General features: G+C 52.5%; 86 protein-coding genes, 1 tRNA gene, 1 other RNA gene and 1 pseudogene (1 of these 89 cut by a window edge). 40 read left to right on the plus strand and 49 right to left on the minus strand.

What is annotated here, in order from left to right; translation table 11 throughout:
• Positions 1 to 403: the 5' end (the start) of an asparagine--tRNA ligase gene (gene asnS / locus ACQ3G7_RS17930; protein WP_430890863.1), read on the minus strand. Its footprint begins 998 nt before the window's first position; only the first 403 of its 1,401 coding nucleotides appear in the window; it begins with the start codon at positions 401 to 403; its stop codon lies off the left edge, out of view.
• A 159-nt stretch (positions 404 to 562) separates the two neighbouring features.
• Positions 563 to 1,765 (minus strand): nicotinate phosphoribosyltransferase, encoded by a 1,203-nt coding sequence (gene pncB, locus ACQ3G7_RS17935; protein ID WP_430890865.1) that lies wholly within the window; start codon positions 1,763 to 1,765, stop codon positions 563 to 565.
• Positions 1,766 to 2,030: 265 nt separating this feature from the next.
• Here pncB and pepN point away from each other — a divergent pair, with 265 nt between their 5' ends.
• Positions 2,031 to 4,646, plus strand: a complete 2,616-nt coding sequence (gene pepN / locus ACQ3G7_RS17940) for an aminopeptidase N (RefSeq protein ID WP_430890867.1) — start codon at positions 2,031 to 2,033, stop codon at positions 4,644 to 4,646.
• A gap of 78 nt (positions 4,647 to 4,724) precedes the next feature.
• Here the strand turns inward: pepN and ssuB are convergent, their stop codons facing one another.
• The 5 genes from ssuB to ssuE are packed head-to-tail and all read right to left on the minus strand — an operon-like array spanning position 4,725 to position 8,977.
• A complete protein-coding gene (gene ssuB, locus ACQ3G7_RS17945; protein ID WP_430890869.1) occupies positions 4,725 to 5,501 on the minus strand; it encodes an aliphatic sulfonates ABC transporter ATP-binding protein in 777 nt (258 codons plus the stop codon).
• Positions 5,498 to 6,286, minus strand: coding sequence for an aliphatic sulfonate ABC transporter permease SsuC (ssuC, locus tag ACQ3G7_RS17950; RefSeq protein ID WP_430890871.1), 789 nt, complete (start codon positions 6,284 to 6,286; stop codon positions 5,498 to 5,500). The genes ssuB and ssuC overlap by 4 nt, the downstream gene beginning before the upstream one ends.
• 9 nt (positions 6,287 to 6,295) lie before the next feature.
• A complete protein-coding gene (ssuD, locus tag ACQ3G7_RS17955; RefSeq protein ID WP_430890873.1) occupies positions 6,296 to 7,441 on the minus strand; it encodes an FMNH2-dependent alkanesulfonate monooxygenase in 1,146 nt (381 codons plus the stop codon).
• Positions 7,438 to 8,409, minus strand: a complete 972-nt coding sequence (locus ACQ3G7_RS17960; RefSeq protein ID WP_430890875.1) for a sulfonate ABC transporter substrate-binding protein — start codon at positions 8,407 to 8,409, stop codon at positions 7,438 to 7,440. The genes ssuD and ACQ3G7_RS17960 overlap by 4 nt, the downstream gene beginning before the upstream one ends.
• Entirely contained in the window at positions 8,402 to 8,977 is a 576-nt protein-coding gene (gene ssuE / locus ACQ3G7_RS17965) for an NADPH-dependent FMN reductase (RefSeq protein ID WP_430890877.1), read from the minus strand. The genes ACQ3G7_RS17960 and ssuE overlap by 8 nt, the downstream gene beginning before the upstream one ends.
• 249 nt (positions 8,978 to 9,226) lie before the next feature.
• On the opposite strand from ssuE, the gene pyrD reads away from it, so the two are divergent.
• Together pyrD and zapC are read left to right on the plus strand one after the other, a co-directional pair.
• Positions 9,227 to 10,237: a quinone-dependent dihydroorotate dehydrogenase gene (pyrD, locus tag ACQ3G7_RS17970; protein ID WP_263097263.1), complete on the plus strand. Its 1,011-nt coding sequence runs from the start codon at positions 9,227 to 9,229 to the stop codon at positions 10,235 to 10,237.
• A gap of 169 nt (positions 10,238 to 10,406) precedes the next feature.
• The gene (gene zapC / locus ACQ3G7_RS17975; protein ID WP_263097262.1) at positions 10,407 to 10,949 is read left to right on the plus strand and encodes a cell division protein ZapC; all 543 of its coding nucleotides are present in this window, start codon (positions 10,407 to 10,409) and stop codon (positions 10,947 to 10,949) included.
• Here zapC and ACQ3G7_RS17980 read toward each other — a convergent pair.
• Entirely contained in the window at positions 10,946 to 12,055 is a 1,110-nt protein-coding gene (locus tag ACQ3G7_RS17980) for a YcbX family protein (RefSeq protein WP_430890879.1), read from the minus strand. The two genes, zapC and ACQ3G7_RS17980, sit on opposite strands and share 4 nt — an antisense overlap.
• 100 nt (positions 12,056 to 12,155) lie before the next feature.
• Here ACQ3G7_RS17980 and rlmKL point away from each other — a divergent pair, with 100 nt between their 5' ends.
• The 6 genes from rlmKL to rmf all read left to right on the plus strand — a co-directional run bounded on the left by rlmKL (position 12,156) and on the right by rmf (position 20,086).
• A complete protein-coding gene (gene rlmKL, locus ACQ3G7_RS17985) occupies positions 12,156 to 14,264 on the plus strand; it encodes a bifunctional 23S rRNA (guanine(2069)-N(7))-methyltransferase RlmK/23S rRNA (guanine(2445)-N(2))-methyltransferase RlmL (RefSeq protein ID WP_263097259.1) in 2,109 nt (702 codons plus the stop codon).
• 12 nt (positions 14,265 to 14,276) lie between these two features.
• Entirely contained in the window at positions 14,277 to 16,184 is a 1,908-nt protein-coding gene (locus ACQ3G7_RS17990; RefSeq protein ID WP_430890881.1) for an ABC transporter ATP-binding protein, read from the plus strand.
• Positions 16,185 to 16,196: 12 nt separating this feature from the next.
• Positions 16,197 to 17,465: a membrane integrity-associated transporter subunit PqiA gene (gene pqiA / locus ACQ3G7_RS17995; RefSeq protein WP_430890883.1), complete on the plus strand. Its 1,269-nt coding sequence runs from the start codon at positions 16,197 to 16,199 to the stop codon at positions 17,463 to 17,465.
• On the plus strand, positions 17,455 to 19,095 hold the full coding sequence (gene pqiB / locus ACQ3G7_RS18000) for an intermembrane transport protein PqiB (RefSeq protein ID WP_263097256.1): 1,641 nt from the start codon (positions 17,455 to 17,457) through the stop codon (positions 19,093 to 19,095). The genes pqiA and pqiB overlap by 11 nt, the downstream gene beginning before the upstream one ends.
• A complete protein-coding gene (gene pqiC / locus ACQ3G7_RS18005; protein WP_430890885.1) occupies positions 19,092 to 19,664 on the plus strand; it encodes a membrane integrity-associated transporter subunit PqiC in 573 nt (190 codons plus the stop codon). The genes pqiB and pqiC overlap by 4 nt, the downstream gene beginning before the upstream one ends.
• Positions 19,665 to 19,918: 254 nt before the next feature.
• The gene (rmf, locus tag ACQ3G7_RS18010) at positions 19,919 to 20,086 is read left to right on the plus strand and encodes a ribosome modulation factor (RefSeq protein WP_071889965.1); all 168 of its coding nucleotides are present in this window, start codon (positions 19,919 to 19,921) and stop codon (positions 20,084 to 20,086) included.
• 80 nt (positions 20,087 to 20,166) lie between these two features.
• On the opposite strand, the gene fabA is transcribed toward rmf, so the two are convergent.
• Together fabA and ACQ3G7_RS18020 are read right to left on the minus strand one after the other, a co-directional pair.
• Complete coding sequence (fabA, locus tag ACQ3G7_RS18015) at positions 20,167 to 20,685, minus strand: bifunctional 3-hydroxydecanoyl-ACP dehydratase/trans-2-decenoyl-ACP isomerase (protein ID WP_263097253.1); 519 nt, start codon at positions 20,683 to 20,685, stop codon at positions 20,167 to 20,169.
• Between the two features lie 69 nt (positions 20,686 to 20,754).
• A complete protein-coding gene (locus tag ACQ3G7_RS18020) occupies positions 20,755 to 22,515 on the minus strand; it encodes an AAA family ATPase (protein WP_430890888.1) in 1,761 nt (586 codons plus the stop codon).
• A 181-nt stretch (positions 22,516 to 22,696) separates the two neighbouring features.
• Here ACQ3G7_RS18020 and matP point away from each other — a divergent pair, with 181 nt between their 5' ends.
• Positions 22,697 to 23,149: a macrodomain Ter protein MatP gene (gene matP, locus ACQ3G7_RS18025; protein WP_430890890.1), complete on the plus strand. Its 453-nt coding sequence runs from the start codon at positions 22,697 to 22,699 to the stop codon at positions 23,147 to 23,149.
• A 77-nt stretch (positions 23,150 to 23,226) separates the two neighbouring features.
• On the opposite strand, the gene ompA is transcribed toward matP, so the two are convergent.
• Positions 23,227 to 24,279, minus strand: a complete 1,053-nt coding sequence (ompA, locus tag ACQ3G7_RS18030; RefSeq protein WP_263097249.1) for a porin OmpA — start codon at positions 24,277 to 24,279, stop codon at positions 23,227 to 23,229.
• 366 nt (positions 24,280 to 24,645) lie between these two features.
• The gene (gene sulA / locus ACQ3G7_RS18035; protein ID WP_430890892.1) at positions 24,646 to 25,155 is read right to left on the minus strand and encodes an SOS-induced cell division inhibitor SulA; all 510 of its coding nucleotides are present in this window, start codon (positions 25,153 to 25,155) and stop codon (positions 24,646 to 24,648) included.
• A 217-nt stretch (positions 25,156 to 25,372) separates the two neighbouring features.
• Here sulA and ACQ3G7_RS18040 point away from each other — a divergent pair, with 217 nt between their 5' ends.
• The gene (locus ACQ3G7_RS18040) at positions 25,373 to 25,993 is read left to right on the plus strand and encodes a TfoX/Sxy family DNA transformation protein (RefSeq protein ID WP_430890894.1); all 621 of its coding nucleotides are present in this window, start codon (positions 25,373 to 25,375) and stop codon (positions 25,991 to 25,993) included.
• Here ACQ3G7_RS18040 and yccS read toward each other — a convergent pair.
• Together yccS and ACQ3G7_RS18050 are read right to left on the minus strand one after the other, a co-directional pair.
• Positions 25,990 to 28,116 (minus strand): YccS family putative transporter, encoded by a 2,127-nt coding sequence (yccS, locus tag ACQ3G7_RS18045; protein WP_430890896.1) that lies wholly within the window; start codon positions 28,114 to 28,116, stop codon positions 25,990 to 25,992. The two genes, ACQ3G7_RS18040 and yccS, sit on opposite strands and share 4 nt — an antisense overlap.
• A gap of 17 nt (positions 28,117 to 28,133) precedes the next feature.
• Positions 28,134 to 28,580: a YccF domain-containing protein gene (locus tag ACQ3G7_RS18050; RefSeq protein WP_263097245.1), complete on the minus strand. Its 447-nt coding sequence runs from the start codon at positions 28,578 to 28,580 to the stop codon at positions 28,134 to 28,136.
• 122 nt (positions 28,581 to 28,702) lie between these two features.
• Here ACQ3G7_RS18050 and helD point away from each other — a divergent pair, with 122 nt between their 5' ends.
• A complete protein-coding gene (gene helD / locus ACQ3G7_RS18055) occupies positions 28,703 to 30,757 on the plus strand; it encodes a DNA helicase IV (protein WP_430890898.1) in 2,055 nt (684 codons plus the stop codon).
• Positions 30,758 to 30,784: 27 nt separating this feature from the next.
• Here helD and mgsA read toward each other — a convergent pair whose 3' ends face one another.
• Positions 30,785 to 31,243, minus strand: a complete 459-nt coding sequence (gene mgsA, locus ACQ3G7_RS18060; protein WP_263097243.1) for a methylglyoxal synthase — start codon at positions 31,241 to 31,243, stop codon at positions 30,785 to 30,787.
• Between the two features lie 136 nt (positions 31,244 to 31,379).
• Between mgsA and ACQ3G7_RS18065 the strand changes: the two genes are divergently transcribed.
• On the plus strand, positions 31,380 to 31,793 hold the full coding sequence (locus ACQ3G7_RS18065; RefSeq protein WP_430890901.1) for a CoA-binding protein: 414 nt from the start codon (positions 31,380 to 31,382) through the stop codon (positions 31,791 to 31,793).
• A 26-nt stretch (positions 31,794 to 31,819) separates the two neighbouring features.
• Here ACQ3G7_RS18065 and hspQ read toward each other — a convergent pair whose 3' ends face one another.
• Both hspQ and rlmI read right to left on the minus strand, forming a co-directional pair.
• The gene (hspQ, locus tag ACQ3G7_RS18070) at positions 31,820 to 32,137 is read right to left on the minus strand and encodes a heat shock protein HspQ (RefSeq protein ID WP_061494721.1); all 318 of its coding nucleotides are present in this window, start codon (positions 32,135 to 32,137) and stop codon (positions 31,820 to 31,822) included.
• 60 nt (positions 32,138 to 32,197) lie between these two features.
• Entirely contained in the window at positions 32,198 to 33,388 is a 1,191-nt protein-coding gene (gene rlmI, locus ACQ3G7_RS18075; protein ID WP_430890903.1) for a 23S rRNA (cytosine(1962)-C(5))-methyltransferase RlmI, read from the minus strand.
• Positions 33,389 to 33,480: 92 nt separating this feature from the next.
• On the opposite strand from rlmI, the gene yccX reads away from it, so the two are divergent.
• A complete protein-coding gene (gene yccX, locus ACQ3G7_RS18080) occupies positions 33,481 to 33,762 on the plus strand; it encodes an acylphosphatase (protein WP_430890905.1) in 282 nt (93 codons plus the stop codon).
• On the opposite strand, the gene tusE is transcribed toward yccX, so the two are convergent.
• Both tusE and yccA read right to left on the minus strand, forming a co-directional pair.
• The gene (gene tusE, locus ACQ3G7_RS18085; protein ID WP_430890907.1) at positions 33,759 to 34,088 is read right to left on the minus strand and encodes a sulfurtransferase TusE; all 330 of its coding nucleotides are present in this window, start codon (positions 34,086 to 34,088) and stop codon (positions 33,759 to 33,761) included. The two genes, yccX and tusE, sit on opposite strands and share 4 nt — an antisense overlap.
• A 90-nt stretch (positions 34,089 to 34,178) precedes the next feature.
• Complete coding sequence (gene yccA / locus ACQ3G7_RS18090; RefSeq protein WP_263097238.1) at positions 34,179 to 34,838, minus strand: FtsH protease modulator YccA; 660 nt, start codon at positions 34,836 to 34,838, stop codon at positions 34,179 to 34,181.
• A gap of 269 nt (positions 34,839 to 35,107) precedes the next feature.
• Here yccA and ACQ3G7_RS18095 point away from each other — a divergent pair, with 269 nt between their 5' ends.
• On the plus strand, positions 35,108 to 36,736 hold the full coding sequence (locus ACQ3G7_RS18095) for an ABC transporter substrate-binding protein (RefSeq protein ID WP_430890910.1): 1,629 nt from the start codon (positions 35,108 to 35,110) through the stop codon (positions 36,734 to 36,736).
• Positions 36,737 to 36,878: 142 nt separating this feature from the next.
• Positions 36,879 to 36,966, plus strand: a tRNA-Ser gene (locus ACQ3G7_RS18100).
• 319 nt (positions 36,967 to 37,285) lie between these two features.
• Here ACQ3G7_RS18100 and ACQ3G7_RS18105 read toward each other — a convergent pair.
• From ACQ3G7_RS18105 to ACQ3G7_RS18125, 5 genes are all read right to left on the minus strand, one after another.
• Complete coding sequence (locus tag ACQ3G7_RS18105) at positions 37,286 to 38,257, minus strand: LacI family DNA-binding transcriptional regulator (protein WP_430890912.1); 972 nt, start codon at positions 38,255 to 38,257, stop codon at positions 37,286 to 37,288.
• A gap of 62 nt (positions 38,258 to 38,319) precedes the next feature.
• A complete protein-coding gene (locus tag ACQ3G7_RS18110; protein WP_430890914.1) occupies positions 38,320 to 39,258 on the minus strand; it encodes an ROK family protein in 939 nt (312 codons plus the stop codon).
• 54 nt (positions 39,259 to 39,312) lie between these two features.
• Positions 39,313 to 39,618, minus strand: coding sequence for a PTS N,N'-diacetylchitobiose transporter subunit IIA (gene chbA, locus ACQ3G7_RS18115; protein ID WP_263097233.1), 306 nt, complete (start codon positions 39,616 to 39,618; stop codon positions 39,313 to 39,315).
• A gap of 28 nt (positions 39,619 to 39,646) precedes the next feature.
• Positions 39,647 to 40,972: a PTS sugar transporter subunit IIC gene (locus ACQ3G7_RS18120; protein WP_430890936.1), complete on the minus strand. Its 1,326-nt coding sequence runs from the start codon at positions 40,970 to 40,972 to the stop codon at positions 39,647 to 39,649.
• Positions 40,973 to 40,982: 10 nt separating this feature from the next.
• A complete protein-coding gene (locus ACQ3G7_RS18125) occupies positions 40,983 to 41,297 on the minus strand; it encodes a PTS sugar transporter subunit IIB (protein ID WP_263097231.1) in 315 nt (104 codons plus the stop codon).
• A gap of 177 nt (positions 41,298 to 41,474) precedes the next feature.
• Between ACQ3G7_RS18125 and ACQ3G7_RS18130 the strand changes: the two genes are divergently transcribed.
• A complete protein-coding gene (locus ACQ3G7_RS18130; protein WP_430890938.1) occupies positions 41,475 to 42,749 on the plus strand; it encodes a PTS sugar transporter subunit IIC in 1,275 nt (424 codons plus the stop codon).
• 18 nt (positions 42,750 to 42,767) lie between these two features.
• On the opposite strand, the gene ACQ3G7_RS18135 is transcribed toward ACQ3G7_RS18130, so the two are convergent.
• Complete coding sequence (locus tag ACQ3G7_RS18135) at positions 42,768 to 42,899, minus strand: hypothetical protein (RefSeq protein WP_430890940.1); 132 nt, start codon at positions 42,897 to 42,899, stop codon at positions 42,768 to 42,770.
• A gap of 89 nt (positions 42,900 to 42,988) precedes the next feature.
• On the opposite strand from ACQ3G7_RS18135, the gene ACQ3G7_RS18140 reads away from it, so the two are divergent.
• Genes ACQ3G7_RS18140 through manA form a run of 4 tightly spaced genes read left to right on the plus strand, consistent with a single transcriptional unit; the run spans position 42,989 to position 49,177 of the window.
• Positions 42,989 to 44,332, plus strand: coding sequence for a maltoporin (locus tag ACQ3G7_RS18140; protein ID WP_430891014.1), 1,344 nt, complete (start codon positions 42,989 to 42,991; stop codon positions 44,330 to 44,332).
• A gap of 12 nt (positions 44,333 to 44,344) precedes the next feature.
• Entirely contained in the window at positions 44,345 to 46,540 is a 2,196-nt protein-coding gene (locus ACQ3G7_RS18145; protein ID WP_430890942.1) for a CBM35 domain-containing protein, read from the plus strand.
• 52 nt (positions 46,541 to 46,592) lie between these two features.
• The gene (locus ACQ3G7_RS18150; RefSeq protein ID WP_430890944.1) at positions 46,593 to 47,993 is read left to right on the plus strand and encodes a glycoside hydrolase family 1 protein; all 1,401 of its coding nucleotides are present in this window, start codon (positions 46,593 to 46,595) and stop codon (positions 47,991 to 47,993) included.
• A 5-nt stretch (positions 47,994 to 47,998) separates the two neighbouring features.
• The gene (manA, locus tag ACQ3G7_RS18155; protein ID WP_430890946.1) at positions 47,999 to 49,177 is read left to right on the plus strand and encodes a mannose-6-phosphate isomerase, class I; all 1,179 of its coding nucleotides are present in this window, start codon (positions 47,999 to 48,001) and stop codon (positions 49,175 to 49,177) included.
• 160 nt (positions 49,178 to 49,337) lie between these two features.
• Here manA and ACQ3G7_RS18160 read toward each other — a convergent pair whose 3' ends face one another.
• The 9 genes from ACQ3G7_RS18160 to ACQ3G7_RS18200 form a co-directional block, all read right to left on the minus strand.
• On the minus strand, positions 49,338 to 49,958 hold the full coding sequence (locus ACQ3G7_RS18160; protein WP_430890948.1) for a substrate binding domain-containing protein: 621 nt from the start codon (positions 49,956 to 49,958) through the stop codon (positions 49,338 to 49,340).
• A 191-nt stretch (positions 49,959 to 50,149) separates the two neighbouring features.
• On the minus strand, positions 50,150 to 50,590 hold the full coding sequence (locus tag ACQ3G7_RS18165) for a YqeJ family protein (RefSeq protein WP_430891016.1): 441 nt from the start codon (positions 50,588 to 50,590) through the stop codon (positions 50,150 to 50,152).
• Between the two features lie 34 nt (positions 50,591 to 50,624).
• Positions 50,625 to 51,494 (minus strand): winged helix-turn-helix domain-containing protein, encoded by an 870-nt coding sequence (locus ACQ3G7_RS18170; protein ID WP_430890950.1) that lies wholly within the window; start codon positions 51,492 to 51,494, stop codon positions 50,625 to 50,627.
• 310 nt (positions 51,495 to 51,804) lie between these two features.
• Positions 51,805 to 52,482, minus strand: a complete 678-nt coding sequence (locus tag ACQ3G7_RS18175) for a fimbrial biogenesis chaperone (RefSeq protein WP_430890952.1) — start codon at positions 52,480 to 52,482, stop codon at positions 51,805 to 51,807.
• On the minus strand, positions 52,472 to 54,115 hold the full coding sequence (ecpD, locus tag ACQ3G7_RS18180; RefSeq protein ID WP_430890954.1) for a fimbrial adhesin EcpD: 1,644 nt from the start codon (positions 54,113 to 54,115) through the stop codon (positions 52,472 to 52,474). Before ecpD ends, ACQ3G7_RS18175 begins: the two co-directional genes overlap by 11 nt.
• Positions 54,105 to 56,633, minus strand: a complete 2,529-nt coding sequence (locus ACQ3G7_RS18185) for a CS1-pili formation C-terminal domain-containing protein (protein WP_430891018.1) — start codon at positions 56,631 to 56,633, stop codon at positions 54,105 to 54,107. The genes ecpD and ACQ3G7_RS18185 overlap by 11 nt, the downstream gene beginning before the upstream one ends.
• 26 nt (positions 56,634 to 56,659) lie before the next feature.
• Complete coding sequence (locus ACQ3G7_RS18190) at positions 56,660 to 57,328, minus strand: EcpB family pilus assembly chaperone (protein WP_430891020.1); 669 nt, start codon at positions 57,326 to 57,328, stop codon at positions 56,660 to 56,662.
• Between the two features lie 55 nt (positions 57,329 to 57,383).
• Positions 57,384 to 57,965 carry a common pilus major fimbrillin subunit EcpA gene (ecpA, locus tag ACQ3G7_RS18195; RefSeq protein WP_430890956.1) on the minus strand — a complete coding sequence of 194 codons (582 nt, stop codon included), beginning with the start codon at positions 57,963 to 57,965 and terminating at the stop codon, positions 57,384 to 57,386.
• A gap of 1,067 nt (positions 57,966 to 59,032) precedes the next feature.
• Positions 59,033 to 59,611, minus strand: coding sequence for a LuxR C-terminal-related transcriptional regulator (locus ACQ3G7_RS18200; protein WP_430890958.1), 579 nt, complete (start codon positions 59,609 to 59,611; stop codon positions 59,033 to 59,035).
• Between the two features lie 607 nt (positions 59,612 to 60,218).
• On the opposite strand from ACQ3G7_RS18200, the gene ACQ3G7_RS18205 reads away from it, so the two are divergent.
• Positions 60,219 to 61,601, plus strand: a complete 1,383-nt coding sequence (locus ACQ3G7_RS18205; RefSeq protein WP_430891022.1) for a diguanylate cyclase — start codon at positions 60,219 to 60,221, stop codon at positions 61,599 to 61,601.
• Between the two features lie 53 nt (positions 61,602 to 61,654).
• Here the strand turns inward: ACQ3G7_RS18205 and ACQ3G7_RS18210 are convergent, their stop codons facing one another.
• Positions 61,655 to 62,404, minus strand: a complete 750-nt coding sequence (locus tag ACQ3G7_RS18210) for an SDR family oxidoreductase (RefSeq protein WP_430890960.1) — start codon at positions 62,402 to 62,404, stop codon at positions 61,655 to 61,657.
• A gap of 100 nt (positions 62,405 to 62,504) precedes the next feature.
• Here ACQ3G7_RS18210 and ACQ3G7_RS18215 point away from each other — a divergent pair, with 100 nt between their 5' ends.
• Entirely contained in the window at positions 62,505 to 62,864 is a 360-nt protein-coding gene (locus ACQ3G7_RS18215; protein ID WP_430890962.1) for a winged helix-turn-helix transcriptional regulator, read from the plus strand.
• Here ACQ3G7_RS18215 and ACQ3G7_RS18220 read toward each other — a convergent pair.
• Together ACQ3G7_RS18220 and ACQ3G7_RS18225 are read right to left on the minus strand one after the other, a co-directional pair.
• Entirely contained in the window at positions 62,861 to 63,646 is a 786-nt protein-coding gene (locus ACQ3G7_RS18220; RefSeq protein WP_430890964.1) for an SDR family NAD(P)-dependent oxidoreductase, read from the minus strand. The two genes, ACQ3G7_RS18215 and ACQ3G7_RS18220, sit on opposite strands and share 4 nt — an antisense overlap.
• Positions 63,647 to 63,774: 128 nt before the next feature.
• Positions 63,775 to 64,224: a winged helix-turn-helix transcriptional regulator gene (locus ACQ3G7_RS18225; RefSeq protein ID WP_430890966.1), complete on the minus strand. Its 450-nt coding sequence runs from the start codon at positions 64,222 to 64,224 to the stop codon at positions 63,775 to 63,777.
• Between the two features lie 152 nt (positions 64,225 to 64,376).
• Here ACQ3G7_RS18225 and agp point away from each other — a divergent pair, with 152 nt between their 5' ends.
• Positions 64,377 to 65,615 carry a bifunctional glucose-1-phosphatase/inositol phosphatase gene (gene agp / locus ACQ3G7_RS18230; RefSeq protein WP_430890968.1) on the plus strand — a complete coding sequence of 413 codons (1,239 nt, stop codon included), beginning with the start codon at positions 64,377 to 64,379 and terminating at the stop codon, positions 65,613 to 65,615.
• A 37-nt stretch (positions 65,616 to 65,652) separates the two neighbouring features.
• Here agp and ACQ3G7_RS18235 read toward each other — a convergent pair whose 3' ends face one another.
• On the minus strand, positions 65,653 to 65,880 hold the full coding sequence (locus ACQ3G7_RS18235) for a YccJ family protein (protein ID WP_263097212.1): 228 nt from the start codon (positions 65,878 to 65,880) through the stop codon (positions 65,653 to 65,655).
• A gap of 20 nt (positions 65,881 to 65,900) precedes the next feature.
• Complete coding sequence (gene wrbA, locus ACQ3G7_RS18240; RefSeq protein ID WP_263097211.1) at positions 65,901 to 66,497, minus strand: NAD(P)H:quinone oxidoreductase; 597 nt, start codon at positions 66,495 to 66,497, stop codon at positions 65,901 to 65,903.
• 394 nt (positions 66,498 to 66,891) lie between these two features.
• Here wrbA and ACQ3G7_RS18245 point away from each other — a divergent pair, with 394 nt between their 5' ends.
• The gene (locus tag ACQ3G7_RS18245; RefSeq protein ID WP_071889987.1) at positions 66,892 to 67,068 is read left to right on the plus strand and encodes a con-10 family general stress protein; all 177 of its coding nucleotides are present in this window, start codon (positions 66,892 to 66,894) and stop codon (positions 67,066 to 67,068) included.
• 132 nt (positions 67,069 to 67,200) lie between these two features.
• On the plus strand, positions 67,201 to 68,121 hold the full coding sequence (locus ACQ3G7_RS18250) for a DMT family transporter (RefSeq protein WP_430890971.1): 921 nt from the start codon (positions 67,201 to 67,203) through the stop codon (positions 68,119 to 68,121).
• Here ACQ3G7_RS18250 and rutF read toward each other — a convergent pair.
• The 6 genes and pseudogenes from rutF to rutA form a co-directional block, all read right to left on the minus strand.
• Positions 68,109 to 68,615, minus strand: coding sequence for an NADH-dependent FMN reductase RutF (gene rutF / locus ACQ3G7_RS18255; protein WP_430890973.1), 507 nt, complete (start codon positions 68,613 to 68,615; stop codon positions 68,109 to 68,111). The two genes, ACQ3G7_RS18250 and rutF, sit on opposite strands and share 13 nt — an antisense overlap.
• 9 nt (positions 68,616 to 68,624) lie before the next feature.
• A complete protein-coding gene (locus ACQ3G7_RS18260; RefSeq protein ID WP_430890975.1) occupies positions 68,625 to 69,215 on the minus strand; it encodes a malonic semialdehyde reductase in 591 nt (196 codons plus the stop codon).
• Positions 69,212 to 70,024: a pyrimidine utilization protein D gene (gene rutD, locus ACQ3G7_RS18265; protein WP_430890977.1), complete on the minus strand. Its 813-nt coding sequence runs from the start codon at positions 70,022 to 70,024 to the stop codon at positions 69,212 to 69,214. Before rutD ends, ACQ3G7_RS18260 begins: the two co-directional genes overlap by 4 nt.
• 7 nt (positions 70,025 to 70,031) lie before the next feature.
• Complete coding sequence (gene rutC / locus ACQ3G7_RS18270) at positions 70,032 to 70,418, minus strand: pyrimidine utilization protein C (protein ID WP_430890979.1); 387 nt, start codon at positions 70,416 to 70,418, stop codon at positions 70,032 to 70,034.
• Positions 70,414 to 71,122 (minus strand): annotated as a pseudogene (gene rutB, locus ACQ3G7_RS18275) (pyrimidine utilization protein B); the annotation flags it as partial. The gene rutC and the pseudogene rutB, both read right to left, overlap by 5 nt.
• Positions 71,122 to 72,213: a pyrimidine utilization protein A gene (gene rutA, locus ACQ3G7_RS18280; protein ID WP_430890981.1), complete on the minus strand. Its 1,092-nt coding sequence runs from the start codon at positions 72,211 to 72,213 to the stop codon at positions 71,122 to 71,124. The gene rutA and the pseudogene rutB, both read right to left, overlap by 1 nt.
• A 279-nt stretch (positions 72,214 to 72,492) precedes the next feature.
• Here rutA and rutR point away from each other — a divergent pair, with 279 nt between their 5' ends.
• Complete coding sequence (gene rutR / locus ACQ3G7_RS18285) at positions 72,493 to 73,131, plus strand: HTH-type transcriptional regulator RutR (protein WP_263097201.1); 639 nt, start codon at positions 72,493 to 72,495, stop codon at positions 73,129 to 73,131.
• A gap of 1 nt (position 73,132) precedes the next feature.
• On the opposite strand, the gene ACQ3G7_RS18290 is transcribed toward rutR, so the two are convergent.
• On the minus strand, positions 73,133 to 73,528 hold the full coding sequence (locus tag ACQ3G7_RS18290) for a lysozyme inhibitor LprI family protein (RefSeq protein WP_263097200.1): 396 nt from the start codon (positions 73,526 to 73,528) through the stop codon (positions 73,133 to 73,135).
• A 456-nt stretch (positions 73,529 to 73,984) separates the two neighbouring features.
• Between ACQ3G7_RS18290 and ACQ3G7_RS18295 the strand changes: the two genes are divergently transcribed.
• The 6 genes from ACQ3G7_RS18295 (at position 73,985) to ACQ3G7_RS18320 (ending at position 80,763) form a co-directional block, all read left to right on the plus strand.
• Positions 73,985 to 74,968: an autoinducer 2 ABC transporter substrate-binding protein gene (locus tag ACQ3G7_RS18295; RefSeq protein ID WP_263097198.1), complete on the plus strand. Its 984-nt coding sequence runs from the start codon at positions 73,985 to 73,987 to the stop codon at positions 74,966 to 74,968.
• 106 nt (positions 74,969 to 75,074) lie between these two features.
• Positions 75,075 to 76,574, plus strand: coding sequence for a sugar ABC transporter ATP-binding protein (locus ACQ3G7_RS18300; RefSeq protein WP_430890984.1), 1,500 nt, complete (start codon positions 75,075 to 75,077; stop codon positions 76,572 to 76,574).
• A complete protein-coding gene (locus ACQ3G7_RS18305) occupies positions 76,567 to 77,556 on the plus strand; it encodes an ABC transporter permease (protein ID WP_263097196.1) in 990 nt (329 codons plus the stop codon). The genes ACQ3G7_RS18300 and ACQ3G7_RS18305 overlap by 8 nt, the downstream gene beginning before the upstream one ends.
• Position 77,557: 1 nt before the next feature.
• On the plus strand, positions 77,558 to 78,511 hold the full coding sequence (locus ACQ3G7_RS18310; RefSeq protein ID WP_263097195.1) for an ABC transporter permease: 954 nt from the start codon (positions 77,558 to 77,560) through the stop codon (positions 78,509 to 78,511).
• Positions 78,512 to 78,526: 15 nt separating this feature from the next.
• On the plus strand, positions 78,527 to 80,164 hold the full coding sequence (locus tag ACQ3G7_RS18315; RefSeq protein WP_263097194.1) for an FGGY-family carbohydrate kinase: 1,638 nt from the start codon (positions 78,527 to 78,529) through the stop codon (positions 80,162 to 80,164).
• Positions 80,161 to 80,763 (plus strand): SIS domain-containing protein, encoded by a 603-nt coding sequence (locus ACQ3G7_RS18320; protein ID WP_430890988.1) that lies wholly within the window; start codon positions 80,161 to 80,163, stop codon positions 80,761 to 80,763. Before ACQ3G7_RS18315 ends, ACQ3G7_RS18320 begins: the two co-directional genes overlap by 4 nt.
• Before the next feature lie 73 nt (positions 80,764 to 80,836).
• On the opposite strand, the gene putA is transcribed toward ACQ3G7_RS18320, so the two are convergent.
• Positions 80,837 to 84,796, minus strand: a complete 3,960-nt coding sequence (gene putA, locus ACQ3G7_RS18325) for a trifunctional transcriptional regulator/proline dehydrogenase/L-glutamate gamma-semialdehyde dehydrogenase (protein ID WP_430890990.1) — start codon at positions 84,794 to 84,796, stop codon at positions 80,837 to 80,839.
• 418 nt (positions 84,797 to 85,214) lie between these two features.
• Here putA and putP point away from each other — a divergent pair, with 418 nt between their 5' ends.
• Both putP and ACQ3G7_RS18335 read left to right on the plus strand, forming a co-directional pair.
• A complete protein-coding gene (gene putP / locus ACQ3G7_RS18330) occupies positions 85,215 to 86,723 on the plus strand; it encodes a sodium/proline symporter PutP (RefSeq protein ID WP_430890992.1) in 1,509 nt (502 codons plus the stop codon).
• Positions 86,724 to 86,822: 99 nt separating this feature from the next.
• Positions 86,823 to 87,257 (plus strand): DUF3574 domain-containing protein, encoded by a 435-nt coding sequence (locus tag ACQ3G7_RS18335; protein ID WP_430890994.1) that lies wholly within the window; start codon positions 86,823 to 86,825, stop codon positions 87,255 to 87,257.
• Between the two features lie 34 nt (positions 87,258 to 87,291).
• On the opposite strand, the gene ACQ3G7_RS18340 is transcribed toward ACQ3G7_RS18335, so the two are convergent.
• Positions 87,292 to 88,476 carry a NupC/NupG family nucleoside CNT transporter gene (locus tag ACQ3G7_RS18340; RefSeq protein ID WP_263097188.1) on the minus strand — a complete coding sequence of 395 codons (1,185 nt, stop codon included), beginning with the start codon at positions 88,474 to 88,476 and terminating at the stop codon, positions 87,292 to 87,294.
• A 277-nt stretch (positions 88,477 to 88,753) separates the two neighbouring features.
• Between ACQ3G7_RS18340 and efeU the strand changes: the two genes are divergently transcribed.
• The 5 genes from efeU (at position 88,754) to ACQ3G7_RS18365 (ending at position 94,256) form a co-directional block, all read left to right on the plus strand.
• On the plus strand, positions 88,754 to 89,587 hold the full coding sequence (gene efeU / locus ACQ3G7_RS18345; RefSeq protein WP_430890996.1) for an iron uptake transporter permease EfeU: 834 nt from the start codon (positions 88,754 to 88,756) through the stop codon (positions 89,585 to 89,587).
• A gap of 51 nt (positions 89,588 to 89,638) precedes the next feature.
• Positions 89,639 to 90,766, plus strand: a complete 1,128-nt coding sequence (gene efeO, locus ACQ3G7_RS18350; RefSeq protein ID WP_430890998.1) for an iron uptake system protein EfeO — start codon at positions 89,639 to 89,641, stop codon at positions 90,764 to 90,766.
• 3 nt (positions 90,767 to 90,769) lie between these two features.
• Complete coding sequence (gene efeB / locus ACQ3G7_RS18355; RefSeq protein WP_430891000.1) at positions 90,770 to 92,053, plus strand: iron uptake transporter deferrochelatase/peroxidase subunit; 1,284 nt, start codon at positions 90,770 to 90,772, stop codon at positions 92,051 to 92,053.
• Between the two features lie 538 nt (positions 92,054 to 92,591).
• Positions 92,592 to 93,380, plus strand: coding sequence for a phosphate starvation-inducible protein PhoH (phoH, locus tag ACQ3G7_RS18360; RefSeq protein ID WP_263097184.1), 789 nt, complete (start codon positions 92,592 to 92,594; stop codon positions 93,378 to 93,380).
• Between the two features lie 174 nt (positions 93,381 to 93,554).
• A complete protein-coding gene (locus ACQ3G7_RS18365; protein WP_430891002.1) occupies positions 93,555 to 94,256 on the plus strand; it encodes a hypothetical protein in 702 nt (233 codons plus the stop codon).
• A 176-nt stretch (positions 94,257 to 94,432) separates the two neighbouring features.
• On the opposite strand, the gene ACQ3G7_RS18370 is transcribed toward ACQ3G7_RS18365, so the two are convergent.
• Positions 94,433 to 94,567, minus strand: a non-coding RNA gene (locus ACQ3G7_RS18370) — RtT sRNA.
• Between the last annotated feature and the right edge of the window lie 45 nt (positions 94,568 to 94,612).

A 94,612-nucleotide genomic window follows, 5' to 3' on the forward strand; every position in this document is an offset into this window, starting at 1 on the left:
CGATCAGGTTCGTACGCGGGCGCAGATGCGCGACTTCACGCAGATACTCGATGCTGTGGCGTTTCGCTGCCATCGGATAGGTATCCGGATCTTCAACCCAGCCGGTCACTTCAACGTGGGTTGCCTGAATTTCCAGACTCTGGCCTTCGCCCGGCGAAGCCACAACTTTACCGGTGACGATAACGGAGCAACCGGTGGTCAGACGCAGTACTTCGTCATTGTAATTGGGCAGAGAATTATTAATAACGGCCTGTACAGGATTAAAGCAGGAGCCGTCATAAACGGCGAGGAAGGAGATACCAGCTTTAGAATCTCGGCGGGTGCGTACCCATCCGCGTACGGTGACTTCGCTGTCAACGGCAACGCGGCTATGGAATACGTCGGCTACAGGCACAACGCTCATAATATTCTCTCTGTTAATAGTCGGAAAAAATAAACACTTGTCCGCCCGATAAGGGGGGATATCTATGTTACCTGGCATACGCCATCAGACAAGCAGAATTCGCAGGAACAATTAATAAATTGTCGGCAAAAAGAAGGGAGCCGTCTGGCTCCCGGGAGATTAGCTGGCTTTTTTGACCTGGGGCAGATCAAATGCTTTACGCAGTGCGCGGACAAACGCCTTGTCATGGCAGATGGTTTTCCCCGGACTGTCGGACAATTTCGCCACCGGTTTACCGTTGCACTCCACCAGTTTAATCACGATGTTCAGCGGCTTCACCTGGGGGATATCGCAGGTTAAGCGGGTGCCGATACCAAAACTAAGGTTAACGCGTGAGGCAAAGTGGCCATACAGATCGAGCGCTTTGTTCAGATCGAGGTTATCGGAGAACACCAGCGTTTTTGTCAGAGGGTTAATTCCCAGTTTCTCGTAGTGGGCGATGGCTTTCTCCCCCCATTCCACCGGGTCCCCGGAGTCATGGCGCAACCCCTGATAACGGGTAGCAAACTCCGGGCCAAAATCACGTAAAAAGGCATCCATGGTGATGCAATCGGTCAGCGCAATGCCTAATTGCGTTGGATACTCTTCCAGCCAGGCCGCCAGCGCAGCGCGTTGACTGGTGGCGAGATTTGGACTGATTTGCTGATGCGCCTGGAACCACTCATGTGCCTGGGTTCCCATTGGCGTTAATGACAACCGGCGCGCCAGATCGTAATTACTGGTGCCAACAAACCACGGTTCTTGCTGCAGTCGTTTAACAATCGCCTGCTGAACATCGCGGGAGAAACGGCGACGGGTGCCGAAATCCATCAGGCGAAAACGGGACATATCCTTTCCGGCCGTGCGCACAGCAAAATCCGCCAGTTTTGCTTCCAGATGCAGCAGAGCCTGCTCTACGCCCGCCTGAGGCGAACGGCAGCGATGCACCACTTCACTGATGACCGCCAGCAGCGGCACTTCCCACATGATCACTTCGCGCCATGGGCCGGAGAGACGAATGTTGAGCTTGCCGTTGTCGTTGCTAATAGCGACTTGCTGCGGATCGTAACGGAAGTCGCGCAACCAGTTGAGATAGTCGGATTTAAAGAAAGGCAGGCCGGACAGCCAGTGGTACTCGTCATCCTGCAAACGCAGGTGTTGCATGGCATCCACATGTTCACGGATCGCGTCAGCGTAGATGCCGAGCAGATCGTCGCCACGACAGCGGAACTCCGCTGAAACGTGCACATCGTAATAATGATGGAACACCGCTTGCTGCATGTGCAGCTTGTAAGCGTCGGTATCCAGCAGCGTTTGCAGACCAGGGAAAGCGAGTTGAGTCATGGTGCGCAGTAGCATCCTCTTACAGGAGCGTTTAGTACAATAAACAAAGCAGGTCGTCGCTGGAGTATACCTTGTTTACCAGGTTATTGAACCCCGATCACACCATATCGCACGGAATGGGTCGATGGCATTTCGTGCCTCCTGTTGCCAGAATGTAGCAAACCAGAGCTTTTCCCTCTGAAAAGATGAACATTCTGCGTGGCGCGTTTTCTGCAACCGGAATAGACTGGAGTCGTAACCAAACAGAAGATGCTAAAGGTTTTTTATGACACAACAGCCACAAGCCAAATACCGCCACGATTACCGTGCGCCGGATTACCTGATTAGCGATATTGACTTGACCTTTGAGCTCGACGCCGCCAAAACGGTCGTTACCGCGCTGAGTAAAGTGTCTCGCCATAGCGCCTCTGTCGTACCGCTGCGCCTCGATGGCGGCGAGCTGACATTGCTCTCTCTCCAGGTGAACGATGCCCCATGGTCAAACTATAAAATAGAAGAAGGCAACCAACTGGTCATTGATGGCCTGCCGGATCGTTTTACCCTGCGTATCGTCAATGAAATCAGCCCGGCGGCGAATACTGCGCTGGAAGGGTTGTACCAGTCTGGCGAAGCGCTGTGCACCCAGTGTGAGGCGGAAGGTTTCCGTCACATTACCTGGTATCTCGATCGTCCGGATGTGCTGGCGCGATTTACCACCAAACTGATTGCCGATAAAACCCGCTATCCGTTCCTGCTGTCGAACGGCAACCGTGTTGATCAGGGTGAGTTGGGCGATGGCCGTCACTGGGTTCAGTGGCAGGATCCGTTCCCGAAACCCTGCTATTTGTTTGCTCTTGTTGCCGGTGACTTTGACGTACTGCGCGACACCTTTACCACCCGTTCCGGGCGTGAAGTGGCGCTGGAGCTCTATGTTGACCGCGGTAATCTTGATCGTGCGCCGTGGGCGATGACGTCGCTGAAGAACTCCATGAAGTGGGACGAAGATCGCTTCGGGCTGGAGTATGATCTCGACATCTACATGATCGTTGCCGTCGACTTCTTTAATATGGGGGCGATGGAGAACAAAGGGCTGAACATCTTCAACTCGAAATATGTTCTGGCCCGGACGGATACCGCGACCGATAAAGATTACCTCGATATTGAGCGTGTTATCGGTCATGAATATTTCCATAACTGGACCGGTAACCGCGTCACCTGCCGCGACTGGTTCCAGCTCAGCCTGAAAGAGGGGCTCACGGTGTTCCGCGATCAGGAGTTCAGTTCCGATCTCGGCTCCCGTGCGGTTAACCGCATCAGCAATGTGCGCACCATGCGCGGCATGCAGTTTGCGGAAGACGCCAGCCCGATGGCGCACCCGATTCGCCCGGATAAAGTCATTGAAATGAACAACTTCTATACCCTGACAGTCTACGAAAAGGGTGCTGAAGTGATCCGCATGTTGCACACGCTGCTGGGCGAAGAGAACTTCCAGAAAGGGATGCAGCTCTATTTTGAGCGCCATGATGGCAGCGCTGCAACCTGTGACGATTTCGTGCAGGCGATGGAAGATGCTTCCAATATCGATCTCTCGCATTTCCGTCGCTGGTACAGTCAGGCAGGTACGCCGATTGTGACGGTGCAGGACGACTACAACCCGAATACCGAGCAGTACACGCTGACCATCAGCCAGCGCACGCCGCCAACGGCAGAGCAGCAAGATAAGCAGCCGCTGCATATCCCGTTCGATATTGAGTTGTACGATAACGAAGGCAAGGTGATCCCGCTGCAAAAAGGCGGTCATCCGGTACACCACGTACTGAACGTGACGCAGGCGGAACAAACGTTTGTCTTTGATAATGTTTATTTCCAGCCGGTACCGTCACTGCTGCGTGAGTTCTCTGCGCCGGTGAAACTGGAATATAAATGGAGCGATCAGCAGCTCACGTTTTTAATGCGCCATGCCAGCAACGATTTCTCCCGCTGGGATGCAGCGCAAAGCCTGCTGGCCACGCATATCAAGCTGAATGTTGCACGTCATCAGCAGGGGCAGGCGTTGTCGTTGCCGCTGCATGTGGCCGATGCCTTCCGCGCGATCCTGCTCGACGAGGTCATCGATCCGGCGCTTGCTGCCGAGATCCTGACGCTGCCATCAGCGAATGAGATTGCCGAACTGTTTGAGGTTATCGATCCCACCGCGATCACCGCCGTGCGTGAAGCCCTGACGCGTACGCTTGCCACTGAGCTGGCGGATGAGTTCCTTGCTGTGTATAACGCCAACAAATTGAGCCACTACCAGGTGGAACATGCGGATATCGGCAAGCGCGCGTTACGTAACACCTGCCTGCGCTTCCTGGCCTTTGGCGATGCACAACTGGGTGACAAACTGGTGAGTCAGCAGTATCACGACGCCGATAACATGACCGATGCGCTGGCGGCGCTTTCAGCCGCTGTGGCCGCACAGTTACCGTGCCGCGATGCGCTGATGCAGGAATATGATGACAAATGGCATCATGACGGTCTGGTGATGGACAAGTGGTTTATCCTGCAGGCCACCAGCCCGGCGAGCAATGTGCTGGAAACAGTGCGTGGTTTACTGAAACACCGCTCATTCAGCCTGAGCAACCCGAACCGCATTCGTTCGCTGATCGGTGCTTTTGCCGGCAGCAACCCGGCGGCATTCCATGCGCAGGATGGCAGCGGTTATAAGTTCCTGGTCGAAATGCTGACTGAGCTTAATAGCCGCAACCCGCAGGTGGCGTCGCGTCTGATCGAGCCGCTGATCCGCCTGAAACGTTATGACGCCAAACGTCAGGCGTTGATGCGCGCAGCGCTGGAGCAGTTAAAAGCATTGCCGAACCTGTCCGGCGATCTGTACGAGAAAGTCAGCAAAGCGCTGGCATAGTCCGGCAATCAGGCCCGGTAGCGCAACGCTTTCCGGGCCTGTCAATGTCGCCTCCCGACTGGCTAAGTCGACATGCTTTCAGGCGTGGCGGGTTTGTGGCGCAACCGTGCTTTCTGACTCGCCGCGCTGCATGACCCGGTTCAGTACGGTTTCTTCTAACTCCGCCAGCCTGAGTGAACCTGTCCGGCGCGGGCGGGGGATATCGATGGCCAAATCCAGGCCAATTTTCCCTTCTTCAATCAGCAGGACGCGATCGGCCATGGCCACGGCTTCGCTGACATCGTGCGTGACCAGCACGACTGTAAACCCATGCAATTGCCACAGTTCCGTGATCAGCGCTTGCATCTCAAGACGTGTTAACGCATCCAGTGCGCCAAGCGGTTCATCGAGCAGCAGCAGTCCGGGCTGATGCACCAGCGCACGCGCCAGTGCTACGCGCTGTTTTTGCCCGCCAGAGAGCGCCGCAGGCCACTCCGTTGCGCGCTGCGCCAGCCCCACTGACCGGAGTGCCTGTTGTGCGGCCTCGCGCCAGGGGCCTTTCAGACCCAGACCGACATTATCGATAACCGATTTCCACGGCAGCAGGCGGGCATCCTGAAACATCATTCGCGTGTCATTCTGGATCTGTGCCAGTGGCGTGTTTCCTGCCAGCAGTTCACCGCTGTTTGGGGATTCGAGGCCAGCCAGCAGGCGCAGTAAGGTACTCTTGCCACCGCCGCTACGCCCCACCACGGCAATAAACTGCCCGGCGGCAATGTGTAAATCCAGCCCCTTCAATACGGCGTTATCACCGTAGTGCTTGTTTACGCCATTTAATAACAAGGGGATCCCTTGAGTGAGTCGGGCGGTCGTCATGCATTTGCCTCCTTCTCATGATAAGCCGGATGCCAGCGTAACCACAGGCGCTCCAGCAGTTGCGCGCTGACATCAGCCAGTTTGCCGAGCAGGGCGTAGAGGATAATTGCTACCACCACCACATCGGTTTGCAGAAACTCCCGTGCGTTCATGGCCAGGTAACCAATGCCCGCATTGGCTGAAATCGTCTCCGCCACAATTAAGGTCAGCCACATCAGGCCAAGGGCAAAGCGCACGCCGACCATAATAGAGGGCAGGGCGCCCGGCAGGATCACATGGATAAAGAGCGCAAAACCGGTTAATCCATAGCTGCGCGCCATTTCCACCAGTCCACGATCGATATTGCGGATCCCATGCCAGGTATTGATATACACCGGAAACAGCGTACCCAACGCGACGAGGAATATTTTCGCGCTCTCGTCGATGCCAAACCACAGGATCACCAGGGGGATCAATGCCAGATGCGGGATGTTACGCAACATCTGGATAGAGGTGTCCAGCAGCCGTTCTCCCCAACGCGACAGACCGCTTATCAACCCCAGCGTCAACCCGATGCTGCCGCCAATAGAGAAGCCAATCGCGGCACGCCAGGAGCTGATGGCCAGATGCTGCCACAGTTCTCCGCTTGCACTCAGCGTCCAGAAGGCTTCCAGCACGCCTTCCGGTGACGGAAGAATGCGGGTGGAGAGCCAGCCAGTCGATGAGGCGATTTGCCAGACGATCACAATCCCGATGGGCAGCAACCACGGTGCGATACGCAGCAACCCTCTGTTCTGTGCAGCCATGATGATTCCTCAGCTTTGTGCCACTTTTCGCGGGATAAACTCATTCGCCACCGTCTCGCCCTGAAGCTGCAACGATCGCGGTTGCGGGATCTGCGGGATAGCGACATCAAGATGCGGGAACAGCAGCTCACCCACCCGATACGCCTCTTCCAGGTGCGGATAACCGGAAAGAATAAAACTGTCTATTCCCAGTGCCGCATACTCGTTAATGCGCGCCGCCACTGTTGGACCGTCGCCCACCAGCGCCGTTCCTGCGCCGCCGCGTACCAGACCTGGGCCCGCCCACAAATTGGGGCTGATTTCCAGATTACCGCGTTGACCGTTATGCAACGCCGCCATACGTTGCTGGCCGACGGAGTCCTGGCGTGCAAAAGCCGCCTGCGCTTTGGCAATGGTTTCGTCGTCCAGATGCGAGATCAGGTTGTCTGCCGCCTGCCAGGCTTCGGCGGTGGTTTCACGCACGATCACATGCAAGCGAATGCCGAAGCGGACGCTACGCCCGTGCGCCGCTGCTTTGGCGCGCACCTGGGCAATTTTCTCTTTGACCTGTTCGGGGGGCTCGCCCCAGGTCAGATAGAGATCGACCTGTTCCGCGGCCAGATCTTGCGCCACATCCGATGAACCGCCGAAATAGAGCGGCGGGCGCGGTTGCTGAACGGGTGGGAAAAATAATTTCGCGCCGCGAACATGAACATGTTTGCCCTGGAAATCGACCGTCTCGCCTTCCAGCAGGCGACGCCAGACATGGGTGAATTCTGAGGATGCTGCGTAACGCTCAGTATGATCAAGAAACACGCCGTCCCCTGCCAGCTCCTGCGGGTCGCTACCGGTCACGAGGTTAAACAACGCCCGGCCGTTAGACAGGCGGTCCAGTGTGGCGGCCTGGCGGGCGGCGACGGTGACGGAGGTGACGCTTGGGCGCAGGGCGACGAGGAATTTCAGGCGCTGGGTTACCGGGATCAGGGAAGCGGCCACCAGCCAGGCATCTTCGCAGGATCGCCCGGTTGGGATCAGTACGCCGCTAAATCCAATACGATCCGCCGCCTGGGCAATTTGTTGTAGATAGGCATGATCTACCGGTCGGGAACCGTAATCGGTCCCCAGGTAGTGACCGTCTCCGTGGGTAGGCAAAAACCAGAAGAGATTCAGGCTCATAACTTGGCTCCTTGTTGGGTTGGCTGCCAGATGCGGGTACGGATATCCACTTTCTTCGGTAGCAGGTGGTTGGCATAAAACAGGTCGGCCGTTTGCTGTTGCAGTGCGGCGGTTGCCTCGTTTACCGGCCCGATTTTGGTCGGGGGGCGGTGATCAAAATAGGTGGCGATAACGGGCGGCGGTAATCCCATGGTTTTTGCCAGCAGCGCGACACTTTCGTCACGGTGGCTGAGGGTGAGTGCATCCGCTTCACTAAAGGTGTCCAGTACGCCCTGGATAAAGGCACCATTCTTCTCTGCATAGGGGCGGGCAGCTAAATAGAAGGAGCCGGTCTGCTTCAGCGTGGTGCCATCTTTCAACACCCGCACGCCGCCTTGTAACAGGGCTGCGGAATAGTACGGATCCCAGATGGCCCAGGCGTCGACGTTCCCTTGTTGGAAGGCTGCGCGGGCATCGGCCGGTGTCAGGAAGACAGGTTGAATATCCGTAAATTTCAGTCCGGCTTCTTGCAGAGCGCGCAGCAGCAAGTTATGGGAGCTGGAACCCTTTTGCAGCGCCACTTTATGCCCTTTCAGATCGGCAACCGTTTTAATGGCGCTGTTTTCCGCCACCAGGATCACTTCCGCTTTCGGCTTAGGAGGCTCCACGCCGACATAGACCAGATCCGCGCCAGCAGCTTGGGCAAAAATCGGCGGAATATCGCCAGTGCTGCCAATATCAATGCTACCGACGTTGAGTGCTTCCAGCATCTGCGGGCCAGCCGGGAATTCCACCCAGGATATTTTGGTGTTCGGGTAACGTTTTTCCAGCAATTCATGACTTTTTGCCAGCACCATACTGACGCTGCCTTTCTGATAGCCAATGCGTAACCCATCCGGTGCAGGTTCGGCGGCATGTACCCAACCGGATACGGTCAACAGCCCGCCGATCGCCAGCCATTGTGCGCGATGTCTGAAAGCGCTAAACATGAGCGACTCCTTGTGTCGTATGGAAATCCGGTGCCTGGATATCGCGGCGGTGCAGCGCCTGCCAGAAGGTTTCCAGTGCGCTATCAAGACGGGTTTGCAGGTTGGGACTCAGGCTGGGTTTATGCTGATAATCAAGCACCTGGCTGTCGTCAGCAAACACGCCATGCAGGATCTCCTGCGCCTTGAGCGCGCTGAGAACAGGTTTCAGCGCGTAATCCACTGCCAGCATATGCGCCACGGTTCCGCCGGTCGCCAGCGGTAAAACCACCTTGCCTTCCAGTGCGCGTTCGGGGAGTAAATCCAGCAGCGTTTTCAGGGCACCGGAAAATGAGGCTTTATAAATGGGGGTAGCGACGATCAAGCCGTCCGCGTTTTTCAACTGTTCAATAAGCGTTTGTAACGCCGGGCTATCAAAGTTGGCGTACAGCAGATCTTCTGGCGCGAAGTTATGTAAGTGCCAGTGGCAGACCTCGATATCCTGGGCGCTCAGACGCTCACGAGCATACTCCAGCAGCGCACTGGAGCGGGACGGGAAGCGCGGACTTCCGGCGAGAGTGACAACGCGCATAGTAGCTCCTTATAACTAATTGTTTGCTTTTAAGTAACATTCATAACAATTTAAAGCAGTGTGACAGAGGCGATTTATTCCACTAAATGATTTATTTGAAGAAAAATTGCCAAAAATTGCATAAAGCGGAGGGTGGAGGGGAAAACGATTGCGCCAAATCAGCTTTTTTTGCCGCAGGTCAATTCCATTTGCCGGGGGTTTCGCAGATAATACGCCCCCGGTTTGCACACCGGGAATCCAGGAGAGTTCATGTACTATCCCTTCGTTCGTAAAGCCCTTTTCCAGCTCGATCCAGAGCGCGCTCATGAATTAACATTTCAACAATTACGCCGTGTCACGGGCACACCGTTGGAAGCGCTTGTACGCCAGCGTGTACCGGAGAAACCGGTACAATGTATGGGCCTGACCTTTAAGAATCCGCTTGGACTGGCGGCGGGTCTGGATAAAAACGGCGAATGCATTGATGCACTTGGGGCGATGGGGTTTGGCTCCATTGAAATTGGCACCGTGACGCCACGGCCACAGCCGGGCAATGACAAACCGAGGATCTTCCGTCTGGTGGATGCCGAAGGTCTGATCAACCGGATGGGCTTTAATAATCTCGGCGTTGATAACCTGGTCGAGAACGTTAAGAAAGCGCATTTTGATGGCGTACTCGGTATCAATATCGGCAAAAATAAAGATACGCCAGTCGAGCAGGGTAAAGATGACTACCTGATTTGTATGGAGAAAATCTATGCTTATGCAGGCTATATCGCGATTAATATCTCGTCACCAAATACGCCGGGGTTACGTACTCTGCAATATGGCGAAGCGCTGGATGATCTCCTCACGGCAATTAAAAATAAGCAAAACGATCTGCAAAATCGTCACCATAAATATGTGCCGGTGGCAGTGAAGATCGCACCGGATCTTTCGCAAGAAGAATTGATCCAGGTGGCGGACAGTTTAGTTCGCCACAATATTGATGGCGTTATCGCCACCAATACGACGCTGGATAGATCCCTCGTGCAGGGAATGAAACATTGTGATGAAACCGGTGGTTTAAGCGGCCGTCCATTACAATTAAAAAGTACTGAAATAATTCGCCGCTTGTCTCAGGAATTAAAGGGGCAGTTACCCATTATCGGCGTCGGCGGCATTGACTCGGTGATCGCTGCGCGTGAGAAAGTGGCCGCAGGCGCAACGCTGGTGCAAATTTATTCTGGTTTTATTTTTAAAGGCCCGCCGCTGATTAAAGAAATTGTCACCCATATCTAATCTTTTTTCCTTTTACTGAACCGCCAGGGCTTTATTTCCCGCCCTGGTTGTTTTATATTCCGTCACTGTTGCTAATTTAAACATTTTAGTCTTTCATTATTAGGGTAATAACCGGGGCGACAAAAAGGATGAAAAAGTAACAGGATGTTTATGGGGACGGGAGAGGACAATGCGAATTAAACCTGACGACAATTGGCGCTGGTATTTTGATGACGAGCATGACCGTATGATGCTCGACTTAGCCAATGGCATGTTATTTCGTTCGCGGTTTGCCGGTAAGATGCTGACGCCGGATGCCTTTTCGCCCTCAGGTTTTTGTGTCGACGATGCAGCGCTCTATTTCTCTTTCGATGAAAAATGCCGCGATCTCGATTTATCCAATGAGCAGCGTGCAGAGCTGGTGCTCAATGCGCTGGTCGCCATTCGCTTCCTGAAACCACAAATGCCGAAAAGCTGGCACTTTTTATCTCACGGCGAACTTTGGTCGCCTGCGACGGGGGAAGGGGCCTGCGTCTGGCTGAGCGACACGCAGGAGTGCGTCAATCTGCTGGTGGTGGAACCGGGCGAAAATGCAGCGCTCTGTCTGCTGGCGCAGCCGGGCGTGGTCATTGCCGGGCGCACAATGCAGCTTGGCGATGCGATCAAAATCATGAACGATCGCCTGAAGCCGCAAATGAACGCTGCTGGCATTCGTTACGAACAGGCGGTTTAAGCCTCCAGCCGCAGCGACGTCTTCGGTATACAGCTACAGCAGAGAATCGAACCATCCTGCGCGACGGCCGATTTTTTCATAGCGCTGACTTCACCTTCTACTAGCCGTATCCGGCAACATCCGCAAACGCCAGCCCGGCAGGAATAGGGCACGCGAATCCCCTGATTTTCAAGCTGTTCCAGCAGCACCTGCTGGTTGTTGCCGCGAAACGTCTGCCCCTGCCAACTGATGTCCACCGTACCTTCCGGCTGGACTTCCGGCGACAGCGTTTCCGCCACGGCGCCGGCGCCGTATATTTTGGCCGGAGCGGTAGCCAGAATAGCGACCTCATCACCCACCCGGATCACACCGCTATTGCGGGCGATCAGGTTCTGCCCAAAATCCACGTCGCCATTGTCCTGCGCCGTTCGGAACCCTTGCAGTGTCGTTAATGGCTCGCCGGTCGGGTGTTTTTGGCCTTTCTCCGGGCTGACAGTTGTAAACACGCAGCGGCTGCACGGTTTCACCACATCAAAAATCACATCGCCAATGCGCACCACTTTCCAGCTGTCCTCTTCCCACGGCTGCGCGCCAGTCACCACCAGGTTAGGGCGGAATTGCTCCATCCTGACGCTGGCCGGGCAGCGTTGCTGCAAATCGCGCAGCGAAGCTTCGTTGGTGAGCAAATAGGGAAAACCATCCGCAAAGGATAACGGGACGTCATCGTGACGCTTTACCCGGCGGGTCAGCGTCGACCCAACCCAGCGAAGCTGGACATCACGTGAGAAAAAGTGACTCAGCCAGCGGTTAATCTCAGCGGGCGCAACCTGTGCGGTAAAATGGTTGCCCCAGACTTCCGTTGGCGCGGCATCGGGCGCAAAATCAGCAAAGCGGACCACTGCGCTGCTGCCGTCTGGCGCGGTCAGATGCAGACCATCCGTCAGCGGCGATGGCGTAAAGCGCACCATCTGCGGAAACTGGCGGGCAGTAATAAAGGTGCCATCGGGTTGGGTGATCATAAAAATGCGATCAAACGAGAGACCGCTAATGTCGGCTACAGCATGCGTCAGACCAATACCGCGCATGGATTTCACCGGATGGATAAAAAGACGTGAAAGAGTCGGCACGTCTTGCCCCCTGTCAGACGAAAATTAGCCCTCAACTTTATGACATGAACGCCAGATTAGCTATAATGCGCAACAATTTTCGTTGAGTATAAGTGACATTATGATTTCTCTGTTTGCCAGTACGGCCCGTGGGCTGGAAGAGCTGTTAAAAACTGAACTGGAAAAACTCGGTGCTGTAGAGTGCCGTGTTGTTCAGGGTGGTGTCCATTTTGAAGGTGACACACGGCTCCTGTACCAGAGCCTGATGTGGAGTCGTCTGGCTTCGCGCATTATGCTGCCGCTTGGAGAGTGCAAGGTTTATAGCGACCTTGATCTCTACCTCGGCGTGCAGGCGATTAACTGGACAGAGATTTTTAACCCGGGCGCGACCTTCGCGGTGCATTTCAGCGGCCTGAATGATGAGATCCGTAACAGCCAGTACGGTGCGTTGAAAGTGAAAGACGCCATCGTCGACAGCTTCACCCGTAAAAATCTTCCGCGCCCGAATGTGGAACGTGACATGCCGGATTTGCGCATTAATGTCTGGCTGAATCAGGACACCGCGAATATCTCTCTCGATTTGAGCGGCGAAGGCCTGCACTTACGCGGCTACCGCGATCGCACCGGTATGGCGCCGATCAAAGAAAACCTCGCGGCGGCGATTGTGATGCGTTCTGGTTGGCAGCCGGGTACGCCGCTGCTGGACCCGATGTGCGGCTCCGGTACATTGCTGATTGAAGCCGCGATGGCGGCAACCGATCGCGCGCCGGGTCTGCATCGTGGCCACTGGGGTTTTAGCGGCTGGGCGCAGCACGATGACGTGTTGTGGCAAGAGGTGAAAGCCGAGGCGCAAACCCGTGCCCGTCAGGGGATTGCCGGTTATGAATCCCGTTTCTATGGCTCCGACAACGACGCGCGCGTGGTCGAAATCGCCCGTAAAAACGCCCGTCGTGCCGGGGTGGGCGAACTGATCACTTTTGAGGCGAAAGATGTCGCCCAACTGAGTAATCCGCTGCCGAAAGGTCCGTACGGTACGGTCATCAGCAACCCGCCTTACGGCGAGCGTCTGGAAAGCGAGCCGGCGCTGATTGCGCTGCACAGTCTGCTGGGGCGCTTGCTGAAAGCGCAGTTCGGCGGCTGGAACCTGTCGCTGTTCAGTGCCTCTGTCGATTTGCTCAATTGCCTGCAGTTGCGCGCGGAGCGTCAATTCAAAGCCAAGAATGGCCCGCTGGATTGCGTGCAGAAAAACTACCATCTGGCGGAAAATACCGGCGAAGCGAAAGCCCCGGCGATGGCGGAAGATTACGCTAACCGTTTGCGTAAAAATCTGAAAAAACTGGAGAAGTGGGCGCGCCAGGAGGGTATCGAATGTTACCGTCTGTACGATGCCGATTTACCGGACTACAACGTGGCGGTCGATCGCTACGCGGATTGGGTGGTAGTGCAAGAATATGCGCCGCCGAAAACCGTGGATGCGCAGAAAGCGCGCCAACGTCTGTTCGATATTATCGCTGCCACCATTCAGGTACTTGGCATTGCGCCGAATAAACTGGTGCTGAAAACCCGTGAGCGGCAGAAAGGCAACAACCAGTATCAGAAGATGAACGAGAAGGGCGACTTTATGGAAGTGAGCGAATATAACGCTCGTCTGTGGGTCAACCTGACGGATTATCTGGATACCGGCCTGTTCCTCGACCACCGCATTGCACGCCGTATGCTGGGTCAGATGAGTAAAGGTAAGGATTTCCTGAACCTGTTCTCTTATACCGGCAGCGCCAGCGTGCACGCAGGTTTAGGTGGCGCGCGTTCCACCACCACTGTGGATATGTCCCGCACTTACCTTGAGTGGGCGGAACGCAACCTGCGCCTCAACGGCCTGAGCGGTCGTGCGCATCGTCTGATTCAGGCGGACTGCCTTGGCTGGCTGCGCGATACTGACGAGCAGTTTGACCTGATCTTTATCGATCCGCCGACCTTCTCGAACTCGAAACGCATGGAAGACTCGTTTGATGTGCAGCGCGATCATATGCGCCTGATGCAGGATCTGAAACGCCTGCTGCGCAAGGACGGCACGATTATGTTTTCCAACAACAAACGCGGTTTCCGTATGGATCTCGACGGGCTGGCTAAGCTGGGGCTGAAGGCACAAGAAATCACCCAAAAAACGCAGTCGCAGGACTTTGCCCGCAACCGTCAAATCCATAACTGCTGGCTGATTACCGCAGCCTGAAAGGATAAGTAAATGTCATTGATCAGTATGCATGGCGCGTGGCTGTCGTTCAGCGATGCGCCGCTTCTCGATAATGCAGAGTTGCATATCGAAGAAAACGAACGCGTGTGCCTGGTAGGGCGCAACGGGGCGGGTAAATCAACGCTGATGAAGATCCTCAACCGGGAAGTCAACCTGGATGATGGACGCATCGTTTATGAACAGGATTTAGTGGTGGCGCGTCTGCAACAGGATCCGCCGCGCAACGTCACGGGCAGCGTATACGACTTTGTCGCTGAGGGCATTGAAGAGCAGGCTGAATACCTCAAGCGTTATCACGATATTTCACATCTGGTGATGAGCGATCCAAGCGACAAAAACCTTGCCGAGCTGGCGCGGGTGCAGGAGCTGCTGGATCATCACGGTCTGTGGCAGCTGGAAAACCGCATTAACGAGGTGCTGGCACAACTGGGTCTGACCGCGGATATGGCGCTTTCCTCGTTGTCCGGCGGCTGGTTGCGTAAAGCCGCGTTAGGTCGCGCACTGGTCAGCGCCCCGCGTGTGCTGCTGCTTGACGAACCGACTAACCACCTGGATATCGAAACTATCGACTGGCTGGAAGGGTTTCTGAAATCGTTTGGCGGCACCATCATCTTTATTTCCCATGACCGCTCCTTTATTCGCAATATGGCGACGCGCATTGTCGACCTCGATCGCGGCAAGCTGGTCTCTTACCCTGGCGATTACGACCAATATTTGCTCGATAAAGAAGAGGCTCTGCGCGTTGAGGATCTGCAAAATGCCGAGTTTGACCGCAAGCTGGCGCAGGAGGAAGTCTGGATCCGTCAGGGCATCAAAGCGCGCCGTACCCGTAACGAAGGCCGTGTCCGTGCGCTGAAAGCGATGCGTCGTGAGCGTAGCGAGCGCCGGGAAGTGATGGGTAGCGCGAAAATGCAGGTGGAAGAAGCTTCCCGCTCCGGCAAGATCGTCTTTGAGATGGAAAACGTCAACTACGGGGTTGAGGGAAAGGTGCTGGTGCGCGATTTCTCTACGCAGGTCCAGCGGAGCGACAAAATCGCCCTTATCGGCCCGAACGGCTGTGGTAAGACGACATTGCTGAAACTGATGCTGGGCCAGTTGCAGGCGGATAGCGGGCGCGTGCATGTGGGCACCAAGCTGGAAGTCGCGTACTTTGATCAGCACCGGGCGGAATTGGATCCGGAAAAAACCGTGATGGACAACCTGGCCGAGGGCAAACAGGAAGTCATGGTCAACGGTAAACCGCGCCACATTCTGGGGTATTTGCAGGACTTCCTGTTCCATCCAAAACGGGCGATGACGCCGGTGCGTGCGCTTTCCGGTGGGGAGCGTAACCGCCTGTTGCTGGCGCGTTTGTTCCTGAAACCCAGTAACTTGTTGATCCTCGATGAACCGACCAACGATCTGGATGTTGAAACGCTGGAACTGCTGGAAGAGTTGATCGACAGCTATCAGGGTACTGTGCTGCTGGTCAGCCACGATCGCCAGTTTGTGGATAATACCGTGACCGAATGCTGGATCTTCGAAGGCGAAGGACGTATTGGTCAATATGTTGGCGGTTATCACGACGCGCGCGGTCAGCAGTCTGCTTCTCAGGCGCAAAAACAGGCTACCGTGAAAAAAAATACGGAAGCGCCGGTCGCCAAAGCAGAAACTGTCAAACGAAGCACCAGCAAACTAAGCTATAACCTGCAGCGTGAGCTGGAACAACTGCCGCAGAAGCTGGAACAGCTGGAATCTGAGCTGGAATCTCTGCAGGCGCAGGTGGCGGATGCCGCCTTCTTTAGTCAGCCGCATGATCATACGCAAAAAGTCTTAGCTGATATGGCTTCGGCGGAGCAGGCGCTGGAAGAGGCGTTTGAACGCTGGGAGTACCTGGAGGCTCTAAAAAACGGCGCATAAAAGGGAGCCTGTATGTGTGAACACCACCACGCCACTCGTCACATTCTCTGTTCGCAATGTGACATGCTGGTGGCGTTGCCACCGTTGCAGCACGGGCATAGAGCCACTTGCCCGCGCTGTGGCGCAACACTGACGACCGAATGGGACGCGCCGCGGCAGCGTCCCACTGCCTATGCCATCGTGGCATTATTCATGTTGTTGCTCTCAAACCTCTTTCCCTTCGTCAATATGAAAGTGGCCGGTGTGACCAGCGAAGTGACGTTGCTGGAAATTCCCGGGGTGATGTTTTCTGAGGATTACGCCAGTCTTGGCACTTTCTTCTTGCTGTTTGTTCAGTTAGTTCCGGCATTTTGTCTGGTGACTATCCTGTTGCTGGTAAACCGCGTGCCGATGAATTTTCGCCTGAAAATTGGTCTGGCGAGGATCCTGTTTCAACTGAAAAGCTGGGGGATGGCGGAGATCTTCCTGGCGGGCGTGTTGGTCAGTTTCGTGAAACTGATGGCCTATGGCGATGTGGGCATCGGCAGCAGCTTTATTCCATGGTGTCTGTTTTGCCTGCTGCAGTTGCGGGCTTTTCAGTGTGTTGATCGCCACTGGTTATGGGATGACATCGCACCGGCGCCAAAACCCGCGCAGATTTTGCATGTCGGGGTACCGGGTATCCGTCAGGGGTTACGCGCATGTCCTTGCTGTACGGCAATTGTTGCGATTGATCAACCGGTTTGTCCGCGCTGCCATACGCATGGGCAGGCCAGGCGGCGCAACAGTATCCAGTGGACGCTGGCGCTGCTGGTCACCTCCATTCTGCTCTACCTGCCTGCGAATATTCTCCCCATTATGGTGACGGATTTGCTGGGGGATCGCATGCCGTCCACGATCCTTGCTGGGGTGATTTTGCTCTGGAGTGAGGGGTCATACCCGGTAGCGCTGGTGATCTTTATCGCCAGTATTATGGTGCCGACGTTGAAAATGATCGGTATCGCCTGGCTATGCATCGATGCGAAAGGGCATGGCAAGCGCGATTGCGAGCGAATGCACATTATTTATGAGGTGGTCGAGTTTGTCGGCCGCTGGTCAATGATCGACGTGTTTGTGATTGCCGTACTCTCCGCGCTGGTGCGTATGGGCGGGTTGATGAATATTTACCCGGCAATGGGTGCGCTAATGTTTGCGCTGGTCGTAATTATCACGATGTTTGCGGCAATGACTTTCGATCCCCGGTTGACCTGGGATCGTGAACCGCTAACGCACCATGAGGAGTCGTTAAAGCATGGAGAATAAGAGTGGGGAGGCCAACGTGCAAAAGGTAAGAAACTGGTCGCCGGTGTGGATTTTCCCGATTGTGACCGCGCTGATTGGTGCGTGGATCCTCTTCTATCACTACAGCCATCAGGGCCCGGAAGTGACGCTGATCACCACCAATGCGGAGGGCATTATCGGTGGCAAGACCACCATTAAGAGCCGCAGTGTGGACGTTGGCGTGGTGGAAAGCACGACGCTGACCGATGATTTAACCCATGTAGAAATCAAAGCGCGGCTTAATTCCGGGATGGAAAAGCTGCTGCACGATGATTCCGTTTTTTGGGTGGTGAAGCCGCAGGTAGGCCGTGAAGGGATCAGCGGGCTGGGAACCCTGCTTTCGGGAGCCTATATTGAGTTGCAACCGGGTAATAAAGGTAATCAACCAGAGCGCTACAACCTGCTGGACTCGCCGCCGCTGGCGCCGCCTGATGCGAAAGGTATCCGGGTGATCCTCGACAGCAGTAAAGCCGGGCAATTAACCGCCGGGGATCCGGTGTTATTCCGTGGTTACCGCGTCGGCTCGGTTGAAACCAGTACCTTCGATACGCAAAAACGTACGATGAGTTATCAGCTCTTTATCAATGCCCCTAACGACAGGCTGGTGACCAGCAATGTGCGTTTCTGGAAGGACAGTGGTATTGCGGTGGATCTCACGTCGGCGGGCATGCGGGTGGAAATGGGATCGCTGGCGACATTATTCGGTGGTGGCGTGAGCTTTGATGTGCCGGAAGGTGTTGATTTAGGTCAGCCCGTTGGCGAAAAAACGGCGTTTACCCTGTATGACGATCAGCGCAGCATTCAGGAGTCACTCTATACCGATCACATCGATTACCTGATGTTCTTTAAAGACTCCATTCGTGGCTTGCAACCCGGCGCACCTGTTGAGTTCCGCGGTATTCGTCTGGGGACCGTCAGTAAGGTGCCGTTCTTTACCGCAGGCATGCGTCAGGCGTTAAACGACGATTACCGGATACCGATTCTGATCCGTATTGAACCGGGGCGGTTAATTAACCAGCTTGGTGAAGATCCGGATATGAGTGCGCACCTTAACGAGTTACTCAAACGTGGCCTGCGCGGCTCGCTGAAAACCGGCAACATTGTGACCGGCGCATTGTATGTGGATCTCGATTTTTACAACAATGTTCCGGCGGTTAGCGGGATGCGTGAGTTCGCCGGTTATCAGATTATCCCGACGGTGAGCGGTGGTCTGGCGCAAATCCAGCAGCGTTTGATGGACACGCTGGATAAGATCAACAATCTGCCGCTGAACCCGATGATCGAACAGGCGACCAGTACGTTGTCGGAGAGCCAGCAAACACTTAAACGCTTGCAGACGACGCTGGATAACCTGAATAAGCTGACGGCCAGCCAGTCAATGCAACAATTACCGGCGGATATGCAAACGACGTTGCGGGAACTGAACCGCAGTATGCAGGGCTTCCAGCCCGGGTCAGCCGCGTATAACAAGATGGTGGCGGATATGCAGCGCCTTGACCAGGTGCTGCGTGAACTACAGCCGGTACTGAAAACGCTCAACGATAAGAGCAATGCGCTGGTGTTCGAAGCGAAAGGGAAAGACGATCCGCAGCCGAAGAGGGCAAAACAATGAGAAAAAGCATACTGACTGGCATTGCCATGCTGTTGGCTGCCTGTAGCAGCACGGGGGATAACAAAAGCTACTATCAGTTACCTTCACCGTCGCAGACGGCGGTCAAAGCCAGCACCGGGCAGAACCAGGGAAACCGCCAACTATGGGTTGAGCAGGTGTCCGTCCCGGATTATCTGGCGGGTAACGGCGTGGTTTATCAGACTACGGATGTGCAGTATGTCATTGCCAATAATAATCTCTGGGCCAGTCCACTCGATCAGCAACTGCGTAATACGCTGGTGGCAAATTTGAGCAATCAGTTACCGGGATGGGTTGTTGCATCGCAACCGTTGGGCAGTGAGCAGGATACGCTGAATGTCACTGTAACGGGTTTTCATGGACGTTATGACGGTCGGGTGATTATCGGCGGTGAGTGGTTGCTTAAGCACCAGGGGAGACTGATTAAGCGGCCGTTTCATATTGAGCTGAAGCAGCAGCAGGACGGGTATGATGATATGGTCAAAATGCTGGCGCAGGGATGGCAGCAGGAAGCGAGCAGTATTGCAGATGAGTTAAATCGTCTGCCATAACAAAATATAATGGCTAAAAAATCCGTCAGCTGCGAAAGCACTGGCGGTTTTTTTTTGGTTCTCACTCAGACCATTACTTGTGCTGGTTCACATTTTTTGTACAAATGAACTTTTGTGTAGCTCACAATTATGACACTGGCGTGAATTTTGCGCATTGACGCCCCGGTCTATTCAAGGTATTCGTAACCTGTGGTTGCACACTTAGTGACCACTGTTTTCTTTTCCACCAGATCAAATAATGAGGGAAACGAGGCATGAAGAGACAAAAACGAGATCGCCTGGAACGGGCACATCAACGTGGTTATCAGGCTGGTATTACCGGACGCCCGAAAGAAATGTGTCCGTACCAAACCCTGAATCAAAGGTCCGAGTGGCTGGGAGGCTGGCGGCAAGCCATGGAGGACAGGGCCGTAATTGCCTGATTCTGTCTCTTTAAAAAAGAAACCTCCGCATTGCGGAGGTTTCGCCTGTACAGGGTTGTAAAACCCGCTCTCATCCGAAATCAGAAAGCAGAGGTGTCCTGGAACAGACCGACTTTCAAATCGTTTGCAGTATAGATAACGCGCCCGTCGACCAGCACTTCGCCATCTGCCAGACCCATAATCAAACGGCGATTAACAATACGCTTGAAGTGGATGCGGTAGGTAACGGTTTTGGCTGTTGGCAGGACCTGGCCGGTAAATTTCACTTCGCCCACGCCCAGTGCGCGGCCTTTACCTTCGCCACCCAGCCAGCCCAGATAGAAGCCAACCAGCTGCCACATTGCGTCCAGACCTAAACAGCCCGGCATCACCGGATCGCCAATAAAATGGCAGCCAAAGAACCACAGGTCGGGATTGATATCCAGTTCAGCTTCAACATAGCCTTTATCAAAGTTACCGCCGGTCTCCGTCATTTTGACCACACGGTCCATCATCAGCATGCTAGGGGCTGGCAATTGCGGGCCTTTTGCACCAAACAGTTCGCCGCGACCAGAGGCAAGAAGATCTTCTTTTGTATAGGATTCGCGTTTATCTACCATGTTCTCAGTAAGCCTTATATGTAGTTTCGGACGCAGGATAGCTAACACGTGTACGCTGAACAAGTCCGATCAGTTTTGAGTAAACCAATTTAACCAGCGAAGCGGCCACGGAAAGCGATGACGTGCATCTTGCTGCGTTGCCTGGGCAATGCGTTCCTGAATGACTTGCTTGAGGTTATTTTGCCCCTCAGCGTCCCATGTCAGGCCCGTTAATAAGGGTAGTGCATCCATCATATCGTCCACTGCCCAGATGAAAAATTGCTTTGCCTGAAGGGCATCTAACAGATTTTGATGCAGGCACAAGTGGCGCACATTTGCCGCCGGGATAATCACACCTTGTTCGCCCGTCAGTTCACGCTGCTGGCAGATGGCAAAGAAACCTTCAATTTTTTCATTCAGGCCGCCAACAGGTTGCGCGCGGCCAAATTGGTCCACTGAACCCGTAATGGCTATGCTCTGATTGAGGGGGACTTCCGCCAGTGCACTGATTAATGCGCACAACTCCGCCATGGAGGCGCTGTCACCGTCAACTTCACTGTAGGATTGCTCAAAGGTCAACGACGCGGAGAAGGGGATTTGCTGTTCCAGTTCCAGTTCGGCCATCAGAAACGCTTGCATGATCATCATGCCTTTCGCATGGATATTGCCGCCGAGTTCTGCTTTGCGTTCAATATCATTGAACTCGCCATCGCCGATATGTACAACACAACTGATGCGTGAAGGTTCACCAAAGGCGCGCGGGTGGCCAGGGAATTCAATGACCGACAGGGCATTAATCTGACCGACTTGCGCACCTTCCGTTTCGATGAGGATCTGCTCCAGCAAAATCTCATCTTGCATACGTTCAGCAAGGAAACCTTCCCGCCACTCGCGCTGGGCGAGCATCGCTTGTAACTCTTCGCCGCGGATGGTGTCACCAGTAGACATTGCTGCGACTTCGCGTAACTGACGGGTGAGCCACAGTGGGCACAGCGGCAATGTTTCCTGATCGCCGGTGTAACGTACCGCTTCACGGATCAATGTTTGCCACGCGTCCGCGGCCGGGCAGGGGAGCTGTGCGCTGCGAGCGGTTTGCTCAACCCAATGACGCCACACCGCCATTGTTTCGGCATCGGCGATCTGCAGCGTTTCTTCATATTCGCTGTAAATTGCCTGGCTTGCGAGATCCGGCTCCATTTCCTGAAATTCTGCCAGCGATTCGCGTTCACCCACGAGGATGACTTTCAGATCGAGTGGCATGGATGGCACGATAACCGGTAACGGGCGGGATTCATCAAAGGAAACCCAGTTAAAACGACGCTGCGTGACCATGGCTTTCAGGCGCATCCAGAGCAGTGGCTGGGCTAATAGCGTGCGCAGGGAGATAATCAGTATGCCGCCGTTTGCCTGGTGAACCAGACCTGGCTGCAGGATGATTTCGTTATTGAATTGTCGCAGGCAGCCGAACAACTGTTCTGCTTCTACCCAGTCAGCAAATACCGCGGGTTTACTGCCAACAAAATCAGACTGGGCATCAACGGAGGCGTCAAAGCGTACGGTTGAACCATTTATATGGTATTGACCGCCAACAAGCGGACGCTCTTCGGGAATGAGTTCTTCTGTTGCGCTGGTAATAAGCTCCAGATACTCAATCTCTTCCGGCGCTTTAGCCAGTAAAAAGCGTGACGTTGCCAGCGGATAGAGCAGTTGCTCGAGCGCATATTGTAATCGGGGTTGCGTATCGGCCAGTGAGAAATCACTCTCACGCGCTAATTCGGACGATTCAAATACTTCCTGATAGCTTTCGGTATCAGGAACCACGTCGTTCCATTCAAGTTTTGTAATGGTCAAAGTCGTTTTTTTTTGTCTGGTGTAAAAGGCGGGATTATACCGTAAACGCCGGCGCAGCACACGGATTACGCGCTTTTGGCGCAGGAACATTGACTGCAGCTCGCAGAGGGTGATTTCTTTTCAGCAGAGCCGACAAAAACTGATATTCTGAACTGAGTTACACGGTAACATTGGGATCGCAATGAAATATCAACAACTGGAAAATCTCGAAAGCGGCTGGAAATGGAAGTATCTGGTTAAGAAGCATCGTGAGGGGGAACTCATCACGCGCTATATAGAAGCCAGTGCTGCAAAAGATGCCGTCGATGTATTGTTGACCCTCGAAAATGAACCGGTACTGGTTAACAGTTGGATTGCGCAGCATATGAATCCGGCGCTGGTCAACAGGATGAAACAGACTATCCGCGCCCGGCGTAAGCGGCATTTCAACGCTGAACATCAGCATACGCGCAAGAAATCGATCGACCTGGAATTTGTTGTCTGGCAACGGCTGGCAGGGCTGGCGCAACGGAGAGGGAAAACCCTTTCGGAAACCATTGTGCAGTTGATTGAGGATGCGGAGCATAAAGAGAAGTATGCCTCGCAGATGTCAACACTGAAACACGACCTGCAGGCGCTGCTCGGCAAAGAATAATGAAACCTCAGTTTACCCCGTTACTGTACGGGCAATAAAAAACCCCGCGCTGGCGGGGTTTTTTCATAGACGTAAACTTAAGCCTGCGGCTGAGTTACAACGTCTTTGATGCCTTTAACTTCGATCTCAACGCGACGGTCCGGACCCAAGCAATCGATCAGCGCAGGGCGCGCTTTCACGTTGTCACAGGTGCTGCCGGTAACCGGCTGGGATTTGCCCATGCCACGTGCGGAGATTTTGTTCGCCGGGATACCTTTAGATACCAGGTAATCAACAACGGACTGAGCACGTTTTTCAGACAGACCCTGGTTGTAAGCGTCAGAACCGATACGGTCAGTGAAGCCCAGAACCACTACGGAACCGTCTTTCGGATCCAGATTGCTCAGCTGGCTGTACAGCTGATTCAGCGCCTGCTGACCTTCCGGTTTCAGGGTCGCTTTGTTGAAGTTGAACAGAACGTCAGACTTCAGGGTGAAGTGTTTGGTCTGTACTTCCGGAGCCGGAGCCGGGGCCGGAGCAGCAACTACCGGTGCAGCTTCTTCCTGCTGGCCAAAGCGGTAGGAAACACCTACGCTCAGCAGACCGTTGTCCGGACGACCACCAACGGTGTTAGCATCACCGATGTTGTTGGTCCATTGGTATTCCAGACGGGTAGCGATATCGCGGGTAACTGCCCACTCAACACCACCAGCGAATACTGGGGAAACACCGGTGTCATGATCTTTGAAGCCCAGGTTGTTCTGAGCGTCTGCACGCCAAACCATACCACCCAGACGGGTGTAAACATCCAGATCATCAGTGATCGGGTAACCCAGTTTAGCGGTCAGTTGAACGCCCTGAGCTTTGAAAGCACCGTTCACAGTGTCGCCTTTGTACGGCATACGGCCTAACCAGTCGTAGCCCAGTTCAAAGCCAACATACGGGTTAACCTGATAACCACCGAACGCACCAGCACCTAATTGGCTTTCGTGAGTCGGGCCAGTATTAGAGATCTGGTTGTTACCAACATCGTGGAACTGAGACCAGCCCAGTTTAGCACCTGTATACCAGGTGTTATCTTTCGGAGCGGCCTGCGCTACGGTAGCGAAGCCAGCCAGTGCCACTGCAATTGCGATAGCTGTCTTTTTCATTTTTTGCGCCTCGTTATCATCCAAAAATCGCCATGGGAATCTCTAAGAGAGCCACGGTTAAATCCTTCACCGGGGGCATTGCTCACTAATAACTCAGGAGATATCTTTATCGATATCTTTGGCTTATGCCGAGCACCCCTGGCGATGTAAAGTCTACAACGTAGTTGGAAACTTACAAGTGTGAACTCCGTCAGGCATATGAAAAAAAAGACTTTGTGTACACATTATTTAACATTTTTGACTAAGTATTAGTCGATGTCGTTAGCCTGCGAAGCGCGCCACACAGGCTTTGTCGCTGTATTTGACTGATAAATTGGTCATGCCAGTCATTCTTAAAAAATATCCCAGGATAAATCTTAAATTTACTCAATGATACAAATTAGAGTGAATTTTTATCCCTGAAAGCTGTCTCGCACCCAGAGAATCATGACGTAACGGGCGCATAACGAAGCCTATTGCGTTGCCTTCCTCTGCAGCCATCGCCAGGCGGTGGTGTTCTTCTTCTGTCAGTTCTTCCGCATGCCAGCCAATTACCACGCTATAATTGCCGGTGCGCAATGCACGGATCATGGATTCCAGCGTCACGCCAGGCGACAGTTGATTGATTTGCATAACCTTGGTGAGGGGTAAGCCGACAGATTGTACCCATTCACGGCTCAGTTTCTGCTGAGGCGTTAGCCATAGCTGCCAACGCGATTGCTGCCCGAGTTGCTGCAGCAGGGGAAGTAAAAGAAGTTGCGCCATCATAGGCTGGTCTTCACGATAGACAACCTCGCTAATCAGCCCCGCAGCGACGTCGGTGGATTCAGCGCGATTTGCTGTGCTGAGTGTGGAAGCCAATTTTGTTGAACGATTAGCATAACCTGAAGTGTACATAATCAATCCAGCCCTGTGGTTACTGTATAAACATACAGTAACCTCTGAACGTTCAAAGATCAACCTCATTTTCTGAAAGTAACTCGCATTTTTGCTCTGTCCCCGCCGCCATACGTAAAATTTTCTTGCTGTCCCGTCCTCAGTTGCCTATGTTCCTGATTAACGGATCCGATAATAATGTTATTGTTGTTACTACGTGATTTTTAAAGGAATAATCATGGAAGACATATCACATCAACGGATCTATCAGTCATGCGAATGCCTCGCATCTCTCGGGGATATTTGCTATCGCGCCCATTTCGGTGGTTACAGTTTGTCGGTAGACAAAACGGTTTTTGCAATGGTTGCTGGCGGAGAACTTTATCTGCGCGCGTGCGATGAAAGTGCACATTATACCGTTACCCGGCAAGCCCCCATGCTGATGTTCAATAAGCGTGGCCGTCAGGTTTCGTTAAATTACTACTTCGTGAATGAACGTTTGTGGAGCGATCGTGCATTATTGCTGGAACTTTCTGCGCTTTCGCTCAGTGCAGCGAAACGGGAGAAAATACAGCGGACTGCCCGATTGCGCCTGCGCGATCTGCCCAATCTCACTTTCCAGCTTGAGGCTCTGTTACATGACGCCGGGGTGTTGGATGCGCATACGCTGCGTTTACTTGGTGCGAAAGCATGTTGGCTCAGATTAAGAAAAATGAATCAGCAGCTCAGTGTTAAAGTTCTCTTCGCTCTTGAAGGCGCCATTATTGGTCTTCATGAAGCTGCACTCCCGGCGATCAAGCGCCAGGAGTTGTTGGAGTGGTTTAATGAACTGATAACAAAGGGGAGCAAGCCTTACTAAGCGATTTGCCGTTTCAGACGACACACTTCCGGCAGTAAAGCGATGAGCAATCCAATTTGCTGAAGCACCAGTGGCTCTTTGCTGTCCGGACGTGGTTCCAGATGTTTAATTCTTTGCGATAAGTCGGCGAGCGCTTCCTGCACACGTCCCTCACTGGCAGGGAGGTGATGCAGGGCATCGTCGACATAACAAACAGCATCATCAAGAAGACGCAAAATATCGGGTTGCGTGAGCTGTTCACGGTGAGCGCCCAATGCTGAGATGTAGCTGGTAAAACTATGGTTCAGGCACAACAACCGGAAGGCCGCGTCGCGAAGTTCCGGGGATGCCCCAGGTTCGGTGGACATATTCGATACAACGGAAGCCAGTTCCGCATCACGGTTGTAGGCATTCCTGCGGGCAATGCGATAAGCCAGGCGGTTATCACGTCCCTGATGATACTGCTCAAGAATAGCATCGAGATAACGGCAATTGGCGTCAAATGCCTGCTCCGTAACGCGTGATAAATGGCGAAAACGCCAGTCGGGCCAGATAAAACTCACTGCCGCCCAGGCGATGGCGCACCCGATAAGGGTATCGATAATACGGGGAATGGCGACTTCGAAACCTTCTCCCAGCAGGTTAAAACACAGCAATACCAACAGGGTAATAAACATTGTCGCGTGTGCATACTGGACTGTGCGGAAGGCAAAAAACAGCACGCCGGTAATAACAATCAATATTAATTGCCCTTCATGGGAAGGAACAAAATAGAGCACAGGTAAACCAATAGCGACACCCACCAACGTACCGATTACGCGCAAAGTCAGGCGATGGCGTGTGGCATTATAGTTCGGTTGGCACACAAAAAGGCTGGTGAGCAGGATCCAGTAACCATGCTGTAGTCCGGTGATTTGGATAAACGCATAACCAATACATAACACCACAGACATGCGTACAGCATGACGAAATAACGCTGATTCCGGCGACAAATTGTTGCGTATCCGTAGCCAGATGTCGCTGAAACCGCTCAGGCTGTCATCGGCGAGCTGGTTTTCGGTGTCACTTGCTGACAACGGTTGTGGTTGGCCGGATTCAATACTTGCCAGTTGTGCATCAATGGCGCGCAAATTGTCCAACAGAAAGCCGAGTGCTTTCATGTGCTCAGGCGATGTCGCGCCATTAACGCGAATACGATCCAGCGCAGCATCCAGGTGCACAAATGCCCGTTCGAAGCGGGAGTCATGTTGATAAGGCACGCGCAGTAAAATTGCCCGGGAAAGCTGAGCACAGGCCTGAGATTGCATCGACAACAGCCGCTGAAAGCGAAACATAACATCGCTATAGCGAAAGTGTTCACGTAACGTTTGATACTGAATATGCGACGAACTGGCGCGTTCGTGGATATCCTGCGCGGCGAAATAATAATGGAGCGTCTGGCGGGTGCTGCGCTGCCCGCGGTCTCCGCGCAGCCGGGTGAGAAGCGTCGCTTTAGTCTGGTTCAGTGTTGTCACCAGTTGGCCGTTGGCCAGCGCGAGATCGTATAAAGGTGCCTGGCTTTCATCCTCAATGTCCGGGTCAAACAACCGTGACTTTAACTCCAGATAGTGCGCCAGCCCTTCATAACAACGTGACAGATTGTCCTGCAACGCACGAATCGGGAAGACCAGGTGGCCGACCAGGGTCAACACGTTAAACCAGATGGCGCCAGCCAGTAGCAACAGTGGCTGCTGATACCATTGCTCGAACAGCGAGATCCCTAGCATGGTATAGACCGCAATGAGCAACGCGCCGAAGGCGATAGTGGCATAACGTTGGCCAAGCCCACCCAGCAAAATAAAGCCAATTGTTGAGCTGACCAGACCAATGGCAAACAGCCATGGCCACGGAAAGAGCAATTCGACGGATGCTGAGGCGATAAAAAAACAAATCAAGGTAATGATGAGGTTACGCAGGCGTCCGGTGAGGCGATCGTCCAGATCCGCCAGCGCTGCTGCGACGACACCGAGCGTTAAGGGAATAGTCAGTTTTACCTCACCGAGTACCCATGGCAACGCCGCGGTTCCGCAAAGAGCGATAAAAATCCTGACGTTATAAAGCCAGGCACTGTTCCATGTGTAGCGACGAATAAGAGGGCTCAACATAGCGAATGGCTATCCAGTTACTGAAAACGGCGGCGAGCATTGGCTTCGCGCGCGGCACGTGCCGTTTCGACAGAAACCACGCGGCGGCCAACTGGCCACAGGGCAATGGCGGCAATCTTAAAATTCGCCACGCCAACGGGAATGCCGATAATGGTCAGGCACTGTGTTATCCCGGCGACAATGTGCATGATGCACAGCCACCAGCCAAAGAGCACAAACCAAATGATGTTCAGCGCGGTGCCGCCTGCGTTTAGCAGAACGTTTTTACCTTGGGGGGCCAGTTCGTCGACATGGATCGCTTCATTTCCCCATGGTACCAGCGAAAGTTTTGTGATTTCCCAACAGGAGCGCGTCAGCGGCAGGGTGATAATCAACACCATACTCACCACTGTAGCTAGCAGCCAGCCTAACGTGGTGGCAAAACCGCCAAGCACAAAGTTCAGAATATTCAGAACGGTACGCATAAAACCTCGGTGTAATACGGTGAGAAACATATCCTGGCAATTGTAACGATTTTTTGGACTGGAGCACCAATTCTCTGGCAGGTAAACTGGCAATTATTGTCACAAGCTGAGAACAATAAGACATGGAACTGAAAGCGACCTCCCTGGGAAAACGTCTGGCGCAGCACCCTTATGATCGTGCGGTGATCCTTAACGCGGGCGTCAAAGTCGCAGGCGATCGACATGAATACCTTATTCCCTTCAATCAGCTATTGGCAATCGAATGCAAACGCGGATTGGTATGGGGAGAGATGGAGTTTCTGCTTGCTGACAAAAAAGTTGTGCGCCTCCATGGTACTGAGTGGAGCGAAACCCAGCGTTTTTATCACCACTTGAATGAGCGCTGGAATAACTGGAGCAAGGAGATGAGCGAGGTTGCTGCAGGTGTTTTATCTGCGCAATTGGAGCTGATTGCCGGACGCATAGAGCAAAAAAAGTGGCTGACGCGCAAGCAAATTAGCGGCCTCCAGCAACAGTTGCAGCAGGCATTTACGGCGTTGCCCGTGCCAACCAGCCGTCTGCATGAATTTGATAATTGCCGTGAACTTTGGCGGCAATGTCAGGCGTGGCTTAATGACATTGAGGGACGCCGCACACAGCATAATCAAGCCTATACCGACGCTATGCTGGTGGAATATGCAGCATTTTTCGACCAGGTTGAAACCTCACCGCTGAATCCTGCGCAGGCACGAGCCGTTGTTAACGGGGAACACGCATTGCTGGTGCTTGCAGGCGCGGGGAGCGGTAAAACCTCGGTGCTGGTGGCGAGGGCAGGTTGGTTGTTAGCGCGGGGTGAAGCCGCGCCTGAGCAGATCCTGTTGTTGGCTTTTGGTCGTCAGGCGGCCCGGGAAATGGATGACCGTATCCGTGAGCGGCTGCATACCGAGGAGATCACTGCCCGGACTTTCCATGCGCTGGCGCTGCACATTATTCAGCAGGGAAGCAAAAAAGTTCCGCAAGTCAGTGAGCTCGAAAGCGATACTCCGGCGCGACTGGCGCTCCTGACCGATGCCTGGTGTTCCCAATGCAGTGAAAAGAAAGCACAAGCTAAAGGGTGGCGACAATGGCTGGAAGAGGAGATGGCGTGGAATGTTCCGGAAGGTAATTTCTGGGAAAATGATGCATTGCAGCGGCGTATTGCTCCCCGTCTGGATCGCTGGATTGGCTTAATGCGAATGCACGGTGGCGCTCAGGCGGAGATGATTGCCAGCGCGCCGGAAGAGGTTCGGGAGCTGTTTAGCAAGCGTATCAAACTGATGGCTCCGTTGTTAAAAGCCTGGAAAACAGCCTTAAAAGAGGAGAATGCTGTCGATTTTTCCGGGCTGATCCACCAGGCAATAAATGTGCTGGATAAAGGGCGATTTATCAGTCCCTGGAAACATATTCTGGTGGATGAGTTCCAGGATATTTCGCCACAACGTGCAGCGTTGCTGGCAGCACTGCGTAAGCAGAATTCACAGACTACACTCTTTGCCGTCGGGGATGACTGGCAGGCTATTTACCGTTTTAGTGGCGCGCAACTCTCACTGACGACGGCTTTCCATGATTATTTTGGCGAGGGCGATCTTTGCGCACTCGACACCACATACCGTTTCAATACGCGAATTGGCGACGTTGCTAATCGCTTCATTCAGCAAAACCCGTGGCAACTCGCAAAACCGCTGAACAGCCTGACGGCTGGTGATAAGCATGCTGTTACGCTACTGGCGCAGGACCAGTTGGATGCCTTGCTGGACAAACTCAGCGGTTATGCCACGTCGGAAGATCGTATTCTGCTCCTGGCCCGTTATCATCACGGTAAACCCGCGAGTCTGGACAAGGCGGCGACGCGTTGGCCGAAATTGCAGCTCGATTTTATGACCATTCATGCCAGTAAGGGGCAGCAGGCGGATTATGTGATCGTGTTGGGATTGCAGGAAGGACAGGACGGTTTTCCGGCGCCGGCCCGCGAGTCGATTATGGAGCAGGCGCTGCTGCCGCAACCAGAGGATTTCCCCGATGCAGAGGAGCGCAGGTTGTTATATGTGGCGTTGACCCGCGCGCGTAAACGTGTCTGGTTATTATTTGATAAAGAGAACCCGTCGAGGTTTGTCGACATTCTTAAGTCTCTGGACGTGCCACAGGCGAGAAAACCCTGACAGCAGGCGGCTATAAGCCGCCTGCTTTTACTTCAGTCGTTCGGAAAGATAGCGTTGATAATCCGGGATCAGGATGTCGACACTGGTATTGAATTGTGGGGACTCAATAATAAAGTCAGCGGTAGATAAGTTGGTTGCCACCGGAATATTCCATACCGTGGCGAGGCGCAGCAGCGCTTTGACATCGGGATCGTGCGGTACGGCGTTGAGCGGATCCCAGAAGAAAATCAGTACGTCGATTTTCCCTTCGGAAATCAGTGCGCCAACCTGCTGATCGCCGCCCATCGGGCCGCTCAGCATGGCGTTGACTTCCAGTCCTGTTGCGCGCTGGATCAAATTACCGGTGGTACCTGTTGCATACAGTTGATGGTTGGCTAACACGGGGTGATGCCGTTCTACCCATTTCATCAACATCTGCTTGCAGTGATCGTGTGCAACGAGCGCGATATGCTTACGCACGGGTAGGGTGCGAGTCGTTAATTCCATAATCCGTTTCCGTCAGTGATTTTTGCTACAGATTACTGGAAGCGCCTGATGCTGCAAGAGAAGCCGCTAAAAAAATATGAAAATGGTTGAGTTCACCAGTTTGATTTACACTTTGTGAAATCGCCCGGAGGAAACCATGAAAGAAACCGATATTGCCGATATTTTACAATCAACTCAGACCATTGCGCTGGTAGGGGCGAGTGATAAACCCGATCGTCCGAGCTACCGCGTGATGAAGTACCTGTTGGAGCAGGGGTATCACGTAATCCCCGTGTCACCAAAAGTGGCGGGCAGTACGCTATTAGGTCAGAAAGGGTATGCAACGTTGGCAGATATACCGGAAAGGATTGATATGGTGGATGTTTTCCGTAATTCAGAAGCCGCATGGGAGGTCGCACAGGATGCTATCGCGGTAGGGGCCAAAACGTTGTGGATGCAACTGGGCGTTATAAATGAACAAGCCGCTGTACTGGCTCGTGAAGCGGGCTTAAGCGTGGTAATGGATCGCTGCCCGGCCATCGAAATCCCCAGACTCGGCCTTGCAAAATAAAAACACCCCGCGCTGGCGGGGTGTTATCAGTTACGCAGGCGAGGCGCCTGAAGTTGCTTACGGATAGTACGTGCCAGCTCATCCATTGAAGGCTGTTCCGGATGTTCATCGGTCACTTCGCTAGTGAGTTGAGCCTCGGCCAGATAAGTATGCACAGGCTGACCATCATCATCTTCCATCACCACGTGATACCAGGGCAGTACGCGCAACTCATCATTTACCGCAAGCTCATCGGCGGATGGCTCATCAAGAGAGTATTCGGGGTCGATATCGACCACTACGCCAAGGTAGCCCAGCAGAGAGTGGCGAACCTGCTGGCCAATACCGAATTTGCTGGCAATCATTGTCACCTCCCGGGAACCCTACATACCCTTGTATATGCGGGCGAGGTTCCAAAATTCAAGTTACATGACGCGACAGGCAAACCCTTTCAGATACAGCCCTTCCGGGTAGGTAGCGATCACCGGATGATCGGCGGCCTGACGGAACTGCTCTATAAATTGTACATCACGGCCAGCATCTATTGCGGCATCAGCGATGATTTTCTGAAATAAATCTGTGGTCATCAAACCTGAACAGGAGAACGTCAGCAGTATCCCGCCGGGATTCAGGAGCTGGATCGCCAGCATATTGATGTCTTTATATCCCCGGCATGCGCCCATAAGCTGGCTTTTATTTTCAACAAATTTGGGCGGATCCATCACGATAACATCAAAGGTTTCCCCTTGATCGCGGTACTTACGCAGCAGTTTAAAGACGTCATCGCGCACAAATTCCGCTTTGCTGAGATCAAGTTTGTTCAGCGTCACGTTTTGTTTCGCAACATCAAGGGCTTCCTGTGAGGTGTCAACGCTGACTACCTGACGGCACCCTCCCATTAACGCTGAAACTGCGAACCCTCCGGTGTAGGAGAAGCAGTTAAGGACGCGTTTATCTGCCACATAACGGCGGGTAGCCAGACGGCTATCACGTTGATCGAGGTAATAGCCGGTTTTATGTCCGCCCTGAATATCGACGTATAACTTCATGCCGTTTTCTTCAATAGGCAGCAGAGCGGGCGGCAGTTCGCCCAGAACCGGCCCCTGGGTGAGTTCCATACCCTCTTTTTTACGTACTGCAACATCGCTGCGATCATAAATAGCGCAATGCGGATAGAGCGTTTGCAGCGCGGAGAGCAGAGCGGGGCGTTGATATTCCGCCCCTGCGCTCAGCAGTTGCAGAACCAAAAAATGGCCAAAGCGATCGATGGTCACACCGGGCAGGCCATCGGATTCGCCCGCAATCAGACGATAGCTGTCGAGACCGTCGCGCTGCGCCACCCAGTCACGCCACTGCTGCGCGCGTTGCAGGCGGCGGGTAAAGAAAGCAATATCAATGCTTTCGTCTTTATCAAACGTCCAGACGCGGGCACGTATTTGTGATGCGGGCGATAATGCGCCCCGCGCCAGCCATTTACCCTGATGATCGACGATATCAACGGTTTCTCCGAGACTGGCTTTGCCTTCCATGCGCGCGACTGCGCCGGAGAAAACCCACGGGTGGCGGCGCAACAGTGATTTCTCGCGCCCTTTGGCTAACACTAAACGTACACTCATATTCGGCTATTCTGTAAACTGAAGAAAATGGGCGCTATTGTCACGGGTTCGCCGGTTAAATGCAACGCGCCAGCAGCGAAAGGAGGACGAAGATGGCACAGGTATGCACAATCGCCTGGATACACGGAATGGTGCAGGGCGTTGGGTTCCGTTACAGCACGCAGCATGAAGCCCAGCGACTGGGCCTGACGGGTTATGCGCGTAATCTTGATGATGGCAGCGTAGAAGTACTGGCCTGCGGCGATGCGGAAGCGGTCAACAAACTTATTGCATGGCTAAAAGCAGGCGGGCCGCGCAGCGCCCGGGTCGACAGGGTTCTTACTGAACCGCATCAACCCGGTAAAGAATGGACCCGTTTCGACATCCGTTACTAAATGCACTTCACTGGTTTTGGCAGGCCGGCGATTTTGGTCGCCTGCTTTGCTGGTCCTTTCGGGAACAGGCGGTACAGATAGCGGCTGTTACCTTTTTCTTCGCCATATTTATTCGCCATCGCTTTAACCAGCATGCGAATAGCGGGAGACGTATTGAACTCCAGGTAAAACTCTCGCACAAAACGTACCACTTCCCAGTGCTCAGGGGAGAGGGTGATATTTTCTTTTTCCGCGATCGCCAGCGCCAGCGCTTCGCTCCAGCATGCGCTCTCTTTCAGATAGCCTTCGCTATCGGTCTCTATTTCATTACCTTCAAAGATCAACATAGTTTTTCACAACGTCAGTCAACAACGGCGGGAGTGTAGCAAAAAACAAAGCCCCGCATAAGCGGGGCTATAGGAAGAGCAGTATAGAGGTCAGTCTCTGCTGGCGAAACCGAGGATACTCAACAGGCTGACAAAGATGTTGTACAGCGACACATACAGACTCACGGTGGCGCGAATGTAGTTCGTTTCTCCCCCGTGAATAATGTTGCTGGTTTCAAACAGGATAGCGCCGGTAGAAATCAGAATGAACACTGCGCTAATCGCCAGGTGTAGCGCCGGAAGCTGCAGGAAGATATTGGCTACCATACCGATCAGCACCACCACCACGCCTGCCATCAGCATGCCGCCAAGGAATGACATATCTTTGCGGGTGGTCAGTACATAGGCAGAGCAGCAGAAGAAGACCAGCGCAGTACCGCCCAGCGCCAGAGCGATCACATCGCCCATACCGGCAGAGAGGTAAGCGTTCAGCATTGGACCAAGGATATAACCGAGGAAGCCGGTAAACGCGAAAGCGGCCAGGATACCGGTCGGTTTGTTCGCCAGTTTATAGGTCAGAAACATCAGACCGTACATACCGACCAGCGTCAGGATAAGCCCCGGAGAGGGTAGCATTAATACAGTGCTTGCGGTCGCTGTGATCGCGGAAAACGCCAGCGTAAGGCTTAACAGAAAATAGGTATTGCGCAAGACCTTGTGGGTGCTTAGCAGGGATGTGCGGTCACGCGATGAAGTAATAATACGATCCATGAGTCACTCTCTTATGACAGATGTAATTAAGTGTGGAGTCTAGAAAAGACTTGCTTCCTGACAAAGTTGTTTTACCCATCTTTACTCATAAAGCAAGTCTGTTTTAGCGAGACTTATGGCAAAACGCACACTTCGTTGTTGGAGCGGGTAAATGTGATGCAAATCCATATTGGTGTCTTATATGTCACTGAAAAATATTGCCCTGTAATCATTTGAGCGCTAAGAGTGTACTCGCATCGTCATAATATTAATGATCAAGGGCAAAGGACATGAAACCTCAAACACGTAATCACATTGCACTTTCTTTATTGACTGTCGGCATTCTGAGCGTATGTTCAGGCGCGTTTGCTGCGACGGTGCCGGCAGGAACCGTGCTCGCGGAAAAACAGGAACTGGTACGCAACAATGGCAGTGAGCCCGCGTCGCTGGATCCGCATAAAGTCGAAAGCGATGTCGAATTTAATATCATCAGCGATATCTTTGATGGGCTGGTGGCGGTCAGAAAGGATGGAACCATTGAACCGCGTCTGGCGGAAAAATGGGAGAACAAGGACAACACGGTCTGGGTTTTCCATTTACGCCCGGGCATTACCTGGTCAGACGGTACGGCAATCACGGCAAAAGATGTGGTCTGGAGCTGGCAGCGCCTGGTAGATCCGAAGACCGCATCACCCTATGCCAGTTATCCTGGCAATATGCACATCGTCAACGCAACGGACATTGCGAAGGGCACGAAATCCCCGGATACGCTGGGTGTGAAGGCGCTGGACGATTCAACGCTTGAGGTGACGTTGACGCAACCGACGGCCTCTTTCCTGCCGATGCTGGCACATCCTTCACTGGTACCAGTCGATAAAGTGTTAATTAGCCGCTTTGGCGAGAAGTGGACAAAGCCGGAACATATTGTCACCAGCGGTGCCTATAAGGTGACGGATTGGGTGGTGAATGAGCGTATTAGTGCTGAGCGCAATAAGCGTTACTGGAATGACAAAGAGACGGTAATCAATAAGGTGACGTATCTGCCGATCAATTCGGAAACCGCCGATGTTAACCGGTTTAAAGCCGGTGAAATTGATATCACCTATACCATCCCTGTGAACCAGTTCGCACAATTACAGAAAACGCTGGGCGATCAGGTCAATGTGGACCCGCAGCTGGCTACCTATTACTACGAATTCAATACCACCAAACCGCCATTTAACGATCCGCGCCTGCGGCGGGCGCTTAATATGGCGCTGGATAAAGATATCATCGCCGATAAGGTCATGGCTCAGGGGCAACGTCCTGCATGGGTGATTAGCCAACCGGAAATTGGTGGGGTAAAGATCGCTTCACCTGAATATGCATCATGGTCGCGCGAAAAACGTCTTGCCGAAGCAAAAAAACTGCTCAATGAGGCGGGGTTCAATGATGCCCATCCGCTGACTTTTAATTTGCTCTATAACACGATGGAGACGCATCAACGCATCGCTATCGCAGCCAGCTCGATGTGGAAGAAAAATCTGGGGGTTGAGGTAAAACTGCAAAACCAGGAGTGGAAAACCATGCTGGACACCATGCACAACGGCAATTTCGATGCTGTTCGTTATGCATGGATTGCTGATTATGATGATGCCTCAACGTTCCTCAACAATTTCCGTACCGGCGATAGCGAGAATACCAGCCAGTACAGCAACCCGGCCTACGACGAGGCGTTGCGTAACGCGGCGAAGGCTAAAGATATCACCGAGCGCGGTAAGTATTATCAGCAGGCGGAAAATATCCTGGGTCAGGATGTGCCGGCGATACCTGTCTACCATTATGTTCGTACCCATCTGGTGAAACCGTGGGTGGGGGGATTTGCGCCTGACAGTCTGGGGTACTACCTGACAAAGGACATGTATATTAAGAAACACTGATTGTTTTGTATTTTGCACGCTGAATAAATAGTCATTATGTTGATTTTTCAGGCGAACAACACGTTTTTGATGATTTTTCAGGCAAATGAACATTCTCAGGCTTTACAGAAGACGCGAGGGTGTTTATAGTGCGCCTCATTCCGGAAGTGTGGCCGAGCGGTTGAAGGCACCGGTCTTGAAAACCGGCGACCCGAAAGGGTTCCAGAGTTCGAATCTCTGCGCTTCCGCCAGATTAAACAAGGGGTTACCGAAAGGTAACCCCTTTGTTTTTTGGCTGTTGGTATAGTGGTTGGAATATCCCCCTCCTTTTTGTGCGATTCACGTACGTTCCCTGCCTGACTTTTTCTCGTTTTTTATTATTACAGTGGTTCGCACCAGGCGTTCTGTTTTGCTATTGCTGAATTCGCCACAGACAACCAGAACCTTTCCTGGCATGCGTTTGGGGGGGATCTCTGAAGCGAGCATATGTAAGGTGACGGGAGATATGACGCTGGCAGCTTGAGGGTTTTCCGTGCTGCCAGCCATTTTCTCCCGCTAACAGATTACGCGTTACTGCGCATGCGTGATATCGATAACCGAGGCTCGCGCAACGAGGCGCCCGGTCACTGACTTTCCTTCTTCCATAAAAAGCGCATGCCCGTCAATCAGCGAGCGGATGCGCTGAATACAGCTTTCCAGCAGTTCTTCCACCGGGTAGGAAATACAGGTCAGTGGAGGATAAAGTAAAGAGGCCAGCGGCGAGTCTTCGAGGCTGATAATGGACACTTCCTGCGGAACGGCAATATTAAACTCACGCAATAAGCGCATGGCCTCTGCGGCATAACTGTCACGCTTGGCAATGATCGCAGTGTATTTCGTGAAGCTGTTTATCAGCTTTAACAAGGCTTGTTCAATATTATTATTGGCCATCACCAGCAACTGGCGGTTAAAGGGAAGGGAGTAATTTTGCAGTACGCTGCGATACCCCTCCAGCATCTGTTTACTGGCAGTGTCGGCTTCATTGTCGACGAGTAAGGCAATATTACGGTGGCCTTTTCCCAACACATAGCGGCAGGCGCTTTCGGCGGCAAAGGCATAATTGTAGCCCTGGTGCGCGCTGCCTTTTGCTGAGAATGCATCAAAGGCGATGACATTGCCGGGCATATCGCTGCTGACATTACTTAACGTGACAACCGCAGCGCACTGATGTTGCAGATTCTGGATGGCCGTTCTTTGCTCGTACTCATCATTCACATACTGAATGAGTAATGATTTATTGAGCGCTTTTACCGCAAGTGAAAGGCGAGGCAGAAGGGTTGCGCTAAAACTGGCTTCATTAGCAGGCAGCACCATACCGATATAGCTTGATGTGTTACTGGCAAGAGTTTGCGCGGCAAAACTCGGGCGATAGTCGAGCACTTCCACGGCTTTTAAAACAGCTTCCCGGCTGTCGTCGCGCACGCCGCGCGTACCGGTCAATACACGTGAGACTGTGGCCCGGGAAACATTGGCTAACTTTGCAACATCATCAATAGTAGGCATGGTGTTTTCTGTATTACGATTTTCTCCTGATGATACCATAAATGCGAACAGGTATTAGTCACTTACGCCGTTATGGGGCGATTACGCACGCCGTATGAGCGGAGTGTCGGTAACCAGGCTGCACCGCGCACGCCGCTGGCATCGCCGAATTTTGCTTTAACAATCACGGTGCGGCAGGAGGGCGAAAAAATATACTTTTTGATCGCTATCGGGAGATCCCTGTACAGCGAAACCACATTTGAGAGCCCGCCCCCTATCACAATGGCATGGGGATCAAGCGTATTGATAACCCCGGCCAGGCTGCGGGCAAAGGCGTCGATAAAGTGCTGATAGTGTGCGGCGGCTAACGATTCTCCTGCGTGCGCTGCAGCGATGATCGATTCGGTACTTAATTGCGTTCCTTGTTTGGCATTAAAACGGCGGCTAAAGCCGGTGCCCGAAATAAAGCTTTCGATACAGTTTTGATGCAGGCAGTAACAGTGCTGAACCGGGCCATCTCTTTCAGCTATCCAACCCGGCAGAGGGTTATGCCCCCATTCGCCGGCGATGGCATTCGGGCCGCTTAGCAACTGACCATTAACCACCACGCCACCACCGCAGCCGGTGCCGACGATAACGCCAAAAACAGTACCGTACCCTTTCCCGGCACCGTCTATGGCTTCCGACAGCGTAAAACAGTCTGCGTCATTTGCCAGGAACACTGGCTGATCAAGGCTAAGCGCTAAATCCTTCTCTAAATTCTCGCCATTCAATACCTGGCAATTACAATTCTTGATAAGCCCCGTTTCGGGATCAATGGCGCCGGGTAACCCGATCCCTAACGTAAAGTCGGTTGTTTGTTCGGCCCTGATGTGCTCAATCATTGCAACGAGATGATGAATAAATCCCCGATAATCTGCTTTATAGGTTGGGCGTCGTTCACGAAAACGGATATCGCCGTTTTTATCCAGCAATACCGCTTCCATTTTTGTACCACCAATATCCAGGCCAAGGTGAAACATCGTTATTCTCCGGTAAAAGAAGAGAGGGCATGCCTCTCTTCTGCGCAGCATGACTTAATGACGGGTACGGTAAATGTCGATAAGTTCAGTCACTAATTCTTTGGCGAGGATGGATGTCATCAGGTGATCCTGGGCATGCACCATCACCAGTGTCATTTTGGTTTTGCCTTCCCCTTCATCGGCTTCGATGAGCTGGGTTTGTACTAAATGCGCTTCGCGGGCGAAGTGCTGCGCCTGCTGCATTTTTTCATCCGCATCAGCAAAGTTTCCCTGCTTGGCACTCTGCAGCGCTTCGTAACAGAGACTGCGTGATTGTCCGGCATTGATGATAATGCCCATGACTTGCTCTTCTAATTCCATAACATCCTCATCGTTTTAATCGTGACTGTTACGCGGTTTCAGACTGTCCAACGCGGCCAGGTTGCGTCTTTTCGGCAGAATCCTGCGCAATTAATTGTTTTTCATAAGCCTTAAAGAAGGGGTAATACATGAGAGCGGCCGTTGCCATGCAAATCAGGCACATGATCACCGGGCTAAATGCCCAGTTCGCGGCCCAGGATGCGCCAATTGGCGCGGGTGTGGTCCACGGGGTCATGGAGACCACTCTGGCCACCAGGTTAAAGTCGAGGGCAAAGTACGCCAGCGTGGCATTGACCATCGGCACCAGTACAAACGGGATGAAGAATAAGGGGTTCATAATGATCGGCGCGCCAAACAGGATCGGTTCATTGATGTTGAACATGCCGGGTACGATGCCCATGCGCCCGATGGTCCGCAGATGTACGGCTTTACTGCGGATCAACAGCAACGCCAGCGGCAAGGTTGAACCCACCCCACCGATCAGCAGGTAGTGATCCCAAAAGCCCTGAACGTAGATGTGTGGAATGGCGGTACCGGCGGCAATGGCTGCCTGGTTGACTGACAAGTTGGCCATCCAGAAAGGGTTCATAATACCGGTTACGATCAGTGCGCCATGGATACCGGCAAACCACAGTATCTGGCACACCAGCACCGAGAGCAGAATGGCCGGTAACGTGTCCGATGCTGCCACCAGTGGTTTCACCAGCGACATAATCGCTTCCGGAATAATCATGCCGAACTGAGCTTCTATCAGCAGATTGAGTGGGTGCAGCGTCAATACGACGGCGAGCACGGGAATGAGGATCTCAAATGAACGCGCCACGCCGGTGGGAACTTCTGGCGGCAGGCGAATAGTAATATTGTGACGACGCAGAAAAGCGTACATCTCTGTTGTATAAATGGCGACCAGCAACGCGGTGAAAATACCCTGGCCGGAAAAATAGGCTGTTGAAACGAGCCCCTCGTTTAACGGCGCGGCAATAAGTAAAAAACCCATCAGCGACAACATACCTGAAGTCAATGGATCCAGCGCGTGGTGGCGAGCCAGGCTGGCAGCGACGCCAACGGAAATAAATATCGTCATGATGCCCATACTGAAATAATACGGCAGCATCAGATTGGCCCTGTGTTCTAACGAAAACTGTAACCAGGCGCGGGCGAACCCCCAATGGGTATCCGGTGCGAAAGGGGGAAAAATAAAGACCAGCATAAAAGAGCCGACGATCATAAACGGCAGCGCCAGAATAAAACCGTCACGAATGGAGGTGACGTATTTCTGTTGACCGACTGCGCCAGCCAGCGGAGTGATTTTTTGCTCAATCATTGCGATTAACTGAGAGTACAGAGAACTCATCGTGTATCCCTTATTTATTATTTTCGATTAATGAGAGGGCAAAATCTAAAACCGCCGCCCCTTTTTGCATGCCGTAATCCATCATGTTGATAGGCTCGACTCTGATGCCGTATGTATTGGCTTTCCCTTGCAGATCGTTCTGCATGTACTTCACCTGTGGGCCGAGTAATACCACCTCGTAATTGCCCACCTGTTGTTCGAATTCCGCGACGCCAAAGGCTTTAATATCAACATCCAGGCCGCGCTTTTCCGCCTCTTCGACCATTTTTTTTACCAGCAGGCTGGTAGACATTCCGGCTGAACAGCAAAGCATGATTTTTTTCATGGAAGACTCCTGACTGAGTGACAACAATGGGCGCACTATAGAATTGTGGATTCAAAACGGAAAGCGCTTTCCGTTTATGGATGCGCTAAATGTGAGCAGGATCACCAGATTGAGACTTCCGCTTTGTATTGATGTGGGCGATGATCCCGCTACTTCACGTCCTATAAAGGTTCCACCATGAACATTCAGCTTATGAATGTTGCGGTTACGTTGATCGAGCAGCGTATAACGCCCTTTGCCAACATGCTTACCCGGAGTCAGCACATCACAGCGATGCGTGACAGCTTTGCGCTGGCCATGCCTTTCGTCATCGTTGGCAGTCTGATGGTGCCGCTGATTTTTCCGCCCGTTTCCATTAATCCTTTCTCCGGGTTTGGCCGTTACTACCAGCTTATTCGACCGATACTGCTCCCTACTTTTGAGCTGACGATAGGACTGGTTGCGTTGATTATTGCTTTTGGCGCCAGTGCGAGTCTGGCAAAGCAATATCAGTTGCCGGAACGGCTATGCGGGCTGACGGGGTGCCTCTCATTTCTGGTATTTATTGGTTTTAAAACCACCGACGGCGCCAATATTTTCCTCGGTGGGTTAGGGATTTTTAGTGCGTTGATCTCCAGCTTTTACTGTGTGGAAGTGATCCGTTTTTTTTATCAGAAAGGGTGGTGTATACGACTACCGGACGAAGTACCGGTGATGACGAGAAACGGTTTCCAACTGCTGGTGCCGTTGCTGGTGGTGATGTTATCTATCACGGTGGTCAATACCACGCTAAAGCTAACCACCGGGATGATTTTACCCCATCTGATCAGTGAAGCATTTCGGCCGTTGATTATTGCTTCAGATACGCTGACGGCGATACTCATCTCATTGATTATATGTAATTTATTATGGTTTGTTGGTATTCACGGCGCGTTGATTATCACCGGTATTATGAACCCATTCTGGATGACCTATTTATTTGAAAACCAACAGGCGCTGGCGAGCGGAGAGGCGCAACTCCCTCATATTTATCTGCAAGGTTTCTGGGACTTTTATCTGCTTATTGGAGGGATTGGCTCAACGCTGCCGTTGATTTTTATGGCGCTGCGCAGTCGTTCCCGCCAGTTGAAAAGCGTCGGGAAAATCGGTTTCATCCCCTCGCTGTTTAATATCAATGAGCCCATTCTCTTTGGATTTCCGATAATACTTAACCCTGTCTTTTTGATCCCCTTTATCGTTGTGCCCGTGATCAACGCCTGCATCGCATGGTATCTGACCCATCTTGGTGTGCTCGATCGCGCGGTGGCGATGCTGCCCTGGTCAATGCCTTCACCATTAGGTGCCGCCTGGTCGGCCAATGGCAGCTGGAAAAATATGTTTATGTGCCTGTTTGCCTTCCTGAATTCGTGGATGATTTACCGCCCGTTCTTTAACGTTTATGAGCGTCAGTTGATGGATTCTGAGAGCAAATAACCCTGCCAGACCTGTTTTTTACGCCAGCCATTGTTGTTGCGCTGGCGTGTTTTCGCCTTCCTCTCTGTTGATGTGATTTTCATCACGCTTTTCTTTCTCTGTTTTTAGAATTTGTGATTTGATCCAGCAATAATGGAAAGCGCTTTCCATTTGTGGATGTACATTTCCATTTTTGATCCGTAAATTTCCATTCGCGCCATACAGACGCTCTTTCACTCAAAAAAAGAAAAAGGAAAATGATGAACAGGTTGAACCGATTAATACCTCTGGCCCTACTCATTAACGCGGCGCTTAGCGGTGCTGCGCAGGCCGACGACATCAAAGCGTATGACTTTACCCTTCATGGCTATATTCGCTCCGGCATTTTGGCGAACTCCGATGGCAACCGCGTCGATTCGGTGGGACTGATGCCTGACGGCAAATGGCGTCTGGGTAACGAAGACGACACGAAAATTGAATTAATTCCACAAGTCACGCTGAAAGCGGCATCCGGGGCGGTGGCCAAAATCCAGGCCAATATCACTCACCAGAGCAAATGTACCTCTGACTGGAACTGCCAGGACGATGATGGGCACGACGTGCAGTTTCGTGAAGGATTTGTCGAGTTAAGTCATCTCGACTTTGCCCCGGATATCACGTTCTGGGGGGGAAAACGCTACAGCAGTTCTAACACCTCCAGCCACCAGTTTGACTGGGAATATATTCAGTACAACGGTACCGGCGGCGGTTTTGACAATATGGATCTTGGCTTTGCCCGTTTTGATGCGGGTGTCTATGCCTTCTCACCAACCAATGAGACGAAAGCGTATCCGGTAGATAAGGGCGATCAGGGCTATCCGGACGACTATTCCCTCAACCTGTGGTTCAAAAAAATCGGCGGGACAGGGCTGGATCTGGAGCTGATTGGCCATCGCATGAACCGCAATGAAAACCACCCCACCTCTTCTGAAAAAGGTTATGGCATTACCGGGGTGTACAACTTTGACGGTTTCTGGGGGCTGACTGGCGGTTATTCAAAACTGGTTATGCAGTATGGCCGCGGGTTGGCGGCGGGTGACTCGCTGGGTAAAAACGGCTGGGGCTGGGCCAACCTGGAGGATACACAATCGTGGCGTGTGGTGCTGGATAGTATGGCGTCGCTGGGCGCGGTTGATATCTCTACGTTTGCCTACTATCAGAAAGATAAAAATTACCGCTGGTGGAGCAGCGATGCCGACGGCTGGGGACGCTCCAGTTGGGTTGCCGGTATTCGCCCGTACCACCAAATCACGAAAAATTTCGCCATGCAGTATGAAGTGGGCTACGAGTATCTCGATGATGAAAATTACAAAGGCGTCAACGGCAAAGGGAAAGGGGGCCTGACGAAAGTCACCATCGCGCCGACGCTGACCTTCGATTCCGGTTTCTGGAACCGACCACAGCTGCGTTTCTTCGTGACGTACGCCAAATGGGATAAGGGCGTGTCCGATGCGTTGGATGGGAATTACAACTGGAGCACGAACACAATCTCAGCGGGGGGATACAGTCGCAGCGGGAGCACCGATACCGTGAACGTTGGCGTCCAGGCCGAGGTGTGGTTCTAAGGAGAGAGAAACATGTGTAAACCCATTCGTAAAATAGTCCTGGTATCAATACTCTCCCTGCTAGGAAGCGCGGGGGCAATGGCGGCGGAACAGTCGCATTTCGAAAACTTTATCACCCGTCACGGGGCGCAACTTCAGGATGGCGACAAGGTTTTTCGTTTTGCCGGTATTCACGCGCCGGAATTACACCGTATTGAAGATGACGCACGTGGTGCCTGCAAAGCTGATCCCCGCGGCTGGGGTCAGTATTTCAAATGGCCCACACCGCAAGAGCAGGAGAACTGGATCCGCGCGATGGTGCAAACCGGTGCCAGAGCGCAACGTGTTTACGTACTCTCAGTGCAGCAGGAAAACGATGTTGCCTGCGGACGTGCAACGCATATTCTCGCGCCAGAGCGCCCGGACGCTATGCCACGCCTTAATGAAGAGGCGATGAAAGTCTACGACAACATGATCGCGGAAGCTGACAAGCAGGAGCTGCGCCTGATTCTGCCCTTTATTGATCACTGGTGGTGGTGGGGTGGTCGTGAGCAACTGGCTGCCTTCTATCATGAAAAACCTGAAGACTTCTATCGTACCGACAGCAAAACCTTCAACGCGTATCTGGATGTTATTCGTCAGGTGATTACCCGTAAAAATACCGTGACGGGGCGCTCCTATTATGACGAAAAAGCGATCATGGCCTGGGAAACGGGTAATGAACTGGAAGACACCAACGCGGATTTCCTCAAGCAAACCGCCGCGTGGATCCGCAAATGGGCGCCGCACCAGCTGATTGTCGACGGAACGTACAAGAAGATTAACCCGTTTGCTTTAACCGATCCGAACATTGATATCGTCAGCAACCATTACTACACCAATGCCGGTAACAACCATCCCGTTCAGGTGCAAAAAGACCTGCAGGCGATCGGCGGTAAAAAGGCGTATCTGGTGGGGGAATTTGGCCTGCTGGACCATACGCAACTGAATGACATTATGCAGTCCATCGTACATAGCGAAGTGAACGGCGCGCAGGCGATTGGCGGTTTTGTCTGGGGATTCCGCGGTCACCGACATGATGGCGGGTTCTACTGGCATAAGGAGTTTACCGGTCATTACAGCTATCACTTGCCTGGATTTCCGCTGGAGGGAAAAGCCAACCAGGAAAGCGAGGTTGTGGATCTGGTGCGCACAGCGTCTGCGCAACTTGCGGGTTTAGCACAGGTTCCACCGTTGCCCGTGCCGGATGCGCCGCATTTGCTTAAAACCGATTCGCCTTTCGCCATCAACTGGATGGGCTCGCCGGTTGGACGTTATTACGATGTTGAACGGGCTACGTCAGAAAAGGGACCGTGGCTACGCGTTGGCAACGACATTTCAGATGGGGTGAATGAATGGAACCCGGCCACAATGGCGCTGTTCCGCGACGATTTCCGCAGCCTGCAACAGGGAAAAACGTACTACTACCGCGTGATAGCGAAAAATGAGAGCGGGGCCTCGGCACCGTCAAACATTATCAGCGTAACGCATATCCAACAGAATATGGCGCCAGTTGTTACGCTTGAAGGCGTGCGCGTAACGACGCTGGATAAAGGCGTCCTGCTGAAAGCAAGCTGGAAGGACGATGATCTCCCGGACCGCAAGGTAACGCAGCGCTGGAGCAACAACGGTAATAAAAACGCGCATATATGCGACGCCAGCAAGCCTGAAACCCGGGCATGGTTCTCGGCACCGGGAACCTATGCGCTGACATTCACGGCTGACGATGGACTGTTAAGCAGTAGCAAAACCCTCAATGTCACGGTGAAAGAGGCCTCCGGGAAAGCGCCAGCGGACTACTGTACCTTTGGCGGGGGTGTGCTGGATGTCAGTCGCGCCAGTCTGGATGCAGTCAACACCAGTGAAAACCCGCTGGTGCTGGGGGATGACGGCTTCGTCGGTCCTTTTGCCCATGAAGGCGATAAGGTGACCTGGCGGGTTGATGTTCCCTGGGAAGGGCAGTTTGCCCTGCATGTGACGTTCAACGGGAAATGGGGTGGCAAAAAGAACTCCTTTGTGGTGAATGGCGGTGCGCCGATTGGGGTTGAATTTCCGCAAACGGATGAACACGGCCAGCAAAAGGTGGTGCCTGTCACCCTGAAAGCGGGGGAAAACCGGATCAGCTTTGGTAAGTTCCCCGGCGACTGGGGCTACATGTTTATTAAATCGATTGAAGTGACTGCAGATTAGTGATGTTGGCTGCGCCTTTCGGGCGCAGCTTTTTTGTTATTAAGGAGGCGTTATGACCCGGTATTCATTCCCGGCGGGTTTTTTCTGGGGTGCAGCAGCATCTGGTCCGCAAACCGAAGGCGTGGAGGGTAAGAGACACCGTTCCATTTGGGACAGTTGGTTCGCGGAACATCCTGAACGTTTTTATCAGCAAACCGGACCACAAAAGGTCTGCGAGACTTACACCCAATATAAAGACGACGTAGCATTAATGAAGCGGTTAAACTTTAATTCCTTCAGAACCTCGATTCAGTGGTCGCGCCTGATTGCCGATTTTGAAACCGGCGAACCCGATGCGGATGCGGTACGTTTTTATCATGCGTATCTTGATGAGATGATTGCCAACGGTATTGAACCGATGATCAATCTTTACCATTTTGATATGCCAGAAGTGCTGCAAAAAAAATACGGTGGTTTTGAATCATCTTACGTCGCAGAACTGTTTGCCCGGTTCGCCCGCACGGCATTTACGCTATTTGGCGGCAAAGTGAAGTACTGGATCACCTTTAATGAGCCCATTGTGCCGGTTGAAGGGGGATATTTGTATGACTTCCATTATCCTTGCAAGCGAGACGGAAAACTGGCGGCGCAGGTGGCATTTAATATCATGCTGGCTCATGCGAAAGCCGTTCACATTTACCGGGAACTCAACCTTGCGGGTGAAATTGGCGTGGTGTTGAATCTTACACCTTCCTACACGCGCAATGATTCGCCGGAAGATAAAAAAGCGGCATGGTACGCCGATCTTCTGTTTAACCGTAGCTTCCTCGATCCGCTGGTGAAACATCAGTTCCCGAAGGAATTATGCGAAATCCTGTCGGCCAATAAGTGCTTACCTGAAGTATCGAGGGAAGATGTTGATATTATTACCTCTTCGCAGATTGATTTCCTGGGTGTCAATTATTATGTTCCGCGACGAGTGCAAGCGCGGGAAACTGACTATGCGCTCGACTACTTCACCCCAGAATTTTATTTTGAGAATTATGTTAACCCGCAAGGGCGTTTTAATCCTTACCGTGATAATAATGAAATTTTACCGCAGGCTATTTACGATATCGCTACGAATATCCGCGACAATTACGGCAATATTAAATGGTATCTTGCAGAGATCGGTATTGCGATGGATCTTGCATCGGAAGGGCCAGTACAACCTGATGGCGTGATTGATGACAGTTTCCGTATTGGCCTGATGCAGGAGCATTTAATTCAGCTACATCGGGCAATTTCCGATGGCGCCAACTGTTTTGGCGTTCATCAGTGGACGTTTATTGATAACTGGTCATGGATCAATGCCTTCAAACGCCGGTACGGTTTTTATCGTCTCGATATTGAAACGGGAGAACGGCGAATAAAGCGCAATGGATTATGGTTTAAGGCACTCGCGCAAACCAATCAGTTTATCTGCGAGGAGTAACAGACGTGAGCAAACCCTGTTTTTACCCACTCGTTAATGCGGTGAAGAACTATCCATGGGGGAGTCGCACCGCACTTAATCAGCGTTTTCATATTCCGAATCCTGATGACCAACCGCAGGCAGAAGTGTGGATGGGTATTCATCCGGCTGGTGTTTCTCAGGTTATTTTCCAGGATAAAACCTGCTCTCTGGCTGAGCTGATTACGGGTGATAACAATGCCATGCTCGGCAAACGCATGGTGGAACAATTCGGCGAGCTGCCGTATTTGCTTAAGATCCTCGCTGCCGAAAGCGCATTATCTCTACAGGTGCACCCGCAAAAGGCGCAGGCACAAGCGGGTTTTCAACGCCAACAACAGGGTTCGAATAATCCGCCAGATTATAACGACGATAACCATAAACCTGAGTTGGTCTATGCAGTTACGCCCTTTATGGCAATGAACGGTTTTCGCAAACCTGATGAAATCGTTACGCATTTCAGGCGGCTTACTGTTCGTTCACTTGACGATGCGATTGATCAATTAGCTTTGCGTCCTTGCGCGGAAACGATGCAGGGGTTTTTCGTCACATTGATGCAATTGCCTGAGGATGAAAAGCAGCAGGCGATCGAACGATTGGTCAGTGAAGCACCGGCGTTGTATGACGAAAATCTGGCGGCGTTTATTCAGCGTTTGAATCGCTATTACCCGCATGATATTGGCCTGTTTGCGCCGCTTTTCCTGAATTGCCTGACGTTGCAGCCAGGCGAGGCGATGTTTCTCTCCCCCGGAACATTGCATGCCTATGTGCAGGGTGTGGCTGTTGAAGTTATGGCAAGTTCCGATAATGTGCTCAGAGCAGGTTTAACACCGAAAAGGATCAACCTGACAGAACTGGTTGCCTGTACGGTATTTGAACCTGTTTATCAGGAAACATTACTGATGATCCCCGAAAGCGGTCATGGGAAACATCATTATCCTGTGCCGGTGGCTGATTTTTGTTTTGATATCTATACCGACGTGGCGCATTTTCCGGTGCATACCGCCAGCGCGGAAATTGTACTGGTTATCGAGGGTCGCGCTTCGTTACAGCATTCGGGTGGGGAAGTTATTGATCTTAACTGCGGTCAGTCTGCCTTTATTCCTGCGTCAACCGGAGACTGGACGCTAACCCTTTCGGGGAGATTATGCCGTGTTTATGGTTAATCTGAATGGCGATGCGTTTGGTCAATACTTGTCCTCAGGACTGTAGACATTCCTGACCTCACGCCGGGGCCTGCTCAAAGGGCTCCGGCATGGGCTAAGTGGTGACAATCATTTCCCCAGAGAGTGCTACTTTCGTTTAGCAGGAGAACATTTCGCCGATTCAATCGTGGTGGGATAATCGTTCACGCAAGAAGTCTATAAATCTCTGCACTTTCGCCGGTATCAGACGTGTTTCTGTGAGTGCGTAAACTGCCCGGGGTGAACCGTGCCAGTCAGGAAGAACCTGTACCTGGCTACCGGTCGCCAACTCATCGGCAACCACTTCCTTTGGCATCAGCATAATCCCCTGGTGTAACGTTGCCAGCCGGCGAATCATTCCCACATTATTCAATGCAAATCGACCACTGACATTCACCGTTTGAGTTTCTTTGCCGTGGTGAAGTGTCCATGAGTTGATTTTTAACATGCCCACACATTCATGATCCTCCAGTTCCGATGGGACAGAAGGTGTGCCGTAACGTTCCAGGTATTCCGGGGAGGCGTACAGAAACGCGGTGAGCGAGGCCAGCTTTCTTGCAATCAGTTGGGAGTTTTCAGGCTCTCCCATCCTGATCGCGACGTCGGATGGTTCGCTTATTAAATCGACTTTTCTGGGCGTCAGGTCGAATTCAAAGTTAATGCCGGGATAAAGCTCAGCGAATTCCGCAATCAGTGGCGCAAGATAGGTGACAGCAAAATCAACGGGTAATGATGCACGCAGTGTTCCGCTGGGCTGGGCCAATATCTCTCCCAACTGCTCGTGGGCTAAATGCCCTTTTATTGGTGTCGATCATGCCTGGATGAGTGGCCCGGTATTTACACCTTGCAAGCATGCCGGGATGTCCGCCGTATCGTCTGTTTTCCTGGACGCTGATGATATTTCCCCGGCCTGGTGAGCAGAAAGTATCTTGTTGTCTATTCTGTATCACCAGGTCAGCGTGCGCAAAAAAACAAAGGTCTTTTACCGATGGTGAATAAAAAACCACTATCACCTTGATTCTGAATGGAATAGTTAATGTATTTTTGTGGGTAGACATAAAAATCAGGCATAACAAGAGCAATGATGTCATCGGACAAGGTTTCAATATTTTTAACTTTGTTTACCATAGTCGATGTGAAGTTATAGGTGTCTTTGTTTTCTGTCCATGTATAAGAGACATCCCTGCGTATATTTCCCGCAGGGCGATTGTTTTTTATATAATTGCCACTAACAGCAACCACACCTCGATGTTCTTTCAGGTTATACATAAAATCTAATGTCAGATTAGCGCGAGTATCCTCATAAAACACGATAAGGGATGCGGTGCATTTTTCTTCATTATAGTGTTTCGATATCAAAGTTTGATAAAAATAGTCCGCGAATACACCGGCGATAAAGAAAAAAAAGGAAAAGAAAATTATTTTCTTTCTAGTCACTGTTGATTCCTCGGAAGTAAAGCGAAACGCATTCAGGCTCCGATGCCGTTAAAAAATTATTCTTGCAAATCAATGCAGTTAACGTGGGAGATGTTTTTGATATGGGGAAGTATACCCAAGGATAATGCTGGCAATTTAAACCTGAACCCAGTATCAGTGATTTATATTTTTGATAGTTACCACTACCGTCTAGTGTGTCATCTTTAGTATAAAAATTACAGCCATCGTCTCTTTCAAATAATGAATAAGTATTGAGCAGGTTAGGTCCGGAACTTAAATGCCTTCCAATGCTGTTTATAAACAGACCTGTAGCAAAAAAAATAAGCATGGCAATAATTGACAGGTGAGAACGGAGGGCGGATGCTATTTTTATTCTGTACGATTTGTCATTTTTTATGCCAGAGTCATTTTCGTTCAAGTCTGATTTATCATCATGCATATTCTGTAGCAGATTAACCGTATCATTGGGTTTACTGTCAATATTCTTCTCGTTATCATGGCTCTTTGTAATATTTTCGGCGTCTGACCGCCTGGTGATTTTAACACTTTCGTCAATCTGAAAACCTCTTCTTGGGATAGTCGCAATTAATCGTCTATCCGTTTCGCCTACGGCACGTAACCCCCGACGAACAATAGAGATATTCTGATAAAGTGTATTTGTTGGTACGAGCATACCTTCCTCTTCCCAAACCTTTTTGAAGAAATCTTGTTGAAGCACAATCTCCGGAGAGGCTTCCAAAAGCAGGAGGAGACAGCGGCTGGCAGGCGTTGTCAATGTTACGTTCATCTCGGGATTGCAGGCTGATATCAGCTTTTTTGCATCCGGTCGGAATTCGATATTATCGTTGATAATCCAATACATATATCTATATACGCCACAGCCAGTGGCTATGTCCCTTTTTAGAATTACATCTTCTCTGATTAAAAGCGTTGGCGGTATTTATTTCATCATATCAATGGAATGATTACCATTCTTTTTACAATGATTTGTGTGGGTTGATACAAATACTTAACATCACATATGACCGGGCTTTTTTATGCGCAAACATGTGTTCTTCCTTGAGGGTAAACATCGATTTATGGAAATGGATGGATGAAAATGTGTACAAAAATTGAATTGATTTAGCCAATTCATTGATGGCTATAATAACGTATTGCTGTTAAAAGGACAATTACTTGCATTCATCGGTGACTTTTATAAAGCGATCGTTATAAACAATGAATATATTCGCTGGGTTTTCGAGCGTCTTATGCTGAAGAGTGTCTCCTGGGCGCATATACCAGGCATCACTTTCGTCTTCTGTAGCTTCGCAATCAGGTTTTATGAGTAGCTTGAACCATGTGTTACCGCTATTTTTAAATATTCCTGCCTGCCGATTATACATCCATTTGAAATGGGTGTTGCGAGGACGAACGACCAGTATTGTATCTATTACTATGACTGGAATTATACTCGCTTTGCCATTGGCATTATTCATGCCTGTCTGGTTTAATAATGGTATTTCCTCAAATGCCACACGATAATAACGCTCTTTACTATCTTTGGGTCCATTGTAAAAAAATTTAAAAAAGTCACCTTCACCAGGTCGAAGCGTAATTTGCCGTGGAGAGAACAGCAGTTCTCCATCCACAGCCTGCGTTTTGTTTTCATACTGGCCTGGCGTGTCTATAGGTACAGCGGTTATGCGATAAAGCCGCGTTGCTTTATTATTGTTAATAACATATTTTGTCACCATTCTGCTGTCGGGTGCCATTGAAAAGGTCAGACTACCGACATAAATAGCTTGTGAATGTGCACTTATAAAAAATGCGGTTGCAATGCAGATGTATTTAGTAATTTTACGGAACATTTTTCCATATTGCCTTTACTCGAATTTCACCGGATGCACTGACGTCTCCATACCATCCTGCCTGATTTGTCGTGTATATCGATTCTGGGGAATCCATAGCAATGGAGAATCTTACATTTGATTTATTCATAACACCCGTCCCTCCGCTCGTATCTGTCCAGGGCGTTGTAACCCATAGAGCATCGGTAATATCTCGCCACTGCCCGTCACAACCGACATCATAAGTTTTATTGACACCCTCCTTTGTTGTAAAGATCAGCGAAGCAGGGAAGGGAACATGCGTAAGACCGTCATCCGAACTAAAAATGCACCATGAGCGTCCATGGATATTTTGTGTCGGGCCGGTTATTTGTACCATTACCTCATCTGCTGCCGTTTTGCCGCTGGTTGTAACAATATAATCAAAATCCAGTGCAGGTTTTGTTTTTCCTACAGTTCCGGTGCGATGTGGATTAGCCATATAATCTTTGGATATAATGCTGACGCTGAAGTCGCGAGGTTTGATAACCATTTGTGCCGAGGGTGAGAATTCATACCAGCCTGATTCGGGGGCCGTGATATTCTGAACACGGAAATTGAATAAATCCCGTGTATTCGCATCGCTTATTCCCAGATTAACCATCGTCTTGAAAAAATTATCAGACAAAAAAATGAATATCGAATTTCCACCTTTCATATCATTAAATGGGTAATAATTGGTTGTACCGCTGACATTTTTCCAGGATTTTCCGTTAATACTAAATTGCATGTCTCCGGATTTGATCGCAGCTGCCAGGGCCAGATGGTTGATCGCCGGGAAAAAACGAATAGAAGTATTATTAAGACCATTATGATTTAGCATATAACTCATCATCCTGCATGCTACACCTGTGCGTCCGCCAATAACCTGAATATTACATCCGGAACTGCCTTCTCCTAACGTTGGACGGCCATCGCTATTAATAAAAATCTCCGACAACGCGTTGGTATTGTATAACTTCAAATGGGCTGCTTTGGTGTATGAGACTTTTCGCACATACCAGTAGCCGGATCCCATATACCGACAGCGTTGACCCGCATAGGCGCTATAGCCCTCTTTGGTCTGGCAGGTATTGATGGTCATAGTGAAATTACTGCCCACTGAACTGGCGTTGAGATACTGGTAAAACTGGTCGGACATCATTCCATGCATCCATTTCGCATCGCCAGCCGGTACGGTAACGCCGTAAAATCCTTTGGCATCGGTTGTCTGAGGCGGAATCATGCTGGTATTCATATCGCAACCTGAATACCAGTTAATACAACGTAATCCGCGAAGTGGCTGTGACACAGGGGCATTGTCTAGCCACATATCAAATCTCCAGTTTCCCAGCAGAAGTGTGTTATAACCATTATCGATATATCCCAGACTTTCCTGGTATTTCGTCCCCGAACCTGAATATTTTAAACCCGTCCATCGATTCGATCCGGTCATGCGAGGATCCAATACGCCCCCAGGCGTCACAAAAAAATTATCGTCTGTGTCATTTTCGATGAATACATACTCACGTGTTGGCGCGTCTCCCCATACAGTTTTGGTCACGGCTGAATAGCATGGGGGAGCCAGCAAGCAAATAAAAAACAAAGGAATAAGATAAGTCAGGTTAACCTTCATGGTCGGATCCTGTAGAAAGGGTGGAGGTATACGTTTTCAATCCCTGACAGATGACATCGCCAACCCAAACTGCACCACGAGCTTCTCGGATATCCAGCGACGCTTCGCAGCTTTTATCTTCGCTGTAAAAAAAATCTATGTCTGGATAGTTTTTATCGATATCAATAACAAACTCACCATTACTGTCCGTTGTCGTTTTGCCAATGTGGTTATTGATTTGAGTATGCGTAAGCAACGTTCCGTCTTCTGCTCGCATGCGACCGAAAACGGTAACCATTTGCTTTATCGATGGCTGAATCAATATAACATTACCGGGATAAAGCGTGAGTGCGGTTTTTCTCCCACCAACAATATCGTAGCTATCTAGTGAGTCTTTATTGTTATTAATTTCGACTTCGTAGCGATTGTAGGGTTCAAGAGGAATATAACTCTGTTTGCCGCTTAACTGAAAAGTACGGCCATTAACCCTGGCAGTAAGTTTGCCTCCATCGCCAACATCAGTACGGAAAATGACACCGGCATTACCTTCACTATTCCCGCTGGCAGCAATATGTTTCCCGAGCAAACCGATGCTTCCGCTGGCCGTCAGGTTGGTGTTGATATATCCATCAATGCCACTATTGATATTTAATGTTCCCGATGAATAGCGGGTTTCATATTGTGTCCATGCTCCGCCGCTTAATGTTTTGTCATCCCCGCTTTTATCCGATATAGCGCGAGAAAGGTTGGCTCCGAATGTGCGGATGACACCATCATGAAATTGTTTTTGCGCAGACAAATTAGCAAGTGTATAGCCATTTTGATTCGTTAGACCTGTTCTAAGCCAGCCTCCCAATGGCAGGGTAAAATCCAGACCGATATATTTCTCTGTACGGATGCGACTACCGTAGTAACCGCTTTCATACCGCTGAATTCCAGCTCGTACGCCTAAAGAACCGTACCGTCCGTTATAGAGTGATTGCGTATAATCTGTAGTAAAGTACCGGCTCTTATTGCGACGGTCATCGTTATAACTGCCGCTGACTGTTCCCAGCAGAGACCATAACGCATTCATATTCAATGACGCACCAATTGCCTGGCTATCTGAACCATGGCGGCGTAACTTATTACCAATAACGGCTTTATCCTGGCTGAACCATACGGAACTAAATCCTCCTGGAAGTGAAAGACTAAGGCTACTGGTACTACTCCATGAGCGATCGGTGGTTACCATATTTTGCATACTCAATGTTATATAATTGGCGACAGGCCAGGAGAACTGTGTTTCACCAATAGTAAGAGCGTTATAGCTATATCCTGTAGCCATCCAGCTAAGACTTTTAAATCCGCCAGATGCGGATAGCCCCAGAAGGGGCGTAGTTTTTGCCTGCATTTTTTTCCCGTTTTCTGCGCTCCAGGTATTCATATGCATACTTCCACCCCAAATTTGCCAACCCACGGGCATACCGGCCCCCCGGGAGTGTGCGAAAACTTTGTTTACGCGCTGAATGGTTTTACTGACTGTCTGACCATTAACAATGACTTCAGCACTGATGTCGTAAATACCGTATGGCAATCCTCGGGTGTCTACTTCATGGCTGCCCATGTCGAGGTTTTGCACACTGAGTAATCTCCCATCCCGATATAAATGAACTTCACCAGCAGCAGGGAGAAAAACGATGACAGGTAAGGTGGAATGTGATGAGTCGAAGACAGTCGAGTTCGCGTTATTTCCCCATGAGATACCATACGTTTTACCCGAGGCGATCGCTGTTATTGGACCGAGCGATTGCATATTCCATGAATCTAACATTCCGCCCGCAAGGCGATAACCGGCAAAGTCACGCTCATACATCGCTTTGTATATTTCTTTTTGCTGTCTGTTTGTCCCGATGCCGTAAAATGTTCCATCTATAGCAATATGGTGTTCACGTAAAGCAGTGACGTTATTCATTGAAAGATAACTGGATGTATTGTTCTCTCCATTCCTCATTCGGTTATTATAAACGCCGAGGTTGTAGCTTACTGTGTGGCTGAGACTTTCCCCACTGGATTTTCCAATATCATCGTTGCGGGAAAGTAAATGAGTTGCTAAAGCTTTCTGATTGACAATAAGCTGTAATGTCAGTTGCTGGAAATTTAAGTATAATTTTGCGTTTTGATTCAGCTGAATGACAAAGTTCTGGTCAAATGCGGTCTGTGTAAGTGCAGATAATTCCTGACGTGTTTGTTCATTTACCGATGCATTATTGTCTTTCTCTTCAAGTGTAATTTGATGCACCTTGATCATATTATTAGCAAGCAATATTGAAACAGTTCCGATGCGCTGATCATCCTGGTTTCCCTGTACGCCATCCAGATGAAGGAAAAGGGGAATAGTCATTCCATCACGCAATGCGTTATCAAATGCTTTTGGAATAATTATGCCGCCTATTTGACTGATATCAGATGTGACAGCAAAGGTGCTATTTGAAAGAGTAAATAGCACTGCGCCAAAAGTATTTATAAGTTTGGAAAAACGATTATGCAAGATACACAAAGCGTAATAACTCCACGATAAAATGTCTATTTTACTGGGGTAAAGTGCTCGGCTTGCCAAAAAGCAATGTGTCCGTTGGGATCAGATACATCAACATGTGTGAATGTTCGTGATTTTCCAGGCATCAGGAAGTAGTTTTCCTTGCACTGGCTACCTTGTTTACTTGCAAGGCATGGACCATATGCAATGATCCGGAGTGTGGCATTTCCAGTATTTAGTATTTCACCCAGCTTGTACTGATAGTCATATTTCACTTTGCGTGGCGATACAACTAAAATTGTACTTATACGGGCAGAGGCTGTGGCGACAGCATTTCGTGACGAATTGTTTTTCTGCACCTCACTTAATGCCTGGTCAAACCATGTGATTCGATAATACCTCTCTCTGTTATCATCAGGTCCATTGTAATAAAAACGGATAATTTCATTGCCTTTTGCCGGCAATAATAAACGCCCAGGGGTAAGTAAAAGCTCATTTTTACTTTCCATTGGAATTGTCTTTCCGTTCTCCAATGGTGTGGTTATTCTATCTATATGGATATTAATAAGTCGCCCTGTAGTAGTCGTATTTTTGATCTCTTTGCTTATCATCGAATCATTACTATGCATGAAGGATGAGATATCACCAACATCAAGTGCCGACGCAGGAAATGGACAGATGAGTATGATCCATATTATCAAAATGGTCTTTTTCATTGACATACCATAAAAATAAGCAGGGCGGTTGGCCGCTCCTGCTTTAGATAAAAAATTAGCTGGTCCAGGTTGTATCGAATTGAACGCTAACGTCACCACTCCAAATCCCTTCTGGGAGTTGGCTGAAGTCAGATGCCTGTGTTGAACCGTCTAATGTGCCGTTAATAATGGAAAATGTGAAACTATCCTGTGCTGTTGCACGGCCAGTGGTGTTATAGCCGTTAGCCAGAGGACTTAAATTACCACCAAGAATACCGCTAGCTGTATCAATCATCACGGTATTGCTGCCTTTGGATAAATATGTTCCCAAATAGCTTACACCGACCTCCAGAGTAGAGCCTGAACCATTGAGCTGTGTAAGCGTATTAGCAAGTAGTCGGGAGGTGAGTTTAAATGCTGTTGTTTGGGGCTGACCTTCTACCGCGACGTCAAATAACCCTCTTTGTGAGCCAAAACCACCGACGCCTTGAGCATATTGGAAAGATAAGCTACCTAAAGGCGTAACAGTCAGTTTGCTCGTCGTGTCTTTTTTGGCTGTTGCTGACCAGGTGGCAACGGCCTGAGCTGTAACGCCGGCCTGAACACTTCCGGTTGTAAATGTTGCGATTAATGCGAGAATAATTGCAGTCTTTTTCATATTAATTTACCACTATATTGAAGGACAATTTATGTTGGTGAAATTCCATGTAGACTACCATGGGTGTTTTTCACGGTTTGGCATTATGTTATTCCCGTTTATTATCGTTATATGTATACAGGTACGGCGGTTACGTTCTGAAATTTTACTTGCTTAGCATAAGCATTGCCGTTTGCCATGATAATGGTTTGACAATTTCTATTAGCAAATAAGGCTTCAATCCTGCTTTTCTGACCATTCGTTTGCGTGTTTAAGATTAGCAGTGGTGGTCCTGGCTGGTTAGTAAAAAGATATAATGACTAAATAAAATAAGTTACATTGCAAAAATGTTAACTATAAAAGCGTTATCAATCATAGTGTTGCGTCATTTTTCAACTTTTATCTAACATTTGTGTCGTCCGACAGAATGGGAGTTATTTTTTTTTAAGAACTACAGAGGTGCCGTTTTATGTCATAAGGAATCCAATCTTTCCAAAAAAGGAGAACATTGTAAGAAAAACAGTGATAACTTCTCATTAATTCACCGTTGCGCCTCGACAGCTAAGGATGAGCAGGATGGAGTACAAAATGTAATCTATTAATCTTATCGCAAATAATTTGTGATAAGATGTCTGGAATTGGATTCAGCCAGAGAAAAAGCTGACCAGAAAATAAAACTCATCAAATTGATGAATGTTTTTTATTTGTCAGACTGTATTAAATTGGAAATTTAAGAGTGATGTTATTGCTTGAAATGACTGGCTTTATAAACTGGTTGCGGTTTTCAATAAAATATCGGCTATTGTTTTAGGCGTGATGCACTTTTCCACACTTTGGCGATGGAGTTATGCCAATGCAATGACATCACTAAATGTTGTGCATAAAATATTCAACATCAAATGTTTTATTATTCTGTATGGTTATTCTGATTTTTATTGCAACGTATATACATCATCTTTAAATGGCAAGGTACTATGTACTTTCCTGGAAGGATCAGTAAGCAATCCTGGCTCTGTTGCTAAGTCAATGCCCCCGTTTGCACTGAAATGTATGCAACAGGCGGAGGCACAATAATCACAGGTAGTGATTTATAAATTCCAGCCCTGATGTTCTGTTCGGATACGTGACGGAAGTCGGGGGCTGGAGTCTTCAAGAAGTTTCTCCCGAATAAGGAGAAGATCATTAATTTTCTTTCCGCCAAGTTTCTTACATGCTCTGGTGCGGTAAGCATATACTCTTTTGGGTGACAAGTTTAAAGCATCAGCGATTAGGTTAATGCTCTTTCCTTTTAGAGACTCGTTCAAAATGATGTTCTCGATGTCGCTAAGCGTGTTGCTGGATGTTTTAGGCTTTTTCTCTTTTTTGATTATACAATGAATGGCGTCGGTAATACTGGATAATGGCTCTCTTGATTTTATAACGTTATCAACATCGGCGATGACAATATCCCTCATTCCTTCCAGTATTACTAATAATTTGCTTTTTCTGTTTATCAACGAGATCGCTTTTGCATAATAACTATTTTTGATATCAACATGCAGGATCACCACATCATCGCAAGTTAATTCTTTCTCGTGGAAGTTATCCACTTCATATGAAATTATCTCCCATCCTTCTGGCTTTGCTAATGAAATAATTCCATTTCGCAGATAAATGTTTCCACTCATTATATAAATACTCATCGCTTCCCTGATTATCTGTTTTATGCAATAGAATAAGGAATTGTAAGGCGGTGAGTGTGCAATTATGAAATTAAATTATCTTAAATGTGTGAGTAAAGTATGCAAATGCCAAAAAAACAGTGTTGTTTCTCTCTGTGATTGGGTGACATATTTATGTGTTATTCATCAGGCTGTCATACTGCGTATCTGTTCGCTATTGCTAATCTTAAATATCTTATATGCATGTCGATTTGAAATTTAAGGCAAGTGAGCCCCTGGATAAACGCAGCGGTAGCATATGAGTAAACCCAGGCTGATGGTGTGTTAATGACATCCATCTACACGGGGCCTGCCACGTATATTTTATAAGGTCTATACTTCATTCATGCATTCCAGATGCTTACTCAGGATGTGGTTTTTAATTCTGTGTTTTGATTGTTTTCTGTTTTTTAAATCCGAACATTCTATCGTGAATAGATTTTTATTTAGCCTGCAGGTGAGCACATGGAAAAGTTCGCTATCGCTTTCGCTGCGTTACATGCTGTCAGCCATTGACAGTCCATGTTCAGACGGTAGCCCAAACCAGAGGTGTTTTACTGTAGAGGTTTGAATGATGGAAACTTATATTAAAACAATGAGAGGTGAATGGGAGGATTTACTCGGCCAGACAGACTTGCATATTCGCCGTATAGCTGCAGAACTGGGCAAAGTCCATGCGCACGAACTGAGTATTGCCTTCTATCGCATCGTGCTCGCCGACGCGCATGCTGAGGAGTTTCTGTCAAACGAGCAAGTAGAAAAACAGCTCAAGCATGCCCTCGAACAATGGGTTGTTGAGATTTTGTCATGTCAGGCCGATGATATCGATCATCAGATTCAGGTCCAGCAGCATGTTGCTGAGATCCATGCGCGCATCGGTATCCCGGTTGAACTTGTGGAAATGGGATTTCGCGTACTCAAAAAACTTCTCTACCCGTTTATTATTGCCTCCCCATGCAGTGCGCAGGAAAAGCTGGAACTCTATCATTATTCTATCAACAGCATTGATCTGGCGATGGAGATTATGTCGCGGGCGTTTTCATTTAATGAAAGCAGTTCCGCAAAAGAGGATGAAAACTACCGCATATTCTCACTGCTGGAGAATGCCGAAGAGGAGAAGGAGCGTCAGATTTCGGCGTTGTTGGCGTGGGAAATGGATATGATTTACAAAGTGCTACTGGATTCTGATTTAGGTAACAGCCTGCCACTCAGTCAGTCGGATTTTGGACTCTGGTTTAATCATAAAGGACGGCACTATTTCAGCGGTATTGCCGAGGTGGGTCATATTTCAAGATTATTGCAGGAGCTGGATGAACTGTTTCGTAATATTGGTATGACGCCAAAGGCGCTTCGCAACAAACCCCTGCGCATTAAGTTTCTGATGCAAATAAGAAATACCCTTGCACAAATTAACTCGCTGTTACGGGAATTGTTTGATGAAGTTTCCCGTCATGAAGTCGGTATGGACGTCTTGACGAAGTTACTTAACCGGCGTTTTTTGCCCACCATTTTTAAACGGGAGATTTCACAAGCCAATCGTGCGGGTTCACCATTGTCAGTGCTGATCATTGATGTGGATAAATTCAAACAGATTAACGACACATGGGGGCATTTCGTTGGCGACGAAATCCTGCGCAAAGTGTCGAATGCATTTTATGATAATGTGCGGAGTTGTGATTACGTTTTCCGCTACGGAGGCGATGAGTTTGTCATTGTATTAACTGAAGCATCCGAAGTTGACACTCTGCGTATTGCTGAACGTATTCGCGCGCGCGTGGAGAAAACAAATATCAAGTCACCTACGGGCGACAATATTGCACTTTCGTTATCTATTGGCGCAGCGATGTTCAGCGGGCATCCCGACTATGAGCGGCTGATTCAGGCGGCGGACGAAGCCCTGTATATTGCCAAAAAAAGAGGGCGGAATTGTGTCGAGTTATGGAGAGCTGCACCGTAAAGCGTTGTCTGCGTCGTTTTTTGACGAGCCGCGCGCGGCGGCTCCGTCTGTCATTACAGGCTACCTGTGCCGCCATCCACCAGCAGCTCGGTTCCGACCACATAGCTGGACTCATCGGACGCCAGGAAAAGCGCGGCTTTTGCCAGCTCCGTTGGTGTGCCCATTCTACCCAGCGGCACCAACTCTTTGATCTCACTTTGCAACGCCTGCTGCGCCGGGCCGCTTAACCCAAGTTTATTCATCGCTGGCGTCTCCACCGGGCCCGGGCTCAGTCCATTAACGCGCACGCCGCGCGACAGCAGTTCCCCGGAGAGCGTTCTGGCAAGTGAAAGCAAGGCTGCTTTGCTCGCCGCATACACGCTGCTGGCTGGCAGCCCGATGCGTGCGCTGACAGAGCCGCACAGAATGACCGATGAAGGATTATGCAGCAACGGTAGTAGCGCCTGGATCAGAAAATAGGGACCTTTCAGATTGGTATCCATCAATCGATCCCAGTTTTCTTCACGCCACTCCTCAAGCAAACCGTGGGAGACATCCCCGGCATTGATATACACCACGTCCACGCGAGGCCAGCGTGCGGCGAGCATTGTGGCAAGCTGACGCTGCTCATCGGTTCGCCCGGCATCGGAGGCAATCACCCAGGCGTCTGGCCCCAACACCGCCTGTGCCTGCGCTAACGTAGTGGGGTTGCGCCCGGTGACCGCAACTTGCGCCCCCTCGGCCATAAATGTCTGTGCGGTAGCCAGCCCAATACCGGTAGTTCCACCCGTGATCAACGCATATTTACCTGCTAAACGGCTCATTTTCTCATCCTCATCTTTGACTTGAGAATGCACTATAGAGTCGTTAGTATCTTTTGAATACAAGGTACCAAATGGATACTAAAGAGGCGGGAGGTGCGCTATGGCGGAACCAGCGGCAGGGTTGCCGGAAAAAAATTATGCGACGGAACCCTGTCCGATGACGGATTTCGTCAGCCTGATTTCGGGAAAATGGGCGATCCCGATCCTTTATCGCTTGATTGTCCTGAACACGCCGGTGCGTTTTAGCGATCTGCAACGGGCGGTTTACCCGATTACGCAAAAAGAGCTGACGCGCCAGCTACGGTTGTTTGAACAACGCGGGCTGGTGTCGCGCCAGGTCTATGCGGAAGTGCCACCGCGCGTGGAATATAGCATTACGCCATTGGGCGCAACCCTGCGTAGCGCATTGGATCCGCTGGCGGAGTGGATGCGCAGCCACGGCAGTGCGTTAAAACGTTAACTGCGTATGTAGCGGGAGGCCGGTTTACCATTGCGCGAGGCGCTGAACAGCGCCAGTCGCGCCGCTTCCCAATCCTCCCACAACTGCACCTCTTCCACTGGCGGTACGGTCACAAGCTCACCCTGATCCAGTCCCGCCAGCGCGGCATCCACCAAATCTTCCGTGGTCATCACCGATCCTTCCGGCAGGGCATCCAGCGTAATACCGGAATGGCCCCAAATCTCAGTGGCTGTCGCCGCAGGCAGTACCGCCTGGATGCGAATGTTGCTGTCAGCGAACTCCTCCTGCAAACCGCGGGTGAAATTCAGCACCCAGGCTTTGGTGGCGCTGTACACGGCGCTTCCAGCGCGGGCATGGAAAGCCACGACCGACGCAATATTGATTAGGGTCCCGTGATTGTTCTCTACAAAGCGCGGCAATACCGCCAGCGTCAGGCGCATCAGCGCGGTCGTGTTCAGCGTATTGATGGCTTCGTGCTGCTGCGCGGTGCTGCCGAGGAACGGCGAGAGCGCCGCGGCTCCGGCATTGTTGACCAGAACTGCAATCGACGCATCTTCCTGGAGTACAGTTTCAACGCGCTGAATACCCTCCTGCTGGCTAAGATCGGCCACCAGCGTACGGACATTGATGCCGTGGCGTTGTTGTAAATCCTCTGCCAGTGCATTCAGCCGGTCTTCACGGCGAGCGACCAGCAGCAGGTTGTAGCCCCGGGCGGCAAGACGGTCTGCATATACAGCGCCAATGCCTGAAGATGCGCCAGTGATCAGTGCGGTAGTGGCCATTTTCGTTTCCTCTCATGATGTGGTTTTATAATGAAACTAAATGCAGCATGCGATATTTGGTTTTATTATGCAACCAAATAAGGCGACAAAAAGTGCGCTACAGGATAATAACAGGGTAACGTGTTGAATTACTGCGGGCTGGCAACGCGCAATGTCACCTCTTCAGGTTGCAGTTCACGCCCATCTTCTGCACGTAGCGCCAGTTTCTGTAACGGTCGGCGCGACTGGTTATCCACCAGCACGCTGGCAGGCTCGCCCTGTGCAAACAGCCATTCGTTCCCCCACTGTGAGAGCGCCACCAGCACGGTTTGCAGGGAACGGCCTTTATCCGTTAACACATACTCCTGCCACGCGCTGCCATCGGAGGCCGGTTGCATGCGCAGGATCTCTTCATCGACCAGCAGCTTAAGCCGCGCGGTCAGCATATTTTTGGCGATGCCGAGGCTTTTCTGAAACTCGCCGAAGCGTTTAATGCCATTTAGCGCATCGCGCACAATCAACAGCGACCACCAATCGCCAATAATATCCAGCGAGCGGGCAACAGGGCAGAAGGTCTCTTCAAGGCGGGTGCGTTTCATGGTGTTCCTCCGTTAGTGGTTTAATTATAAAACTACTCACGGCAGGAAAACATCGCTTTTTGCGCCAGAGCACACTCCGTGAAATGCGTCCCGGTACGTCGTCATAAATGTGTCACACTTTTGTTTTCAGGCTGAGAGAAGAGGAAAACAGGATGAAAACCGTACTCTGGCTTACGGCGATCGCCGCTGTCATGGCGACACCTGGCGTGATGGCGCAAACCGCGCCGCAGGGGTATCAGTTACAACAAGTGTTGATCATGAGCCGACATAATCTGCGCGCGCCGCTGGCAAACAACGGCAGCGTGCTGGAGCAATCCACGCCAAACGCCTGGCCCGAGTGGGATGTCCCGGGCGGTCAGCTCACCACCAAAGGTGGGGTGCTGGAAGTCTACATGGGGCATTACATGCGCGAATGGCTGGCGGAGCAAAAGCTGGTGAGTGCCGGAGAGTGCCCGGCGTCAGACAGTGTTTATGTGCGGGCTAACAGCCTGCAACGTACGGTCGCCACCGCTCAGTTCTTTATCAGCGGCGCGTTTCCGGGCTGCGACGTGCCGGTTCATCATCAGGAAAAGATGGGCACCATGGATCCGCTGTTCAACCCGGTTATCACCGATGAGTCTGACGCTTTTGGTCAGCAAGCGGTAAGCGCCATGGAAACGCAGCGCAAGCAGTATGCGCTGGGGGAAAGCTATGCGCTGCTGGAGAAAATCACCCGCTACCGTGAGTCTCCCGCCTGTAAAGAGAAGCAGCAATGTTCGCTCGCGGACGGGAAAGAGACATTCAGCGCCAAATACCAGCAGGAGCCGGGGGTATCCGGGCCGCTGAAAGTGGGGAATTCACTGGTTGATGCCTTTACCTTGCAGTACTACGGAGGCTTCCCCCTGGATCAGGTGGCGTGGGGTGAAATCAAAACAGAACAACAGTGGCGGGTATTGTCGAAGCTGAAAAACAGCTATCAGGACTCGCTATTTACGTCGCAGCAGGTGGCGCGCAATGTGGCGAAGCCGCTGGTGAAATACCTCGACAATGCCCTGGTGGAAGAGGCGGGCAGCGCAGCGAAAATCACGGTGCTGGTGGGGCATGACTCTAATATTGCGTCGTTGCTGACGGCGCTTGAGTTCAAGCCTTATCAGCTTCATGACCAAAACGAGCGCACGCCGATTGGCGGCAAAATCGTCTTCCAGCGCTGGCATGACGCGACTGCGAATCGCGATCTGATGAAAATTGAATATGTTTATCAGAGCAGTGACCAGCTACGGAATACGCAAGCGCTGACGCTCGACGCTCCACCACAGCGCGTGACGCTGGCGTTAAAAGGTTGCCCGGTCGATGCCAATGGTTTCTGCCCAATCGATAAATTCAATACGCTGATGCGTGAGGCGGCGAAGTAAGGAAAACGCTCCCCCGTGATGGCGGGGGAGCCAACAACTAGACGTTTTGACGCTCTATCGTCTGTTCGCCCCAGAAGAGCGCATCTTTATCCGTCTTTTCGAAGGCGCGCAGCAGAACTTCATCGCTGCCTTCCTCCCAGATTTTTTCTGCCAGCGCTTCATCGTATCCCGCGACCTCAAAAATCGCTTCAGCGATTTCTGGCGACGTGTTACGTAAGCTGGCCCATTCACCTACGCGATGAGCTTTCGCTTCTTGAGTTGGCATCTGTCTCCTCCTGTAGAAGGTTAGCCGTTCAGTTTTACTGCCAGACCAGCAACATACTCACCCTGATAACGGGCAATCGCCAGCTCTTCGGCACTTGGCTGACGTGACCCATCGCCACCGGCAATGGTTGTCGCGCCGTAAGGCGTACCGCCGCGAACCTGTGAAACATCGAACAGTTCCTGCGCGGCGTAGCCGATGGGAACAATCACCATTCCATGATGTGCAAGGGTAGTCCATGTTGAGGAGATGGTGTGTTCCTGTCCGCCACCGGTGCCGGTGGAGCTAAAAACGCTCGCCAGCTTGCCATATAACGCGCCGGAGGCCCACAGCCCGCCGGTCTGATCCAGGAACGTACGCATCTGCCCCGACATGTTGCCAAAGCGGGTGGGCGTACCAAAAATAATGGCGTCATATTCCGCCAGTTCCTGCGGTGTGGCGACCGGGGCGTTTTGTGTTTTCCCCCCGGCCTTCAGAAAGACTTCCGCCGACATGGTTTCCGGCACGCGCTTGATGACGACCTCTGCGCCATCCACTTTTTGCGCCCCTTCAGCTATTGCATGCGCCATCGTTTCAATGTGTCCATACATGGAGTAGTAAAGCACCAACACTTTAGCCATTTCTGTCACTCCTCGGTTTGACGTTAGCAGGCAGCATATCGCTGCGTTCTTTTAAGCGTATGTCGTGACAGGCAGAGTGCAAGTAAGAGCACCATTTATTTGATAAATAACAAATAAATGATAAGAGCATCTTTGTTGCAATTTGACACATTTTTCTCGTGCGTGTTTTTTGGAGACTTAAGAGGAGCTTATCGGTTTCGCTTAGGTAATATCAGCCAATCGGCAGAGAACCTGTTGCAGGATATTACCGATCGCGGGCTGGATACCCGTATTCCACTAAGCTTAGTTGCACGCGACGCAGATAAAGGCTCTGCCCTAACGTCGTGAAGTGAAAGAATCCTCTTTTACTGAATGCAGTATGATGTCTGATATTTCACTTATCCGGAGGTGAGACATGGCAAACCATCGTGGTGGTTCAGGTAATTTCGCTGAAGACCGTGAAAGAGCATCAGCAGCAGGTCGTAAAGGTGGCCAGCAAAGCGGGGGCAATTTTAAAAATGACCCTCAGCGCGCCTCAGAAGCAGGAAAAAAAGGGGGCAAAAACAGTCACGGTAGCCGCAGCAGCAGCTAACGATGATGGCAGGCAACGCTGACCCGTTGTCGACCATGCCCGCCGCCGGGGAGACCCGGCGGTTTTTTTTATCCTTGCGCAGCCTCTCAAGCCACCGCACACTACGACGTTTCTTCTCTTGTTGGTCGCGCTATGTCTTTTTCCCGTTACGCCTTTTCCATTAAGCCTCAGGAAGCGCTGTTGATCCTGATCACCATGTTCTGGGGCGGCACATTTCTCGCGGTGCAATACGCGGTGACCATGAGCGGCCCGTTCTTCTTTGTGGGGTTGCGCTTTGCCACTGCGGCGCTGGCGGTGGCGCTTCTGTCGCTGACGATATTGCGTGACCTCACCTGGCGGGAGGTGAAAGCGGGCGTGATAATTGGCGTCTCTATTGCGCTGGGCTACAGTCTGCAAACCTGGGGGCTGCAATCCATCACCAGCAGTAAATCTGCGTTTATTACTGCCATGTATGTGCCGCTGGTGCCCCTGCTGCAATGGCTCTGCCTCGGGCGTATGCCGGGACTGATGTCCTGCATGGGCATCGTGCTGGCGTTTACCGGTTTGCTGCTGCTGGCCGGGCCGGAAGGCAATCTGCTGGCGCTCGGGAAAGGGGAACTCATCACGCTTGCCAGCGCGCTGGCGATCGCCGCCGAAATCATTCTGATCAGCGCCTGGGCCGGGACAGTCGATGTTCGCCGGGTAACGGTAGTGCAACTGCTTACTGCGTCTGTTGTTTCGTTTTCCGCGATGCTCCCGTCAGGGGAATCCGTACCGCCGCTCTCGCCAGGACTGGTGCTGGTGGCGTTAGGTTTAGGGATTTTCAGCGCCATTATCCAGGTGGTCATGAACTGGGCGCAGCGTAGCGTTTCGCCCACCCGGGCCACGGTGATTTACACCGGCGAGCCGGTATGGGCGGGCGTGTTTGGCCGCCTCGCGGGCGAGCGTTTACCGTTACTGGCGTTATTGGGTGGCGCGTTGATTGTGCTGGGCGTGCTGGTGAGCGAACTGAAGCTGAAAAAGAAAAAAGCGCCGTTACCAGCGCCTGAAAAACGTCTGAATCAGGAGCCCTGATCCAGACAGGCCGGGCGCACCAGCGCATGGTAGCGCCGGTCAAACCACACCAGTCCTTCCGGCACCGGCTGGCGCGCAATGTCCACTATCTGGCAAAACAGAATATCGTGCGTCCCCACGCTGGTGACCTGGTTAATAAGGCAATCGAAGGACGCCAGCGCACCCAACAATCGCGGGCAACCCGTTTCGCCAGACCGCCATTCAGCCGCGGCGAAGCGTTCCGCCATTGCGGTTTTCCCGCCAAACAGATTCGATAACGCCTCCTGTCCCGCCGCCAGGGTGTTAACACACAATGTCTGGTTCTCGCGAAACACGGGCCATACGGAGGCGTTGCGGTTCAGGCACACCAGCAGCGTTGGCGGTGAATCGGTCACGCTGCATACGGCGCTGGCGGTAAATCCGGCGCGCCCGGCGGGCCCGTCGGTTGTAATGATATTCACTGCCGCGCCAACGCAGGCCATGGCGTCGCGAAATGATTGGGTATCGATGCTCATAGTCACACCTCAGACAAGCTGACAGGCGTCAGCGAAGGGCAGTCGCGGCAGTCGGGGAAACAGCTTACTGGCATCGCCATAGCCGATGTTGACCAGCAAATTGCTGCGCAGTGTCGTGCCGGCAAAGAAGGCGGCATCGACTTTGCCGCGATCAAAGCCCGACATCGGCCCGGTGTCCAGACCCAGCGCCCGACAGGCGAAAATCAGGTATGCCGCCTGCATCGAGCTATTACGAAAGGCGGTCTCTTCCGCCATGCTTGCGCTGGAAGTAAACCAGCTGCGCGCATCGCCATGGGGAAAGAGCGTCGGAAGCTGTTCATAAAATTCGCTGTCCCAGGCGACGATGGCGGTAACGGGGGCGCTAAGGGTTTTTTCCAGATTCCCGCTGGAGAGCGCCGGGCGCAGTTTCTCTTTGCCTTCCAATGTTCGGATAAACACAAAGCGCGCCGGACTGCAGTTGGCGGAGGTCGGTCCCATTTTCAGCAGATCATAAATCTCATGCAGCGTCTCGTCGCTCACCGGGCGATCCCGCCAGCCATTGTGGGTACGAGCCTGAGTAAACAGTGTGTCCAGCGCGGCTGGAGTGACGGCCTCACTCATACATTCTCCTTTAAAAACGGTGTCGGGGCGGGCAGCATCGACGCCAGCCCACCGAGTAATAAGGTATTGAAGGTGGTGCTTTCACTGATATTGCAGGCGTGCGCACCGCGCTCCATCACCCTCAACTGGCTGCCGGGGATCGCTTGCTGCATGTCGTGGGAGCAGGTCCAGGGCACCAGCAGGTCATCCCGCGAGCAGATGATCAGCGTCGGGCACTGGATCTGCCCGGCGCGGGTACTGAAATCCGCCGCTTTCAGGGCGCGAAGGCGGTGCAGCAGATTGCTTTCCCCCTGAAAATGCGCCACGGCCAGCGCTTCTTCGGCTTCCATTCGCGGTGCGTTTGCCGCCATCCAGTCCGCCGGGTAAAGAAACAGCGGCTGCGCCTGGACCCAGGCTTCTGCACCGCCTGCCTGCAACAGGCGTTCACGCACCTGAAAGCAGCGACGGGTGTGATCGTTAAGCGTTAGCCAGCCATTCACCAGCACCAACCCACTGACGGCATCCGGGTGATCGAGAGCCAGTTGCAGGCCGATAAGCGCACCTAAGGCGTGGCCTGTTACGCAATAACGGCGAATACCGGCTTCGCGTAATGCCTGATGCAGCTCCGCAGCTATATCCTGCATACGGTAGCCGTCCGGCAGCGTGTCCGGGTTGTTACCGGTACCACGCTGATCGTAACGCACCACCTGGTAATGCGCCTCAAGAGCGGCGAGTTGCGCCAGCCAGTAACTGCCAGCCCCGCCAAGACCGGCGCTCAGCACCACGACCGGCGCGTCGGCAAAAGGCGCTGCACTCAGGGTCAGCTTCATGAACGCCTCACTTACCGATATGCGCGACGGTGGCGATTTCCACCAGCGCCTCCGGTTTCACCAGACCGCACTGGATGCAGAAACGGGCCGGTTTATCGCCAGGGAAAAATTCGGCATAGACTTCGTTAATCGCGGCGTAGTTTGTCCAGTCGGTGATAAAGATACTGTTGAACGTCACGTCCTCCATCGTGCCACCCGCTGTTTCGATCACGCTCCGGATGGTTTCCAGCACGTGGCGCGTTTGCGCCTTTGGGTCGCCGACATAGACCACGTTATTTTGCTTATCGAAGGGCAGTGTGCCGGAGACATACACGACGCCGTCTGCCAGCGTGCCGGGGACGAAGGGCGCAATCGGGGTGGTGGTGCCCGGCGGAATAATGACCTGTTTTGGCATAATGCCTCTCCTTAAGCGATATTGACGAGTTTCTGTGGCGACAGGGCGGTGCAGAAGGTCTGCACGTCGCTTACCCAGCCGAAGAAGGTTTCAATGTTGAACAGCGCGGCCTGTTGGGCAAACGCCGGACCGGCCTGATGGGTGGCGTCTTCCAGCACAATGCCGAAATATTCGAGGAAGAAACCATCGCGCAGCGTCGACTCGACGCAGACATTGGTGGCGATGCCGGTAAACACCAAATGGCGAATACCGCGACTGCGCAGGATGCTATCGAGCGGTGTGTTAAAAAAGCCGCTGTAACGCGGTTTGGGCAGGACGATATCTCCCCGCTGCGGTTGCAATGCATCCACAAGGGCATAGTCCCAGCCGCCTTTCGCCAGCAATGTTCCTTGTAACTCCGGGCGCTGGCGCATGGTTTTTAATGCGTTGGACTTGTGGTAGTTCGGCGAACCGGGGCCGCCTGCTTCAACGTAGTCGCTGTCCCAGCCGTTCTGAAACCAGATAATCAGCATGCCTGCTGCACGGGCTGCGGCGACGGCAATAGTAATATTGTCGACCACTGGTTGGGTGGCGGAGACATCGAAACCCGCCAGATCGAGGTAACCCCCCGGACTGGTATAGGCATTTTGCATATCCACCACAATCAGCGCGCTGCGCTCAGGGGCGAAGGTGAGGGATTCTGGTCGGGCGTTCAGTGTAATCATCAGGCCACCTCGCGAGTGGGTGCGGGAATATGGCGACGACACTGCATCAATGGCTGAATGCGCTCGCCAAAGGCTTCCACGCCTTGCAGAAAATCATCAAACGTCAGCAGCACGCCATCAGTGCCAGGGACGGTGGCGACTTCATCCAGCAGACGGGCGACGGTGGCGTACGAACCAACCAGCGTGCCCATGTTGATATTGACGGCGGAGGTGGGATCCGCCATCTGGCGCACGTTGGTATCCGCGCCGGAGCGGGTGTCTTTCTGGCTCTGCTCAGTCAGCCAGGCCAGCGCTTCGTCATCTGCACCGGCTTTGTAGTGTTCCCATTTTGCCCGTGCGGCGTCGTCTGTTTCATCGGCGATCACCATAAACAGCACATAAGAGCCAACGTTGCGCCCCGTTTCACTGGCGGCCTCCTGCATGCGTTTGGCGGTGGGCGCAAAGGCCGTTGGCGTGTTGACCCCTTTGCCGAAGCAGAAGTTGTAATCTGCATATTTTGCCGAGAATGCCATCCCGGCGTCGCTCTGCCCGGCGCAGATCACCTTCATCGGGCTGGTGGGCTGCGGGCTGACGCGGCAGTCATTCATGGTGAAGAATTCACCTTTGAAATCACTCTTCCCGGTGCCCCAGAGATCGCGCAGCACCTGCACGTACTCCGTCAGATAATCGTAACGACGGGCGAAGTACTCATCCCCCGGCCACAGCCCCATCTGCTCATACTCCGGCTTCTGCCAGCCGGTGACCAGGTTAACGCCGAAACGGCCGTTAGCGATGGAATCGATCGTCGATGCCATCCGCGCCACAATCGCTGGCGGCAGCGTCAGGGTGGCGGCGGTGGCGTAAATCTGGATGCGGGAGGTCACCGCGGCCAGCCCGGCCATCAGGGTGAAGGACTCCAGGTTGTGATCCCAGAATTCGGTTTTACCGCCGAAGCCGCGCAGCTTGATCATCGAGAGCGCAAAATCGAAGTGATAGTGTTCGGCTTTCTGCACAATCGCTTTATTCAGCTCAAAGGTCGGTTTGTACTGTGGCGCATGGGTCGAAATCAGCCAGCCATTGTTGCCAATCGGAACGAAAACACCAATTTTCATCACATACCTCGCATTGTCAGGTGAATGTCTGGCGTGGCGCTGCATCCTGCATTTTCCTTTCAGCCTCGCAATCAACGAGTTGCAAAGCGGATGCCAACATGAAAAAGGTCATTGTTATTAATGTGTTAATCAAAGGTTGGCGAAATGGGTCGGTAAAAAGTGGACTAAATGGTCAAAAACGGTGCACAAAAAGCAGGCGTTTGTGCGCAATCAGAGTGCACAGGGTCGAGTCGGCGGGTTCCATTTGCTATGCTGCATCCAACATAAAGGAGAGCAGATATGGCACAGGGTACGGTGAAGCGTGCGGATAAGCGCACCCGGGCAGTCAGTGAGAAGCGTCAGGCGATTTTAACCGCCGCGCTGGACGCCTTTTCCCGGCTGGGTTTCCACGGCGCGCGTCTTGAGCAGGTGGCGGAGCTGGCCGGGGTGTCGAAAACCAATTTACTCTATTACTACCCTTCGAAAGAGGCGCTCTATATTGCCGTGTTGCGCCAGATTCTGGATATCTGGCTGGCGCCGCTGAAAGCGTTCCGCAGCGATTTTACCCCGCTGGTGGCGATCAAAGAGTACATCCGTCTTAAGCTGGAGGTGTCGCGGGATCACCCGCAGGCTTCCCGGTTGTTTTGTCAGGAGATGCTACAGGGCGCACCGCTGCTGAAAGCGGAACTGACCGGCAGTCTGAAAACGCTGGTGGATGAGAAGTCGGCAATTATTGCGGGCTGGATCGACAGCGGCGAACTCGCGGCTGTCGATCCGCATCATCTGATCTTTATGATTTGGGCCTCTACGCAACATTACGCGGATTTCGCCACTCAGGTAGAAGCCGTGACCGGTGCGACATTACAGGATCCGGCATTCTTTCAGCGCACCGTCGACAATGTGCAGCGGATGATTATTGAAGGGATCCGCGTGCGTTAAGTTAATGTGCGGGCGGCAACGGGCAGCTTACGTCACCTTCTTCACACTGCAACAGCGAAGCCAGCCAGGCCTCACGTTCGGAAGTCTTATCCGCCAGGCACTGGTTTTGCACCATCGGCTGCACACTGCCGCCATCTACGCCGGAACTGACAAAGGCGCAATCACTGTCGCGCAGGCTGATCCAGGTCTGCTGCGCTTTTTTCAGCAGCGCGGCCTGCGGTGGGGTAGCGCGCTTGAGGGCGTCCTGATAGGTCTGATTCAGTTTTTTATCCGCGGTCTGGTACTGACTGGCGGTACAGCTGTTCAGCTCGGATTGTGTGGAGGCGTTATCACACTCGTCGGCGAATGCCGCACTGCTTAGCAACAGCGCCGTCAGCGCCAGCATGCTACGTTTCATCAACTTCCCCTTGTTATCGATTTCACTACAGCCGTTTCTTAGCATAGCCCCTCACCAATGTCACCCAAATGACCCTCATCGTGTGATTGCCGCTGTCTGTTACGCATCCGTTTGCAAGGGGTCTTCTTTGCCAAAATACCTTTCTCGTTTCAGTTCTCAAAATGAGAAATTAGCCAGCACCGCCAGAGGATCGAGTGAGCAAAAGATTATCGCTAATTGGCCATGAATGATAATTAAATGTTAATTGAATGTTTTATTTTTATTGTTTTTTAACGCTTGTTTTGACTTTTAAGGCAAGCGAGATGTCATTTTTAACCTAAAATTAACTATAATTTTACTAAAAACAAACCTTTTCGGGCATTGATCACATTTTGATTATTGCCATTGTTTTGCCTCTTCCATTCGTTGCTAACCTCCTTTCCGCGACTTTCCTCTGTCCTCAAGAAAGGTTCAACTATGAAATTCAAACTCGCATTACTCAGTGCAGCCCTTATTTCTGCATGCATGGTGTCTGGCCAGTCTGTTGCCGCGGAAAAGTACGAAATCGCCGTGGTGGCGAAGGTCACCGGCATTCCCTGGTTCAATCGTATGGAAACCGGCGTCAATGACGCAGCAAAAAAACTGGACGTCAATGCTTACCAGACCGGGCCATCCACACCGGATCCGGCGCAACAGGTGAAAGTGATTGAAGATCTGATCGCCAAAAACGTCAACGCCATTATCGTGGTGCCGAACGATGCCAAAGTGCTGGAGCCGGTACTGAAAAAAGCCCGTGATAAAGGCATTGTGGTACTGACGCACGAATCGCCGGATCAGCAAATAGGCCAGTGGGATATCGAAACCATCGACAGCGAAAAATATGCGCAAGCCAACGTCGATGAACTGGCGAAAGCGATGGGCGGTAAAGGCGGTTATGCCATCTACGTGGGTTCGCTGACCGTGCCGCTGCACAATGCGTGGGCCGATTACGCCATCAAGTATCAAAAAGAGAAATACCCGGACATGTTTGAAGTCACCTCGCGTCTGCCGGTGGCGGAAAGCATCGACAAATCCTACGCCACCACGCTCGATCTGATGAAAACCTACCCGCAAATGAAAGGGGTGATCGGTTTCGGTTCGCTGGGGCCGATTGGCGCCGGGCAAGCGGTACAGAAAAAACGGGCAAAAGACAAACTGGCGGTGGTGGGCATTGCCATGCCAGGCCAGGCTGCGCCGTATCTGATGCGCGGCGATATCAAAAAAGCACTGCTGTGGGATCCGCGTGACGCCGGGTTCGCACTGGTGACGGTCGCCGACCAGCTACTGCAAGGCAAAGCAGTGACCTCCGATTTGACCATCGACGGGCTGGGTAAAGCCGACGTGGACATGGAGAAAAAGGTCATCCGCTTTAACAAAATCCTCGAAGTCACGAAAGATAACGCGCAATCACTTGGTTTCTGAGTTTTTCAGGCCACATCAGGGAATCGGAGCCCGGCCGCCAGGCCGGCTCTTTTCGCAGCAGGTTTAATCAGGGCGTCCTCCCCGGGCGCTGGCAGAGGTATCGTCGATGACAGACACTACCGCATTTATCACGCTTGAAAATATCAGCAAGCAGTTCCCCGGCGTGCTGGCGCTGGACAGTGTGAATCTGACGCTACAAAAAGGCGAAGTTCACTGCCTGGCGGGGCAAAACGGCTGCGGTAAAAGCACCATCATCAAAGTGATCTCCGGCGTCTATCAGCCGGAAAAAGGAGCCAGCATTGCGCTGGACGGCAAACTGTTTCATCACCTGACGCCGCAACTTTCCGCACATTACGGCATTCAGGTGATTTATCAGGATCTTTCGTTATTCCCCAATTTCAGCGTGGCGGAAAATATCGCCATCCACCGTTATCTGCCTGGCGGCGATCTCTGGGTGCACCGCAGCGCGATGAGAGCGCAGGCGCTGGCGGCAATGGCGCGCATTGGCGTACGCCTCGATCCGGATAAAAAAGTGGAAAAACTCTCCATCGCCGACCGCCAACTGGTGGCGATTTGTCGCGCGATTGCCGCCGATGCCCGGCTGGTTATCATGGATGAGCCGACCGCCTCGCTAACACGCCAGGAGGTCAATGGCCTGCTACGTGTGGTGAACGAACTGAAAGCCGCGGGGATTTGCGTGGTTTTTGTCAGCCATCGGTTAGATGAAGTGATGGAAGTGGCCGATCGCATCAGCGTGATGCGTGACGGCAAACTGATTGGCACCTGGCCAGCCAGCGAGCTGGATAGTCATGAACTGGCGTATCTGATGACGGGACAGCGCTTTCACTACAGCCCGCTGCCGGAAAAACCGCCGGTCGAACAGCAGCCGATGCTGGAGCTGCGCCACCTGAGCCGCAAAGGCAAATACCGCAATATCAACCTGACACTGCGCAGGGGTGAAATTGTGTCGATTGTCGGTCTGTTGGGCGCCGGGCGCACCGAGCTGTGCATGAGCCTGTTTGGTATGACCCGGCCGGAGGACGGCGAGATGTTAATCAACGGTAAGCCCGTGAAACTGCGCAATAACCACGACGCGATCCGCCACGGTATTGGCTATGTCTCGGAAGATCGGTTAACGCAGGGGCTGATCATGGAGCAATCCATTTATGACAACACCCTCGTCACGGTTTTCGACAAAGTGCACACCCGCAGCGGTTTGCTCGACCATGCTAAAGCGCAACGGCTGGTGGCGGATCTGATCCGCGAGCTGAACATTAAAGTTTCCGATGCGCGACTGCCGGTTAAAACGCTCTCCGGTGGCAATGCGCAACGTATCGCCATCGCTAAGTGGGTCGCGACCCAACCGCGCATTCTGATTCTCGACTCGCCAACGGTAGGGGTGGATATCGCCAATAAAGAGGGGATCTACCAGATTGCCCGTCAACTGGCGGAACAGGGAATGGCGGTGCTGATGATTTGCGATGAGATCCCCGAAGCGTATTACAACAGTCATCGCGTGTTGGTGATGCGTCAGGGTGAACTGGTGGCGGAGTTTAACCCGCATCGCTGCACAGAACAGGAGATTGCGGAGGTGGTCAATGCGTAATGCCGCCCTTGCTCGCCTCGTCGGGCAACATGAATTTTGGCTTGGTCTGCTGGTGGTGGCGTTGGCTATCGGGCTGAGTAGCGCAACGGATGAATTCCTCTCATTGGGTAACCTGACGGACGTGGCCACAAGCTATGCCATTCTCGGCATTCTGGCCTGCGGGCTGTTTGTGGTGCTGATCTCCGGTGGTATTGATATCTCGTTTCCGGCCATGACCGCCATCGCTCAGTATGCGATGGCCAGTTGGGTTATTGCCCACGGCGGCAATTTCGCGCTGGCGCTGCTGCTGTCCATGGGCGTGGGACTGCTGCTCGGGTTGCTTAACGGCTTGCTGGTCTGGTGGCTGCGCGTGCCCGCGATCATCATCACGATTGCCACGCTCAACGTCTATTACGGGTTATTGGTTTATGCCACCAATGGCACCTGGCTGTATGGCTTCCCGGACTGGTTTATGAACGGGATCAACTGGTTCTCGTTCACCGCTGCGGATGGCTACGATTATGGCCTGACGCTGCCGCTGTTGTGCCTCGGCGCGGTGATTATTTTTACCGCCGTGTTGATGAACGCAACCCGGCTGGGGCGTCAGATTTATGCCATGGGCGGCAACCGTGATGCCGCTTCCCGCCTGGGGTTGAATCTGTGGAAACTGCATCTTTACGTGTATGGCTATATGGGCATCCTGGCTGGCGTGGCGGCGGTAGTGCAGGCGCAGATCACCCAGTCGGTCGCGCCGAATTCATTGCTTGGTTTTGAGCTTACCGTGTTAGCAGCGGTGGTGCTTGGGGGCACCAGTATGAGCGGCGGGCGCGGCACGCTGACCGGCACGCTGCTCGGGGTGATCCTGCTGGCCTTCTTACAGAATGGCTTAACGCTGCTTGGCGTCTCTTCCTACTGGCATACGGTATTTAGCGGCGCAATCATCCTGGTGAGCATTAGCGCCACCGCGTGGAACGAAAAACGCAAACTGGCAAGGGAGCTTTAAGATGAAATCCATCGTCCGAATTTTGCCCGGTGATGCCATCATTCGTTTGCAGTGTGTGATCATCATTGCGGTGGCGCTGGTCTTTTCTGCGTTGCTTGGCAGCCGCTTTTTCAGTATCGCCAACTTCCAGTCCATCGGCTCGCAGCTACCCATTCTCGGCATGTTGGCGCTGGGAATGGGGATCACCATGCTGACGGGCGGCATCAATTTATCGATTATCGCCGGGGCCAATGCCTGTTCACTGGTGATGGCGGCGGTGATTGTCAGTCACCCGGATAACCCGCTGTTTGTTGCGCTGGCGCTGTTGGCCGGGCTGCTGGTGGCGGTGGCGATTGGCGTGCTGAACGGGGCGTTGGTCGCAGGGATTGGCGTCTCGCCGATCCTCGCCACGCTTGGCACCATGACGCTGATCTCCGGGCTGAATATTTTACTCTCCAACGGCACGGTAATTTCCGGTTTCCCGGTCGCGATCCAGTTCCTTGGCAATGCCACGCTGCTGGGCATTCCGGTGGCGCTGCTACTGTTTATTTTTGTGGCGCTGCTGATGTGGGTCTTACTGGAGCACACGACGCTTGGCCGTAGCCTTTACCTGGTGGGCTCTAACGAGCAGGCCACGCGCTACAGCGGCGTCAATACGGTGCGGGTGCAGATCGCCGTCTACGTTATTTCTGCCATGCTGGGGTGGGTGGCGGCCATATTGATGATGGCGAAATTCAACTCCGCCAAAGCGGGCTACGGCGAGTCTTATCTTCTGGTCACCATTCTGGCTTCCGTGTTGGGCGGTATTAACCCCGACGGCGGCTTTGGGCGCGTGCTTGGCCTCGTGCTGGCGCTGGTGGTGCTACAAATGCTGGAAAGCGGTTTTAACTTGTTGGGCATCAGCAGTTATCTGACGATGGCGCTCTGGGGCGCGGTGCTGATCCTCTTTATTGCATTACAAAATCGTAAGGCCTGATGTCAGGAGAAAAAAATGGCGAGCTATTTTATTGGTGTAGATGTAGGTACCGGCAGCGCCCGTGCAGGGGTATTTGATTTGACCGGTCGGATGGTCAGCCAGGCGAGCCGGGCCATTGAGATCTATCGTCCGCAGGCGGACTTTGTTGAACAATCCTCTGACAATATCTGGCAGTCGGTCTGCAATGCCGTGCGCGATGCGGTGAACCAGGCGGACATCAATCCCATTCAGGTGAAAGGCCTCGGTTTTGATGCCACCTGTTCGCTGGTGGTGCTCGACAAAGAGGGTAAACCGCTGACGATCAGCCCCTCCGGGCGCAGTGAACAGAACATTATTGTGTGGATGGATCACCGCGCGATTTCACAGGCCGACCGCATTAATGCCACGCATCATCGGGTACTCGATTATGTGGGGGGCATTATCTCGCCGGAGATGCAAACGCCAAAGCTACTGTGGCTGAAACAGCATATGCCGAACACCTGGGCCAATGCCGGTTATTACTTTGATCTCCCGGATTTTCTCACCTGGCGGGCAACGGGGGACGATACGCGCTCGCTCTGTTCAACCGTGTGTAAGTGGACCTACATGGGTCACGAAGATAAGTGGGACACCAGCTACTTCCGCCAGATTGGGCTGGACGACCTGCTGGAGCATGATGCCGGGAAAATTGGCCGCTACGTGAAAACCATGGGCGAACCCCTTGGGCGTGGACTGACGCAACGCGCGGCAACAGAAATGGGGCTGATGCCCGGCACCGCCGTGAGCGTGTCGATTATTGATGCGCACGCCGGGACGCTGGGTACGCTGGGCGCATGCGGCGTTTCCGGCGAAGTGGCGGACTTCGACAGGCGTATTGCCTTGATTGGCGGCACCTCGACCGGGCATATGGCTATCTCCCCGCAGCCGCGGTTTATCGGGGGGGTATGGGGGCCCTATTACTCGGCCGTGCTACCGGATTACTGGTTGAATGAGGGCGGGCAGTCGGCAACGGGCGCGTTGATCGATCATATTATTCAGTCGCATCCGTGCTACGACACGCTGCTCGCTCAGGCGAATACGCACGGGCAGACGATTTACGAAGTGCTCAATGCGCTGCTGCGTAAAATGGCGGGGGAGCCGGAGAACATCGCTTTCCTGACCCGTGATATTCATATCTTGCCCTATTTCCACGGCAACCGTTCCCCGCGTGCGAATCCGACGCTAACGGGCGTCATTAGCGGGTTGAAACTGTCGCGCACGCCGGAAGATATGGCGCTGCACTACCTGGCTACCATCCAGGCGATTGCGCTGGGAACCCGGCATATTATCGAAACCATGAACCAGAGTGGTTACAACATTGATACGGTAATGGCCAGCGGCGGCGGGACCAAAAACCCGATTTTTGTGCAGGAGCACGCCAATGCCACCGGTTGCGCCATGCTGTTGCCGGAAGAGAGCGAGGCCATGTTGTTGGGCGGCGCGATGATGGGCACCGTGGCGGCGGGGGTGTTTGATAGCTTCCCGGAAGCGATGTCGGCAATGAGCCGCATTGGCAAAACGGTGACGCCGCAAACGAACCGCATCAAGCAGTATTACGATCGTAAATACACCGTGTTCCACGAGATGTATCAGGATCATATGAAGTACCGCAACCTGATGCAGGAGGGTGCATGAGCACGGGTTGGCATCAGGCCTGTGCGGCCTGGCAAATCTACAGCGAAGAGATGGCGGCGCTGAGCTGCCGCCTTAATGATGCATTATGGGATGCTCTGATCGCGGAGCTGCGCGGTTGCCGGGGCAAGATTGCGGTGACCGGCGTGGGCACATCGGGCATTGCCGCCCGCAAAATTGCGCACATGCTGGCGTGTGTTGAGCGCCCGGCGATATACCTGAATGCGACCGATGCGGCGCACGGTGATTTGGGTTTCCTTGACGGTAATGATCTGGTGATCATGCTGTCGCGCGGTGGCAATTCGGATGAGTTAACGCGTTTGTTGCCAGGGCTTGTGAAGAAGGGCGTTGGCATTATCAGCGTAACGGAAAACCCGGACTCCGCCATTGCCCGCGCTGCCCGACTGGTGATCCCGACCGGCGTACAGCGGGAAATCGATCCGCTGAATATGCTGGCGACTACCTCCATTGTGCTGGTGCTGGCGATTTTTGACGCCGCCTGCGCCTGCCTGATGCGCGAAAGCGGCTATTCGAAAGAGACGCTGCTGGCGGTGCACCCTGGCGGCGATGTCGGGTTAACATTAAGCAAAAAAGCGCCATAAGGCGCTTTTTTTTCGTAGCAGAGTCAGGCTCTATGCCCGATAAGCACAGCGCCATCGGGCATTTTTCACCGGCTTAACCAATCGTCATCAGACTGGCATTCCCCCCGGCGGCGGCGGTATTGACGCTGAGTGAACGCTCAACCCACAGACGTTCCAGCAGGAGATTGTGTTCGCCGCGGGCAAAGCCCTGAACCGAAACAATCGCCCCTTCACGCGCGGCAACGTTTTCACACAGCGATACCAGTTGATCCGAATCGCCGTGGAAAATCACGGCATCGAAGGCCTGTGCCAGCAGCACGTCAGCTTTGGCAAACTGGATCCGCTGGCTGACACTTGCTGGCAGCGATGTTGCCAGATCCCGGTGTAGTGGGGTGTCCGGCCACAGCACCTGGCTGCCGCAGGCGATCACCGCCGCCAGTTGTACCAGCGCATCCTGTTCGTTATCCGCCACGCAGAGCACCCGCTCGCGCGGTGCCAGCGTCCAGCTATTGCGTTCCCCGGTTGGGCCTTGTAACAAGCGTTGTGTGCCTGTCTGCGCCAGCTCGCCAAACCGACGACAATGCTGTTGCAGCGCCGGGCGGTCTTTTGCCCACGCCGTCAGATCTTCCAACGGTTGCGCCAGCACGGCCTTCAGTTGGGCATCCACCGGGAATTGCGCATCGTGGCGCGCCAGCGTTTTCTGTACCGCATTTTCCGGGCGATGGCTCAGTAAACGGTAGAGATAGAGTGGCCCGCCGGCTTTCGGACCGGTTCCGGATAAGCCTTCACCGCCAAACGGCTGCACACCGACCACCGCGCCCACCATATTGCGGTTCACATACAGGTTGCCGACATGCGCGCTCCCGGTGACCTGGGCGATGGTCTCATCAATACGGGTATGCACACCGAGGGTCAGACCGTAGCCGGACGCGTTAATCTGGCTGATCAACTGTTCCAACTGGTTACGGCGATAACGCACCACATGCAGCACCGGCCCGAAGATCTCTTTTTTCAGTTCGTCAAAACTCTCCAGCTCAATCAGCGTGGGCGCAACGAATGTGCCGGTGCGCCATTCGCGGGCATCTTCACTGTTTTCACGCACCGCCTGGAATACCGGGCGGCCTTTTGCCCGCATCGCCTGGATATGTTTATCAATGTTCTCTTTTGCTTCGGCATCAATCACCGGGCCAATGTCGGTGGTCAGGCGACCGGGGTTACCCATCCGGCACTCCGCCATCGCGCCACGCAACATGGTGAGTGTGTGATCGGCAATCTCATCTTGCAGGCAGAGCACACGCAGGGCCGAGCAGCGCTGACCGGCGCTGTCGAATGCGGAAGCCAGCACATCGATCACCACCTGCTCCGTGAGTGCTGAAGAGTCAACGATCATCGCGTTCATGCCGCCGGTTTCCGCAATCAGCGGCGTCGGGCGGCCTTGTGCATCCAGGCGGGTGGCGATAGTGCGTTGTAGCAGCATGGCGACGTCGGTTGAACCGGTAAACATGACACCGCGCACCCGCGCATCGCCTGTAAGCTGCGCGCCAACGGTCTCGCCGCGCCCCGGCAGCAGTTGCAGGACGCCAGCAGGAACACCGGCTTCCAGCAGGATCGCCACGCCTTGTGCTGCGATCAACGGTGTTTGTTCAGCCGGTTTTGCCAGCACGCTGTTGCCCGCCGCCAGGGCGGCAGCAATCTGCCCGGTGAAGATAGCCAGTGGGAAGTTCCACGGGCTGATGCAAACCACCGGTCCCAGCGGGCGGTGTGTCTCGTTGTCGAAATCCGCGTGCACCTGCCCGGCGTAGTAGCGCAGGAAGTCGACGGCTTCACGCACTTCGGCGATGGCATTACTGAAGGTTTTACCGGATTCGCGCACCAGAATGCCAATCAACTGCTGCATCTGATCTTCCATCAGTACCGCTGCGCGCTCAAGAATGGCGGCGCGCTCCTGCGGCGGCGTGGCAAACCAGATGGGCGCATGGCTGACGGCATTCTCCAGCGCCTGATTCACGTGGGCTTCGCTGGCTTCAACCACATAACCCACGATATCTTTCGGCTCGGCCGGGTTAATCACTGGCTGCGATTCGCCTTCTGTGATCGCCTGTTCCAGCATCGGGCGGGCGTACCATTTTTGCGCGGCGCTATTGAGCAGTGCAGAGGAGAGGGAGGCCAGGCGGTGTTCATTCGCCAGATCCAGCCCGGCCGAGTTGATCCGTCCCTCGCCATACAACGCGCGGGGCAGGGCAATCTTCGGATGCGGCAGCCCGACGAGGCCCTCCTGCGCGGCGAGTTTTTCCACTTCGGCGACCGGATCCGCGACCAGGGCGTCCAGCGGCAGTGTGTTGTCGGCAATACGGTTAACAAAAGAGGTGTTGGCACCGTTTTCCAGCAGACGACGCACCAGGTAAGCCAGCAGCGTTTCGTGCGTACCGACCGGGGCATAAATGCGGCACGGGCGGTTGAGTTTGCCCTCGGCCACTTTACCGACCACCTGTTCGTACAGCGGTTCCCCCATGCCATGCAGGCACTGGAACTCATACTGTCCTGGGTAGTAGTTCTGCCCGGCCAGTTGATAAATGGCCGCCAGCGTATGGGCGTTGTGGGTCGCGAACTGGGGGTAGATCAGGTTCGGCACAGCCAGTAATTTTTTCGCGCAGGCGAGGTAGGAGACATCGGTATAGACCTTACGGGTGTAGACCGGATAGCCTTCCAGCCCTTCCATTTGCGCGCGCTTAATTTCGCTGTCCCAGTACGCGCCTTTTACCAGACGGATCATCAACCGGCGACGGCTGCGGGTGGCTAAATCCGTCAGGTAGTCAATCACAAACGGGCAGCGTTTCTGGTAGGCCTGGATCACGAACCCGATGCCGTTCCAGCCGGCCAGTTCCGGTTCAAAGCAGAGTTTTTCCAGCAGATCGAGGGAGATTTCCAGACGATCGGCCTCTTCGGCATCGATATTGATGCCAATATCATACTGGCGCGCCAACAACGTCAGTGATTTCAGGCGCGGGTAAAGTTCGTCCATCACCCGATCGTACTGCGCGCGGCTGTAACGCGGGTGTAGTGCGGAGAGTTTGATGGAGATGCCCGGCCCTTCATAAATGCCGCGCCCGTTGGAGGCTTTTCCGATGGCGTTAATCGCCTGCTGGTAAGAGACCATATAGGCCTGCGCATCGGCGGCGGTCAGCGCGGCTTCGCCGAGCATGTCGTAGGAGTAGCGGAAACCTTTCTCTTCCAGTTTTCGCGCATTGGCCAGCGCTTCGGCGATGGTTTCGCCGGTGACAAATTGCTCACCCATCAGACGCATCGCCATGTCGACGCCTTTGCGGATCAGCGGCTCGCCGCTTTTGCCGATAATACGGTTCAGCGCGTGGGAGAGGTTGGCTTCGTTATGTGTGGAGACCAGACGACCGGTAAACAGCAATCCCCAGGTGGCGGCGTTAACGAACAGCGACGGACTGCGGCCGATATGGGATTGCCAGTTGCCGTTACTGATTTTGTCGCGGATCAGCGCATCGCGTGTGGCTTTGTCCGGAATACGCAACAGCGCTTCGGCAAGGCACATCAGCGCCACACCTTCCTGTGAAGAGAGGGAGAACTCCTGCAACAGGCTTTGCACCATGCCCGCCCGCCCGGATGCCGTTTTCTGATTGCGGAGTTTTTCGGCTAACTGGTAAGCGAGTTTATGGGCGCTGTCGGCCACCGGCTGCGGCAGACGGGCCTGTTCCAGCAACATTGGCACGGCGTCGGTTTCCGCCCAGCGCCAGGCACCGGTAATGGCGGCGCGGGAAACGGATTGCGGCAGGATCTGCTCAGCGAAGTCAAGGAACGGCTGGTGGCTCTCATCAAGGGTCAGATTCGGTTCTTCATCCTGCGTGCCGCGGCTTTGCGTACCCGCCAGTTCCGGCAGCGCGTCATTGCTTTCCAGCTTTTCCAGGTAATTAAAAATGGCTTGCTTAATCAGCCAGTGCGGCGTGCGGTCGATTGTGGCTGCTGCGGCTTTGATCCTTTCGCGTGTTGCGTCATCAAGCTTGACCCCCATGGTGGTGGTGCCCATGCTTTGCTCCTGTTTTTACGTTGTTTTGCGGTTCAGGCTGAAATATCCACCATGTTGCAACTTTGTGCAACCTTGTTAAATGTGACCGGGTTGGCAACGTAGAAAATGAATGAAATGTTAATTGCTGGTAACGGGGGAGGGCGCTGCATATTTCGCTGTCGATCCAGGTTTTATGCGGCACATAACACTTTTTTAAGGTGCAACCTTTAAAAGTGTGACACAGTGCAACCTATCGCGAAATCTTATTAAGCACAGGATGAATTTGATGTAAATGCTGTGTTAAATCAATTGTGAATAAGCGAGCCTTCCGGCAGGATACGGTCGCCGCAAACGACAAGTACGCACCACCACCCCGTTCCGGTGATGGATAAAAACGGCAAACAAGACATTTGCCGACAAGAATTCTGGAGACCTTTTAATGGCAATTAGCACACCGATGCTGGTGACCTTTCTTATTTATATCTTTGGCATGATATTGATTGGGTTTATCGCCTGGCGTTCGACGAAAAACTTTGACGACTATATTCTCGGCGGTCGTCGTCTTGGGCCTCTGGTGACGGCACTGTCCGCCGGCGCTTCTGACATGAGCGGCTGGCTGCTGATGGGCTTGCCGGGTGCGATTTTTATTTCCGGTATTTCCGAAAGCTGGATTGCCATTGGCCTGACCCTCGGCGCATGGATCAACTGGAAGCTGGTGGCCGGTCGTCTGCGCGTTCACACCGAAGCGAACAATAACGCACTGACATTACCGGATTATTTCACCGGTCGTTTTGAAGATAAAAGCCGCCTGCTGCGTATTATTTCGGCGGTGGTGATCCTCGTGTTCTTCACGATTTATTGTGCTTCCGGGATTGTAGCGGGCGCGCGTCTGTTTGAAAGCACCTTCGGCATGAGCTACGAAACGGCGCTGTGGGCCGGGGCGGCAGCGACAATCATCTACACCTTTATTGGCGGCTTCCTGGCCATTAGCTGGACCGATACGGTTCAGGCCAGCCTGATGATTTTTGCCCTGATCCTGACGCCGGTGATTGTGATCATTGCCGTGGGCGGTTTTGGTGACTCGCTGGACGTTATCAAACAGAAAAGCCTTGAAAACGTCGATATGCTCAAGGGGTTGAATTTTGTCGCTATTCTGTCGCTGATGGGATGGGGACTGGGCTACTTCGGGCAGCCGCATATCCTGGCGCGTTTTATGGCGGCAGATTCCCACCACACCATTGTGCATGCCCGTCGTATCAGCATGACATGGATGATCCTGTGCCTTGGCGGCGCGGTTGCTGTCGGCTTTTTCGGCATTGCCTATTTCAGCAACAACCCGTCGGTCGCGGGCGCGGTGAATCAGAACGCCGAACGTGTGTTTATTGAACTGGCGCAGTTGCTGTTTAACCCGTGGATTGCGGGGGTACTGCTGTCGGCGATCCTCGCGGCGGTGATGTCGACGCTGAGCTGCCAGTTGCTGGTGTGTTCAAGCGCGATTACCGAAGATTTCTACAAAGCCTTTCTGCGTAAAGGCGCGAGCCAGACTGAGCTGGTTTGGGTCGGGCGCGCCATGGTGCTGTTGGTGGCGTTGATTGCCATTGCGCTGGCGGCCAACCCGGAAAACCGTGTCCTCGGCCTGGTCAGCTATGCCTGGGCAGGCTTTGGCGCAGCGTTTGGCCCGGTCGTGCTGTTCTCGGTGATGTGGTCGCGTATGACGCGTAACGGCGCGCTGGCGGGGATGGTGATTGGCGCCGTAACGGTGCTGGTGTGGAAACAGTACGCATGGCTGGGTCTGTACGAAATTATTCCGGGCTTTATTTTCGGCAGTATCGGCATTGTGGTGTTCAGCTTGCTGGGCAAAGCACCTTCTGCGGCAATGCAGCAGCGTTTTGCTGAAGCCGACGCACATTACCGCACTGCACCGCCGTCCCGTTTACAGGCGGAGTAAATCTGGTTGCATGAAAAACCCGCTTCGGCGGGTTTTTTTATTGCTAAATCAGTGCAATTACGCTGATATCTCACCACAAATAACAATGAGGATAGCAACATGAAGTTAAAGACAGGATTCACTGCACTGGTGATGGTGGGCGTACTGGCAGGGTGCGTGGCGCCTGCACCGAAACAGGCGGCTACGGCGGCGGTGCAAAGCTGTAAAGCGGATAACCAAATGCAGCAAACGACGCTCTATTTCGGTTTAAGTCGCCCGGCGGGGAAAGCGATCACCGGTCAGGAGTGGCAGCAATTTGTTGATGGCGATGTCACGCCGCGCTTTCGCGAGGGGTTGACGGTGTTTGATGCGCATGGACAGTGGTTGGGCAATGACGGGAAAGTCGCGCGTGAAGAGAGTAAAGCGTTAATGCTGATCCACGGTACCGATGCGCAAAGCGAGGCGAAAATCGAAGCGCTGCGTGGCATTTACAAATCACGCTTTGCCCAGGAATCGGTGATGCGTGTCGATCAGCCGGTTTGCGTGCAGTTTTAACGAAAATCCCTCTCCCGCAGGAGAGGGAATACACTCAGAGCACGACGCCCGCAAATGCAGCGGACAGCAGGCTCACCAGCGTTGCGCCGTAGACCAGACGCAGGCCGAAACGGGAAACGGCGTTGCCTTGTGGTTCGTTCAGGCCCTTAATTGCACCTGCGACGATGCCGATAGAGGCAAAGTTGGCAAACGACACCAGGAACACCGAGAGAATACCCAGCCCACGCGGCGTCATTTCTGCGGCAATTTTTTGCAGTTCGATCATCGCCACAAATTCGTTCGCCACCAGTTTGGTTGCCATAATGCTGCCTGCGTGCAGGGCATCGCTCAGCGGGATGCCGATAAGCCAGGCCAGCGGATAGAACACATAGCCGAGGATCTGCTGGAAGCTGATGCCGAACAGTGTGCTGAAAAGCGCGTTGATTGCGCTGATTAACGCAATAAAGCCAATCAGCATTGCCAGAATGATCATCGCCACTTTAAAACCGGCCAGAATATACTCGCCGAGCATCTCAAAGAAACTTTGCGACTCGTGAAGTTTTTCCAGTTTGATTTCAGCTTCGGCTTCCGGGCGTGTCGGGTTTATTACCGACAGCACAATAAAGGTGCTGAACATATTCAGGATCAACGCCGCGACAACGTATTTGGCATCCAGCATGGTCATATATGCCCCCACGATGGACAGCGATACCGTCGACATGGCCGTGGCGGCCATGGTGAACAGGCGGCGTGAGGAGATGTCTGACAGTATCCCTTTATAGGCAATGAAGTTTTCTGACTGACCGAGGATCAGTGAACTGACGGCGTTAAAAGATTCCAGCTTACCCATACCATTTAGTTTCGACAGCAGGGTGCCTATCAGACGAATAAAAATGGGCAGAATACGCCAGTGCTGCAAAATACCAATCAGCGCGGAAATAAACACGATAGGGCACAGGACGCCAAGGAAAATAAACGCTAACCCTTTTTCGCTCATACCGCCGAAAACAAAACCGGTGCCTTCGCCGGCAAATTTCAGCAGCGCTTCAAAGAAGCCGGAAACATATTTAATCAGCGTCAGGCCGCTCTGGGCATGTAAAAAGAACCATGCCAGCGCTAACTCAATCACAATCAGTTGCAGAATAAAACGGATGCGGATTTGTCGGCGGTCGAAACTGACCAGCCAGGCCAGCGCAAGGATCACCACTAACGCCAGCAGAAAGTGCAGAAAATTGATCATATCTCTAAAGGGGCAGGTAAACAGGAGGTTTATTTAGCCATAGCGGCGGCGTGCGGTAAATATAAAGTTAAAGTTTTGTAAGCTAAGTTTTTGCAGTATTTCAACCACTTCTGCATAAAGCCCCGGCCTGCACGGCTAGCCCGCTATGCGTTTACATCCGGTTATCATTCTCATCATTTTTCGCTTGAGTTTCCACGCGCCGTAATGATAATCACTATCACAAGAATTTACTTTTCTTTGCAACCACTGACTGCGCATGACATTAGGGGCGTCTTCCATGTTTGTTCCATTTCTCATTATGTTACGTGAAGGCCTCGAAGCGGCGCTGATCGTTAGCCTGATCGCCAGCTACCTCAAACGTACACACCGGGGGCGCTGGATTGGCGTGATGTGGATTGGTGTGTTCCTCGCTTCGGCTCTGTGCCTTGGCCTGGGCATTGCCATTAACGAAACCACGGGAGAGTTTCCGCAGCGAGAACAGGAGCTGTTCGAAGGGATTGTTGCGGTGATTGCTGTTGTGATCCTCACCTGGATGGTGTTCTGGATGCGCAAAGTGTCGCGTAACGTCAAAGTGCAACTGGAGCAGGCGGTAGATAACGCACTGGCGCGCGGCAACAACCATGGCTGGGCGCTGATCATGATGGTCTTTTTCGCCGTGGCGCGTGAGGGACTGGAATCGGTATTTTTCCTGCTGGCCGCATTCCAGCAGGATGTGGGCATATGGCCGCCTGTTGGCGCGATACTGGGTCTTGCGACGGCGGTGGTGCTCGGTTTTCTGCTCTACTGGGGCGGTATTCGTCTCAATCTGGGCGCGTTTTTCAAATGGACCAGCCTGTTTATTCTGCTGGTTGCCGCAGGGCTGGCTGCCGGTGCGATTCGCGCCTTTCATGAAGCCGGTTTGTGGAACCATTTCCAGGATGTGGCCTTCGATTTAAGCAACGTTCTGACCACGCATTCACTCACCGGCACCTTGCTGGAGGGGATCTTTGGCTATCAGGAAACGCCGAGCGTGAGCGAAGTGTTCACCTATTTCCTCTATCTGATCCCGGCACTGGTACTGTTTTTTATGCCACCACGCGGCGGTTCGCAGCCTTCCAGGGCTGCGCCGTAATCTCGCTTATCGGTTGTTCTGGTTACAACAAACTTATTTAAGGGAAGGGTCATGGCAATTCATTTTCGTCGTAGTGCATTACAGGTAGGGATCGCCGCGCTGTTTTCTTGCGCGTTTGCGGCGCAGGCCGCGGATATTCCGCAGGTGAAAGTCACGGTCACAGACAAGCAGTGTGAGCCGATGAACCTGACGGTGAACGCGGGTAAAACACAGTTTGTGATCGTTAACCACAGCCAGAAAGCGCTGGAGTGGGAGATCCTCAAAGGCGTGATGGTGGTGGAAGAGCGCGAGAACATTGCGCCAGGCTTTAGCCAGAAACTGACGGCTAACCTGCAACCGGGCGAATATGACATGACCTGCGGTCTGTTAACCAACCCGAAAGGCAAGCTGATTGTGAAGGGCGAAGCCACTGCCGATGCGGCAAAAGGCGAAGCGCTGCTGAGCCTCAGCACGGCGATTGCCGACTATAAAGCCTATGTGGTCGCGGAAACCGCTCAGCTTGTGACGGGCACCAAAGCCTTTACGGACGCCGTGAAATCCGGGGATATCGAAAAAGCGAAAGCCCTGTATGCTCCGACCCGCCAACACTACGAGCGCATTGAGCCGATTGCCGAGCTGTTCTCCGATCTGGATGGCAGCATCGATGCCCGTGAAGATGATTACGAACATAAAGCCGCCGATCCGAAATTCACCGGTTTCCACCGTCTGGAAAAAGCGCTGTTTGGCGACAATAGCACCAAAGATATGGGCCACTATGCCGATCAGCTCTACACCGATGTGGCTGATTTGCAGACCCGCATTAATGAGCTGGCGTTCCCGCCATCAAAAGTGGTTGGCGGCGCAGCCGGTCTGATTGAAGAAGTGGCGGCGAGCAAAATCAGCGGCGAAGAAGATCGCTACAGCCACACAGACCTGTGGGATTTCCAGGCGAACGTCGACGGGGCGCAGAAAATTGTTGATCTGCTGCGTCCGCAGTTGCAGAAAAATAACAGCGGACTGCTGGCCAAAGTCGATGCCAACTTCAAAAAAGTGGACACCATTCTGGCGAAATACCGCACTAAAGATGGTTATGAAACGTATGACAAGCTGACCGATGCGGATCGCAATGCGCTGAAAGGGCCGATTACCACGCTTGCCGAAGATCTCGCACAATTACGCGGCGTGCTGGGACTGGATTAAACCATGAGTGAACATGATAACAGCGGCGTCAGTGAGCCTTCCCGACGCCGTTTATTAAAAAGTATGGGCGCGCTGGGAGGCGCGCTTGCGCTGACAGGCGGATGCCCGATCGCCCACGCGGCGAAACCGCAAAGCGCGCCAGGCACGCTCTCTCCTGACGCGCGCAATGAAAAACAGCCGTTTTTCGGTGCGCATCAGGCCGGTATTTTAACGCCGCAGCAGGCCTCCATGATGCTGGTGGCATTTGATGTTCTGGCGGCGGATAAAGCCGACCTGGAGCGTCTGTTCCGCTTATTGACGCAGCGTATTGCTTTCCTTACCGCTGGCGGCCCGGCGCCGGATACGCCAAACCCGCGTTTGCCGCCACTGGATTCCGGGATTCTTGGGTCGTACATTGCGGCGGACAATCTGACGGTGACGGTGTCCGTTGGGCAGTCGCTGTTTGATAAGCGCTTTGGTTTAAGCGCCCTGATGCCGAAGACGCTGCAAAAAATGGCGCGTTTCCCCAACGATTCTCTTGATGCCGCGTTATGCCATGGCGATCTGCTGATCCAGATTTGCGCCAACACGCAGGATACGGTGATCCATGCATTGCGCGATCTGATCAAACACACGCCGGATTTACTCAGTGTGCGCTGGAAGCGGGAAGGGTTTATCTCCGATCATGCCGCGCGCAGTAAAGGAAAAGAGACGCCGATTAACCTGCTGGGCTTTAAGGACGGCACCGCCAATCCGGACAGCAGCAACAACGCGCTGATGGACGAGGTGGTGTGGGTGACCGGCGATCAGGGTGAGCCGGCATGGGCGGTAGGCGGCAGCTATCAGGCGGTACGTATCATTCAGTTCCATGTGGAGTTTTGGGATCGTACGCCGCTGAAAGAGCAGCAGACTATTTTCGGGCGCGACAAGCATTCCGGCGCGCCGCTGGGCATGCAAAATGAGCATGATGTCCCGGATTACACCCGCGATCCGGACGGCGATGTGATTGCGCTCGACAGCCATATTCGTCTGGCAAACCCACGTACCAAAGAGACGCAATCAAGCCTGATGATGCGCCGTGGTTATAGCTACTCGCTCGGCGTGACGCACTCCGGGCAGCTGGATATGGGGCTGTTGTTTGTCTGCTACCAGCACGATCTGGAAAAAGGTTTTCTTACGGTACAAAAACGCCTGAATGGCGAGGCGCTGGAGGAGTATATTCGCCCGATTGGCGGCGGTTACTTCTTTGTGTTGCCGGGCGTGAAAGACGCCAGTCGCTACCTTGCACAATCTCTTCTCGAATCGTAAAGATCCTATCCTGCCCGCTACAGGGCAGGATATTCTGTTATCTGTAGCATTCGGACATACTTTTTCTGCCATCCAGATATCATTTTTTCGTATTAGAAAGTATCTGTTATCTTTCTGTAATATTCGTAGCAGACACTTTCTGCAACGACGCAGCGGTCTTGCACGTTATGGTTTCGTAAAAATAATGTTGCAATGATGATAAGCTTTGATGTAATTAATTAAAGCGTTGAGACCCTGCGGTGATGACGTCACCAGGAGATCGCGGATGGTTAGGTCCTGTAGCGGACAAACAAAAAGACCACGCAAAAACCGGCACGGAGGTGCGACCTCCGGCAGCGACTTCTTCGCCCCTGAATTTTCCTCCTCTTTTTTCATCTCTCTTTCCAACGATGTGACAGACGATGCTGTTGTCTGTTCTGCCACGTCATTTACAAAGGCAAGCCATGGCTTACAAGGAAGCCAACCCTCAGACGTTCGTGCGCATAATCGCGTCGCTCATGGCGCGTGTGATGTAAACCAACAACTCAAGGTGCTATCCATGGGAAGACAAAAAGCAGTGATCAAAGCTCGTCGTGAAGCGAAACGCGTGCTGAGACGTGATTCACGCAGCCATAAACAACGTGAAGAAGAGTCGGTCACCTCGCTTGTGCAGATGAGTGGCGTAGAAGCAATTGGCATGGCGCGGGACAGCCGTGATACTTCTCCAATTGCCGCACGCAACGAAGCTCAGGAGCACTACCTGAATGCTATCGAGAGTAAACAACTGATCTTCGCAACTGGCGAAGCCGGATGCGGTAAAACCTGGATCAGCGCGGCGAAAGCGGCGGAGGCTCTGATCCATAAGGATGTGGAGAGGATTATTGTGACCCGGCCGGTCCTGCAAGCCGATGAAGATCTTGGCTTCTTACCCGGCGATATCTCGGAGAAGTTCGCGCCTTATTTCCGGCCCGTCTATGACGTGTTGGTAAAACGCCTGGGTGCGTCCTTTATGCAATACTGCCTGCGACCAGAGATCGGTAAGGTGGAGATCGCGCCGTTCGCCTATATGCGCGGACGTACCTTTGAAAATGCGGTGGTCATTCTTGATGAGGCTCAGAATGTCACGGCTGCGCAAATGAAAATGTTTTTAACGCGCCTCGGGGAAAACGTGACTGTCATCGTGAATGGCGACATTACCCAGTGTGACCTGCCTTCCGGCGTGAAGTCGGGCCTGAGCGATGCGCTGGCGCGTTTTGAGGAAGACGAGATGATCGGTGTCGTACGCTTTAACAAAGATGACTGCGTACGTTCCGCACTGTGTCAGCGCACGCTGAAAGCCTATGATTAATACCCTTATCTAACCCAAAAGCCCGGTCTGCTTAAGCAATACCGGGCTTTTGCTTTTATTCCCCCCTGGAATTTGCCTTCCGCATTCATAAAGTATGCCTGGTTCTTCGCCGATAACCGTTGAGGCGTTCGTCGCGCCCTATGTTTATTGTCTTTTGGGTAAGGATATCAACCAATGAAACCCCTTTTTACGCTCTCTGCGCTCGTGCTTTCCCTCATGCTGGCTGGTTGTAGTCATAAGCCTTTACCGCCAACTGAAAAAGTGGTGAAAACCACGGTTATCAAAGCTGACAATGGTTCCACGCTGAAGATTGATGGCTATGAACAATTAAAAACGGACTTCCATCAGTCAACCGATACCGCACTGCGCTACATCACACGTGCTGATACCAGCAAAGTGGCGGCACTGACAACATTGAGCTTTATTGTGGGCGCATTTGCCCCCGGTGGCTCTCAGGCGACCGGGTTTACGAAGTATGAACTGGTGGGGACGCCCATTACCACGTTGTCTAACCCGTCTGTGACGTATTTCAGTGAAGAGATGGAGAAGTCGCTGCAATCTTCCGTCGCAGAAAAAGCGGCCGGTCAGTTGCAACATCCGATTGAGATCCGGCCTTATGTCTGGATGCTGGTTTACGAAAATCTGTCTGGCGGGGAAAACTTTGAGCTGCACTATTCCACCATTATCACGCGCAGCAAAGATCACTCGACGAAGAAATATGATGTCGCCAGGCTGAACTGTACGCCAGAGCCGATTAAGGCACCGCTTGCTGAATGGGAAGCCAATAATTATCAGAAGGTTAATGATGTGACGCGCAGCTATATGGCGAGTTGCCTGCGGGATTTCAATGAAACCAAAGATCAGTTTTTGCAGTAAGAGTTGGGAAAGCGTACTTCGTGGGAAGTGCTCTCTACAAACCGGGTAGGGTGAATCCGTTCCGAGGTCTGATAAAGCGAAGTGCAGGTTCCGGGGCGAGGGTTTTCATTCCCCCTTTTCGGGAGGATATAAAAGAAAAGAGCCGGTACTTTCGTACAGGCTCTCATCTGAAATGATGGCGGTGAGGGGGGATTGACTCGCTTCGCTCGCCCTGCGGGCAGCCTCCTCGCGGGCTCGTCATCTGTCCAACGGACAATTGTCCGTTGTCGGACCCCGGTCGGGGATTCTCATCCCCCCTGTGCGGGAGAATATAAAAGAAAAGAGCCGGTACTTTCGTACAGGCTCTCATCTGCGGG

The organism is Kosakonia sp. N21 (genome assembly GCF_050587465.1).
Classification (GTDB): domain Bacteria; phylum Pseudomonadota; class Gammaproteobacteria; order Enterobacterales; family Enterobacteriaceae.

Bases quoted from the DNA above. Each gene is read 5' to 3' on its own strand.
- pncB (WP_430890865.1), bottom strand. From the start codon at position 1,765: ATGACTCAACTCGCTTTCCCTGGTCTGCAAACGCTGCTGGATACCGAC.
- pepN (WP_430890867.1), top strand. From the start codon at position 2,031: ATGACACAACAGCCACAAGCCAAATACCGCCACGATTACCGTGCGCCG.
- ssuB (WP_430890869.1), bottom strand. From the start codon at position 5,501: ATGACGACCGCCCGACTCACTCAAGGGATCCCCTTGTTATTAAATGGC.
- ssuC (WP_430890871.1), bottom strand. From the start codon at position 6,286: ATGGCTGCACAGAACAGAGGGTTGCTGCGTATCGCACCGTGGTTGCTG.
- ssuD (WP_430890873.1), bottom strand. From the start codon at position 7,441: ATGAGCCTGAATCTCTTCTGGTTTTTGCCTACCCACGGAGACGGTCAC.
- ACQ3G7_RS17960 (WP_430890875.1), bottom strand. From the start codon at position 8,409: ATGTTTAGCGCTTTCAGACATCGCGCACAATGGCTGGCGATCGGCGGG.
- ssuE (WP_430890877.1), bottom strand. From the start codon at position 8,977: ATGCGCGTTGTCACTCTCGCCGGAAGTCCGCGCTTCCCGTCCCGCTCC.
- pyrD (WP_263097263.1), top strand. From the start codon at position 9,227: ATGTACTATCCCTTCGTTCGTAAAGCCCTTTTCCAGCTCGATCCAGAG.
- zapC (WP_263097262.1), top strand. From the start codon at position 10,407: ATGCGAATTAAACCTGACGACAATTGGCGCTGGTATTTTGATGACGAG.
- rlmKL (WP_263097259.1), top strand. From the start codon at position 12,156: ATGATTTCTCTGTTTGCCAGTACGGCCCGTGGGCTGGAAGAGCTGTTA.
- ACQ3G7_RS17990 (WP_430890881.1), top strand. From the start codon at position 14,277: ATGTCATTGATCAGTATGCATGGCGCGTGGCTGTCGTTCAGCGATGCG.
- pqiA (WP_430890883.1), top strand. From the start codon at position 16,197: ATGTGTGAACACCACCACGCCACTCGTCACATTCTCTGTTCGCAATGT.
- pqiB (WP_263097256.1), top strand. From the start codon at position 17,455: ATGGAGAATAAGAGTGGGGAGGCCAACGTGCAAAAGGTAAGAAACTGG.
- pqiC (WP_430890885.1), top strand. From the start codon at position 19,092: ATGAGAAAAAGCATACTGACTGGCATTGCCATGCTGTTGGCTGCCTGT.
- rmf (WP_071889965.1), top strand. From the start codon at position 19,919: ATGAAGAGACAAAAACGAGATCGCCTGGAACGGGCACATCAACGTGGT.
- fabA (WP_263097253.1), bottom strand. From the start codon at position 20,685: ATGGTAGATAAACGCGAATCCTATACAAAAGAAGATCTTCTTGCCTCT.
- matP (WP_430890890.1), top strand. From the start codon at position 22,697: ATGAAATATCAACAACTGGAAAATCTCGAAAGCGGCTGGAAATGGAAG.
- ompA (WP_263097249.1), bottom strand. From the start codon at position 24,279: ATGAAAAAGACAGCTATCGCAATTGCAGTGGCACTGGCTGGCTTCGCT.
- sulA (WP_430890892.1), bottom strand. From the start codon at position 25,155: ATGTACACTTCAGGTTATGCTAATCGTTCAACAAAATTGGCTTCCACA.
- ACQ3G7_RS18040 (WP_430890894.1), top strand. From the start codon at position 25,373: ATGGAAGACATATCACATCAACGGATCTATCAGTCATGCGAATGCCTC.
- yccS (WP_430890896.1), bottom strand. From the start codon at position 28,116: ATGTTGAGCCCTCTTATTCGTCGCTACACATGGAACAGTGCCTGGCTT.
- ACQ3G7_RS18050 (WP_263097245.1), bottom strand. From the start codon at position 28,580: ATGCGTACCGTTCTGAATATTCTGAACTTTGTGCTTGGCGGTTTTGCC.
- helD (WP_430890898.1), top strand. From the start codon at position 28,703: ATGGAACTGAAAGCGACCTCCCTGGGAAAACGTCTGGCGCAGCACCCT.
- mgsA (WP_263097243.1), bottom strand. From the start codon at position 31,243: ATGGAATTAACGACTCGCACCCTACCCGTGCGTAAGCATATCGCGCTC.
- ACQ3G7_RS18065 (WP_430890901.1), top strand. From the start codon at position 31,380: ATGAAAGAAACCGATATTGCCGATATTTTACAATCAACTCAGACCATT.
- hspQ (WP_061494721.1), bottom strand. From the start codon at position 32,137: ATGATTGCCAGCAAATTCGGTATTGGCCAGCAGGTTCGCCACTCTCTG.
- rlmI (WP_430890903.1), bottom strand. From the start codon at position 33,388: ATGAGTGTACGTTTAGTGTTAGCCAAAGGGCGCGAGAAATCACTGTTG.
- yccX (WP_430890905.1), top strand. From the start codon at position 33,481: ATGGCACAGGTATGCACAATCGCCTGGATACACGGAATGGTGCAGGGC.
- tusE (WP_430890907.1), bottom strand. From the start codon at position 34,088: ATGTTGATCTTTGAAGGTAATGAAATAGAGACCGATAGCGAAGGCTAT.
- yccA (WP_263097238.1), bottom strand. From the start codon at position 34,838: ATGGATCGTATTATTACTTCATCGCGTGACCGCACATCCCTGCTAAGC.
- ACQ3G7_RS18095 (WP_430890910.1), top strand. From the start codon at position 35,108: ATGAAACCTCAAACACGTAATCACATTGCACTTTCTTTATTGACTGTC.
- ACQ3G7_RS18105 (WP_430890912.1), bottom strand. From the start codon at position 38,257: ATGCCTACTATTGATGATGTTGCAAAGTTAGCCAATGTTTCCCGGGCC.
- ACQ3G7_RS18110 (WP_430890914.1), bottom strand. From the start codon at position 39,258: ATGTTTCACCTTGGCCTGGATATTGGTGGTACAAAAATGGAAGCGGTA.
- chbA (WP_263097233.1), bottom strand. From the start codon at position 39,618: ATGGAATTAGAAGAGCAAGTCATGGGCATTATCATCAATGCCGGACAA.
- ACQ3G7_RS18120 (WP_430890936.1), bottom strand. From the start codon at position 40,972: ATGAGTTCTCTGTACTCTCAGTTAATCGCAATGATTGAGCAAAAAATC.
- ACQ3G7_RS18125 (WP_263097231.1), bottom strand. From the start codon at position 41,297: ATGAAAAAAATCATGCTTTGCTGTTCAGCCGGAATGTCTACCAGCCTG.
- ACQ3G7_RS18130 (WP_430890938.1), top strand. From the start codon at position 41,475: ATGAACATTCAGCTTATGAATGTTGCGGTTACGTTGATCGAGCAGCGT.
- ACQ3G7_RS18135 (WP_430890940.1), bottom strand. From the start codon at position 42,899: ATGGAAAGCGCTTTCCATTATTGCTGGATCAAATCACAAATTCTAAAA.
- ACQ3G7_RS18140 (WP_430891014.1), top strand. From the start codon at position 42,989: ATGAACAGGTTGAACCGATTAATACCTCTGGCCCTACTCATTAACGCG.
- ACQ3G7_RS18145 (WP_430890942.1), top strand. From the start codon at position 44,345: ATGTGTAAACCCATTCGTAAAATAGTCCTGGTATCAATACTCTCCCTG.
- ACQ3G7_RS18150 (WP_430890944.1), top strand. From the start codon at position 46,593: ATGACCCGGTATTCATTCCCGGCGGGTTTTTTCTGGGGTGCAGCAGCA.
- ACQ3G7_RS18170 (WP_430890950.1), bottom strand. From the start codon at position 51,494: ATGTATTGGATTATCAACGATAATATCGAATTCCGACCGGATGCAAAA.
- ACQ3G7_RS18175 (WP_430890952.1), bottom strand. From the start codon at position 52,482: ATGTTCCGTAAAATTACTAAATACATCTGCATTGCAACCGCATTTTTT.
- ecpD (WP_430890954.1), bottom strand. From the start codon at position 54,115: ATGAAGGTTAACCTGACTTATCTTATTCCTTTGTTTTTTATTTGCTTG.
- ACQ3G7_RS18190 (WP_430891020.1), bottom strand. From the start codon at position 57,328: ATGAAAAAGACCATTTTGATAATATGGATCATACTCATCTGTCCATTT.
- ecpA (WP_430890956.1), bottom strand. From the start codon at position 57,965: ATGAAAAAGACTGCAATTATTCTCGCATTAATCGCAACATTTACAACC.
- ACQ3G7_RS18200 (WP_430890958.1), bottom strand. From the start codon at position 59,611: ATGAGTGGAAACATTTATCTGCGAAATGGAATTATTTCATTAGCAAAG.
- ACQ3G7_RS18205 (WP_430891022.1), top strand. From the start codon at position 60,219: ATGGAAACTTATATTAAAACAATGAGAGGTGAATGGGAGGATTTACTC.
- ACQ3G7_RS18210 (WP_430890960.1), bottom strand. From the start codon at position 62,404: ATGAGCCGTTTAGCAGGTAAATATGCGTTGATCACGGGTGGAACTACC.
- ACQ3G7_RS18215 (WP_430890962.1), top strand. From the start codon at position 62,505: ATGGCGGAACCAGCGGCAGGGTTGCCGGAAAAAAATTATGCGACGGAA.
- ACQ3G7_RS18220 (WP_430890964.1), bottom strand. From the start codon at position 63,646: ATGGCCACTACCGCACTGATCACTGGCGCATCTTCAGGCATTGGCGCT.
- ACQ3G7_RS18225 (WP_430890966.1), bottom strand. From the start codon at position 64,224: ATGAAACGCACCCGCCTTGAAGAGACCTTCTGCCCTGTTGCCCGCTCG.
- agp (WP_430890968.1), top strand. From the start codon at position 64,377: ATGAAAACCGTACTCTGGCTTACGGCGATCGCCGCTGTCATGGCGACA.
- ACQ3G7_RS18235 (WP_263097212.1), bottom strand. From the start codon at position 65,880: ATGCCAACTCAAGAAGCGAAAGCTCATCGCGTAGGTGAATGGGCCAGC.
- wrbA (WP_263097211.1), bottom strand. From the start codon at position 66,497: ATGGCTAAAGTGTTGGTGCTTTACTACTCCATGTATGGACACATTGAA.
- ACQ3G7_RS18245 (WP_071889987.1), top strand. From the start codon at position 66,892: ATGGCAAACCATCGTGGTGGTTCAGGTAATTTCGCTGAAGACCGTGAA.
- ACQ3G7_RS18250 (WP_430890971.1), top strand. From the start codon at position 67,201: ATGTCTTTTTCCCGTTACGCCTTTTCCATTAAGCCTCAGGAAGCGCTG.
- rutF (WP_430890973.1), bottom strand. From the start codon at position 68,615: ATGAGCATCGATACCCAATCATTTCGCGACGCCATGGCCTGCGTTGGC.
- ACQ3G7_RS18260 (WP_430890975.1), bottom strand. From the start codon at position 69,215: ATGAGTGAGGCCGTCACTCCAGCCGCGCTGGACACACTGTTTACTCAG.
- rutD (WP_430890977.1), bottom strand. From the start codon at position 70,024: ATGAAGCTGACCCTGAGTGCAGCGCCTTTTGCCGACGCGCCGGTCGTG.
- rutC (WP_430890979.1), bottom strand. From the start codon at position 70,418: ATGCCAAAACAGGTCATTATTCCGCCGGGCACCACCACCCCGATTGCG.
- rutA (WP_430890981.1), bottom strand. From the start codon at position 72,213: ATGAAAATTGGTGTTTTCGTTCCGATTGGCAACAATGGCTGGCTGATT.
- rutR (WP_263097201.1), top strand. From the start codon at position 72,493: ATGGCACAGGGTACGGTGAAGCGTGCGGATAAGCGCACCCGGGCAGTC.
- ACQ3G7_RS18290 (WP_263097200.1), bottom strand. From the start codon at position 73,528: ATGAAACGTAGCATGCTGGCGCTGACGGCGCTGTTGCTAAGCAGTGCG.
- ACQ3G7_RS18295 (WP_263097198.1), top strand. From the start codon at position 73,985: ATGAAATTCAAACTCGCATTACTCAGTGCAGCCCTTATTTCTGCATGC.
- ACQ3G7_RS18300 (WP_430890984.1), top strand. From the start codon at position 75,075: ATGACAGACACTACCGCATTTATCACGCTTGAAAATATCAGCAAGCAG.
- ACQ3G7_RS18305 (WP_263097196.1), top strand. From the start codon at position 76,567: ATGCGTAATGCCGCCCTTGCTCGCCTCGTCGGGCAACATGAATTTTGG.
- ACQ3G7_RS18310 (WP_263097195.1), top strand. From the start codon at position 77,558: ATGAAATCCATCGTCCGAATTTTGCCCGGTGATGCCATCATTCGTTTG.
- ACQ3G7_RS18315 (WP_263097194.1), top strand. From the start codon at position 78,527: ATGGCGAGCTATTTTATTGGTGTAGATGTAGGTACCGGCAGCGCCCGT.
- ACQ3G7_RS18320 (WP_430890988.1), top strand. From the start codon at position 80,161: ATGAGCACGGGTTGGCATCAGGCCTGTGCGGCCTGGCAAATCTACAGC.
- putA (WP_430890990.1), bottom strand. From the start codon at position 84,796: ATGGGCACCACCACCATGGGGGTCAAGCTTGATGACGCAACACGCGAA.
- putP (WP_430890992.1), top strand. From the start codon at position 85,215: ATGGCAATTAGCACACCGATGCTGGTGACCTTTCTTATTTATATCTTT.
- ACQ3G7_RS18335 (WP_430890994.1), top strand. From the start codon at position 86,823: ATGAAGTTAAAGACAGGATTCACTGCACTGGTGATGGTGGGCGTACTG.
- ACQ3G7_RS18340 (WP_263097188.1), bottom strand. From the start codon at position 88,476: ATGATCAATTTTCTGCACTTTCTGCTGGCGTTAGTGGTGATCCTTGCG.
- efeU (WP_430890996.1), top strand. From the start codon at position 88,754: ATGTTTGTTCCATTTCTCATTATGTTACGTGAAGGCCTCGAAGCGGCG.
- efeO (WP_430890998.1), top strand. From the start codon at position 89,639: ATGGCAATTCATTTTCGTCGTAGTGCATTACAGGTAGGGATCGCCGCG.
- efeB (WP_430891000.1), top strand. From the start codon at position 90,770: ATGAGTGAACATGATAACAGCGGCGTCAGTGAGCCTTCCCGACGCCGT.
- phoH (WP_263097184.1), top strand. From the start codon at position 92,592: ATGGGAAGACAAAAAGCAGTGATCAAAGCTCGTCGTGAAGCGAAACGC.
- ACQ3G7_RS18365 (WP_430891002.1), top strand. From the start codon at position 93,555: ATGAAACCCCTTTTTACGCTCTCTGCGCTCGTGCTTTCCCTCATGCTG.